General features: G+C 66.2%; 101 protein-coding genes and 4 pseudogenes (2 of these 105 only partly in view). 48 read left to right on the top strand and 57 right to left on the bottom strand.

Annotated features, from left to right (window positions below):
• The 3 genes in view from purM to ASG79_RS13170 are tightly spaced (at most 57 nt apart) and all read right to left on the bottom strand, a layout consistent with a single transcriptional unit that may run on beyond the window.
• Positions 1-699, bottom strand: partial view of a phosphoribosylformylglycinamidine cyclo-ligase gene (purM, locus tag ASG79_RS13180; RefSeq protein ID WP_056391760.1) — the 5' portion only. Its footprint begins 447 nt before the window's first position; 699 of the gene's 1,146 nt are visible here — the first part of the coding sequence; its start codon is at positions 697-699; the stop codon falls past the left edge of the window.
• Positions 696-2,366 carry an amidophosphoribosyltransferase gene (gene purF, locus ASG79_RS13175; protein ID WP_018772124.1) on the bottom strand — a complete coding sequence of 557 codons (1,671 nt, stop codon included), beginning with the start codon at positions 2,364-2,366 and terminating at the stop codon, positions 696-698. The genes purM and purF overlap by 4 nt, the downstream gene beginning before the upstream one ends.
• A 57-nt stretch (positions 2,367-2,423) precedes the next feature.
• Positions 2,424-2,738: a hypothetical protein gene (locus ASG79_RS13170; protein ID WP_018772123.1), complete on the bottom strand. Its 315-nt coding sequence runs from the start codon at positions 2,736-2,738 to the stop codon at positions 2,424-2,426.
• A 321-nt stretch (positions 2,739-3,059) separates the two neighbouring features.
• Between ASG79_RS13170 and ASG79_RS13165 the strand changes: the two genes are divergently transcribed.
• The 4 genes and pseudogenes from ASG79_RS13165 to ASG79_RS13155 all read left to right on the top strand — a co-directional run bounded on the left by ASG79_RS13165 (position 3,060) and on the right by ASG79_RS13155 (position 7,575).
• The gene (locus ASG79_RS13165; RefSeq protein WP_056391756.1) at positions 3,060-4,277 is read left to right on the top strand and encodes an S-(hydroxymethyl)mycothiol dehydrogenase; all 1,218 of its coding nucleotides are present in this window, start codon (positions 3,060-3,062) and stop codon (positions 4,275-4,277) included.
• Positions 4,274-4,678: pseudogene (locus ASG79_RS23530) on the top strand (MBL fold metallo-hydrolase); the annotation flags it as partial. The gene ASG79_RS13165 and the pseudogene ASG79_RS23530, both read left to right, overlap by 4 nt.
• A 1-nt stretch (position 4,679) precedes the next feature.
• The coding region (locus ASG79_RS23525) for an MBL fold metallo-hydrolase (RefSeq protein WP_156400213.1) at positions 4,680-5,086 on the top strand (407 nt) is incomplete at its 5' end.
• Positions 5,087-5,226: 140 nt separating this feature from the next.
• The gene (locus ASG79_RS13155; protein WP_056391750.1) at positions 5,227-7,575 is read left to right on the top strand and encodes an FdhF/YdeP family oxidoreductase; all 2,349 of its coding nucleotides are present in this window, start codon (positions 5,227-5,229) and stop codon (positions 7,573-7,575) included.
• Between the two features lie 77 nt (positions 7,576-7,652).
• Here ASG79_RS13155 and ASG79_RS13150 read toward each other — a convergent pair whose 3' ends face one another.
• The 10 genes from ASG79_RS13150 to purU all read right to left on the bottom strand — a co-directional run bounded on the left by ASG79_RS13150 (position 7,653) and on the right by purU (position 21,552).
• Complete coding sequence (locus tag ASG79_RS13150; RefSeq protein WP_056391747.1) at positions 7,653-7,871, bottom strand: hypothetical protein; 219 nt, start codon at positions 7,869-7,871, stop codon at positions 7,653-7,655.
• 134 nt (positions 7,872-8,005) lie between these two features.
• Complete coding sequence (locus ASG79_RS13145) at positions 8,006-9,484, bottom strand: HNH endonuclease signature motif containing protein (RefSeq protein WP_056391744.1); 1,479 nt, start codon at positions 9,482-9,484, stop codon at positions 8,006-8,008.
• Positions 9,485-9,556: 72 nt separating this feature from the next.
• Positions 9,557-10,261: a hypothetical protein gene (locus ASG79_RS13140; RefSeq protein WP_156400204.1), complete on the bottom strand. Its 705-nt coding sequence runs from the start codon at positions 10,259-10,261 to the stop codon at positions 9,557-9,559.
• Positions 10,262-10,479: 218 nt separating this feature from the next.
• Positions 10,480-12,987: a GcvT family protein gene (locus tag ASG79_RS13135; protein ID WP_056391738.1), complete on the bottom strand. Its 2,508-nt coding sequence runs from the start codon at positions 12,985-12,987 to the stop codon at positions 10,480-10,482.
• Between the two features lie 256 nt (positions 12,988-13,243).
• Positions 13,244-14,656 (bottom strand): MFS transporter, encoded by a 1,413-nt coding sequence (locus ASG79_RS13130; RefSeq protein WP_056391736.1) that lies wholly within the window; start codon positions 14,654-14,656, stop codon positions 13,244-13,246.
• Between the two features lie 384 nt (positions 14,657-15,040).
• Entirely contained in the window at positions 15,041-16,414 is a 1,374-nt protein-coding gene (locus tag ASG79_RS13125) for a molybdopterin molybdotransferase MoeA (protein ID WP_235509805.1), read from the bottom strand.
• Positions 16,415-16,571: 157 nt separating this feature from the next.
• Positions 16,572-17,477, bottom strand: coding sequence for a bifunctional 5,10-methylenetetrahydrofolate dehydrogenase/5,10-methenyltetrahydrofolate cyclohydrolase (locus ASG79_RS13120; RefSeq protein ID WP_018771781.1), 906 nt, complete (start codon positions 17,475-17,477; stop codon positions 16,572-16,574).
• Positions 17,474-18,100 carry a cyclodeaminase/cyclohydrolase family protein gene (locus ASG79_RS13115; RefSeq protein ID WP_018771780.1) on the bottom strand — a complete coding sequence of 209 codons (627 nt, stop codon included), beginning with the start codon at positions 18,098-18,100 and terminating at the stop codon, positions 17,474-17,476. Before ASG79_RS13115 ends, ASG79_RS13120 begins: the two co-directional genes overlap by 4 nt.
• A gap of 4 nt (positions 18,101-18,104) precedes the next feature.
• Positions 18,105-20,597: a GcvT family protein gene (locus ASG79_RS13110; protein WP_056391733.1), complete on the bottom strand. Its 2,493-nt coding sequence runs from the start codon at positions 20,595-20,597 to the stop codon at positions 18,105-18,107.
• A 49-nt stretch (positions 20,598-20,646) separates the two neighbouring features.
• Positions 20,647-21,552 carry a formyltetrahydrofolate deformylase gene (gene purU, locus ASG79_RS13105; protein WP_018771778.1) on the bottom strand — a complete coding sequence of 302 codons (906 nt, stop codon included), beginning with the start codon at positions 21,550-21,552 and terminating at the stop codon, positions 20,647-20,649.
• Positions 21,553-21,674: 122 nt separating this feature from the next.
• On the opposite strand from purU, the gene ASG79_RS13100 reads away from it, so the two are divergent.
• Positions 21,675-22,355 (top strand): GntR family transcriptional regulator, encoded by a 681-nt coding sequence (locus tag ASG79_RS13100; RefSeq protein ID WP_056391730.1) that lies wholly within the window; start codon positions 21,675-21,677, stop codon positions 22,353-22,355.
• A 132-nt stretch (positions 22,356-22,487) separates the two neighbouring features.
• Positions 22,488-22,769, top strand: a complete 282-nt coding sequence (locus ASG79_RS13095) for a hypothetical protein (protein ID WP_056391727.1) — start codon at positions 22,488-22,490, stop codon at positions 22,767-22,769.
• A 28-nt stretch (positions 22,770-22,797) separates the two neighbouring features.
• Here ASG79_RS13095 and ASG79_RS13090 read toward each other — a convergent pair whose 3' ends face one another.
• A complete protein-coding gene (locus ASG79_RS13090; protein ID WP_056391719.1) occupies positions 22,798-24,114 on the bottom strand; it encodes a helix-turn-helix transcriptional regulator in 1,317 nt (438 codons plus the stop codon).
• Positions 24,115-24,244: 130 nt separating this feature from the next.
• Between ASG79_RS13090 and hxlB the strand changes: the two genes are divergently transcribed.
• The 3 genes from hxlB (at position 24,245) to ASG79_RS13075 (ending at position 26,602) form a co-directional block, all read left to right on the top strand.
• On the top strand, positions 24,245-24,844 hold the full coding sequence (gene hxlB / locus ASG79_RS13085) for a 6-phospho-3-hexuloisomerase (protein ID WP_056391717.1): 600 nt from the start codon (positions 24,245-24,247) through the stop codon (positions 24,842-24,844).
• A gap of 54 nt (positions 24,845-24,898) precedes the next feature.
• The gene (gene hxlA, locus ASG79_RS13080) at positions 24,899-25,522 is read left to right on the top strand and encodes a 3-hexulose-6-phosphate synthase (protein WP_056391716.1); all 624 of its coding nucleotides are present in this window, start codon (positions 24,899-24,901) and stop codon (positions 25,520-25,522) included.
• Between the two features lie 102 nt (positions 25,523-25,624).
• Entirely contained in the window at positions 25,625-26,602 is a 978-nt protein-coding gene (locus tag ASG79_RS13075) for a glucose-6-phosphate dehydrogenase assembly protein OpcA (protein WP_056392069.1), read from the top strand.
• Positions 26,603-26,667: 65 nt separating this feature from the next.
• Here the strand turns inward: ASG79_RS13075 and ASG79_RS13070 are convergent, their stop codons facing one another.
• From ASG79_RS13070 to ASG79_RS13035, 8 genes are all read right to left on the bottom strand, one after another.
• Entirely contained in the window at positions 26,668-28,587 is a 1,920-nt protein-coding gene (locus ASG79_RS13070) for a BCCT family transporter (RefSeq protein WP_056391711.1), read from the bottom strand.
• A 385-nt stretch (positions 28,588-28,972) separates the two neighbouring features.
• Positions 28,973-29,782 (bottom strand): IclR family transcriptional regulator, encoded by an 810-nt coding sequence (locus ASG79_RS13065; RefSeq protein ID WP_056391708.1) that lies wholly within the window; start codon positions 29,780-29,782, stop codon positions 28,973-28,975.
• A gap of 81 nt (positions 29,783-29,863) precedes the next feature.
• On the bottom strand, positions 29,864-30,202 hold the full coding sequence (uraH, locus tag ASG79_RS13060) for a hydroxyisourate hydrolase (protein WP_018771769.1): 339 nt from the start codon (positions 30,200-30,202) through the stop codon (positions 29,864-29,866).
• A complete protein-coding gene (gene uraD, locus ASG79_RS13055) occupies positions 30,199-30,696 on the bottom strand; it encodes a 2-oxo-4-hydroxy-4-carboxy-5-ureidoimidazoline decarboxylase (RefSeq protein WP_056392068.1) in 498 nt (165 codons plus the stop codon). The genes uraH and uraD overlap by 4 nt, the downstream gene beginning before the upstream one ends.
• A gap of 195 nt (positions 30,697-30,891) precedes the next feature.
• On the bottom strand, positions 30,892-31,317 hold the full coding sequence (locus tag ASG79_RS13050; protein WP_018771767.1) for an ATP-binding protein: 426 nt from the start codon (positions 31,315-31,317) through the stop codon (positions 30,892-30,894).
• Positions 31,310-31,642, bottom strand: a complete 333-nt coding sequence (locus ASG79_RS13045; protein ID WP_018771766.1) for an STAS domain-containing protein — start codon at positions 31,640-31,642, stop codon at positions 31,310-31,312. The genes ASG79_RS13050 and ASG79_RS13045 overlap by 8 nt, the downstream gene beginning before the upstream one ends.
• Entirely contained in the window at positions 31,642-33,600 is a 1,959-nt protein-coding gene (locus tag ASG79_RS13040; protein ID WP_056391705.1) for a glycosyltransferase family 2 protein, read from the bottom strand. The genes ASG79_RS13045 and ASG79_RS13040 overlap by 1 nt, the downstream gene beginning before the upstream one ends.
• The gene (locus ASG79_RS13035; protein WP_018771764.1) at positions 33,597-34,709 is read right to left on the bottom strand and encodes a PP2C family protein-serine/threonine phosphatase; all 1,113 of its coding nucleotides are present in this window, start codon (positions 34,707-34,709) and stop codon (positions 33,597-33,599) included. The genes ASG79_RS13040 and ASG79_RS13035 overlap by 4 nt, the downstream gene beginning before the upstream one ends.
• A gap of 245 nt (positions 34,710-34,954) precedes the next feature.
• Between ASG79_RS13035 and ASG79_RS13030 the strand changes: the two genes are divergently transcribed.
• The gene (locus ASG79_RS13030) at positions 34,955-35,236 is read left to right on the top strand and encodes a hypothetical protein (protein ID WP_223992807.1); all 282 of its coding nucleotides are present in this window, start codon (positions 34,955-34,957) and stop codon (positions 35,234-35,236) included.
• A 172-nt stretch (positions 35,237-35,408) separates the two neighbouring features.
• Here ASG79_RS13030 and ASG79_RS13025 read toward each other — a convergent pair whose 3' ends face one another.
• Positions 35,409-35,981 (bottom strand): GNAT family N-acetyltransferase, encoded by a 573-nt coding sequence (locus ASG79_RS13025; RefSeq protein WP_018771761.1) that lies wholly within the window; start codon positions 35,979-35,981, stop codon positions 35,409-35,411.
• Between the two features lie 71 nt (positions 35,982-36,052).
• On the opposite strand from ASG79_RS13025, the gene ASG79_RS13020 reads away from it, so the two are divergent.
• Positions 36,053-37,447, top strand: a complete 1,395-nt coding sequence (locus ASG79_RS13020) for an MFS transporter (RefSeq protein WP_056391699.1) — start codon at positions 36,053-36,055, stop codon at positions 37,445-37,447.
• Positions 37,448-37,514: 67 nt separating this feature from the next.
• On the opposite strand, the gene bcp is transcribed toward ASG79_RS13020, so the two are convergent.
• The 7 genes from bcp to ASG79_RS12985 all read right to left on the bottom strand — a co-directional run bounded on the left by bcp (position 37,515) and on the right by ASG79_RS12985 (position 45,010).
• Positions 37,515-37,994, bottom strand: coding sequence for a thioredoxin-dependent thiol peroxidase (gene bcp, locus ASG79_RS13015; protein WP_018771759.1), 480 nt, complete (start codon positions 37,992-37,994; stop codon positions 37,515-37,517).
• 81 nt (positions 37,995-38,075) lie between these two features.
• Positions 38,076-38,720, bottom strand: coding sequence for a winged helix-turn-helix domain-containing protein (locus tag ASG79_RS13010; RefSeq protein ID WP_056391697.1), 645 nt, complete (start codon positions 38,718-38,720; stop codon positions 38,076-38,078).
• Positions 38,721-38,729: 9 nt separating this feature from the next.
• Positions 38,730-40,073 (bottom strand): allantoinase AllB, encoded by a 1,344-nt coding sequence (gene allB, locus ASG79_RS13005; RefSeq protein WP_056391695.1) that lies wholly within the window; start codon positions 40,071-40,073, stop codon positions 38,730-38,732.
• On the bottom strand, positions 40,066-41,259 hold the full coding sequence (locus ASG79_RS13000; protein WP_018771756.1) for a glycerate kinase: 1,194 nt from the start codon (positions 41,257-41,259) through the stop codon (positions 40,066-40,068). Before ASG79_RS13000 ends, allB begins: the two co-directional genes overlap by 8 nt.
• A 2-nt stretch (positions 41,260-41,261) precedes the next feature.
• Complete coding sequence (gene gcl, locus ASG79_RS12995) at positions 41,262-43,052, bottom strand: glyoxylate carboligase (protein ID WP_056391692.1); 1,791 nt, start codon at positions 43,050-43,052, stop codon at positions 41,262-41,264.
• A gap of 166 nt (positions 43,053-43,218) precedes the next feature.
• Positions 43,219-44,172, bottom strand: a complete 954-nt coding sequence (locus tag ASG79_RS12990) for a 2-hydroxy-3-oxopropionate reductase (RefSeq protein ID WP_268760781.1) — start codon at positions 44,170-44,172, stop codon at positions 43,219-43,221.
• 37 nt (positions 44,173-44,209) lie between these two features.
• The gene (locus ASG79_RS12985; RefSeq protein ID WP_056391687.1) at positions 44,210-45,010 is read right to left on the bottom strand and encodes a hydroxypyruvate isomerase family protein; all 801 of its coding nucleotides are present in this window, start codon (positions 45,008-45,010) and stop codon (positions 44,210-44,212) included.
• A gap of 189 nt (positions 45,011-45,199) precedes the next feature.
• Between ASG79_RS12985 and ASG79_RS12980 the strand changes: the two genes are divergently transcribed.
• The 8 genes from ASG79_RS12980 to ASG79_RS12945 all read left to right on the top strand — a co-directional run bounded on the left by ASG79_RS12980 (position 45,200) and on the right by ASG79_RS12945 (position 54,523).
• Positions 45,200-46,072 (top strand): hypothetical protein, encoded by an 873-nt coding sequence (locus tag ASG79_RS12980; protein ID WP_056391684.1) that lies wholly within the window; start codon positions 45,200-45,202, stop codon positions 46,070-46,072.
• Between the two features lie 182 nt (positions 46,073-46,254).
• On the top strand, positions 46,255-47,538 hold the full coding sequence (locus tag ASG79_RS12975) for an ABC transporter substrate-binding protein (RefSeq protein WP_018771752.1): 1,284 nt from the start codon (positions 46,255-46,257) through the stop codon (positions 47,536-47,538).
• 66 nt (positions 47,539-47,604) lie between these two features.
• A complete protein-coding gene (locus tag ASG79_RS12970) occupies positions 47,605-48,492 on the top strand; it encodes a carbohydrate ABC transporter permease (protein ID WP_026266149.1) in 888 nt (295 codons plus the stop codon).
• The gene (locus ASG79_RS12965; protein WP_056391682.1) at positions 48,492-49,442 is read left to right on the top strand and encodes a carbohydrate ABC transporter permease; all 951 of its coding nucleotides are present in this window, start codon (positions 48,492-48,494) and stop codon (positions 49,440-49,442) included. The genes ASG79_RS12970 and ASG79_RS12965 overlap by 1 nt, the downstream gene beginning before the upstream one ends.
• Before the next feature lie 68 nt (positions 49,443-49,510).
• Entirely contained in the window at positions 49,511-50,554 is a 1,044-nt protein-coding gene (locus tag ASG79_RS12960; RefSeq protein ID WP_018771749.1) for a LacI family DNA-binding transcriptional regulator, read from the top strand.
• 39 nt (positions 50,555-50,593) lie between these two features.
• A complete protein-coding gene (locus ASG79_RS12955; protein ID WP_056391679.1) occupies positions 50,594-52,177 on the top strand; it encodes a glycoside hydrolase family 32 protein in 1,584 nt (527 codons plus the stop codon).
• Positions 52,178-52,211: 34 nt separating this feature from the next.
• Positions 52,212-53,159 (top strand): carbohydrate kinase family protein, encoded by a 948-nt coding sequence (locus ASG79_RS12950; protein WP_056391676.1) that lies wholly within the window; start codon positions 52,212-52,214, stop codon positions 53,157-53,159.
• A gap of 26 nt (positions 53,160-53,185) precedes the next feature.
• Entirely contained in the window at positions 53,186-54,523 is a 1,338-nt protein-coding gene (locus ASG79_RS12945; protein ID WP_056391673.1) for a NosD domain-containing protein, read from the top strand.
• Between the two features lie 78 nt (positions 54,524-54,601).
• Here ASG79_RS12945 and ASG79_RS12940 read toward each other — a convergent pair whose 3' ends face one another.
• Positions 54,602-55,891 carry an MFS transporter gene (locus tag ASG79_RS12940; protein WP_026266147.1) on the bottom strand — a complete coding sequence of 430 codons (1,290 nt, stop codon included), beginning with the start codon at positions 55,889-55,891 and terminating at the stop codon, positions 54,602-54,604.
• A 45-nt stretch (positions 55,892-55,936) separates the two neighbouring features.
• On the bottom strand, positions 55,937-57,205 hold the full coding sequence (locus ASG79_RS12935) for a M20 metallopeptidase family protein (RefSeq protein ID WP_018771744.1): 1,269 nt from the start codon (positions 57,203-57,205) through the stop codon (positions 55,937-55,939).
• A 137-nt stretch (positions 57,206-57,342) separates the two neighbouring features.
• Here ASG79_RS12935 and ASG79_RS12930 point away from each other — a divergent pair, with 137 nt between their 5' ends.
• The 6 genes from ASG79_RS12930 (at position 57,343) to ASG79_RS12905 (ending at position 62,881) form a co-directional block, all read left to right on the top strand.
• A complete protein-coding gene (locus ASG79_RS12930; protein ID WP_082581753.1) occupies positions 57,343-58,362 on the top strand; it encodes an Lrp/AsnC family transcriptional regulator in 1,020 nt (339 codons plus the stop codon).
• Positions 58,363-58,557: 195 nt separating this feature from the next.
• On the top strand, positions 58,558-60,009 hold the full coding sequence (locus ASG79_RS12925; protein WP_056392066.1) for a cation:dicarboxylate symporter family transporter: 1,452 nt from the start codon (positions 58,558-58,560) through the stop codon (positions 60,007-60,009).
• 40 nt (positions 60,010-60,049) lie between these two features.
• The gene (locus ASG79_RS12920; protein WP_026266145.1) at positions 60,050-60,349 is read left to right on the top strand and encodes a putative quinol monooxygenase; all 300 of its coding nucleotides are present in this window, start codon (positions 60,050-60,052) and stop codon (positions 60,347-60,349) included.
• A 92-nt stretch (positions 60,350-60,441) separates the two neighbouring features.
• On the top strand, positions 60,442-61,320 hold the full coding sequence (locus tag ASG79_RS12915) for a Rieske 2Fe-2S domain-containing protein (protein ID WP_056391668.1): 879 nt from the start codon (positions 60,442-60,444) through the stop codon (positions 61,318-61,320).
• Positions 61,321-61,471: 151 nt separating this feature from the next.
• Positions 61,472-62,044 (top strand): GyrI-like domain-containing protein, encoded by a 573-nt coding sequence (locus tag ASG79_RS12910; RefSeq protein ID WP_056391664.1) that lies wholly within the window; start codon positions 61,472-61,474, stop codon positions 62,042-62,044.
• 3 nt (positions 62,045-62,047) lie between these two features.
• Positions 62,048-62,881 (top strand): MBL fold metallo-hydrolase, encoded by an 834-nt coding sequence (locus tag ASG79_RS12905; protein ID WP_056391661.1) that lies wholly within the window; start codon positions 62,048-62,050, stop codon positions 62,879-62,881.
• A gap of 86 nt (positions 62,882-62,967) precedes the next feature.
• Here the strand turns inward: ASG79_RS12905 and ASG79_RS24145 are convergent.
• From ASG79_RS24145 to ASG79_RS12880, 7 genes and pseudogenes are all read right to left on the bottom strand, one after another.
• Positions 62,968-63,328 (bottom strand): annotated as a pseudogene (locus ASG79_RS24145) (HNH endonuclease signature motif containing protein); the annotation flags it as partial.
• A 1-nt stretch (position 63,329) separates the two neighbouring features.
• Positions 63,330-63,988, bottom strand: a pseudogene (locus tag ASG79_RS24140) (DUF222 domain-containing protein); the annotation flags it as partial.
• Position 63,989: 1 nt separating this feature from the next.
• Positions 63,990-64,633: pseudogene (locus ASG79_RS24480) on the bottom strand (HNH endonuclease); the annotation flags it as partial.
• 111 nt (positions 64,634-64,744) lie between these two features.
• The gene (locus tag ASG79_RS12895) at positions 64,745-65,944 is read right to left on the bottom strand and encodes an N-acetylglucosamine-6-phosphate deacetylase (RefSeq protein WP_056391659.1); all 1,200 of its coding nucleotides are present in this window, start codon (positions 65,942-65,944) and stop codon (positions 64,745-64,747) included.
• Positions 65,945-65,947: 3 nt separating this feature from the next.
• The gene (locus ASG79_RS12890) at positions 65,948-66,751 is read right to left on the bottom strand and encodes a copper homeostasis protein CutC (RefSeq protein ID WP_056391658.1); all 804 of its coding nucleotides are present in this window, start codon (positions 66,749-66,751) and stop codon (positions 65,948-65,950) included.
• The gene (gene nagB, locus ASG79_RS12885; RefSeq protein ID WP_056391656.1) at positions 66,736-67,515 is read right to left on the bottom strand and encodes a glucosamine-6-phosphate deaminase; all 780 of its coding nucleotides are present in this window, start codon (positions 67,513-67,515) and stop codon (positions 66,736-66,738) included. Before nagB ends, ASG79_RS12890 begins: the two co-directional genes overlap by 16 nt.
• Before the next feature lie 55 nt (positions 67,516-67,570).
• Positions 67,571-68,821: a PTS transporter subunit EIIC gene (locus ASG79_RS12880; protein WP_018770723.1), complete on the bottom strand. Its 1,251-nt coding sequence runs from the start codon at positions 68,819-68,821 to the stop codon at positions 67,571-67,573.
• Positions 68,822-69,052: 231 nt separating this feature from the next.
• Here ASG79_RS12880 and ASG79_RS12875 point away from each other — a divergent pair, with 231 nt between their 5' ends.
• Positions 69,053-69,283 (top strand): glucose PTS transporter subunit EIIB, encoded by a 231-nt coding sequence (locus ASG79_RS12875; RefSeq protein ID WP_018770722.1) that lies wholly within the window; start codon positions 69,053-69,055, stop codon positions 69,281-69,283.
• On the top strand, positions 69,283-69,741 hold the full coding sequence (locus ASG79_RS12870; RefSeq protein ID WP_018770721.1) for a PTS glucose transporter subunit IIA: 459 nt from the start codon (positions 69,283-69,285) through the stop codon (positions 69,739-69,741). The genes ASG79_RS12875 and ASG79_RS12870 overlap by 1 nt, the downstream gene beginning before the upstream one ends.
• A 10-nt stretch (positions 69,742-69,751) precedes the next feature.
• Here ASG79_RS12870 and ASG79_RS12865 read toward each other — a convergent pair whose 3' ends face one another.
• Together ASG79_RS12865 and ASG79_RS12860 are read right to left on the bottom strand one after the other, a co-directional pair.
• A complete protein-coding gene (locus tag ASG79_RS12865; RefSeq protein ID WP_018770720.1) occupies positions 69,752-70,504 on the bottom strand; it encodes a GntR family transcriptional regulator in 753 nt (250 codons plus the stop codon).
• A gap of 111 nt (positions 70,505-70,615) precedes the next feature.
• On the bottom strand, positions 70,616-72,010 hold the full coding sequence (locus ASG79_RS12860) for an MFS transporter (protein ID WP_235509804.1): 1,395 nt from the start codon (positions 72,008-72,010) through the stop codon (positions 70,616-70,618).
• A 59-nt stretch (positions 72,011-72,069) separates the two neighbouring features.
• Between ASG79_RS12860 and ASG79_RS12855 the strand changes: the two genes are divergently transcribed.
• Both ASG79_RS12855 and ASG79_RS12850 read left to right on the top strand, forming a co-directional pair.
• Entirely contained in the window at positions 72,070-72,951 is an 882-nt protein-coding gene (locus ASG79_RS12855) for an IclR family transcriptional regulator (protein ID WP_082581751.1), read from the top strand.
• Between the two features lie 127 nt (positions 72,952-73,078).
• The gene (locus ASG79_RS12850; protein WP_223992792.1) at positions 73,079-73,957 is read left to right on the top strand and encodes a hypothetical protein; all 879 of its coding nucleotides are present in this window, start codon (positions 73,079-73,081) and stop codon (positions 73,955-73,957) included.
• 84 nt (positions 73,958-74,041) lie between these two features.
• On the opposite strand, the gene ASG79_RS12845 is transcribed toward ASG79_RS12850, so the two are convergent.
• The 3 genes from ASG79_RS12845 to ASG79_RS12835 all read right to left on the bottom strand — a co-directional run bounded on the left by ASG79_RS12845 (position 74,042) and on the right by ASG79_RS12835 (position 77,768).
• Positions 74,042-75,529 carry a cation:dicarboxylate symporter family transporter gene (locus ASG79_RS12845; RefSeq protein ID WP_056391651.1) on the bottom strand — a complete coding sequence of 496 codons (1,488 nt, stop codon included), beginning with the start codon at positions 75,527-75,529 and terminating at the stop codon, positions 74,042-74,044.
• Between the two features lie 108 nt (positions 75,530-75,637).
• Entirely contained in the window at positions 75,638-76,222 is a 585-nt protein-coding gene (locus tag ASG79_RS12840; protein WP_056391648.1) for a dTMP kinase, read from the bottom strand.
• A 163-nt stretch (positions 76,223-76,385) separates the two neighbouring features.
• Positions 76,386-77,768 carry an SLC13 family permease gene (locus ASG79_RS12835; RefSeq protein ID WP_018770714.1) on the bottom strand — a complete coding sequence of 461 codons (1,383 nt, stop codon included), beginning with the start codon at positions 77,766-77,768 and terminating at the stop codon, positions 76,386-76,388.
• A gap of 115 nt (positions 77,769-77,883) precedes the next feature.
• On the opposite strand from ASG79_RS12835, the gene ASG79_RS12830 reads away from it, so the two are divergent.
• Together ASG79_RS12830 and ASG79_RS12825 are read left to right on the top strand one after the other, a co-directional pair.
• The gene (locus ASG79_RS12830) at positions 77,884-78,159 is read left to right on the top strand and encodes a hypothetical protein (protein ID WP_018770713.1); all 276 of its coding nucleotides are present in this window, start codon (positions 77,884-77,886) and stop codon (positions 78,157-78,159) included.
• 2 nt (positions 78,160-78,161) lie between these two features.
• Positions 78,162-79,094 (top strand): threonine/serine dehydratase, encoded by a 933-nt coding sequence (locus ASG79_RS12825; RefSeq protein ID WP_018770712.1) that lies wholly within the window; start codon positions 78,162-78,164, stop codon positions 79,092-79,094.
• Positions 79,095-79,174: 80 nt separating this feature from the next.
• On the opposite strand, the gene ASG79_RS12820 is transcribed toward ASG79_RS12825, so the two are convergent.
• Entirely contained in the window at positions 79,175-79,525 is a 351-nt protein-coding gene (locus ASG79_RS12820; RefSeq protein ID WP_018770711.1) for a hypothetical protein, read from the bottom strand.
• Between the two features lie 156 nt (positions 79,526-79,681).
• Here ASG79_RS12820 and ASG79_RS12815 point away from each other — a divergent pair, with 156 nt between their 5' ends.
• Positions 79,682-80,599 carry an SMP-30/gluconolactonase/LRE family protein gene (locus tag ASG79_RS12815; RefSeq protein WP_056391645.1) on the top strand — a complete coding sequence of 306 codons (918 nt, stop codon included), beginning with the start codon at positions 79,682-79,684 and terminating at the stop codon, positions 80,597-80,599.
• Between the two features lie 53 nt (positions 80,600-80,652).
• Here ASG79_RS12815 and ASG79_RS12810 read toward each other — a convergent pair whose 3' ends face one another.
• The 3 genes from ASG79_RS12810 to hisC form a co-directional block, all read right to left on the bottom strand.
• Positions 80,653-81,294, bottom strand: a complete 642-nt coding sequence (locus ASG79_RS12810) for an NADPH-dependent F420 reductase (protein WP_056391642.1) — start codon at positions 81,292-81,294, stop codon at positions 80,653-80,655.
• A gap of 70 nt (positions 81,295-81,364) precedes the next feature.
• On the bottom strand, positions 81,365-81,997 hold the full coding sequence (locus ASG79_RS12805) for a YitT family protein (protein ID WP_018770708.1): 633 nt from the start codon (positions 81,995-81,997) through the stop codon (positions 81,365-81,367).
• A 50-nt stretch (positions 81,998-82,047) separates the two neighbouring features.
• Entirely contained in the window at positions 82,048-83,166 is a 1,119-nt protein-coding gene (gene hisC / locus ASG79_RS12800; RefSeq protein WP_156400202.1) for a histidinol-phosphate transaminase, read from the bottom strand.
• A 92-nt stretch (positions 83,167-83,258) separates the two neighbouring features.
• Between hisC and ASG79_RS12795 the strand changes: the two genes are divergently transcribed.
• Together ASG79_RS12795 and ASG79_RS12790 are read left to right on the top strand one after the other, a co-directional pair.
• On the top strand, positions 83,259-83,732 hold the full coding sequence (locus ASG79_RS12795; RefSeq protein WP_018770706.1) for an Lrp/AsnC family transcriptional regulator: 474 nt from the start codon (positions 83,259-83,261) through the stop codon (positions 83,730-83,732).
• 244 nt (positions 83,733-83,976) lie between these two features.
• Positions 83,977-85,977, top strand: coding sequence for a rhamnogalacturonan lyase (locus ASG79_RS12790; RefSeq protein WP_056391640.1), 2,001 nt, complete (start codon positions 83,977-83,979; stop codon positions 85,975-85,977).
• A gap of 77 nt (positions 85,978-86,054) precedes the next feature.
• Here the strand turns inward: ASG79_RS12790 and ASG79_RS12785 are convergent, their stop codons facing one another.
• The 3 genes from ASG79_RS12785 to ASG79_RS23855 form a co-directional block, all read right to left on the bottom strand.
• Positions 86,055-87,023, bottom strand: coding sequence for an SRPBCC family protein (locus tag ASG79_RS12785; RefSeq protein ID WP_056391636.1), 969 nt, complete (start codon positions 87,021-87,023; stop codon positions 86,055-86,057).
• Positions 87,024-87,200: 177 nt separating this feature from the next.
• Entirely contained in the window at positions 87,201-89,858 is a 2,658-nt protein-coding gene (locus tag ASG79_RS12780) for a Tat pathway signal sequence domain protein (protein WP_235509803.1), read from the bottom strand.
• Positions 89,859-90,001: 143 nt separating this feature from the next.
• A complete protein-coding gene (locus ASG79_RS23855; protein WP_200953170.1) occupies positions 90,002-90,154 on the bottom strand; it encodes a hypothetical protein in 153 nt (50 codons plus the stop codon).
• 227 nt (positions 90,155-90,381) lie between these two features.
• Here ASG79_RS23855 and ASG79_RS12775 point away from each other — a divergent pair, with 227 nt between their 5' ends.
• A complete protein-coding gene (locus ASG79_RS12775; protein ID WP_018770694.1) occupies positions 90,382-90,993 on the top strand; it encodes an NADPH-dependent FMN reductase in 612 nt (203 codons plus the stop codon).
• Positions 90,994-91,086: 93 nt separating this feature from the next.
• Here ASG79_RS12775 and ASG79_RS12770 read toward each other — a convergent pair whose 3' ends face one another.
• Complete coding sequence (locus tag ASG79_RS12770) at positions 91,087-91,563, bottom strand: sensor histidine kinase (protein ID WP_018770693.1); 477 nt, start codon at positions 91,561-91,563, stop codon at positions 91,087-91,089.
• Positions 91,564-91,732: 169 nt separating this feature from the next.
• Between ASG79_RS12770 and ASG79_RS12765 the strand changes: the two genes are divergently transcribed.
• The gene (locus ASG79_RS12765) at positions 91,733-92,485 is read left to right on the top strand and encodes a ZIP family metal transporter (RefSeq protein WP_056391631.1); all 753 of its coding nucleotides are present in this window, start codon (positions 91,733-91,735) and stop codon (positions 92,483-92,485) included.
• Positions 92,486-92,509: 24 nt separating this feature from the next.
• Here ASG79_RS12765 and ASG79_RS12760 read toward each other — a convergent pair whose 3' ends face one another.
• Both ASG79_RS12760 and ASG79_RS12755 read right to left on the bottom strand, forming a co-directional pair.
• Complete coding sequence (locus tag ASG79_RS12760; RefSeq protein WP_056391629.1) at positions 92,510-93,214, bottom strand: ABC transporter ATP-binding protein; 705 nt, start codon at positions 93,212-93,214, stop codon at positions 92,510-92,512.
• A gap of 26 nt (positions 93,215-93,240) precedes the next feature.
• Positions 93,241-94,344: an FtsX-like permease family protein gene (locus tag ASG79_RS12755; protein ID WP_056391626.1), complete on the bottom strand. Its 1,104-nt coding sequence runs from the start codon at positions 94,342-94,344 to the stop codon at positions 93,241-93,243.
• Between the two features lie 166 nt (positions 94,345-94,510).
• On the opposite strand from ASG79_RS12755, the gene ASG79_RS12750 reads away from it, so the two are divergent.
• The 4 genes from ASG79_RS12750 to ASG79_RS12735 all read left to right on the top strand — a co-directional run bounded on the left by ASG79_RS12750 (position 94,511) and on the right by ASG79_RS12735 (position 98,447).
• Positions 94,511-95,830 (top strand): sensor histidine kinase, encoded by a 1,320-nt coding sequence (locus ASG79_RS12750; RefSeq protein ID WP_200953169.1) that lies wholly within the window; start codon positions 94,511-94,513, stop codon positions 95,828-95,830.
• Positions 95,823-96,482 carry a response regulator transcription factor gene (locus tag ASG79_RS12745; RefSeq protein ID WP_056391624.1) on the top strand — a complete coding sequence of 220 codons (660 nt, stop codon included), beginning with the start codon at positions 95,823-95,825 and terminating at the stop codon, positions 96,480-96,482. The genes ASG79_RS12750 and ASG79_RS12745 overlap by 8 nt, the downstream gene beginning before the upstream one ends.
• A gap of 86 nt (positions 96,483-96,568) precedes the next feature.
• Positions 96,569-98,182: an AMP-binding protein gene (locus ASG79_RS12740; protein ID WP_056391621.1), complete on the top strand. Its 1,614-nt coding sequence runs from the start codon at positions 96,569-96,571 to the stop codon at positions 98,180-98,182.
• 79 nt (positions 98,183-98,261) lie between these two features.
• Complete coding sequence (locus ASG79_RS12735) at positions 98,262-98,447, top strand: hypothetical protein (protein WP_056391618.1); 186 nt, start codon at positions 98,262-98,264, stop codon at positions 98,445-98,447.
• A gap of 189 nt (positions 98,448-98,636) precedes the next feature.
• On the opposite strand, the gene ASG79_RS12730 is transcribed toward ASG79_RS12735, so the two are convergent.
• Positions 98,637-99,155 (bottom strand): GNAT family N-acetyltransferase, encoded by a 519-nt coding sequence (locus tag ASG79_RS12730; RefSeq protein ID WP_056391615.1) that lies wholly within the window; start codon positions 99,153-99,155, stop codon positions 98,637-98,639.
• A 127-nt stretch (positions 99,156-99,282) separates the two neighbouring features.
• Between ASG79_RS12730 and ASG79_RS12725 the strand changes: the two genes are divergently transcribed.
• On the top strand, positions 99,283-100,521 hold the full coding sequence (locus ASG79_RS12725; RefSeq protein ID WP_056391612.1) for a GAF domain-containing sensor histidine kinase: 1,239 nt from the start codon (positions 99,283-99,285) through the stop codon (positions 100,519-100,521).
• A 59-nt stretch (positions 100,522-100,580) separates the two neighbouring features.
• Here ASG79_RS12725 and katG read toward each other — a convergent pair whose 3' ends face one another.
• Positions 100,581-102,875, bottom strand: coding sequence for a catalase/peroxidase HPI (katG, locus tag ASG79_RS12720; protein WP_056391610.1), 2,295 nt, complete (start codon positions 102,873-102,875; stop codon positions 100,581-100,583).
• 573 nt (positions 102,876-103,448) lie between these two features.
• Here katG and ASG79_RS12710 point away from each other — a divergent pair.
• From ASG79_RS12710 to ASG79_RS12680, 7 genes are all read left to right on the top strand, one after another.
• On the top strand, positions 103,449-104,558 hold the full coding sequence (locus tag ASG79_RS12710; RefSeq protein ID WP_056391603.1) for an SDR family oxidoreductase: 1,110 nt from the start codon (positions 103,449-103,451) through the stop codon (positions 104,556-104,558).
• Between the two features lie 156 nt (positions 104,559-104,714).
• Positions 104,715-106,463 carry an ABC transporter ATP-binding protein gene (locus ASG79_RS12705; protein WP_056391598.1) on the top strand — a complete coding sequence of 583 codons (1,749 nt, stop codon included), beginning with the start codon at positions 104,715-104,717 and terminating at the stop codon, positions 106,461-106,463.
• Complete coding sequence (locus tag ASG79_RS12700) at positions 106,460-108,496, top strand: ABC transporter ATP-binding protein (protein WP_056391595.1); 2,037 nt, start codon at positions 106,460-106,462, stop codon at positions 108,494-108,496. The genes ASG79_RS12705 and ASG79_RS12700 overlap by 4 nt, the downstream gene beginning before the upstream one ends.
• Positions 108,497-108,676: 180 nt before the next feature.
• Positions 108,677-110,125, top strand: a complete 1,449-nt coding sequence (locus ASG79_RS12695; protein WP_056391593.1) for an HNH endonuclease signature motif containing protein — start codon at positions 108,677-108,679, stop codon at positions 110,123-110,125.
• A gap of 338 nt (positions 110,126-110,463) precedes the next feature.
• On the top strand, positions 110,464-111,342 hold the full coding sequence (locus ASG79_RS12690; RefSeq protein WP_056391592.1) for a phosphatidylinositol-specific phospholipase C/glycerophosphodiester phosphodiesterase family protein: 879 nt from the start codon (positions 110,464-110,466) through the stop codon (positions 111,340-111,342).
• A gap of 28 nt (positions 111,343-111,370) precedes the next feature.
• Positions 111,371-112,426, top strand: coding sequence for a metallophosphoesterase (locus tag ASG79_RS12685; protein WP_056391591.1), 1,056 nt, complete (start codon positions 111,371-111,373; stop codon positions 112,424-112,426).
• A gap of 179 nt (positions 112,427-112,605) precedes the next feature.
• Positions 112,606-113,088, top strand: coding sequence for an SRPBCC family protein (locus ASG79_RS12680; RefSeq protein ID WP_018770662.1), 483 nt, complete (start codon positions 112,606-112,608; stop codon positions 113,086-113,088).
• Positions 113,089-113,167: 79 nt separating this feature from the next.
• Here ASG79_RS12680 and ASG79_RS12675 read toward each other — a convergent pair whose 3' ends face one another.
• A protein-coding gene (locus tag ASG79_RS12675) for an MFS transporter (RefSeq protein ID WP_082581750.1) crosses the window boundary here: on the bottom strand, positions 113,168-113,718 show its 3' portion. It continues 847 nt past the right edge of the window; the window shows 551 of its 1,398 coding nt (coding positions 848-1,398); the start codon falls outside the window, past its right edge; its stop codon occupies positions 113,168-113,170.

The raw sequence follows: 113,718 nt of genomic DNA, 5'->3' as shown, positions 1-113,718 counted from the left end.
TTCCAGGAGTTCCTCACCCAGGGTGCGGCCCAGTTCGGACACCTGGCGGTCCAGGGCCCAGCCGGCGTGGTTGATGACGCGGCGGACCAGCGAGTAGCCGTTGGAGTGGAGGCCGGAAGAGGCCATGCCGATCACGACGTCGCCCGCACGGACGCGGTCCGGTCCCAGCAGGGCATCGGCCTCGACCACGCCGGTGGCTGCGCCGGCAACGTCGTATTCGTGCTCGCCCAGCAGGCCCGGGTGCTCGGCAGTCTCGCCGCCCACCAGGGCGGTGCCGGCCACGGAGCAGGCGGCCGCGATGCCGCGGACAATGCCCGCGATGCGTTCCGGGACCACCTTGCCGCAGGCGATGTAGTCGGTCATGTAGAGCGGCTCGGCGCCTACCACCACGATGTCATCCACCACCATGCCCACAAGGTCGAACCCGATGGTGTCGTGGATGTCCATGGCCTGGGCGATGGCAACCTTGGTGCCCACGCCGTCGGTGGACGTGGCCAGCAGCGGCCTCTTGTAGGTCAGCAGCCGGGAAACGTCGTAAAGGCCGGCGAAGCCGCCCACCCCGCCGATCACCGAGGAGTTGTGGGTTGCCTTGACGGCACCCTTCATGAGCTCGACGGCGCGGTCCCCGGCTTCAACGTCCACGCCTGCGGAGGCGTAGGTGATGCCGGAGTTGTTTGCGGCGGGGCTAACGGAAGTCATACGGACTCTTTCTTATCGGCGCTGGTGGCGGCGGGTACGTCGGGCACAAGGTCGGCTTCGGTCAGCAGGTTCTCGAATTCTGAGTCCGGGCCCGGATCACAGCCGGTAGCCCCGGCCTTCTCAGCGGGGTCCTCGGTGGCGTCAACGGCCAGGGCGGCGGTTTGGCCGGGAAGCGCGGACGGGGAGGGCTTCAGGCCGCCCAGGTCGGTGCGTTCCAGGAGGTTCTTTCCCAGCTTGTCCGCATCCGGGAGCTTGATGGGGTACTTGCCGGTGAAGCAGGCGGTGCAGAGGCGTTCGCGCGGCTGGCGGGTGGCACCGATCATGCCGTCCTCGGAGATGTAGGCCAGCGAGTCTGCGCCGATGGCTTGGGAGATCTCCTCAATGGTGGCGCCGTTGGCAATCAGTTCGGCCCGGGAAGCGAAGTCGATGCCATAGAAGCACGGCCACTGCACAGGAGGGGAGGAAATCTTCACGTGCACTGCGGCGGCGCCGGCTTCCCGGAGCATCCGCACAATGGCGCGCTGGGTGTTGCCGCGGACGATCGAATCATCCACCACCACAACACGCTTGCCGCGGATCACGGATTCAAGGGCGTTGAGCTTGAGCCGGATGCCCAGCTGGCGCAGGGTCTGGGAGGGCTGGATGAAGGTACGGCCCACGTAGGAGTTCTTGACGAAGCCGTGCGCGAACGGGATGCCGGATTCTTCGGCGTAGCCAACAGCCGCGGGGGTGCCGGATTCCGGCACGGGGATGACGATGTCCGCCTGCTGCGTGTTTTCGCGGGCCAGCTGGCGGCCCATCTCCACGCGGGACTCGTACACGGAGCGGCCGGCGATGGCCGCGTCCGGGCGCGCGAGGTAAACGTACTCGAAAACGCAACCTGCCGGCGTCGGCTCCGCGAACCGCTTGGACCGCACGCCTTCCTCGTCGATGGCAATGAACTCGCCCGGCTCGATCTCCCGGATGAAGCTGGCGCCCACGGTGGCCAGGGCGGACTGCTCGGAGGCAACCACCCAGCCGCGCTCCAGCCGGCCCAGGACCAGCGGGCGGATGCCGAAGGTGTCACGTGCAGCGTAGAGCGTGCCCTCGTCCATGAACACGAAGCAGAAGCCGCCCTTGATCTTGGGCAGGAGTTCGGTGGCGGTTTCTTCCAGGGTCTTGCCGGGCTCGCCCTCCAGCAGGGCGGTGACCAAGGCAGTGTCAGAGGTGTTGCCCTGCTTCATTTCGCCGGTGAGGTGGCCGCCGTTGCGTTCGGTGATCATGGCATTGAGCTCGGCGGTGTTGGTCAGGTTGCCGTTGTGTGCCAGGGCCACCGTGCCGGTGGCGGTGGCGCCAAGGGTGGGCTGCGCATTGGCCCAGTGGCTTGCGCCGGTGGTGGAGTAGCGGCAGTGGCCCACGGCCAGGTGCCCGGTCAGGGTGTTCAGCGTGGTCTCGTCGAAGACCTGGGACACGAGGCCCATGTCCTTGTAGACGTTGATCCGCTTGCCGTCGCTGGTTGCTATGCCAGCCGACTCCTGACCGCGGTGCTGCAGTGCATACAGCCCGTAATAGGTAAGTTTTGCTACTTCTTCGCCTGGGGCCCAGACGCCGAAGACGCCGCAAGCGTCCTGCGGGCCTTTTTCGCCGGGGAGAAGATCATGGGAAAGTTTTCCATCGCCGCGTGCCACTGGTCGATTATCTCACGATATGGGGTATGACTTTTCCGGCCGCCCGTTTGTGACTTGCTACGCCTGGGGATCGGTGTCCGGCTCCGAGTCGGGAACGGCCTCCACGACGGCCCGGTCCTGCCGCTTCAGGCTGCGGCGGTCCAGGACCAGCGCCAGTGCGGCGCCCAGGATTGCGCCGCACGCGGCAAACATCACCAGGAAGAATCCGAAGACAGCGCCGGGGTCGAACGTTGCATCGCCCGGTACCGCGTAGGCAACCACTGCGGCTGCAGCAACACCCACCAGCGCACCCAGGACCAGGAAGGGAACGTACTTGGGTGCCCGGCGGACGGTTACTTCGCGCCGCTCGGCAGCGGATTCTTCAAAAGCCATGCCATCAAGCGTACTGCCGGAGATTTTGGGGACATAACGGGGCGGCCGCCGCCATTGAGCGGCCCCGGCCGACCAAAAACGCCCAGGCGGCCAATGCCGGACGCCTATCGCCCCGCTGCCCTGCAACTGATATATCTATTGACACGAGGTGTGGCCGCTGTCATATTGCTAGGTAGCGCTATGTGCATTCTGTTGTGCATTACGCAATTGTTCAGGGGTTGGTAGGCCCAAGACCCCGTCCTTGAACAGCTGCGTCAGCTAGATTGGCACACGTCGCCGACTTACCGGACTGCCAAGGTCCAGGAAAGGAACACAAGAACAATGGTCCACAAGGTTCAAGCTGTCATTGTCCGGGAGAAGGACGCTCCGGTGTCGCTGGAGACCATCCTGGTGCCGGATCCGGGGCCGGGGGAGGCCCTGGTGGACATCCTGACCTGCGGCGTCTGCCACACCGACCTGCACTACAAGCAGGGCGGTATCGGAAACGACTTCCCGTACCTCCTGGGCCATGAAGCCACCGGTGTGGCGCTGGTGGACATCCTGACCTGCGGCGTCTGCCACACCGACCTGCACTACAAGCAGGGCGGTATCGGAAACGACTTCCCGTACCTCCTGGGCCATGAAGCCACCGGTGTGGTCAGTGCYGTYGGCCCGGATGTGACCTCGGTGGCCCCSGGYGACCGGGTCATCCTTAACTGGCGTGCCGTCTGCGGGCAGTGCCGTGCGTGYGCCAAGGGCCAGCCGCAGTACTGCTTCAACACGCACAACGCCACSCAGAAGATGACCCTGGAGGATGGAACCGTGCTTTCGCCGGCCCTGGGCATCGGCGCCTTCGCCGAGAAGACGCTGGTSGCCGCCGGGCAGTGCACCAAGGTGGACCCGGACGTTGACGCAGCCGCCGTGGGCCTGCTGGGTTGCGGCATCATGGCCGGCATCGGCGCCGCGATCAACACCGGCGAGGTCAAGCGCGGGGAATCCGTGGCCGTCATTGGCTGCGGCGGCGTGGGCATCGCTGCGGTCGCCGGGGCCAGGCTGGCCGGTGCSACGACGATCATCGCCGTGGACATCGACGACAACAAGATCGACATGGCCAAGTCGCTCGGTGCCACCCATGGCGTGAACTCGCGCCAGGAGGACGCCGTGGAAGCCATCCGYGCCCTCACCGGAGGCCACGGAGCGGACGTGGTGATTGACGCCGTCGGCCGCCCTGAAACCTACAAGCAGGCCTTCTACGCCCGCGACCTTGCCGGCCGCGTGGTSCTGGTCGGCGTCCCGACGCCGGAGATGACGCTGGAACTGCCGCTGCTGGATGTYTTTGGCCGCGGCGGGTCGCTGAAGTCCTCCTGGTACGGCGACTGCCTGCCCTCCCGCGACTTCCCGATGCTCGTCTCGCACTACAAGCAGGGCAACCTGGACCTGGATGCCTTCGTGTCCGAGCGGATCACCATCGACCAGGTGGAGGAAGCGTTCGGCAAGATGCACGAGGGCAAGGTGCTGCGCTCCGTCGTCGAGGTCCAGCCGGCCGGGGCGTCCGCATGAGCGTCACCATCGAAAACCTGGTCACCTCCGGCACATTYTCGCTCGACGGCGGCACCTGGGACGTGGACAACAACGTCTGGATCGTGGGCAATGACGAGGAATGCATCATCATCGACGCGCCGCACGACGCCGCCGCGATCATCAACCAGGTCCGCAGCCGGAAGGTGAAGGCCATCCTGCTCACGCACGCGCACAACGACCACATCGGTGCCGCACGCGAAGTCGCCGATGCCCTGGGCGCWCCGATCCACCTGAACAAGGAGGACCTGGTGCTCTGGGAGCAGGTCTACCCGGACGCCAAACCGGACCACTACCACTCCGATGGCGACGTGTTCCAGGTGGGCGGGGCAACCCTGAAGGCAATCCACACGCCCGGCCACTCGCCCGGGTCCACCTGCTTCNCCGCACGCGAAGTCGCCGATGCCCTGGGCGCTCCGATCCACCTGAACAAGGAGGACCTGGTGCTCTGGGAGCAGGTCTACCCGGACGCCACACCGGACCACTACCACTCCGATGGCGACGTGTTCCAGGTGGGCGGGGCAACCCTGAAGGCAATCCACACGCCCGGCCACTCGCCCGGGTCCACCTGCTTCTACCTGGAAAGCGAGGGGACGGTCTTCACCGGGGACACGCTGTTCAACGGCGGCCCAGGCGCCACCGGCCGGTCCTACAGCGACTACCCCACCATTCTTACCTCCATCCGCGAACGGCTGCTGACCCTGCCGGCCGACACCGTGGTCCGCACCGGCCACGGCGAGGACACCACCATCGCCGCGGAGCAGGAAACGCTGGCGAAGGTAGCCCAGTAGCAAGCGACATTCAGTAAGGTGACGTGCCGGAGAAAGGCGCGCCGGGAGGCCCGGCGCGCTTTTCACTGGCCCTCGAACACCACTCGCCTTCGAACAACACTCACCTTCGAACAACACAGGCCGGTAAGGAAGTTGGAACGATGAAGTTCGGTAAGCAGCCCGCCCCCGTCGCGGACATCAATGAGGACAACCTTGAGGTCCACAAGCCCAAGACCGAGGCCGCCGGCGTCAAGGCCGTCATGGTTGCCCTGGAGCGTGCAGTCGCCCAGGCAGGGGTGGCCCGCACGGCGCAGTCACTGCTGCGGTTGAACCAGCGTGGCGGCTTCGACTGCCCGGGCTGCGCGTGGCCGGAATCGGACAAGAAGCGCAAGACGGCCGAGTTCTGCGAGAACGGCGCCAAGGCGGTGGCCGAGGAGAACACCCTGCGCACCGTAGGTGCGGAGTTCTGGGCAAGGCACTCCATTGCCGAGCTGTCCACCAAGACCGAGTACTGGCTGGGCAACCAGGGCCGGCTTTCCGAACCGGTGGTGATCCGGGAGGGCGAGACGCACTACTCGCCCATCTCCTGGAATGAGGCGTTCGAGCTGATCGGGGAGCACATCCGGGCCAGCACCCCGGACCGCTGCGTCTTCTACACCTCCGGACGCACCGCGAACGAGACTGCCTTCCTCTACCAGTTGTTCGCCCGGTCCATCGGGACGAACAACCTGCCCGACTGCTCCAACATGTGCCACGAGTCTTCCGGCTCGGCGCTGAACCCGACCATCGGCATCGGCAAGGGCACGGTGTCCCTGGACGACATCCACGACGCCGAACTGATCTTCGTCGTCGGCCAGAACCCGGGCACCAACCACCCCCGCATGCTGTCCGCGCTGAAGGAATGCAAGGACAAGGGCGGCAAGGTAGTGGCCGTGAACCCGCTGCCAGAGGCGGGCCTGTTCAACTTCAAGGACCCCCAGACCGTCTCCGGCGTGGTGGGCGGCGGCACCCCGCTCGCGGACGAATACCTGCAGATCAAGGTGGGCGGGGACCTGGCGCTGTTCCAGGCGCTCGGCCACCTGCTCCTGGCGGCTGAAGAAGCCAACCCGGGGACCGTCGTCGACCATTCCTTCATCGCCGCGCAGACGGACGGATTCGACGCCTACCGCGAAGCCCGCCGGACTCTGGACTGGGACGAGACCGAGAAGGCCACCGGCCTGTCCCTTGGGCAGATCGAGAAAGTGGCGTCGATGCTGGTGGCGTCCAAGGCCTCGATCTTCTGCTGGGCGCTGGGCGTGACGCAGCAGCCACACTCGGTGGACACCATCAAGGAGATGGTCAACGTGCTGCTGCTGCAGGGCAACTTCGGCAAGCCCGGCGCCGGCGCCTGCCCGGTCCGCGGGCACTCCAACGTCCAGGGCGACAGGACCATGGGCATCTGGGAGAAACCCAAGGAATGGCTCCTGCAGGCCCTGGACAGCGAGTTTGGAATCACCTCCCCCCGGCACCACGGCTACGACGCCGTGGAATCCATGGAGGCGTTCGAGCGCGACGAGGTGGACGTGTTCGTCTCGATGGGCGGCAACTTCTCGCTCGCCTGCTCGGACACCAAGGCCCTGGAAGCCGGGATGCAGCGGATCGGCCTGACCGTGCACATCAGCACCAAACCCAACCGCTCCCACATCGTGCACGGCCGCACCTCGCTGGTCCTGCCCACCCTGGGCCGGACCGACAAGGACGACAAGCACCCCAACGGCGCACAGTTCCTGTCGGTGGAGGACTCCATGTCCGTGGTCCACTCCACCCAGGGCCGCCTGACCCCTGTCTCCGAGCACCTGCTGGCCGAGCCCGTCATCGTGGCGCGGATGGCCGAGGCGACCTTCGGCCCGGACCACCCCGTCAACTGGAAGGCCATGGCCGAGGACTACGACGTGATCCGCGACCACGTTGCCCGCGTGCTGCCCGGCTTCGAGGATTTCAACGCCCGGGTCCGGACCAAGAACGGCTTCGTGCTGCCCAACCCGCCGCGCGACACCCGCTCCTTCGCCACGGACATCGGCCGCGGCCGGTTCACGGTCAGCCCGCTGGAATACCTCACCCCGCCGCCGGGGCACCTGGTGCTGCAGACCATCCGCAGCCACGACCAGTACAACACCACGTTCTACGGCCTGGATGACCGCTACCGCGGCATCTCCGGCGGCCGCCGCGTGATCCTCATCCACCCCGACGACCTCGCCGAATCCGGCTTCCAGGACCGGGAGCTCGTGGACGTGGTCAGCACCTTCCAGGGCGTGGACCGCCGCGCGGACAAGTTCCGGTTGGTGGCCTACCCGACTGCCAAGGGCTGCGCCGCGGCGTACTTCCCCGAGGCCAACGCCCTGGTCCATAAGGAGAACGTGGCCCGCATCTCCAACACCCCCGGCTTCAAGGCCATGTTCGTCCGCTTCGAACCCCACAAGGGCGAGGACGCGGTGGCCGAAGAGGCAGGATTGCTGCAGGCCAGCGTGTAGATGGCGCGACAGAGCGCCCCTGCGTCCCCGGCTGGATAACAGCGGGGAGGCGGGGGCGCTCTTCCGTCGTTTACGGCCTAAACAGGGTTGTTTCCGTGGGGCTCGGCCTCCGGATCCAGGTCCTTGCCATAACCGCTGGCCGAGGCAAGCCCCGACACCTGCTGGCCGGCGTTCGTTTGACCGGGGGCAAACTGCCCGTCCTGTGGGTCCTGGGCTTCCCCCTCCGACCCGGGTGCGACATCCTGCCGCAGGTGCTCGTCGGAAGGAACGTTCTTGGATACCTCTTCATCAGCCATGCCAACAGCCAAACACTTGGGTCATAACGGCGGCAAGGGGTAGACGTGGGCCGCGTTCCGGCCATGCTCCCGGCATACAGGCCGCCCAGTAGAACCGTGGGGCACGTCCAAAACAGACCGGGGTGCAGCAGTCCTCATACGGGGGCGTGGAGGAACCGTTCCAAGGCTTCTTCTCCCGGGGACAGCGGAATGAACGCAAGGTCCGGTGGGCCGCCGAGTGACCTTCCGGGGGGTCCCACTATCCGTTTGAGCCACTGGGGCCACCATGGTGGTTCCCAATCCTGGTGTTCGGACGTGTAATGGCGGCCGGTGGGTGAGGTCCAGCCGGGTGGTTCGTTCCTGGTGGCCGGGGTGGGTGTCCAGCCGGTGCTGTGCCGGAGTTTGTGGTGTTTTCGGCAGGGTTGTCCCAGGTTGGAGATCCCGGTGGTGCCGCCGTTGTTCCAGGCGAGGATGTGGTCGGCGTCGTTGTCGAGTGAATTGTTGCTGCAACCGGGGAACGGGCATTTTCCGTCCCGCAGCCGCAGCCAGGCCCGCATCGCGCCCGTGACCCTGTAGCTGGTCCGCCCGATCTCCAGCGGCGCCCCGTCCCGCGGATCCACCAACACCCGGTAGAACGAGCTGGCGCCGTTGGCGACGAGTTGCCTGGCCATGGACGGCGGGATGGGCCCGTAGCCGTCGAGCATGGCTGGTTCATCGGTCAATCCCATCAGCGAGGACACCGGGACGGTGACCAGCACCTGCGCTTGGATCCGTGGCGATGGGACATGTGCTGCTTCACCGACTTCAACATCCCCGGTTGCGGTGCCGCTGCCCAGAATCGCGTCGGCGAAGGTGTCGGCCCGGAGCTGGGGCATGCTGCGGGGCTCGTCGGGGCCCTGCATGCTCCGGGCGAGGGCGGTGAGCCGGTTCCAGCCGGCCAAGGCTTGGTGGGCGGGCAGGTGTGCGGAGAGCCAGGCCATGCCGTCCTGGTCCGGCCGGAACTCCACCCGCCGATCCGCCACGGACTTAGCGTGGCGTTTTCCGATGCTCTCGGCATGGTGGCGTTCCCGCCAAATCCTTGCCTTGGCCCTGAACCGGTGCGCGGGCATCTGCCCGGCCGGGCAGCCCCGTGCCGGGTCCGGGGCGCCCGGGTCCAGGAAGTGCCCTTCCAGTGCGGCGGCACCGGCGGCATCAAGGCTGGCCGTCTCGTCAACCATGGCCAGGGCATGCTGCCACGACAGGTCCCCGGCTTCCAGTGCCGACAGCGTCCGGGGCAGCGTGGTGGCCAGGGCGTGGGAGGCGGCCAGGAACGACGACGCGGCCCGCGGCCCCAGAGACAGCACACACCCGACCTCAGCCGCGACAGCCATCTCCTGCGCCTGCACCGAAGCATCCGGCCCGGCAACACGATGGGCGCTGTCCGAGTACGTCACCGCGGCCTTCGCCTTTAACGCCGCGAACCCTGCCTCCACTTGACGGGCCCCGGCAAGAATATCAAGGCAACCATCGGCGAGCCCCGCCAAGGGATCAGCCGGCGAGAACGGCTCGGGACCGTGCCCCTCCACCTCGGCATGAAGCACAGCAAGGGCACCACGGATATCCGCATATGCCTTGGCCACCGCTGCTTTCCCCATGAACTAATCATCGGGGGAGGGTCTGACATTAAGAGGAGCGGCCGGACCTTTCACCGGCAGGGGAGATCGGAGCTAAACGACGGCTCCGTCATGGCGCTGCACCCGGCGGGAACGGCGGGGGAGGCGCCAGGCCCAGTACGCAATCATGAGTCCTGCCGTCGCTGCCCCTCCCGCGTATGTCGACGGCGAGGACCAGGACCCTTCGGGGGTGGGAACGGCAAAGGCAACCACGACGGCGGCCATGGCCAGGATGACCTCCACAGCCGCCTGCAGCCGCCTCGCCTGGTACCCGGGATAGGCCAGCCGGACCAGGGGAATGATCGGGAGCAGGAACAAGCCGAGGCTGAAGACCGGGTAGATCACGTTGAACGTGAAGATTGCCAGGCCCAGCACCAGCAGGCCCAGGAACTTCAGCAGGTCCAGGGCGCGGAGCCGGTTCTCCGGCGTCCATCGGCTCAACAGCAGCCCCCACGCCGGAAGCCCCAGGAGCCAGCCGCCTGCCCAGAAGCCGACGTTCAGCAGTGCCAGCGGCGCAAGCAGGGCGCCTGGCAGCAGGAACACGACCGCTTGCCGGAGGGACGGCACCTTTCCGGGCGGCCCGAAGATGCACGCCCCGATCAGCAGGTACGCCGCAACATACGAGGGCAGCAGCTGGATCACTGACCCAGGAGCGGGAGGACCCAGGGACGGGCCGAACAACAGGAGCGTCAGCGAGGTCACCATCACGCAGACCGCGGCGAACGTCCAAGGGCGGCGGCCCGGGCGCTGCTGAATCACGGCAGTGACGCCAGAATGTCATGTGGCCACACCCTGGTCAGCACGCTGTTCCCCCAAACACCTGTTCCCTCAAATTTGTTGTTGCTCCGGTGAGTCTACGTCGCGGTTTTGCCGCGCGAATCAGTGCCCTCCCCGAGGCAGCAAAAAGGGTGGTTGGGCCTGCCGGTCTCAAGCAGGCCCAACCACCCAGGTTTTGACGGGTTCAACCCCGGGGCAGGTCAGCCGCGGAGGCGCTCCATGCCCGGGTCAAAGAGCGGCTCCGCAGTGACGGTGGCGGCCACCCGCCGGCCGAAGTACTCGATCTCCACGGCGTCCCCTTCGGACACTGACGAGGGCAGCCAGGCGTAGGCGATGGGCTTGCGGATGGTGAAGCCGTACGCCGCGCTCGTGACGTACCCAACGGCTTCCCCAGCCACAAACACCGGTTCCTTGCCCAGCACCACGGACGTGCCGTCGTCGACCGTCAGGCAGCGCAGTGTCTTGGCCGCCGGCTGTTCGCGGAGCGACGCCAGGGCCTCGGCACCAACAAAGCCCGTCTTGTCCTTGGCCACGGAGAAGCCAAGGCCGGCCTGGTAGGGGTGGTGCTCGGACGTCATGTCCGTGCCCCACAGCCGGTAGCCCTTCTCAAGGCGCATGCTGTTGAAGGCACCGCGGCCGGCGGCGACGATGCCGTGCTCCTGGCCCGCCTCGAACAGCAGGTCCCAGAGCTTCAGCCCATATTCGGCCGTGGTGTAGAGCTCCCAGCCGAGCTCGCCCACGTAGGAGAGCCGCATGGCCGTAACGGGGATGCCCCCAACGGAGATTTCCTTGGTGCGGAAGTACTTGAGGCCGTCGTTGCTGAGGTCGTCCCCGCTGACCTTGCCGATGACCTCGCGGGCCAGCGGGCCCCAGAGCCCGATGCAGCAGGTGCTGCCCGTGATGTCGGTGACGTGGACCCACTGGGCAGGATCAGCGGCCGACTGCTTCCGGGCCTCCACCCGGAGGTAGTCGAAGTCAACGTTGCTGTTGACGCCCAGCTGGAACTCCTCCTCGGCCAGCCTGGCCACGGTCACGTCACTGCGGATGCCGCCGTCGTCCGCCAGCAGCAGGCAGTACGTCACGGCACCCGGCTTTTTGGCGATATTGCCCGTGCTCAGGCGGTGCAGCAGTGCTTGGGCGCCGGGGCCGGCGACGGAGAGGCGCTTCAGCGGCGTCATGTCGAAAAGTCCGACGGCGGTGCGCGTCTTCCACGCTTCGGCCGCGGAAATGGGGGAGTGGAACATGGCGGACCATTCGTCGCGCCCAGGAGCCCGCCATTCTTCCGGCAGTTCGGCCAGGAGTCCGCGGTTGGCTTCGAACCAGTGCGGGCGCTCCCAGGCGGCGGACTCCAGGAAGAAGGCCCCGAGTTCCTTCTGGCGGACGTTGAACGGGCTGACGCGCAGGTCGCGCGGGGATTCGCGGGGCTGCAGCGGGTGCAGGACGTCGTAGATCTCCACGAAGTTCTGCTGCGACGTCTCGCTGACGTACGCGTCGGAGGTCTGCACCTTCTCGAAGCGTGTCACCTCGCAGCCGTGCAGGTCGGTCTGCGGCTGGCCGTCGACGAGCAGTTCGGCCATGGCCTTGGCGACGCCGGCCGAGTGCGTGACCCACACTGCCTCGGCCACGAAGAAGCCGTCGAGGTCCGGCGCCTCGCCCATGAGCGGGCCGCCGTCAGGGGTGAAGGAGAAGATGCCGTTGAAGCCGTCCTGGATTCCGGTGCTGCGCAGTGCCGGCAGCAGGTCCTGGCTGTCCTCCCACGCGGGCACGAAGTCTTCAAGGGTGAAGTCCAGGCGGGAGGGCATGCGGTGGTCGGACATCTCCCCGGCCGGGACCTTGGGCAGTGCAGCCATGTCCACGGGCATGGGACGGTGGGCGTAGCTGCCGATGCCAATGCGGTCGCCCCACTCGCGGTAGTACAGGTCCTTGTCCTGGTAGCGCAGAATCGGCTTGCTGGCACCCTTCGGAAGCTCGTTGACGCCCTCAAGTTCGGCAAGGGGCGTGGTGACCACGTACTGGTGGGCCAGCGGCAGCAGCGGCACCTCCAGGCCCACCATCCGGCCGAGCTCACGGCCCCAGAACCCTGCGCAGGACACTACGATGTCGGCTGGGATCACACCGGAGGAGGTCTCGACGCCGGTGACCTTGCTGCCCTCCCGTGCGATGCCGGTGACGGTGGTGGAGCCGAGGTAGGTGACACCGAGTTCGCGCGTCCGCTCGATCAGCAGCTGCACGGCCCGGGCCGCCAGGGCGATACCGTCGGTGGGGATAAGCAGGCCGCCCAGGACCTCACGGCCGCCGGTAAGCTTGCCGGTGTTCAGCAGCGGGTAGATCTTTTCGCATTCGTCGGCGTCCACGATCCGGCTTTCGACGCCCCAGGAGGTCATCAGGCCCATCTTGCGCTTGAGGTCGGCCAGGCGCTCTGGGGTGGTTGCCAGTTCCAGGCCGCCCACTTGGTTGAAGCAGGACTGGCCGTCCTTGGTCAGGGCGAGCAGCTTGTTAACGGTGTAGGTTGCGAATTCCGTCATGGTCCTGGACGGGTTGTTCTGGAACACGAGGCCAGGGGCGTGCGACGTGGAGCCGCCTGCGAGCTCCAGCGGGCCCTGCTCGACGACGGTGATGTCGTTCCAGCCGCGGCTTGCCAGCTCGTCGGCGAGGTTGGTGCCGACGATGCCGGCTCCGATGATGACGACGCGGGGTGATGCGCTCATAATTCTTGGTTCTCCTGGTTGGTGCTGAAATCCGCCTGGCCGGGGTGATGAAGTTCGCTTCGCTATGAGCAACGCGCATCACTATATGCAACAGCGTGTCTCAGCTCACATAGGATGTCAAGGCTTTCCTGTTTTGTTGCGGGGATGGGCGGTGCTGTGAGCACAGGCGGCAAAGAGGCCCCGGCCGCTGGTGCGGCGAAGGCCTCTTTGGTGCAGCTCCGGTTATCCGGCGGCGTGTGTCCGTGCGGTCCCGGTGTCAGTGGGAGAAGTCTGCTGAAATCTCGGCGAGGGTGCGCCCTTTCGTCTCAGGCGCGAGCCATTGCGAGAGGACTGCGCCGAGTAATGCGACGGCGGCGGCTACGACCATGGTTGAGCCCATGCCGATGTTGGCGATCGCCCATGGCAGGGCGAAGGTGCCGAGTGCGGCTCCGATCCGGCTGAAGGACGCGGCGAAGCCCATACCGACGCCGCGCAGGTGGCCGGGGAATACCTCGGCCGGATAGACCTGGGTCATCGTGGTGTAGCCGGCATTGAAGTAGGAGAAGGCGAGAAACAGGACGAGCACGAGGATCGCTGGTGCGTTTCCCCATACTCCGATGACCAGCAGGATGCCCGCGCAGAGCCACTGCCCGGGCACGGTGAGGATTCGGCGGCCGAGCTTATCAATCAGAAGTACGCTGGTGACAACGCCCGCGACCGCAAGTGCGGACAGGCCGACTCCACCGGCCCAGCCGCCGCCGAAGCCGAATTGGTTGAGTACCTCGTCGGCGAAGGTCGCGATCGCGAAGTACGGAGTGACCGCGCAGAACCAAAAACCTGCAGTGAAGACAGTGGCGCGCCAGTACTGCCTCGAGAACAGCATTCCGAAGGAGGCGTTCTTGATTTTGGTCCCACTCTCCGCGGCTTGGGCCTCCTGGAGCATCCTCAGATCCATCTCTCCGGTGATGCTGTCGTGCATCTGCGGCGATTCGACATATCGGTGTGCGATCTCGAGTGCTTCCTTGTGCCGTCCCTTAGTAATGAGCCAGCTCGGCGATTCGGGGAGGCCCATGCGGGCGAGGAACAGAACGAATGCCAGTATCGTGCTCGTGCCGAGTACTAGGCGCCATGGGGTGCCGGCGTCGTGCAGGAGCGTGCCGATGATGAATGCCATCATGAAACCGACGTACCAGGCGATCAGGGTCAGCCCGAGCAACCGCCCGCGGAGCTTGGGTGGGGAGAACTCTGACAGCAGTGGCCCACCGATTGAGTACTCGCCGCCGATCGCGACGCCCATCATGAATCGGATGATGGCCAGCTGGATCACGGCGCCGTCTCCAGAGGTTACGAAGAATTGGGCTCCTGAGGCGACCAGGAACAGGCCCATGTCCACCAGGAACATTGGCTTGCGTCCGAACTTGTCAGTAGCCCAGCCAGCCAGCGGGGAGCCGATGAAGATACCAGCCAGCGGGCCTGCAGCGATCATGCCCAGCGATAGTGCGTCGAGCTGGAGATCTGACCGCATGGATCCGGTGACCGGGCCGATGATTCCGAGGATGTAACCGTCGAGGAACATCCCGCCTATGAAGACCGCTACAAGCCGCATCATGAAGCGGCGCTTGAACTTGGAGCTGGTCTCTTTTGATGAGGAGGTGTCGACGGGGGCCGTCGTCTTGGTTGGATTGATCATTGAGATTCGTTCCCTTCCGGCTTCAGCGCAAACCGCTGAAGGTGCCAGAGCGCTGTTTCCTGGACCCACGGACAGGCTTCGGCGTCGTTCCCCGGTTCCGGCGCCCCGCGCTGCTTTGATCGATGGTGCTGCCATCCCTGATAGTCATAGACAGTTTCCTTTGGTGATCTGGCGCTGCCGCATGGATACTGGCAGCGTTGTGCGGCCGATGCACGGGCCAGGGCCCCTTTCGGATCGGCCATCATGAATTCGTTCGTCTGTTCCCCAAAGTCATCACGGGTGGAGCCGGGGGACGGGAGGAGCGTATCCGGGCGTGCCTCGTTCCGTGATGATCAACAACCTTCGCTGTATGCAACAAAATCGTGCGCTAGCTCACATTCAATGTCAAGAGTGTGACCCCCTAAAGGCAAAGTGTGTAGGCGCTCCTGCTGGGGACTCCGGGTCACGCCAAAGGCCCTGACCGCTGGGAGCTGGTGCTGCCCACGGAAGCGGGAGCACGGGAACGGGTCCCCCGGAATCTACACCCTGGGGTGGAACGGCCATGACCGCGTCCGCCCAGGCAAGCCCGCGCATCATGCCGGGCCCGGTGTGCTGGACTGGGAACGCAAGGCCGGACAGGAACCGGCAGGGGACCAGGCGTGTCCTTCCCGGATCGCCCTCGAGGTCGCAGCCGGACATCACGAGCTGCAACGGAGGCAGCTGCGCGCCCCCAAGCGAGGCCATCAGCGGTGCGCCCAGGGCGAGGAGGGCCATCATGGCCGCCAGGGGATTGCCGGGCAGGCCAATGACGAGCCGGCCGCCGGGAAGCGCGGCGAGCACTGCCGGGTGCCCGGGACGCATCGCGATGCCGTCCACCAGCAACTGCCCGCCCATGGCGTCGACGGCGGCACGGAAATGGTCGGTGCCGGATTTTCCGGTGCCGCCGGTGGTGATGAGCACGTCTGCGTGCCCGCCATGGGGCATCACCGGGTTCTCCAGGGCAGCCAGCCAATCGCTGAAAGAGTCACCGATTCTTTGCGGGCTGTCCGCAACACCGCCGAGCAGGGAAACCACGTGTCCGAGCTGCGGGCCAAAGGTGTCCCGGACCTGTCCCGGGCCCGGAATTCCCTGCGTCACCACTTCGGCGCCGGTGAGTACGACGGCGGCAGCGGGCCGGGCGCGGACCTGGACGGTGTCGTGCCCTGCCGCCGCAGCCAGGGCCACGTGCGCGGGATTAAGGACGGTGCCGGCAGGGATGAGTACGTCCCCTGACCGGGCTTCCTGCCCGGCAGGGCGGATGTGGTGGCCGCTGCACGGCTCACCGGGCTTCGCATCGGCACGCAGCGCCAGGATGTGGTTGCCGTTGGGGTCCCGCACGGCCAGGCCGCTTTCCTTCCGCAGGACGGCATCGGCACCGTGCGGTACCAGGCCGCCGGTGGCAATCACGGCGGCACTGTTTGCAGGCAGGAATCTGTTGCCTGCAGGCACCGGGGAGGCGTGCTGGCCGGCTCCGGCCAGCAGCCATGGACCAGGCCCGTTCACGGCCCAACCGTCCATGGCGGACGAGGCATAATGCGGGAGGTCCTGGAGGGCGGTGACATCCCGGCTCAGCGTGCGTCCATTGGCTTCAGCGAGCGGGACTGCCACGGGCGGGAGCGGACCGGCGGAACCGAAGGCCACATGGCGCGCTTCGGACCACGGTATGCACCCGCGTTCCGGGACGGGACCCGGCGCAGCCGTGCTCCTGGAAACGGTGGCTGTCAATCCATTGGCAGGCATCCGGGGCCCCTCCTTTTTAAGTCACCGGCACCATGCCGGTTGCGGGGTCCCGTTTTCCGAAAACGGTGCTTCGATGAGGAATACCTCCCCAGGTCTTAGGCCCATCGAAGCACCTTTCACGGAAAACGGGACGCCCGTTGCTAACGCTGTGCCTTTCCTAGCCCGCGGCTTCCAGGACCTGGGACTCCAGGGGCCCGGCCGCCAGCGGCAGGGAAGACACTTGCCTGCGTGCAGCCTCCACGGTGTGAAGCAGCAGCAATGCCGTGGTCACTGAGCCCACGCCGCCGGGAACCGGGGTGAGCGCCGCTGCCGTCCCGGTGACGCCGGCTTCGTCCACGTCACCCACCAGCGAGCCGTCGGGAAGGACGTTCGTGCCGACGTCGACCACTACCGTCCGGGAGGAGACATGGCTACCGGTCAGCAGGCCGGCGCGTCCGGCGGCGACCACCACGACGTCGGCATCCTTCGTGTAGCGCTCAAGAGGGCCCGACCTGGAATGGCAGACCGTCACGGCGGCATCGCGTGCCAGCAGCAGGAGGGACAGTGGCTTGCCCACCACGGCGGACCGGCCCACGACCACCACGCCCTTGCCCGCCAGGGGAACCTGGTAATGATCCAGGATTTCGACGACGGAGCGCGCGGTGGCGGGCGCAAAGGCCGGCTGCCCCACGGCAAGGCGACCCAGGCTCAACGGATTTGCGCCGTCAATGTCCTTTTCCGGGGCGATAAGGCCCACCAGGTTGTCCGTCCGGACACCGGGCGGCAGTGGAGTTTGCAGGATGATGCCGTTCACGGACGGTTCGGCGCTCAGGTCCCGCAGGACGCTGGCCAGCACCGGTTCCGTTGCGTCATGGCCCAGGTCGATGATCCGGCAACCCACTCCTGCCCGCTCCGCTGCCCGCTCGATGGAGCGGACGTACCAGTGCGTTGACTCATCGGCGGTCGCCATGACCACCGCCACGACCGGGCGGACGCCGTCCAGTTCAAGCGACCGGACCTGCTCCTGCACTTCCTTGTGGAACAAACCGGCCAAAGGCTTTCCGGAAAGTACTGCGGTGCTCAACCAAGGATCCTTTCCCGCACGCGGGCCGAGAGGGCCTCAGCCGCCAGGACTACCTTTTCCTCAATACCGTCCGTCTGCCGAGCAAGCAGCGCGCGTGCCTCCGGGTCCTTGACCGCCACGACGTTGATGTCGATGTTGACGCGCGCGGTGGCGGCAGCTGCGCGGGCGGCATCGGCAGCCGCTGCCACGTCGCTGATGACGTTCGCGTTGGCCACGTCGAACAGCTCCGTGGCGAGGTCCACGATGTCGCCTGAGACCTTGATGAGCTTGGCGGGTGTCTGTGCAGCCTGGATGAGTGCCGACTGGATCCCGGCCGCGCGCGCGGCCTTGGACTCATCCGTGTCGGACGGCAGCCTGTAGGAGTCGATGACTGCCTGGAAGGCCTGTTCGTCCGCGTCGGCCAGGCGCAGTGCCTCGGTAATGAGATTGTCTGCTGCCTGGGTAATGCGCTGCACCTGGGGTGCGTGCTGTTCGTACCTGGCGCCTGTGGTGTAACGCGCCACCATGGCCACCAGGGCTGCACCCTGGGCCGCATGCAGGGCAGCGGCTGCACCGCCGCCCGGCGTGGGCTGTTTTGCGGCCAGGCGCGTGAGGTAGCTGCTGACTGTCTCTGAGCTGATCATGGCACTACCCGCGGAGCCGGGTCATGGTGGGGTCGTACAGCGGGTCCTGGGTCACCGTGGCAACGATCCGGCGTCCGAAGTACTCGATCTCCACGGAGTCGCCGATCGAAACTTCGGCGGGCAGGTAGGAATAGGCGATCGGTTTCCTGACCGTGTAGCCGTAGGCGCCGCTGGTCACGTAGCCAACTGCCTGGTCCTTGTAGAACACCGGTTCCTTGCCGAGCACCAGGCTGCGGCCGTCGTCGACAGTGAGGCAGCGCAGACGCCGCGCGGAGTTCTCCTCCGTGCGGCCTTCCAGGGCCGCCTTGCCGACGAAGTTGTCCTTGGCCATCTTCACCGCGAAGCCCAGGCCGGCCTCGAAGGGGTCGTGCTCGGTGGTCATGTCCGTGCCCCAGGAGCGGTAGCCCTTTTCCAGGCGGAGCGAGCTGAACGCGGCCCGCCCGGCAGCGATGACGCCAAACGGCTGGCCGGCCTTCCACAGTGCATCCCAGAGCCGCTGTCCGTTGTCGGCGCTGGTGTACAGTTCCCAGCCCAGCTCACCGACGTAGGACAGGCGCATGGCGGTAACGGGGACGCCACCGATGACCACTTGCTTGGACCGGAAGTATTTCAGGCCATCGTTGGAGAAGTCATCGCTGCTGACGGTGCTGACGAGGTCGCGGGCGAGCGGGCCCCACAGGCCGATGCAGCAGGTGCCGCCGGTGGTGTCGCGGACCTGGACCCAGTCGTCGGCGCTGCCGCTTGCTGTCTGGTGGCGGGCTGCGCGTTCAAAGTAGGCGGTGTCGATGTTGCCGTTGGCACCGAGCTGGAAGGTGTCCTCGCTGAGGCGGGCCACGGTGATGTCACTGCGGACCCCGCCCTGCTCGTCCAGGAGCAACGTGTAGGTGACGGCTCCGGGCTTCTTGTTCATTTCCGCGGTGGTCAGTTCCTGCAGCAGCTTCAGGGCGCCCGGTCCGGAGATTTCGAGGCGCTTGAGCGGGGTCATGTCGTACATGGCGACGGCGGTGCGCGTCTTCCATGCCTCGGCCGCGGCAATAGGCGAGCTGAACATGCCGGACCAGGAATCACGGGCCGGCGGCTGCCAGTCAGCGGGCATCTCCTTGAGGAGCTCGGCGTTGGCCTCGAACCAGTAGGGCCGTTCCCAGCCGCCGCCTTCCAGGAAGTAGCCGCCCAGCTGCTTGTGCCTGGCATGGAAGGGGCTGACGCGCAGGTTGCGCGGGGAGAGCTTGGGCTGCAGCGGGTGCAGGACGTCGTAGATCTCCACGAAGTTCTGCTGCGAGGTTTCGCTGACGTATTCGGGGGTCAGCTGCACGTCCTCGAAGCGGTGGATGTCGCAGTCGCCCAGGTCGATGGAGGACTTGCCGTCCACCAGGAGTTCGGCCACAGCGCGCGCGATGCCGGCGGAGTGGGTGACCCAGACGGCTTCGGCCACGAAGAAGCCGTCGAGTTCCCTGGACTCGCCAACGAGGGATCCGCCGTCGGGGGTGAAGGAGAAGATGCCGTTGAAGCCGTCCTCGATCTCGCTTTCGCGCAGGGCGGGCAGGATCTGCTTGGTGGCTTCCCACGCGGGGAGGAAGTCCTCGAGGGTGAAGTCCAGCCGGGACGGCATGTTGTGCTCGCTGATCTCATGCGGCTTGAAGCTGCCGAGTTCGTCGAGGTCCACGGGCATGGGCTTGTGGGCGTAGGAGCCGATGCCGTAGCGGTCGCCGTGTTCGCGGTAGTAGAGGTCCTGGTCCTGGTGCCGGAGGATGGGCAGCCGGGCGCCGTTGGGCAGTTCGTTCTTGCCCTGCTGTGCCGGAACCGGGGTGGTCTTGACGTACTGGTGGGCCAGGGGCAGCAGCGGCACGGACATGCCGATCAGCTCGCCCACCTTTGCACCCCAGAAGCCGGCGCAGGAGACCACGATGTCTGCCGGGATCACGCCGTCGGGCGTCTGGACGCCGGTGACCTGCCTGCCGGACTGTTCGATGCCGGTCACAGTGGTGTTGCCCAAGTACTTGACGCCGGCCGCTTCGGTGCGCTTGATCAGCAGCTGCACCGCCCGCGCCGCGCTGGCCAGGCCGTCGCTCGGGACGTGCAGGCCGCCGAGGATGTCCTCATCGTTGATGAGCGGGTAAAGCTCCTTGCATTCTGCCGGGGAAAGAATGGAGCCTTCGATGCCCCATGCCTGCGCATAGCCGAGCTTGCGCTTCAGGTCCGCGAGGCGGGTCTCGGTGGTGGCAACCTCCAGGCCGCCCACCTGGTTGAAGCAGCTGACGCCGTCTTCGGTGAGGGACAGCAGTTTCTCCACGGTGTACTTGGCGAACAGCGCCATGGACTTGGAGGGGTTGGTCTGGAAGACCAGTCCCGGGGCGTGCGAGGTGGAGCCGCCGGGCATGTTGAGGGGTCCCTGGTCCAGGACGGTGATGTTGTTCCAGCCGCGCGTGACGAGTTCATCCGCGAGGTTGGTGCCGACGATGCCGGCTCCGATAATGACAATGCGTGGTGACGATTCCAAGGAAGTCTCTCCTGCTGCTTTACGGGTTAGGTCTGCGGACGAGGGCTGCTTACCGGAACACCACGGTGCTGGTCTGGTCCAGCAGCACGCGGTGCTGGCAGTGCCAGCGGACGGCGCGGGAGAGGGCCAGTGCCTCCGCGTCCTGGCCCACGGTGGACAGCTGCGCCGGGCCGTAGCTGTGGTCCACGCGGATGACTTCCTGCTCGATGATGGGACCCTCATCCAGGTCCGCCGTGACGTAGTGGGCGGTGGCGCCCACCAGCTTGACTCCGCGGTCGTAGGCCTGGTGGTAGGGGCGTGCGCCCTTGAAGCCAGGGAGGAAGGAGTGGTGGATGTTGATGGCCCGGCCCTCCAGCGCCCGGCAGAGATCGTCGGAGAGCACCTGCATGTAACGGGCCAGGACCACGAGGTCGGCCTCGTACTCCTCCACCAGCTCCAGCAGCCTGCGTTCGGCGTCGGCCTTCGTGTCCGGTGTGACGGGGACGTAGATGAAGGGGAGCCCTGCGGCTTCCGCCATTGCACGGTGGGTCTCGTGGTTGGAAACGACCGCTACCAGTTCGCCGCCAAGGCTGCCGCCGCGCCAGCGGAAGATCAGGTCATTCAGGCAGTGCCCGAACTTGGACACCATCACCAGAACGCGCGGCTGGGTCTTGTCGTGGAAGCTGAAACTCATGTCGAACCGGCCTGCAATGGACGCAAATTCTTCCTCGAGCATCGCCGGCGTGTAGTTGGGGGAGCCGGAGAACGCTGTGCGCAGGTGCAGGGTCTCACGCAGGCTGTCATCGAACTGCTGGTGTTCCTCGATGTTGAAGCCACGCTCGAAGAGGAACGTGGTCACGGCCTGCACAATCCCTGCCTGCTCGCGGCAGGACAAGGTCAGCACGAATTTCTGCGCCTGCTCTTCCTTGAGCGCCGGCAGGGTAGCGGTTGCTGAAGCTGTTTCAATGAGGGTCATGTCCCTCCTCCTTCTAGATATATTCAAAAGCTGCGGACTGATATATTAGATTGGGTGTCAGCGTATACTGGTCTCGAGGCGAGGTCAATAGTTTTTTTCTGGTTGGGAAGAAGGGGCTCAGCATGGCATTCGAAGCTTTGGCGGTGGCGGACGACGCCGGCAGGAAGTCGCTGGCAGACGTCGCGTACGAGAGCATCCGCGACTGGTTGCTGACCCTTGAAATCAAGCCCGGCGAGCTGCTGAATGACGAGCTCCTTGCCAAGAACCTGGGCGTGGGGCGGACTCCGGTGCGCGAAGCGCTGAAGCGGCTGGAGCTGGACCGGCTGGTGAAGACCTACCCCCGGCGGGGTACCTTCGCCACCAGGGTGGACGTGACCGACCTTTCCTTCATCTCGGAAATCCGGGCCCAGCTCGAGCCCCTTGCTGCCGCACGTGCTGCCCGGGTGGCGTCCCCGGCGGTTCGGGACGGGCTGCGTGCCACGCTCGAGAAGGTTCAGGCATTCGATGTTGCCGGAGCAACCGTAACCGAGACGCTGCAGCTGGATGCCCGGGTGCACCAGGGCATTTACGCCGCCGCTGCCAACCCTCACCTGGAGGACATCCTGATCCGCTATGACAACCTGGCAACGCGGATCTGGTGCATGGTCATCGACCGCCTGCCGGACCTGTCCCACCACGTGCGCGAACACCTCGATCTGCTCCGCGCCGTCATTGACGGGGATGAGGAGCGGGCCTCCGAGCTTGCCAAGGCCCACGTGAGTGGATTCGAGCATGCGGTCCGGGAGGCCCTCTTCAAGGCTTAGTCCCGGCCGGTCTGCGCGTCTGTTGACATCGGGTGTGACCTGCACCATACTCTGAATCCAGATTGATATATCAATCAAACATCAGAGTTGGATTCCCATGAGCGGCGATGGCGCCGGCGAACGGAGCGACCAGTGAATTCCCAGGCAACCCTTGAAGCCCCGCGGAGAGCCACCGGCCTTGACCTTCCACAACGTGGCCACGGCGGCGGCACGTCGAAAAAGGCCCTTGGCCTCCGGACTGACTGGGCGCGCCTGCCTGGCCGCAATGTCGAGGTGTGGCTACTGGGGGAGTGCGTGGCCAGCGGGGTGGTGGACCAGGCTGCGGAGGATGGATCGGTGCTCTGGATAGCCGCCGAGGGCATCAGCACGCGGCGCATCTTCGACAAGCAATCGGGCTACCAGATCTGGGTGTGACTGTTCTTAGCCCTCGACGCTGCAGGTCCTAACGCAGTCCGTGGCTGTGGGCCAGCGCAATGGCTTCGGTCCGCGAAGCCACGCCCAGCTTCCTGAACAGGTTCCGCACGTGGAACTTGACCGTGTTCTCGCTGATGTTGAGCGCGGCGGCTATGCTTCGGTTGCGTTGGCCCGCCGCCAGCAGTTGGAGGACCTCGAGTTCCCGGGCCGCGAGGTTCCAGCCCGAGACGTCTGCCGGAGAAGCAGGCGGGTCCAGGGGCAGCGTGACGGAAATGTCCGCGCCCCACCCCGGCATGAGATCGACTTCCATGCGGCCGTCCAGTGCCTGGACCCTGCGCTGCAGCCGTTCCATGTTCGGGGCGTCAGTCGAGAGTCCGCCCCGTCCGTCGTCCCGGACATTGATCAGCAGGTTTTCGCCGTCGCAGTCCCACTGGGTCCGCACCCTGCGGACTTCCGGTTGCTCCATCATGGCCAACAGCAGCCCGCGCACTATGGCCCGCGCCGCGATGGCTACCTCGCCGGGCAGCGCCCGGCCATTCAAGGGGGGTTCGATGAATTGCACGTCGATCCCACTGAACCGGGTCAGTGGACGCAGATCCTCGCAAAGCCGTTCGAAGGCGGTGGCCACCGGTTCCTTCACCAGTTCTGCCGTCTGGTCGTTGTGCGTGCGCAGTTCCACCAGCGCCTTGGCCGCGGCGTCACTGACTGTGGCCCGTGCCGTTGCGTCATCCAGGGAGCCTGACCGTGCGGCCGCGAGGATGGTTTCCAGGGTTGTGGAATGAAGGTCCACCAGCTCGCCCGTGACCCTGATCCGTTCCGCGGATGCTGCCCGTGACTCCAGCAGGTAGGACGGCGGCGCATCCTTCACCTTCTCCTGGATCCGGCGTGCTGCCATTTCCCAGAGATAGGACACGAGGTCCAGGTTCTCCATGTCCCCGGCCTGCTGCCGGCCCCCGGCCGTCCCGGGATAGGTAATGACCAGCAAAGCGTTGCTGGGAGCGTACCTCAGGGCGAAGGCCTGCCGTTGCCTGCCTGCGATCTGTGCCGTTCCCGCCCAAGGCCCCTTAGCGGCCACCTGCTCGCGCAGCTGCTGGAGTTCGCTGATCGATACCCGGGCCACCACCTCCCCGTCGCCTGACTTCTTCTGCGGGCGTCCTGTGCATTCCTCGGTGAAGATCACCAGGGCGTCGCCGCCAGTGTAGGGGCGGACAGCTTCGTGCAGCCGTTCGGCAATGGCGGAGAGGGGCGCCTCCGCGATCCGGGCCACCGCGCGGAGCAGGGGCCAGGGCAGGGCGGTTCCGGGGAAGTCCGTAACCAGCCGAACGGGCGGGGTGCTCTCAATCATCTCGACAGATTACGCGAAGAATCCCGTCCTGACCTACCCGAACGGGTGGTTAAAACCATCCCGAATTGGCGTATCACCTACCCGCCCGTTTCGGCACGATGGATGCCAGGTACACGATGAAGGAGGAGATATGGACTCAACCGTTCTGACCGCTCCCGCGGTGGAAGCAACCGGCGGGGCCATCACGGGCAATATCTCCCTGGTGTTAAGGGAGATCGCAGACACCGCGGCCCGCATCAGCCCGGACAGGCTGCGCCAGGCGGTCTCGATGCTGGAGAACGCCGACCGCGTCTTTGTGGCCGGGGCAGGCCGCAGCGGCCTGGTGCTGAGGATGGCAGCGATGCGGCTGATGCACCTGGGCCTCGTGGTCCACGTGGCCGGGGACACCACCACCCCCGCCATCCGGAAGGGTGACCTTCTGCTCGTCGCATCGGGCTCCGGCAGCACGTCGGGGATCGTGAAGGCCGCCGGGACCGCCGCCAAGGCGGGGGCCCGGATCGTCGCCTTCACTGCCAACCCCGGTTCGGCACTCGCAGGACTGGCTGACGCCGTCGTGCTGCTCCCGGCCCAGCAAAAGACCGACCACGGCTCGGGCGTCTCCCGCCAGTACTCCGGGAGCCTCTTCGAACAGGTGCTCTTCGTGGCAACGGAGGCGGTGTTCCAAACACTCTGGGACAACGCCGACGTCCCCGCCGAGCAGTTGTGGCTGCGCCACGCCAACCTCGAATAGACCTTTCCCGACTTTCCAGTCCTTTGGACAAGACCCCAACAGAAAGAAGAAGCAATGAAACTTCAGGTAGCCATTGACCTCCTCACCGTCGAGGACGCCCTCGAGCTGGCCGGCAAGGTCGCTGAATACGTGGACATCATCGAACTGGGCACGCCCCTCATCAAGGCTGCGGGCCTCTCCGCCGTTACGGCCATCAAGGAAGCCCACCCGGACAAGCTGGTTTTCGCCGACATGAAGACCATGGACGCCGGCGAACTCGAAGCCGACATCGCCTTCAAGGCGGGCGCCGACCTGGTCACCGTGCTCGGCTCCGCCGATGACTCTACGATCGCGGGCGCCGTCAAGGCCGCAAAGGCACACAGCAAGGGCGTCGTCGTTGACCTGATCGGCATCGCGGACAAGGCCACCCGGGCCAGGGAAGTGCGCGCCCTGGGTGCGAAGTTCGTCGAGATGCACGCGGGCCTGGACGAGCAGGCAAAGCCCGGCTTCGACCTGACTGGACTGCTACGCACGGGCGAAGAATCGCAGGTGCCCTTCTCCGTGGCAGGCGGCGTGAACGTCAGCACCATCGCAGCCGTCCAGGCCGCAGGAGCCGACGTGGCGGTGGCCGGCGGCGCCATCTACGGCGCCGCAGATCCGGCTCTGGCCGCCAAGGAACTCCAGGCTGCCATCAACTAGGCCCTGGCATACGGCGGCGGCTCCACCTGGACCGGGGTGGGGCCGCCGCTGTGCCATGCCCTCATCGAGCCCATTCCGTGGCGGACGAACCTGGAGAAGGCCATGATCGTTAACCTGCCCGACACCACCACCTCGAAGGTGTCCAAGAAACTCATGGCCCTGCGCGAGCAGGGCGGCGTGATCGCGCTGGGCCGGGTCCTGACCCTGGTGGTCGTGACCAAGTCCGGGATCGAGGAAGAAGCGATCGAGGCCGCGAACGACGCCAGCCGGGAACACCCCTGCCGGATCATCGTCCTCGCCGACGCCGGGAAGGACGCCGGGGACCGGCTCGACGCGCAGATCCGGGTGGGCGGGGACGCCGGCGCCTCGGAAGTGATCGTGCTGCGCGGCTACGGCCAACTGGCCCACGAGTCCGGGTCCCTGGTGGCCGCGCTGCTGCTTCCGGACGCCCCGATCGTGGCCTGGTGGCCGCACGGCGCCCCCGCGAACGCGTGCGAGACCTCCATCGGCGCGATCGCGCACCGCAGGATCACCGACTCCGCGAACGAACCCGACCCCCAGGCCGCATTGGAACGGATCCACCGCACCTACAAGGCCGGCGACACCGACCTCGCCTGGACCCGGCTGACCAACTGGCGGATCCAGCTCGCAGCAGCCCTGGACCAGGTCGACCCATCCTTGGTGCTTGCCGCCGAGGTGGAGGGCGCCCCGGATTCCCCCAGCCCGCTGCTGATGGCTGCCTGGCTCAAGCTCGCGCTGGACGTACCTGTGAACAAGGTTGCAGGACCGGCAGGATCAGGCCTTGGCCGAGTGAGCCTCACGCTGGCCGACGGTCGGATTCAGCTTCTCCGCCCCGGAGGCTTCGTCGCCGAACTCACCCAACCCGGCCACCCTGCCCAGCGGATCCCGCTCCCACGCCGCAGCCTCAGCGAATGCCTCGCCGAAGAACTCCGCCGCCTCCAGCCGGACCCTGTTTTCGGTGAGGTGCTGGCCACCGTGGGGCGTTTGTGCGCGGACAGGCAAGTGCAGCCGGTGCCTGAGGCCGGTTACCAGCTGCAGGGTTGCATGGTGGTGGCCTAGCCGCAGGGCCATTAAAGGATTTGGCCCCGGCGCATGATGCGCCGGGGCCAAATTCGCGTGTTTACCTAACGTGTGGCTGCCTTCTCCAGATCCTGCCCCTTGCCCGGGCACCTCTGGCCATCGGCGCACTCTTCTGCGCACTCGTGCTTTGTCACAAGGTCGAACTGCGCGCCCCGGTGTTGCTCCACGCCCGCCCGGATAGCCCGTTCCACCACAGAGTCCGCCAGCCGGCGGCGCAGGGAAAGGGGGTCCCTGCGCAGGTCCTTGGTGATGGCGAAACAAAGCAACAGCATGACGATCACGAAGGGCAGGGCAGCGACGATGGTGATCCGCTGCAGGCCCGACAACGCTTCGGAGGGCTGGTCACCGCCGGCCAAAAGCATGACGGCGGCCACGGCGCCGGTGAGGGCGCCCCAGAAGATGACCAGGGCACGCTTGGGGTCGGAGCTGCCATTGGAGCTCAGCGACGCCATGATCAGGGAGGCGGAATCAGCACCGGTAATGAAGAAGATTGCCACCAGGACCATGGCCAGGACAATTACGGCCGCAATCATCCACTCCGGCAGGGGGAGGTTCTTCACCAGGTTGAACAGGGCGCCGTCAAAATCGATGGTTGCCTTGCCATCGGTGACGGTCATCAGGCCCGGCGTGCCGGCTTTGTCAGCTTCCTGCTGGATGTGGAAGGCCGTACCGCCGAAGATGCCAAACCAGATGACGCTGACAATGCTGGGGACCAGCAGTACGCCGGTGACGAACTGCCGGATGGTCCGGCCGCGGCTGATCCTGGCGATGAACATGCCCACGAAGGGCGTCCAGGAAATCCACCAGGCCCAATAGAAGATGGTCCAGCCGGACATCCAGGTCCGCAGCGCCTCGTCGCCAACGGCCTCGGTGCGGGAGGACATTTCGGCCAGGTCGCGCAGATAGTCGCCCACCGCCGAGGGGATGAGGTTGAGGATGAAAAGAGTGGGGCCCGCCACGAAGACGATGGCGGCGAGGACCACTGCAAGGACCATGTTGACGTTGGACAGCCACTGGATTCCACGGCTGATGCCGGACACGGCGGAGGCGATGAAGCACGCTGTCAGGATGGCCACGATGGCCACGAGCACGGGTGTTCCGATCTCGCCTGTCCAGCCGTTCGAGGTGAAGCCGCTCCCGATCTGCAGGGCGCCAAGACCCAGTGACGCGGCGGTACCGAAGAGGGTGGCGAAGATGGCCAGGATGTTGATGACCTTGCCCACCGGCCCCTCAACGGTCCTGATGCCGAACAACGAGGTGAAGGCGGCGGAGATCAGTTGCCTGCGTCCCAGCCGGTAGGTGCCATAGGCCATGGCAATGCCCACCACCGCATACATGGCCCAGGGGTGCAGGGTCCAGTGGAAAATCGAGGTGGCCATGGCAGTCTGGATGGCTGCCGGGGTGCGCCCGTCAACCGTTCCGGGCGGGGGAGAAACGAAGTGGTACAGCGGCTCGGCCACCCCATAGAACATCAGGCCGATGCCCATTCCGGCGGCGAACATCATGGCGATCCATGACACCGTGCGGAATTCGGGTTTTTCGCCGTCCTTGCCCAGCGGAATGTTGCCGAACTTGCCCATGGCCAGCCACAGGACAAACACGACGAACAGGGACGCCAGGACCATGAAGAGCCAGCCGGTGTATTCCATGACCCAGTCCAGGGCGTCCTTGGAAGTGGTGGCCAGGCTGTCCTTGTCGGCAAATCCCCACACCACGAAGGCAAGGGCAATGGCGCCGGTGATGCCGAACGTGGCCTTGTCCAGCGTCAGCTTCCGGTCGCGGCGCTGGGAGACGGCCTGCTCCCTGTTACTCAGCCGCAGTTCGGCCAGAATCTGCTTGTGTTCGTTGACGGCGGGAAGGGCGGCTGTCGATTCCTCTTGGTCGGTGTCCAGAGGCTCGGGGGGAGCGCCATCTGAAGGCGGCACTTTTGGCTTGGCGGAGGTTAGATCACTATTAATGGCCATGAAAGCGGGTCCTTTGGCTAGTCCATGGGCTTGCGTTTAGTGCTGGGAATCGGGCAGAGCAATCCGGGGGTGAATTGCCGCGTGGCCGTTCGCCAGCGGTGGCAGGGCCTTGAGCCCCATGGGGAGGTGTTCCGCAAAGATCAACAGAGTTCGCGCTAAGCAACAAGAGTGCTGTACGTCACTTTGAAAGTCAAGGATGCCAGGCAGCGTGAACCTCTTGGGGCGCATTGTGTCGCCGGACCGAGCTGTTGCATAGTGCGCTTGTTGTTGCACTCCAGCGTCCGGGTTCAGTGCGCCGGCAGCGGCTCCCGCATAGGCGAAAGGGCAGGCCAACCGTTTGGGGACACAACAATGGCCCCGGGCACTGCCCGGGGCCATTGTTGTGTCATTTCCGCGTGTACCCCATATTGCCGCTGACCTGGAGCCCGGCTTCCTTGAGCGATTCGAGCAGGCCGGGAATCTTCTCGGGGTCGAACCGGAAGGCCGGGCCGGAGATGCTGAGGGCGCCAATCACGGTGCCCTGGTGGTTGTAGACCGGCACCGCCACGGCATTCAGGCCGATCTCGAACTCCTCGTGCACCACGGCGTACCCCTTGGCGGCTACCTCGAGCAGCTGTGCGTCCAGTTCCTTGCGGCTGGTGATGGTGCGGGCAGTCCGGGCAGCAAGGCCCGTCTCCTTGAGGATACGGTCCCGGTCGTCCGCCTCCAGGGCAGCCAGGAGGACTTTGCCGCTGGACGTGGCGTGCAGCGGGGTGAGGCTCCCCACCCAGTCGTAGGTGGCCAGGGTGGACGGGCCCATGGCCTGGTCCACATTCACCGCGTAGTTCGAGCGCAGGACCGCGAGGTTGACGGTTTCCTTGAATTCGTCGGCCAGGCTTTCCAGGACGGGCCGTGCCTCGCGGACCAGGCTGAGCCGCCCGGGGATGGAACTGGCCAGGCGCAGGATTCCAAAACCGAGCTGGTACTTGCCCCGCTCGCTGTTCTGGTGCACCATCTCGCGGGTCACCAGCGATCCCATCAGCCGGGAGACGGTGGACTTGTGGATCCCCATTTCCTCGGCTATTTCGCTCACGCCCGCGTGCCCTTCCCGGGCGAGGATCTCCAGGACGGTCAGGGCGCGCTCCACGGACTGCACGCCGCCGGACTGGCCGCCTTCGGCATCGGTATCGGATTCAGGGTCTCTATTCGAAGCCATACTTCCTGATCCTATGCCGGAAACTGTGACGGCGGTGACATTGGGTTAACGCGCTTGACACCCGGGCGCCCCCAGGCCGGCCTAGCTGCCGCGGTAGGTGGAGTACGCGAACGGGCTCAGGAGCAAAGGAACGTGGTAATGCTCCGGGCCGGTGACTTCGAAGACCAGGTCCACTTCAGGGAAGAACGTCGCGGTCTGCAGGCCGGCGTAGTACGTGCCCGTGGCGAAGTTCAACTTGTAGTGCCCGGGCTCCAGCTGTTCAGGCCCCAGGTCCTTCGCCCGGCCGTCGGCGTCCGTGCTGGAGGTGGCCAGCTCGCGCCAGGTACCGCCGTCGTTCTTCAAAAGGACGACGGCGACCCCCGCCGCCGGGCGCCCGGCGCCGGTGTCGAGGATGTGGGTGGTCACGTGGGAAACGCTCATTCGCTGATCAGTCCTTCAAGCCGCAGTACGGCGATTTCGCGCAGCTGCTGGGCCACGATGGTGTCTTCCTCCTGCGGGGAATTGCCGAGCCGCTGGTTCAGGGCCTGCAGGATTTCCGGAGCGGTGCGTCCGGCGGCCCGGATCAGGAAGACGCGGCCGAACTTCTCCTCGTACTCGCGGTTCCCCCGGGCCAGGGCTTCTGCTGCCGCAGCATCGGCCGGATCCACCCCGGCCTGCTCGGAACGGGACATGGACGCCTCGGTGCTGGCCGCCGTCGGACGTTCCCCGATCCTGGGGTGGTGGGCCATGGCGGCGTCAACCTCCGCAGGAGTGAAGGGGTTGGCTGCCTGGGCGGCGAACTCCAGCAGCTGGTCCCGGCTGGCGAACGGCCGGGCTGCTGCCACCGCCTCCACCCAGCGGCTGACGTCGATGCAGGGCCGGAGGGTGGCCTGGGCCGCGGCGGAGCCGGCGGCGTTGAATTCGGCAAGCTTCATGCTGGCGTATTCCTCGATGGTCATGCTGGCATCCATGGTGACGGCTATGCGGATGCCGGAGAACCCGGCGCCTGTTCGGGGATTTCCCCAAACAAGGCTTCCGCATCATGGAACTGTTATTTCAGCATACGTAATATTCAAGAACAGCCGCGTGGCCGTGTCAAGCGGCGGCGCGCAGCTCCAGCAGGGGCAGTCCTAATCCTGGGAGGACGTCCTGGAAAGGACCCAGGTGTTGGTGGCACCCTGGCGCTCGAAGGTCACCGTGGTGACCAGCGCCTCGATCAGCGCCAGGCCGCGGCCTGACTCGGCGTCGTCGCCGGGCGTGGCCGGCTCCATGGGGCCGTACGGTGGCTTGGCGTTGTAGGCACTCACCCGCGCCTGCAGCAGCGTGGGCTGCACGGTGGTCTCCACCCCCAGTTCCACCTCCCGGTCCCCGGCCGGCCTTGCGTGCTGGACGATGTTGGAGGCGGACTCGATGACTGCGGTGGTAAACGTCATCTGGTCCATGTCGTTGACGAACGGAACGTCCAGCCAAAGGCTGTCCAGGTCGTTGTGGACCGCTTCGATGGCGTCCTCGGCAGCAGGCCCCCGGAAGCTGCGCGAGGCCAGGACCTCAGTCATTGCCGAACGCCTCTTCGGCTGTGGCATACGCCGTAAGGACCTTGTCCATGCTGGTGAGCTTCAGGACCATGTTCACCTGGGGCTGCACCGCCGCGATCCGCAGGTCGCCGCCGGCCTGGCGGGCCGCCTTGAGGCAGCCGATCAGCGCGCCCAGCCCGGAGGAATCCATGAAGGCGGTGTTTTCCAGGTTCACCACGATCCGGTTGGACCCGCCGGCAATGACATCCGTGACGAACTCGCGCAGTTTGGGCGCGGAGACCATGTTGAGCCGCCCGTCCGCCTTGACTTCCGCGTACGAATCTTTGACCTCGTAACTGAACTCCATCAGGGTTCCTCTCTGTTTGCAGGTTCTGCGGCCGGTTCGTACCCCTTGTAGAGCACGGCGCGGACCAGGATGCTCATGACCACCAGGTCGAAAACCACCCAGACAACATTGACCAGGGTGCCCAGCGGTTCCGCCAGCCCGGTGGCAAGGCGGATGATTCCGACGACGGCGGCGACGGCAAGCAGGATGGACACCGCGATCTGGGGCCGGATGAGGCTCCAGCTGGGTCCGCCGCTTTGGCGCGCCTTGGGGGTGACCGCGAACCCAAGGGGACGGCCGAACCACACGTTACGGGCCGCCGTCGTGCATGCCTTGATCCAGGTGGGGAACAGCGCCAGGCTGTACTGCTGCCCGCGCCAGGTGGGGATTCCGCGGCCGGCCACGGCGAACAGCAGCTGGTTGACCACCATGAACGGGATGAAGCGGATGAAGAAGTCCCAGCTCAGGCTGCTGACCGGCAGGATGCCCAGCAGCAGGTAGATGATGGGGGCCGCGAAGTAGATGACCGCGGCGAACCCGCTGAGGTAGGTCCACATGGTGGCGAAGTACATCAGGCGCTGGCCGAGCTTGAGGCCCTTCTGGACCAGCGGGTTTTCGCGGAGCAGCACCTGGATGGTGCCCTGCGCCCAGCGGAGGCGCTGGGTGAGCATGGTCTTCAGGTCCTCCGGCGCCAGGCCGTAGGCCAGGATCTCGTGGTGATAGACGCTCTCCCAGCCCATGGCGTGCATGCGCATGGCGGTGGCCATGTCCTCGGTGACGGAGATGGTGGCCAGCGGCATTACCGGCTGGGCCTCGTCGCTGCGCTCCACGGTCAGCGCGTCCAGGACGGCCTGGACGGATTCCAGGGCGCCCAGCGGCGACCAGTCACGGGCGGACATGCGCTGGACGGCGTCGTCGGCCACCACCGGGACGCCGGACTCGCCCACGTGGGCCAGTTCCATGGCGGCGATCTCTTCGAGGTCGGCCTGCAGGGCGGCGACGTCGGCCTGGACCAGGGTCTGGACGGCGGCATCCACGCGGCGGCGGACGCGGTACGTGACCTCGCTGAGGGGCCTGCCGGCGTCCACTTCCTCCTGGGCCTCGCGGGTGGCTGCCTCCACCTCGTCGAGGACCTCGGCCACCAGGGGAGAGTCCACGTCCGCCGACTTGCGGGCCTGCTTGATGGCTGCCCGGGATGCGGCCAGGGCACGGCGGATACTCTTCTCGGTCTCCTTGACGTAGCCCACCAGGCCCAGCTGCATCAGGGCCTCGCGGCGAAGGATGGCGTTGGAGCCGCAGAAGAAGGCAGCGTTCCAGCCGTCCTTGCCCTGCTGGATGGGACCGTAAAACAGGGGCGCCTGGCTGCCTAGCGGATCATCGGCCGGCACATTGCTGAAGTATTGGGGGGTTTGGACCAGGGCCACCCGGCGGTTGTTGAAGTAGCCCAGGGTCTTTTCCAGGATGTCCGGCTCCGGGATCTGGTCCGCGTCCAGGATCAGCAGGAACTCGCCGTGGGTCACCATGAGGGCGTTGTTCAGGTTCCCGGCCTTGGCGTGGCGGGGGAGGTCCTTGGTCCAGTCCTCGCTGCGGGTGACGTAGCCCAGGCCATGCTGTTCGGCCAGGGCCTTGAGCTCGGGCCGGGCGCCGTCGTCCAGGATCCACGTGCTGTGCGGGTGCCGGATCTTCTGGGCCGCCAGTGCGGTGGTGAGGACCATGTCCAGGTCTTCGTTGTAGGTGGTGATGAAGACGTCCACGGTTGCATCGTGCGGCGGCGCGGGAGCGCCCTTGCGGATCCTCAGTTTCCATACGGTCATGCCGAAGAGCATGACGTCGATGAGGCTGTAGGTCTCGGCCACCACCAACGGCAGGGCGATCCACCAGGCGTCCCAGTTGAGGGACGCCATCCAGCGCCACGCGATGTAGTTCAGGCCGGTCAGGACGGTCAGGACAACCACCACGCGGGTCCAGAAGCGGATCAAGCCGGCACCTCCACGGGCAGGCGGCGGACCACAACCACCGTGACGTCGTCTTCGGCGGTTTCTGCGGGGGCCAGGGCCAGGATGGAGTTGCTGGCTTCCTGCGCCGTACCTGCGGACTGCGTTGCGTGCTGCACTGCCTCGGTGAAGTCCTCCACTGACCCGAACACATCCAGCACTCCGTCGCTGACCACAACCAGCGAGTCGCCCGGGGCCAGCTCCAGGCCCGCCTGCGGCCACTGGGTCCCGGGCCAGGCGCCAACCGGTGGTCCGCCGGAGGGGAGGCGGTCCGCCGGTCCGGCCGGCTGGACATGCAGCGCAAGGCCGTGCCCGGCGTCTACATAGCTGACCTTGCCTGATGCCGCGTCCAGGCGGGCATGGAACAGGGTGACAAATGAGTTGGAGGAGTCCAGGTCGGCGGCGATCGCCTTGCTGGCGGCGCCGAACCCGGCGTCGAGGTCCTGCCGCAGGCCCGTGGAACGCATTACTGCGCGGACTGTTGCCGCGATCAGCGCCGCCCCCATGCCTTTGCCCATGGCATCGGCGAAAGTGAGGTGGAGCCCGTCCGGCGTCTGGTACCAATCGTAGAAGTCGCCGCCCACGCTTTGGGACGGGCGGAAGAGGCCCGCCACGTCGTAACCGTCAACCCGGATGTCTTCCTTGGGCAGGAGGCTTTGCTGCACTTCGGTGGCGCGTTCCAGCTCGCCCCGGGCAGCGGACTCCGCCGCGGCTGAGGGCCGGCGCCGGAACAGTGCATTGATCCGGGACTGCAGTTCCCGGGGGCTGAACGGCTTGCTGATGTATTCGTCGGCGCCGTTGTCCAGGCCGGTCAGCTTGTCGAGTTCGTCCGCACGGGCGGTGAGCATCACGATGAACGCGTCCGAGAACTCGCGAAGGAGCTTGCAGACCTCCAGCCCGTCAAGGTCCGGCAGGTTCAGGTCCAGGGTTACCAGGTCCGGCCTGGTGCGGCGGACTTCCTCCACCCCCGGGAGCCCTGCCCCGGCCTGGGTGACGTCGAAACCCTGCTTCACCAGGACGCGGACCAGGAGCCCGCGGATGTCGGGGTCGTCTTCGATGACCACGGCACGGCGGGTTTCGGGGGGAGAGACCATAGCTCTACTTCTACAGTATTAAGGCGCACGGGGCATGTCTTAGGCTCCACAGTTTCCGGTGACTTCGCTGACAGAAACGTTGTATGCGGCCCCCTCAGCAGATCTTGCGGAAATCTTGGCATCTGCTTGCCGGGACGTTGAGGAACGGACGTCACACTCGAAGGAACGCAGCAGCGTGCAGGCGGAAAAGCCCGACGACGGGCCACGCGGCGGGCTGCATGGTTTGCGGAGAGCGGGGAAGCAGCATGGAACAAGTCAAAAAGAGGGGAGCGGACAAGGCCAAGGCATTGCTTCGCCTCTATTTCCACTCACGAAAAGTGCGGGCAGCGGCCAGGGAACTGGAGAACGCGCTGGCCGAATCGCGGGAAGTTTCCAGCTGGCCCGGAGACCGGCTCCCCGTGGGGGAGGAGATGTCCCGGCACGTGGAGAAACTGACCCGCCGGCTCAAGCTCGAGACCGAGGCGCACCACAGGCTGGGAATCCTTTTCAAGACTGCGGGTGGAGGGCATTCCGTAGCGGCGCTCTAGGTGCCACACTTAGCAGCAATCGATTGGCTGGGGATAGTCAGGAGATTGCTGTGAGTTTGTTTGTCGGTTGGTCGTACCTGATGGCTGGACTCATGACCATGGACGCGATGCTGCTGGCGCTGTGGGCCATGGAAGTCGATTGGCGAAAGTACTGGCACCGGAAGTAGCGCAGTTATTCCAGTTGCAGCCGCATCAGCACCCGGGGAAAGCCGTTGAGCACCGAGGTGGTGTCCGCGGCCTTGGTGAAGCCAGTATCCTCGAACAGCTTCCGGGTGCCCACGTAGGCCATGGTGAGGTCCACCTTGCGGCCGTTGTTGTCCACCGGATAACCCTCGATGGCCGGGGCCCCATAGGAGCGGGCCATCTCCACGGCGCCTGCCAGCAGAACGTGCGAGATGCCTTTGCCGCGGTGGCCGGGACGGACGCGCAGGCACCACACCGACCACACGTCCTGGTTGTCCACATGCGGGATCTTCCTGTTGCGGGCAAAGGCCGTGTCCGCCCGCGGATGGACCGCTGCCCACCCAACGGGTTCGCCGCCGTCGTACGCCACAATGCCGGGCGGGGGATCCTGGGCCACCAACTGGCGGACCAGCTCCCCGCGTTCCCCGCCACGGAGGGAGACGTTCTGGCGGGACGGGATGCGGTAGCTCAGGCACCAGCAGACGGTGGCATCCGGCCGTTTTGGCCCCACCAGTGTCTTCACGTCCTCGAAAATTGTTGCCGGACGAACCTCGATCGCCATGGAACTATCCTGACACCCACGCGCGAAACAGGGGGGACCAAAAGGCGGGCGCCGTCACTACACTGGGACGCATGACCGAGCAGGACCCGGGCAGGGCGGCTGCGGATTCCGACTCCACCGGCACCTTCCTGCGGAGCCCGGCAGAGCGCACCCGCACCTTCACCGGCATCCTGGTGAACACAGCCCTGGCCAACATCACCACCAGCTATTTGTGGTTCGCGCTGACTTTTTGGTTGTACCTGGAGACGCGGAACGTGATTGCCACCGGGGTGGTGGGCGGCGCGTACATGCTGCTGATTGCCCTCTCCAGCATCAGCTTCGGCACCTTCGTGGACCGCTGCCGCAAGCTGGCCGTGATGCGCTCCGCTGCCTGCTTCACGCTGGTCATGTTCGTGCTGTCCGGGGTGATGTTCCTGCTGGTGCCTGCCGCGTCACTGCTGGACCTGGGGCAGGGATGGTTCTGGATCTTCACTCTGGTCATCCTGGTCGGCGCCGTGGTGGAGAACCTGCGGAACATTGCCCTGTCCACCACCGTCACCATCCTGATCGAACCGGAGCGCCGTGCCAATGCCAACGGGCTGGTGGGGATGGTGCAGGGGCTGATGTTCATTGTCACCTCCCTGCTGTCCGGATTGTCCGTCGGTCTGCTGGGCATGGGCTGGACCATCGCCGTCGCGCTGGTGCTCACGGCGCTGGCCTTCGCCCACCTGCTGACCCTGCGGATGCCCGAGGAGGTGCGGCCCGCGGCAACAGACGCCCGCGGCGGGTTCGACCTGAGGGGCTCGATCGCGGCAGTGCTGGCCATTTCGGGGCTGTTCGCGCTGATCCTGTTCTCCACGTTCAACAACTTCATCGGCGGCGTGTACATGGCGCTGATGGATCCGTACGGGCTGGAAATGTTCTCAGTGCAGATGTGGGGTGCTGTCTTTGCGGTCGGATCCACCGGGTTCATCATCGGCGGCGCCTTGATCGGCAAGTTCGGGCTCGGCGCCAACCCCCTGCGCACCCTGCTGGTTGCGGTGGCGGCCATGGGAGTGCTGGGTGCGGTCTTCACGCTGCGGGAGTGGGCGTGGCTCTACATCCTGGGGATCTGGCTGTACCTGGTGCTGGTCCCGTTCGTGGAGGCGGCCGAGCAGACCGTCATCCAACGGGTGGTGCCGTTGGAGCGGCAGGGGCGCGTTTTTGGCTTCGCCATGGCATTCGAGTCCGCTGCCGCACCGGTCACCGCGTTCGTCATCGCGCCCATTGCCCAGTTCTGGATCATCCCGTACGCCCGGTCAGCGGAAGGTGCAGCCCGACTGGACCCGCTGCTTGGCGGGGGCACCTCCCGCGGAATCGCCCTGGTTTTCCTGGTGGCCGGCATCATCATGATCGCAGCCGCCCTGCTGGCCTTCCTGACTCCCGTTTACCGCCGGGTTTCGGCTTCGTATGCCCACGTGGCGGCGGAAGCGAAGGCAGGTGGTTAAACGCCCGGACGCTCCCGCAGCACGTGCGGAAGCGTCCGGGAAAACCCGCAGCAGGTGATGGATCGTCCTAGACGCCCAGGGCCTCCTTGAGGCGGGCGACGTGGCCGTCGGCCTGCACCTGGTACTGGGCCAGGGTGACTTTGCCTTCGGGGTCCACCACAACGGTGGAGCGGACAATGCCTTCGTGGATTTCGCCCTTGACCAGCTTCTCGCCCCAGGCGCCATAGGCCAGGGCAACGGCATGGTCGGGGTCCGAGAGCAGGGGGAAGGTCAGGGAGAAGTCGCCGCTGAAGCCGGCCAGGGCTTCCTGGGCATCCGGGGAAACCCCGATGACTTCGTAGCCCTTGCCCTGGAGGGAGGCAAGGCTGTCGCGGAAGTCGCAGGCCTCGGTGGTGCAGCCGGGGGTGGCGGCCTTCGGGTAGAAGTAGACAATGACGTTCTTGCCACGGTAATCGGCCAAGGAGGTCTCCCGGCCCTGGGCGTCCCGGAGGGTGAATTCAGGAGCCGGGGTGCCGGGCTGAAGCTTGGTGGTCAGGGTGGGGCTCATGGCGTTCCTTTGTAAGACTCGGTCAGTGATGGCCAAACATCAAGTGAAGCGGGTTGCCGCTTACTGATACAAACCAGCGCGTCATATGCAGTATTCCGCCGGTCCACGAACTGCAGCGTGCGGACCCGGCACAAACTGGTACCCGCCGCCGCGGACAGTTGCCACGGCATGGCGGGCGTTGCCCAGTTTCTTGCGGATCCTGCCCACGTAAACGTCGATGGAGCGTGCCGTGGCGCCGGGGAAATCGAGGGACTCCAGGAACTCCTGCAGTTCCTCGCGGTCCACCGTCCGTGACAGGTGGGTCACCAGGTAGCGCAGCACTTTGTATTCGACGCCGGTCAGGGCCACGGGCCTGCCGTCCAGCAGGACGGTGTCGGCGGCGAGGTCCACGGCGACCCGGCTGACGGGGCCGGCCGACGGCGGCAGGCGGGTGCCGCCGTCGTCATCAGTTGCGCCGGGGTTCTCCGCCGCGGAGGGAGCCGGAGAGGAGTCGGCTGCGGCTCCTTCCGCGGCGGACGTGGGGGCTCCGGCGGCAGGCCAATGGACTTCCGCCTCCGGAGCAGTTTCGAGGGCCCTTGCCAGGACCATTTGGGCGGCGTGGCGCAGGAGTTCCGGGCTGGTTCCTTCGGCCGGAACCACCCACACCGCGAGACCGCGGGCGGCGGCCTTGCGTGAAGGAAATCCCGGCCGCGCCCCCGCCCCCGGATAGTGCGCTTCCACTGCCATGGCGTCTCCCTAGACGCCGCCGCGGCGGATCAGCCTGCCCGTGGGGGTCTGGCCGTCCACTACGGCGCCGCGGAGGAAGGTCTTGCGCACCACGCCGGACAGGGCTTTGCCGTCGTACGGGGTGATGGGGTTCTTGTGCTTGAGCTTGGACACGTCCACCACGAAGGCCTCGTCGGGCGCAAAGACGGCGAAGTCGGCGTCGTAGCCCAGCGCCAGCTGGCCCTTGTTGGTGAGGCGGGCCAGTCCGGCGGGCTTCTCCGCCATCCAGGACACCACCTGTTCCAGCGGGATGCCGCGGTGCCGAGCCTCGGTCCAGATCAGGGACAGGCCCAGCTGCAGCGAGGAGACGCCGCCCCAGGCCACGGCGAAGTCCCCGTTTTCCAGATCCTTCAGGTCCAGCGTGGAGGGGGAGTGGTCAGAGACGATGCAGTCGATGGTGCCGTCCAGGAGGCCCTGCCACAGCAGCTCCCGGTTGGAGGCCTCCCGGATGGGTGGGCAGCACTTGTAGGCGGTGGCACCGTCCGGGATCTCCTCCGCCATCAGGGTCAGGTAGTGCGGGCACGTCTCCACTGTGAGCTTGACGCCGTCGCGCTTTGCGCTGGCGATCATGGGCAGCGCGTCCGACGACGACAGGTGCAGGATGTGCGCACGCGCACCGGTCCAGCGGGCCCGTTCGATGACCTCGGCGATGGCCTTGTTCTCGGCGCCACGGGGGCGGGAGGCAAGGAACGTGGAGTAGTGGTCGCCGCCGGGGTGCGGGGCGCGGTCAATCGCGTGCGAGTCCTCGGCGTGGACGATCATGAGGGAGTCGAAGGACTTGAGCTCGGCCATGTCCTCCTCCATCTCGTCCGCGTCCAGGTGCGGGAACTCGTCCACGCCGGAGTGCAGGAGGAAGCACTTGAAGCCGAAGACGCCCTCATCATGCAGGGGGCGCAGATCGGCCTTGTTGCCGGGGATGGCACCGCCCCAGAACCCGACGTCGATGAACGCCTGGTCTTCGGCCACCTCGCGCTTGAGCTTGAGGTTTTCCACCGTGGTGGTGGGCGGAACGGAGTTCAGGGGCATGTCGATGATGGTGGTCACGCCGCCCGCTGCCGCGGCCCGGGTGGCAGAGGCGAAGCCCTCCCACTCGGTGCGGCCGGGCTCGTTGACGTGGACGTGGGTGTCCACCAGGCCCGGGAGCAGCGTCTCGTCGTCGGCGAGGTCGATGATCTCGGCGCCGGCCAGGCCGTTGCCGAGCGGTTCGAGGGCCACGATCTTGCCGTTGCGGACGCCCACCTCGCGTGGCGCGATGCCGGCGGTGGTCAGGATGCGCCGGCCCCGGATGACGAGGTCGAAACGTTCTTCAGACACGGAGGTCCTCCTTGGTACTTGCGGCGGCAGGCCTGTTGGCTGCCAGCCCCGCACTGATTTGGGTGCCCAGCTGCTCCAGCAGCGGCCCTGCCTCTGCTATGCACCTGTTTACATCGGTTTCGAGCGCCGTCAAAGCGTAAACATCCTCGAATCCTGCGGCCGCTGCCTGGCCCTGGTCCAGGGTGGTCCGGCCGCAGACGGCGATGACCGGAACGCCCTGCGCCGCAGCAGCCCGGGCAACACCCATGGGGGTCTTGCCCAGCAGGCTTTGCTCATCCAGGCTGCCTTCGCCGGTGATCACCAGGTCGGCGCCGGCCAGCCGCTGCTCCAGTTCCGTGAATTCAAGGACGACGTCGATCCCCGGCCGCCGCGTGGCGGCCAGGACGGCGATGGCGGCGTAGCCCACGCCGCCGGCTGCCCCGGCTCCGGGAGCCTCGGCAGCCTTGACGGCGCGGAATCCGATTTCCCTGGCCAGGACTTCGACAAACCTGGCCAGGGCGGCGTCGAGCATGCCGACGTCCTGTTGTGTGGCTCCCTTTTGCGGGCCGAAAACCGCCGGGGCGCCCTGGGCGCCCAGCAGCGGGTTGTCGACGTCGGATGCCAGCACAAAGCGGGTGTCCACCAGCCGGGGCTCGAAATCGGTGAAGTCGATGCTGTGCAGGTTTGCCAGCGCAGCCCCGCCCGGTGGAAGTTCGTTGTTCCTGCTGTCCAGGAACCTGGCACCAAGCCCCTGCAGGAGCCCCGCGCCGCCGTCGGTGTTGGCGCTGCCGCCCACGCCCAGGATGATCCGCCGGCAGCCGGCGTCCAGGGCGGCCCTGATGAGCTGGCCCGTGCCCAGGCTGGTGGCTGTGGTGGCGTCAGCCGAGCCCGGCCTGCCGCCGTTCCGGACGCCCGGCATCAGCGCGAGCCCGGATGCCGTGGCCATCTCGATGACGGCTTCGTGCCCGCGGACGGCGAAGTCCGCATCCACGGGCTGCCCGCTGGGACCGGTGACCGTTGCGCTCCGGCGGGTGAAGCCGGAGCCGACGGCGGCGTCGAGGGTGCCCTCGCCGCCGTCGGCCACCGGAATCCGGACCACGTCAAGGTTCCCGCCGGCCCCGCGCTGCAGGCCCCGCTCCAGGTGGCTGCAGACCTCCGGCGCGGACAGCGAACCCTTGAACTTGTCCGGGGCGATAACCACGCGCATGGTTATGCCTGCAGGGCCAGGATGGCGGTGGGTGCGTCTGCGGCAGTCTCGGCCAGGGGCTCGAACTCGTTGACGGCGTTGATTTCCACGCCCATGGAGATGTTGGTGACCTTTTCCAGGATCACTTCCACCACCACGGGAACCTGGAACTCGCCCATGAGCGCCTTGGCCTTGTCGAACGCGGCGGCGAGGTCGTTGGGGTCCTCCACACGGACGGCCTTGCAGCCCAGGCCCTCGGCCACCTTGAGGTGGTCAACGCCGTAGCCGCGGGTGTCCTCGGACAGGTGTGCGCTGTTGATGTTCTCGAACGCCAGGGACACGTTCTGCTCCATGTTGAACCCGCGCTGGGACTGGCGGATCAGGCCCAGGTAGGAGTTGTTCACCACCACGTGGATGTAGGGGAGGTTGAACTGGGCGCCCACGGCCAGTTCCTCGATCATGAACTGGAAGTCGTAGTCTCCGGAGAGGGCCACCACGGTCTCATCCGGCTTGCCGCGGACCACGCCAAGCGCTGCCGGGGCGGTCCAGCCCAGCGGGCCTGCCTGGCCGGCGTTGATCCATTTGCGGGGACCGAACACGTGCAGCATCTGGGCCCCGGCGATCTGCGACAGGCCGATGGTGGACACGTAGATGGTGTCGCGGCCGAAGGACTTGTTCATCTCCTCGTACACGCGCTGCGGCTTGATGGGGATGTTCTCGAAGTGCGTCTTGCGGTGCAGGGAGGCCTTGCGGTCCTGGCACTCGGCAACCCAGGCGGTGTAGTCCGGCAGGGACCCTGCCGCCTTGCGCTCTTTGGCGAGTTCAACCAGCCCTGCCAGCGCCGCGCCGGCGTCGGACGCGATGCCCAGGTCCGGGGAGAACACGCGGCCGATCTGGGTGGGCTCGATGTCGATGTGCACGAACTTGCGGCCGGCGGTGTAGGTGTCCAGGCCGCCCGTGTGGCGGTTGGCCCAGCGGTTGCCGATGCCGATCACGAAGTCGCTCTTCAGGTAGTTCTCGTTGCCGTAGCGGTGGCTGGTCTGCAGGCCCACCATGCCGGCCATCAGGCGGTGGTCATCCGGGATGGTGCCCCAGCCCATCAAAGTGGGAATGACCGGAATGTAGAGGGTTTCGGCCAGCTCCACCAGCTGCGCGGAGGCGCCGGCGTTGATGATGCCGCCGCCGGCCACGATCAGCGGGTGCTTGGCCGCGGTCAGCATGTCCAGGGCCTTTTCCAGCTGCTTGCGGGAGGCCTTGGGCTTTTCGATGGGAAGGGGCTCGTAGGCGTCGATGTCGAATTCGATCTCCGCCAGCTGCACGTCGATGGGCAGGTCCAGGAGAACCGGGCCGGGGCGGCCGGAGCGCATCAGCTGGAAGGCCTTCTGGAAGGCGCCCGGAACCTGGCCCGGCTCCAGGATGGTCATGGCCATCTTGGTCACGGGCTTGGCGATGGACTCGATGTCCACGGCCTGGAAGTCTTCCTTGTGCAACTTGGCAACCGGGGCCTGGCCGGTGATGCAGAGCATGGGGATGGAGTCTGCCCAGGCGGCGTAGAGGCCGGTGATCATGTCGGTGCCGGCAGGGCCGGAGGTGCCGATGCAGATGCCGATGTTGCCGTCCTTGGCGCGGCTGAAGCCGTCGGCCATGTGGCTGGCGCCTTCAACGTGGCGGGCCAGGGTGTGGCGGATGCCGCCGTGGGCGCGCATTGCGGAATAGAAGGGGTTGATCGCGGCGCCTGGCAGGCCGAACGCCTCGATGGCGCCTTCCTTTTCCAGGATGGCCACCGCTGCATCAACGGTACGCATCTTGCTCATGGGGTGCTCCTTGAAAGCTTGGGAAGTCTGTTTTTGGGTGTGCTGAAGGAAGGCCCGGCGGTCGCGGGGCACTTTGGGAGTGTCGGCGTCGTAAATTACGACGGCGGCCGGCGTGTCCGTGTCAATGTGCCCCGTTTTCGGGGCGGCCGGCTGGGCTGCGTGAGGGTTACTTGCGGCCGCTGAGCTGGAGGACCTGCTTGAAGAGTCCGGAGTGGTCCAGTGCGCCGTCACCCTGGCTGACGGTGGCGGCGACGAGTTGGGCGACGACGGCGCCGAGCGGGATGGCCACGTTGGCTTCGCGGGCGGCGGAGGTGACGATGCCCAGGTCCTTGTGGTGCAGGGCCAGGCGGAAGCCGGGATCGAAGTTGCGGTCCAGCATCTTCTGGCCCTTCTGCTCCAGGACCTTGGAACCGGCCAGGCCGCCGCCGAGGACCTTGAGGGCGGCGCCGGTGTCCACGCCGTAGGCCTCGAGAAAGGCGATGGCCTCGCCGAGGACTTCGATGTTGACCGCAACGATGAGCTGGTTGGCTGCCTTGACGGTCTGGCCGGATCCGGAGGGGCCCACGTGGACGATGGTTTTGCCGACGGCATTCAGGACGTCCTGGGCGTCGTCAAAGTCAGCCTTGTCCCCGCCCACCATGATGGAAAGGACGGCGTCGATGGCGCCCTGTTCGCCGCCGGAAACCGGGGCGTCGAGGGGGCGGATGCCTGCTTCCCTGGCGTCTGCCGCGAGGCGGACGGCGACGTCGGGGCGAATGCTGGAGGCGTCGATCCAGAGGGCGCCCTGCTTGGCGTTGGCGAAGACACCATCCTTGCCGCTGACCACGCCCTCGACGTCGGGGGAGTCCGGCACCATGGTGATGACGACGTCGGCATCCTTGACGGCGCCCGCGATGCTGGTGGCGCCCTTGCCGCCTTCGGAGACCAGCTTGTCGATCTTGTCCTGGCTGCGGTTGAAGCCGGTGACGGTGTGGCCGGCCTTGACCAGGTTGATGGCCATTGGCAGGCCCATGATTCCGAGTCCGATGACTGCAACGTTGCTCATGATGGTTCTCTTTCCTGAAAAGTCTGTTCGTGGTTTCCCAACTGACTCGCATTTGTTGTCGTTTTGAACGCTCATAACGACAACTACTGCGAGTTAGTTGGGCGGGTGGGGACTACTTGGCGATGCGTTCGCGGATGGCCCAGCTGAAGGCCGTCTCCTGCGGTTCCTTGTACTCGAGGCCGATGTAGCCCTCGTAGCCGAGTTCGCGGCTGCGGGCGATCCATTCGCCGAGCGGGAGGGTGCCGGTGCCGGGGGCGCCGCGGCCGGGGTTGTCGGCGATCTGGATGTGGCCGAAGTCCTTGGCGTGGTTTTCGATCACGGCCGGGACGTCGTCGCCGTTGACGGCCAGGTGGTAGAAGTCGGCGAGGAGCTTGATGTTGCCGGCGCCGGCCTCGGCCTTGACGCGGGCAATGACCCTGAGTGCGTCGTCGGCGGTGAGGAGCGGGTACCTGGGTGCGCCGCTGACCGGCTCCAGGAGGACGGTGCCGCCGATGCGGGCAACCCCTTCTGCCGCTGCCGCCAGGTTCCTGACAGCCAGTTCGTCCTGTTCTTCAGGGGTGAATTCGTCCTGCCTGTTGCCGTAGAGGGCGTTGAAGGCCTTGCAGCCCAGGCGCCCGCCGATGCCGGCAACAACGTCCACGTTGTCCTTGAACTCCGAGCAGCGTCCCTTCCATGAGACCAGGCCCCGGTCGCCGCCGGGCATGTTGCCGGCGTTGAAGTTCAGCCCGGTGAGCTGGACGCCGGCGTCCGTGATGGCGTTCTCGAACTTGGTGATCTCGCTGTCCGCCGGAACGGAGGTCTCGAAAGGCCACCAGAACTCGACGGCGTCAAAGCCGGCTGCCTTTGCCGCGGCAGGGCGCTCGAGCAGGGGAAGCTCCGTGAGGAGGATGGAGCAGTTCACTGTGTACGTCATCGTAGGTCCTTCCGAGGAGGGGCTTTGATCTATCTTCCCTTGCCTCCGGCTCCCTTGCGGTTTCCGCTTTGTGGAATTTAGATTCTGCTTTATGAAAAGTGTAGGGAAGGTGGGGTGGGGTAGTCAAGGGGAGCCGGGGGCAGGAGACTGGTATGAGGTAAGCCCGCTCAACAGGAATGGACTCGAGTGATGACCACCGGTGCCCGCCTGCGTCTCCTGGCCTGGCTCGTTGCCCTGGCCGGATTCCTTGCGGCCTGTGTTCCCGTGGCGGGCCTGCAGGAGGCCGCCACGGCTCCCGCTCCGGCTTCGGCCTCCGCGGAGACTGGCCTGCCGGGGGACGCTGCAGGTGGTGCGGCCCTTACTGCCCCGCCGGTTTCCAGTGATCCGGCGGCCCCGGTCCAGGCTTCCCTCCCCACCTCGGAGCCTTCGCCGGCGCCGGCACCCGTCCTTGCCCCGGTGCCGCAGCCGTTCGCCCTGAACCTCTACCGGGAGGGTGACTTCGTTCCGCAGTACACCTTTGACTGGTGCGTTGCCGCGAGCATCCAGATGGCGCACAACCTTATTGACGATACGGGCGGGGGCACCTGGGCTGACCGTGCGCAGCAGAATGAACTGTGGGAGATGGCGCGCGCCCGTTCCTCTGATTCGTTCAACGGTGCCAACCCCTTTGGCTGGGCCCAGGTGCTCACCGAACCGGGAATGGGACCGTACCGGGTGGTAAGCATTCCCGACTATCCGGAAGCGGTGAGGACGGCGGCCCGGGCCATTACCGACACGGGCCGGCCGGTGGGACTGGTCATGTGGAGCGGCAGGCACGCCTGGGTGATGAGCGGGTTCGAATCCCTCGGCGACCCCCGGCAATTCTCCGACTTCGCCGTGACCGGCATCCGCGTCCTGGATCCGCTGTACCCGTACGGCAGTGGACAGTGGGGCCCGTCGCCTGTTCCCAACAGCCTGCTGACCCCCGAGGAGCTGGCCACCCAGTTCGTGGTGCGGGAGCCGCGCCGCTGGAGCAGCGGGCTCCCCGCCGGCTATCTCCTGGTGCTGCCGGTCACTGCCTGAACCTGCAGGCGGCTTCCCGGGACTTCTTTCTTGGGACTTCTTTCCCCGGACGGTTCTTCCGCTGTGACACTTGACACCTTTCCCTGCTGAAACCTAAAGTAAGTGCCAAGTCGTTTTGGCAAAACGATTTTTCACCCCGATAGTCTCTCCGTTTCCGTTCAAGAGAAAGTGAGTCGACAGCGATGTCCACTCGTAAAAACATCAACAGGCTCGCCACCATCGGCGGTATCTGCACCGTCGTCGCCCTGGCTGCCTCCGGGTGCGGCGCAGGGGGCCCGGCATCATCGTCCGGGAGCGCCGGCACCAGCACCGTAAACGTCCTGGTGGAAGCCGGCGGCCACGCCGAGCTGACGGGCGTCGCGGAACAATGCAAGAAGGAAACCGGCGTCGACGTCAACTTCGTCGAACTGCCCTACGACGGCATGTTCAACCGTCTCTCCAGCGAATTTTCCTCCGGCACCGTCTCCTTCGACGTCGCCGCCCTGGACTCCGTCTGGCTGCCCAGCTTCAAGGACGCCGTCCAGCCCATTGACGAACTCTTTACCGATGAGGCAAAGAAGGACATCTTCCCGGCGTTGGTCAAGGAAGCCAACGTGGACGGCCATTTCATCGGGATGCCCGCCTGGACCAACGCGGAAATCATCCTGTACCGCAAGGATCTGTTCGAGGACGCCAAGAACAAGGCTGACTTCCAGGCCAAGTACGGCTACGGGCTCGCCGCCCCTACAACATGGAAGCAGTACCAGGACATTTCCGCATTCTTCACCAAGGACGGCATGTACGGAACCGACGTCAAGGGCGGTGTGGAAACCGAATGGCTTGCCCACGTCCTGCAGGCCGGCTCGCCCATGGTCCTGGATGCGAACAACAAGGTGGTCATCGACAACGCCGCCCACAAGGAAGCCCTGGACTTCTACACCAGCCTCGTCAAGGACGCGCCCTCGGGTGCCGCACAGGTTGACTGGGCTGCCGCGCAGAACCTGTTCAACCAGGGCAAGACGGCCATGACCCGTTTCTGGGCCCACGCTTACCGCCAGATCCCCAAGGACTCGGCAGTGGCCGGCAAGGTTGGTGCTGCACCCATGATCGCCGGTTCAGCCGGCGTCGGCGGCGTGCCAGGCCCCTGGTACCTGTCCGTACCGAAAGCCACCAAGAACGCGGACGCCGCCAAGAAGTTCGTCAAGTGCGCCTACGACTACAACGACAAGGGCATCGAGTCGAATCTTGGCCTGGCCGCACGCATCTCCGCCTTCGAGAAATACCAGGACAAGCCAGGCTATGAGAGCTTCAAGCCCCTGATCCAGACCCTCAACGGCAAGGCCACGGCCACGCGCCCCGCTACCGAAAAGTGGCAGCAGATCGTGGACACCGTGCTGGTGCCCATGCTCCAGAAGGCTGTCGCCGGCGGTGACTCCGCAACTCTCCTCGCCGATGCCAAAAAGCAGATCGAGGACCTCCTCAAGTAAGACCCCCGCGGCCGGCGCCTGACTCACCGGCGCCGGCCGCGGCCCCAACCAGCGGAAGAGAAAACCGTGCGTATCTCCGATCGCCGCTTCGCATTGTTCCTGATGACACCAGCGGCGCTGTTCCTGGCAGTTTTTGTGGCCTTTCCGCTGTTCCGCCTGGTGGCGGACAGCTTCTTCAAGATTTCCCCGATTGCCGGCGGCTCCCGCGAGTTCGTAGGCCTGGACAACTACGTCAGGGCCTTCGCCTCGGAGGCCTTCACCGGCGCAGGGTGGCGGACACTTGCCTACACCCTGGTGGTGGTCACGCTGGAATTCGCGCTGGGCCTGGGCATGGCGCTGCTGTTCACCATGCTGGGCAAGAGCTCCCAGATCTGGCGGACCGTCTTCATGTATCCGCTGATGATCGCCCCCATCGTGGCCGGCCTGCTGTGGAAATTCCTGATGATCGACAACTTCGGCCTGATCGGAACCCTCCTGCACCAGGCGGGGATCCTGTCCGACCCCAACCAGATCGGCTGGCTGTCGGACCCGGGCATCGTGCTCTACTCGGTGGCCGTCCCTGACATCTGGCTGACCACATCGTTCATGTGCCTGGTGCTCTTCGCAGGCCTGCAAAACATCCCCGGTGACCTGATCGAGGCAGCACGGCTGGACGGTGCACGCGCACCGGCACTGCTGTTCCGGATCATCCTGCCCCTGCTGCGGCCGGTCATCGCCGTCGCCCTGGTGGTCCGCGGCATCGACGCAGCCCGCGCCTTTGACACCATCCTCATCCAAACCAATGGCGGACCGCAGTCCGCCTCGGAAACCATGAGCCTGCTGATTTACCGGACCATGATCCGGTTCGGAGACCCCGGGCTGGCAAGCGCCATGGGCACCCTCTACCTGCTGGCCATGCTTGCCGTCGCCTTCGTGGCGGTATCCACCATTTGGCGGCCAGGGAAGGACAACTGATGAGAACCGCAGAAAGAGTCAGGCACGACGGCGGGGCCACGGCCATGGCGCCCGGGGCACCTTCGGCGCCGGTCGCCACAGGCAAGGAACGCAAGCGCCGCGGTGTGAACCGGGAAGGCCTGGAAGCAGGCCGGCGGGGCACCCGTACCCTGCTGTGGGTCCTCCTGGCGGCAGCGATGGTGCTGTACGGGTTCCCGTTCCTGTACCTGCTGTTCACGTCCTTTAAGACGCCGATCGACACCATCGCGGTGCCGCCCACCATCCTTCCCCGGGAGTGGACGCTGGAGAACTACGCCAATGCGCTGGGCCGCAGCGGCGTGCCGGCGTCGTTCATCAACAGCATCCAGACGGCCATCATCAGTACCGTGCTTTCGCTGGTGCTGGCGGTGCCGGCGGCATACGGCATCACCCGGTACAAGACCCTCAGCGGCCGGATCTTCATCATGTCCGCGCTGGTGACCCGGATGGTGCCGCCGGTGGCCATCGGAATCCCGCTGGCGTCCATGATGGCCTCAATGGGGTTGGCCGACACTCCCATTGCACTGTCCATCGCCCACACCACCATTTCCTTGCCGCTCTCGATCTGGCTGATGTCCAGCTTCTTCGAAGCGGTGCCGAAGGACCTGGAGGAAGCGGCCACCGTGGACGGGTGCAGCCGGCTGGGAGCCCTGTGGCGCGTGGTGATCCCGGTGGTGTCCGGCGGCATCGCGGTCACAGCCATCTTCGCCTTCCTGGCCTCCTGGAACGAGTTCCTGTTCGCGCTACTGATGACGGCCATCCGCTCCCAGACAACGCCCGTGGTGATCGCGAACTTCCAGACGCAGTTTGGCCTGGACTGGGGATCCATGACGGCCCTCGCCGCCGTGTATTCCATCCCCGTCATCCTCCTCACGCTGCTCCTGCAGCGCAGGATCGTGGCGGGCATGACCCTCGGCGCCGTCAAGGGCTAGATCACCAGCAACGAGTAGCCTACTGGTAGCCCCAGGGGCATCACTGACCATAAGGACGTGGGAGACAGATGAGCAACAAGAACATCGGCATCAAGGACGTGGCCGTGGCCGCCGGCGTGTCCGTCACCACCGTCTCCCATGTCCTCAATGACGTCTCATACGCCAGGGTGAGTCCGGAAACCCGGAACAAGGTGCGGTCCGCCGCCGAGCAGTTGGGGTACGGGCCAAACCGCCTGGCCCAGGCGCTGCGCACGCAGAGGACCGGCATGCTGGGCCTGGTCAGCGAGGATATCGCCACCACGCCGCACGCCGGGCGGATCATCCTCGGCGCCGACGAGGCCGCCAAAGCACGCGGGTACAACCTGATGATCATCAACACCTCCGGCTCGGCCAGCCTGGAGTCCCGGGAGGCCGACGTCGAGGCCCTCCTGGACCGCCGGGTGGACGGAATCCTCTACGCCACCATGTACCACCGCAACGTGGAACTGCCACCCAACCTCGGCAGCGTGCCCTCCGTGCTGGTGGACTCCGTGGCCACCGGCGGAAACATCACCGCAGTGATCCCGGATGAGGAAGGTGGTGCCCGCGCGGCCGTGACCGCGCTCCTCGAAGCGGGCCACACCCGGGTGGGATTCATCAACAACACTGACGACGTCCCCGCGACCCGTCAGCGGCTCCGGGCCTTCCGGGCCACGCTGACGGAAGCAGGGCTCGACGGCGACGCGGCACCTGTCGAGTCCGAGGTTTCCGAGGTGCATGGCGGCTATGAAGCGGCCCGGCGCATCCTGGCAGGCGCCCACCGGCCGACGGGCCTGTTCTGCTACAACGACCGGATGGCCATGGGCGCCTATCGCGCCGCTGCCGAACTGGGCCTGTCCATCCCGGCCGACCTTTCGATTGTCGGCTTCGATGACCAGGAACTGATCGCCGCCAACCTTTATCCGGGCCTCACCACCGTGGCCCTGCCGCACTACGAGATGGGTGCCTGGGCCACCGAGCACCTGATCGACGCCGTCGAGGGGAAGACGGACCTTTCCCTCATGGCCCTTCACCCGACCATCCTGAGTTGCCCCCTGGTGCGCCGCGACTCCATCGCGGCGCCCCGCCAGTAGGCAGCCAGCTCCTTCCACTTCCCAAGGGGAACACCAGACATGTCCAGTTGCCTTGATGCCGCCCGCCCGGAAACAGCTCCGGCAGAAATCTCCAGGTTCCGGCCTGCCATCCACTTCACGGCAAGGGATACCTGGCTGAACGATCCCAACGGCCTGGTGTTCCACGACGGCCTGTACCACCTCTTCTACCAAAACAACCCCTATGGCAGCGTCTGGGGCAACATGTCCTGGGGCCACGCCACCTCCCGTGACCTGCTGCACTGGACGGAACACCCGGTGGCGATTGCGTGCGACGAGACAGAGGACATCTTCTCCGGCAGCGTCGTGGTGGACCGCGGCAACACGGCCGGTTTCGGCACGGCGGACGCACCCGCCCTGGTGGCCATCTACACCAGTGCCTTCAAAGCCGCGTCAGAACTGAACGGCACGCAGGCCCAGTCCCTCGCGTACAGCACCGACGGCGGCATGACGTGGCAGAAATACGACGGAAACCCTGTCCTCACCAGGAATTCGGCGAACTTCAGGGATCCCAAGGTGTTCCGCTACCAAGGGGAGCTGGGCGCGTACTGGGTCATGGTCGCGGTCGAAGCGCATCACCAGCAGGTGGTCTTCTACCGTTCGGATGACCTCAAGTCGTGGGATTTCCTGAGTGATTTCGGCCCGGCCAACGCCGACGCCGGTGACTGGGAGTGCCCCGATCTTTTTCCCCTCGCAGTGGACGGGGACCCGGCCAACACCAAATGGGTCCTGATCGTCAACGTCAACCCCGGCGCAGTGGCTGGGGGATCCGGTGGCCAGTACTTCGTGGGCCAGTTCGACGGCGCCCGGTTCGTTCCGGACGCAGGTTCCCTCGTGGCTCCGGCCGGGCTGCGTACCGTCCCGGACCCCTCGGAGGCTTCGGCCGCGCTGCGGCAGTGCCTGTGGCTTGACTGGGGACGCGACTGCTACGCCTCCGTTTCGTTCAGCAACGCCCCGGATGACCGGCGCATCATCATCGGCTGGATGAACAACTGGGACTACGCCAACGAACTGCCCACAGCCCCATGGCGCTCTTCCATGACCCTGGCCCGCGAACTGCGTCTCACCGCAGTCGATGGCTGCGCCCGCCTGGTCCAACAGCCGGTCCTGCCGGAACCCGGCACAGGGGGAGCACTGCCCGCCGCAGGGGAGCACCTGACCGTGGAAACGGTTGAGCTGCGGAACGAAGCCCTCCGCCTGCCGGACCCCGTACCCGGCAGTGCCCAGGTCATCGAGGCTGACATACTGCCCGGCACGGCGGACCGGATCGGGTTCCAATTCTTCGGAAACAGCGACGGCACCGCCGGCGCCATCCTCAGTTACGACCCAGCAACTGCCCAACTCATCCTTGACCGCAGGCAGTCGGGAAACACTGGCTTTCACGGGAAATTCGCTTCGGTTGAGTCCGCGCCGGTCCACCTTGAAAACGGTGTCCTGAAGCTGCTGATTGTCGTGGACCACTGCTCGGTCGAAGTCTTCGCCCAGGGCGGCAGGACGGTCCTGACCGATCTCATCTTCCCAGGCCCCGGCAACACGGAGAACCGGCTGACGGTCGACGGAGGCCCGGCAACAATACTCAAGCTCGCCGTCAGTGAACTTGCTTAACGGTTCGCCCTCGCCCAACGAAAGGTCCAAAAAGATGCCAACAGTCCAGCAGGCTGCCGACCCAAGGCAGGGCATCGACGTGGTTGTTGTCGGTGAAGCCCTCATGGACATCGTGGTCACGCCGCGGGGCACCGTGGAGCACCCCGGCGGGTCGCCGGCCAACGTGGCCTATGGGCTCGGGCGGCTGGGGGCAAGCACGGCATTGTTCACCTCGATCGGCGACGACCACCACGGCTCCGCCATCGAACAGCACCTCCAAAGCGCGGGAGTCCAACTCCTGCCGGGTTCCCGGGTCCGCGGCGCAACCTCTACGGCCACCGCGGTTCTGGCGTCCGACGGTTCCGCCCAGTACGACTTCAACATCCGGTGGGACCTCCCACGGACCGCCCCGGCGGTCCTTCCCAAAATCCTGCACACCGGTTCGCTCGCCTCCTTCCTGGCACCGGGAGCGCAAGGAGTCAGGGAGCTCCTTGAGCAGTCCCACGAGCGCTGCGTGGTCACCTACGATCCCAACATCCGCCCTGCCCTGCTCGGCAGCCACTTTGAGGCAAAGACCGTCTTCGAGGAACTTGTTCCGTTCACGGAGGTGGTGAAACTCAGCGATGAGGACGCCCGCTGGCTCTATCCGCGGCTGGCCGTGGATGACATCGCACAGCGAATCGTTGGGCTTGGGGCCGGTCTCGTCGCCGTCACCATGGGCGCGGAAGGATCCCTGCTCACAACAGGTGGCGCACGGGTGGAAGTACCGTCCGTCAGGTCGGCGGTGGTGGACACCATCGGGGCCGGCGACTCGTACATGGCTGCCCTCATCTACGGACTGCTTATGCGCGGAGCAGACGGGCTGGCACCGTCGGTGCTGGAGTCCCTGGGCCGCATGGCATCCAAGGCAGCGGCCATCACGGTGCGCCGCCCAGGGGCCCACCCTCCAACACTGGAGGAACTGCGGGAGGACCTTCCCGAGCATCAGCCGGTGGCCCCATGAACACCACGACACAAAGGGAAGAAGCCATGTCCAGCAACAACTACTACGACGTGACGACGTGGCCTGCCGGCGACCCGTTCGAGGACGTCGGTGAAGTCATCAACAGCATCATCGATGACATCAAGCACCGGCAGGCCGCCACCGATGCGAACAGCGGCGGAAAACCCGGCGCGGTGATCTACATACCGCCGGGGGACTACCGGCTGCGTACCCAGGTGCTGATCGACATCAGCTTCCTCAAGATCCAGGGATCGGGACACGGGTTTACGTCCTCCAGCATCCGGTTCAACGTTCCCGAAGACGACTGGCCCAACCTGCACGAGCTGTGGCCCGGCGGCAGCCGCATCCTGGTGGACATTCCCCTCAGTGGCGGCAGCGGGGAATCCCAAGGCGCCGCCTTCTACGTGGAGCGAACCGGGAGCCCGCGGATCAGCTCGGTGGAGTTCTCCAATTTCTGCATTGACGGGTTGCACTTCAGCCCGGACGGCTCGGGGATGCATCCGGAGAACACGTACGTCAACGGCAAGACTGGCATCCATGTGGCGAACGCGAATGACTCGTTCCGCGTCAACGGCATGGGATTCGTGTACCTCGAGAACGCCCTGACCATCTACAACGCTGATGCGCTTTCCATCCACGACAATTTCATCGCCGAATGCGGAAGCTGCATTGAACTGCGCGGGTGGGGGCAGGCGTCAAAGATCACTGACAACCTGATCGGGGCAGGCTTCAAGGGCCACTCGATCTACGCGGAGAAGCATGGCGGCCTCCTGGTCACCGCAAACAACGTCTTCCCCCGGGGTGCCAGCAGCATCCGTTTCAACGGCGTCACGCGCTCAAGCGTCACCAACAACCGCCTGCATTCGTTCTACCCCGGCATGGTGGTGCTCGAAGCGAACAGTTCGGAAAACCTCGTGGCCACGAACCACTTCCTGCGCGACCATGAGCCATGGACCCCGTTCCAGGGAGTCGGGAACGGACTGGACGACCTCACAGGGCTTCTCTGCGTCAGCGGCAACAGCAACTCGGTGATCGGGAACCACTTTTCCGAGGTCATCGACGCGCACAGCGTCCGGCCGGCCGGCGCCACGCCGGTCATCATCCGGCTGATGGAGGGGGCGGGCAACTTCGTTTCCAACAACCATGTGGTGGCCCTTGACGTTAATGCCTCGTCGAGTGACTCCTGCTTCGAGGCCCAGGTGGGCGCCCTGCTGGCCACTGGCGCTGCCGACGGCCTCGCCGTGACGGCCGTCGTGGTCGATTCCGCGTCAACGCGGAACACCATCCTTGATTCCGGAACTGACGCCCAAATCAGCGCTGACAGGGCCGCGAATGCCGTCAGGGCCACCCCAACGGCCGGCTGACAACGACAAGCCGGCTGACAACGACAAGAGGTCCCCGGCGCCGGAATGCTCGCCGGGGACCTCTTGGCAGCGGGACGGTCAGTGCGTCAGGTCCTTGCCCTTGGTCTCAGGGATGGTGAACACAAATGCCGCGCTGACCACCAGCAGCAGCACTGCGTACGCATTGAACACCTGCGGCGCGCCAAGCGAGGAACCCAGCCACTGCTGCAGGTAAGGGGCGGTGCCACCGAACAGGGCCACGCAGATGGAGTAGGGGACGCCCACGCCTACGGTGCGGATGGACGTTGGGAACAGCTCGGCGTACACGGCGGGGACGATGGCTGCGCTCGCGGCGATGAACACCAGCATCACGGACATGGACACCGCCAGCTGCCAGGCCGAATCCTTCAGGAGCCAGGTCATGGGGAAGTGCAGCACTGCCGAGCCGATGGCGCCGGCCCAGAGGACTTTCTTGCGGCCGATGCGGTCGGACAGCTTGCCCCATACCGGCAGCGCGGCGATGAACACGATATTCGCGATGACGCCGGCCCACAATGCCTCGCCGCGGTCGATCTTCAGGGCGGTGGTGGCGTAGCTCGGTGCCACGACGCCCCAGATGTAATAAATGACCGTGAGGCCCACGGTCAGGCCGATGACCTGCAGCGCCTGCTTGCGGTAGCGGACAATCTGCGGCCAGATCCGCGCGCGCTTTTCGGTGACGGCTTCGCCCTGGAAGGCCTCGGTTTCGTGCAGCCGCGACCGCATGATCAGCGCGTACAGGCCCATGGCGGCACCGATGAGGAACGGCACTCGCCAGCCCCACGCGTTCATCGCCTCGGTGCTCAGGGCCATGTTCAGCACGGCTCCCAGCAGCGTGCCGAAGAGGATGCCCACCGTCCCCGACGTGTAGATCAGGGTGGCCCAGAAGCCGCGGTGCTCCTTGGGAGCCATCTCGGACAGATACGTTTGCGACGACGGCAGCTCACCGCCGTGCGCCAGGCCCTGCACCAGCCGGGCCACCAGCAGCATCAGGGAAGCGAACGCCCCGACGCTGGCAAAGGTGGGGGCGACGCCGATCATCAGGCTGCCCAGCGACGCGAGGCCGACGGCGAGCGTCATCGACGTCTTGCGGCCCACCCGGTCGCCGATCCAGCCGAAGAGGAAGCCGCCGAAGGGCCGGGCCACGAAGCCCACGGCGAAGATCGCCAGCGTGGACAGGACGGCCGATGCCGGGTCCGCTTTGCTGAACAGTTGGCTGGCAATGAACGGGGTAAACGTGGCGTAGATGGCCCAGTCGTACCACTCAACGGCGTTGCCGATGCCGGTGCCGACGACGGTCTTGGCGGTGGACATGCGTCCAGTCTGTGGCTTGGTTGCTGCAACGGACATGGTCTTCTTCCTGGTGGGTTGGGGCATGGTGGCGGTGCTGCCGGGCTAGGAGGCCTGCGAAAGGGCGGCCAGCCGGGAGATGGCGAGTTCCGCATAGAGGGCGGCCCCGTCAGCCAGCACGCCGTCGTGGAACGTTGCGTAGGGTGAATGGTTGAACGGCGAGGTTGCCGGATCGCCGCCCGGGGCCACGGCGCTGAGCCCCACAAAGGTGCCCGGTACCTCTTCGAGGACCCGGGAGAAGTCCTCCGAGCCGCTGAGGGGGGTGGCCCAGCGCGAGAGGCGGCGCTCGCCGAAGAGCTCGGTGATCACCTTTTCGGCGGTGTGGGTTTCGTCCTCGCTGGTGATGGTGAGGGGATACTCCTGCAGGTAGTCGACGGCGACCTCCACCCCGTGCGCGGCGGCGATTCCCTTGAGCAGGCGCGGCACGGCGTCCATCATCTTCAGGCGCGATGCTTCGGAGAACGTCCGGATGGTGGCCTCGATGCGGGCCGATTCGGGGATGACGTTCCGTTTGGTGCCGGCATGGAGCACGCCCACGGACAGGACCACGGGATCGAACATGTTGAACTGCCGGGTGACCATGACCTGCAGGGCAGTCACCATCTCTGCCGCCACGGTCACCGGATCCTTCGCCGAGTGCGGGGCCGAGCCGTGGCCGCCGGCGCCCAGCACCGTGACTTCCAGCCCGTCGGAGGCGCTGAGCATGACGCCGGGCTTGGTGCAGAAAGTGCCATGCGGTTCCAGTGAGGAGAACACGTGCATGCCGTAGGCCGCCTGGACGCGCGTGCCCGCGGCGTCCAGGACACCTTCCCGGAGCATGTAGCTGGCGCCGTCGAACCCTTCCTCACCCGGCTGGAACATGAGGACGACGTCGCCACGGAGTTGGTGCCTCTTCTCGGCCAAAAGGGTGGCGGCACCGGCGAGCATGGAGGTGTGCAGGTCGTGGCCACACGCGTGCATGGCACCGTCAGCCTGGGAGGTGAAGTCCACGCCGGTCTTCTCCTGGACAGGCAACCCGTCCATGTCGGCGCGAAGCAGGACGGCGGGGCGGACCGCGCTGTCCCCGGCATGGCTGTCCCCGGCACTGCTGCCGCCGTTCCCCTGCTCCCCGCCCGGGTGCCCGCCGCGCAGGACCGCGGTGACCGACGTCGTGTCCTTGCCCAGCGTGATCTCGTAGGGAAGTCCGTCCAGCGCCTGAAGGACCCGCTCCTGGGTGCGGGGGAGGTGCAGGCCAATTTCCGGCTGCCGGTGCAGGTCGTGGCGGAGCCGGATGAGGTCTTCCTGCAGGTCCTTGGCGTCGTCGGTTATGGGCACGTGTCACTCCTTGGAAATAGGCATCAGGGCTTGTGGACTATTCTGAAGTGGCGTGGTTCACATCAGGCGAAAGCGCTGGAATTATTCGTGGAATGCCGTCTGCGGGCAGGATTCGCGCATCAAAGAAAGGTGGTCCGATGGAGCTCAGTGAGGATGACCTTGCCCTGATCCAGGTCCTGCAGGCCGCGCCGCGCCTGGGGTGGACGGACGCTGCCAAGGTACTGGACGAGCATGCCACCACGCTGGCGGCCCGCTGGGAGCGCCTTACGGAAAGCGGGGCGGCGTGGGTGACGGCGCACCTGGCGGGTGACCCGAAGCAGATGCTCCTGGCCTACGTGGCGGTGGACTGCGAAATGAACCGCCGGGACAGTGTCACGGCGGAACTGGCTGCTGTTCCCGAGATCGTGACGGTGGAGGAGGCGGCCAGCAACCGCGACCTGATGCTGACCGTCATCACACGTTCACTGGAGGAGTTCAGCGACAAGATCATTACCCGCCTCAAAGCGGTTGAGGGGCTCACAAAATACCAGGTGGCCCTGTGCACCCGGCTGCACAGCAGTGGCGACGACTGGCGGTTGAATGTCCTGAGCCGTTCACAGTTGGCCACGCTGCGGACGCTTGGCTCCCCGGCTGCTCCGGATTCCGCTCGGCCCGGCCACCTTCCGCAGAGCCACCTCGACCTGCTGCCGTTCCTTGCCAGGGACGGCCGCGCGACGGCGGCTGGGATGGCCCGCTCCCTCGGACGGCACCCGGCAACCGTGCAGCGTCAGTTGAACCGCGTGCTGGCAAGCGGCATCCTGTCGTTCCGCTGCGAGATCGCCCAGCGGTATTCGTCGTTTCCGGTGACCTGCCAGTGGTTTGTCAACGTACCAGCGGGCCAGCATGAGGCGGCTGCCGCCGGGATCCGCACCATCAGCAATGTCCGGTTGAGTGCCTCCACCACCGGGCCCACCAACTTTGTCATCATCATGTGGCTCCACACGCTGGCGGATGTCATGTCCGCCGAACTGGCGCTGCAGCAGAAGGTGCCGGGCATCGAGATCGTGGAAAGTGCGGTGATGCTGCGCACCGTCAAGCGGGTGGGCTGGATGCTGAAGGAAGACACGACGGCGAGTGGCGCCATCGTGCATGCCGGAAGCCTGGGTGCCGCGGAGTGAGCGGGCATTGCGCCGCAACAGCGCACACGTCCCCTGGATAGCACGCTTCATCTTTAATAGTTCCGCATTACGGATTTATCTTTCCGGAAACATCTGTTTCCTACCGTTGGGGTGATCCTGCGGCGTCCGATGGCGCCGCCGTCCGAAGCAGGCGTCCTCCTGGATGACGTCCTCCCTAACGAACAGGCACCCCGCATGAAGACCACCGCGCCCGCACCGCAGCCGCAAGTTCCGGCATCCGCGCCACGCACGAAACCGCTGTACAGGTCCCTCTTCGTCCAGATCCTCGCGGCGGTGGTGGCGGGCATCCTGGTGGGCCACTTCTGGCCGGACCTCGGCGCAGGGCTCCGTCCGCTGGGCGACGGCTTCATCCAGCTGATCAAGATGATCATCGCGCCGCTGATTTTCCTGGTCATCGTCACCGGCATCGCCGCGGTCAGCGACGTGAAGGCCGTGGGCCGGGTGGGTATCAAGGCCCTGGCCTACTTCACGGGTGCCACCCTGTTCGCGCTGGTCTTCGGGCTGGTGGTGGGGAACCTGGTGCAGCCGGGAGCCGGGCTCAACATCGACCCCGCAACCCTGTCCCAGGATGCCCTCAATGCCAAAACCGCCACCGCCCCGCCCAAGGATGCCGGAGCCTTCCTGCTGGGCATCATCCCCACCAGCGTCATTGGCGCCTTTGCCGGCAACAACCTCCTGCAGGTCCTGTGCTTCTCCGTGTTCTTCGGGGCGGCGATCGTCGTCGTCGGACGTGAACGCTGCCTGCCGGTGATCACCCTGATGGAAACGGTGCTGGAACTGTTCTTCAAGATCATGGCCTGGGTGATGCGGGCAGCGCCGGTGGGTGCCTTCGGTGCCATGGCCTTCATCATCGGCCAGTACGGCCTCGATTCCCTGGGGACGTACGCTGTGCTGATTGCGGCCTGCTACGGCGCCGCGGTGGCATTCATCGGGCTGCTGTTCGTGGTGGCGTGGGCCTACCCGCGGGTGCCGCTGTGGCAGTTCATGAAATATACGCGCGAGGAGTTCCTCCTGGCGCTGGGGACGGCGTCCACGGAGTCCGTACTGCCCCGGATCATGACCAAGCTGACCAACGCCGGCTGCTCGCGTGCCACCACCGGGCTGGTGGTTCCCACCGGCTACTCCTTCAACCTTGACGGGGCCGCCCTGTACCTCTCCATCTCGCTGCTTTTCCTGGCGCAGGCATTTGGCTACAACCTGGACCTGGGCCAGCAGTTGGCGGCCCTGGGAGTCCTGATGCTGACATCCAAGGGCATGGCGGGCGTTCCCGGTTCCGCCTTCCTGGCCCTGTCCGCCACCGCGGGGGCGCTGGGCATCTTCCCGGTGGCCGGCGTCGCGCTGCTGCTGGGCGCCGACCGGCTGATGGACTCCATGCGCGTCGTGGTGAACCTGCTGGGAAACTGCGTGGCCACCTTTGTCGTGGCCAAGTGGGAAGGGCAGTTCGACCGCGCCGCCATGCTGCGTGCATTTGCCGGTGAAGGCACGACGGCGGAAGCGGCCGGGCAGCCAGCCCCCACCAAGGTGCCGCAAGAGGAAGCGCCGCGCTCCGCCGTCGGGCCTGCCCACCAAACCGCTGTGTCAGGCGGCGTCCCTGCGGAGCCCGCCGCGCCGGCGGTGGTCCCGTAGGTTCACCACCTCCTTCAGCCCCATGCTGCACAATGTCCCCATGACGTTTGCCAATGTGGGACTTCTTGGAACCAAGCCAGGCCAGCGCGACGCCCTCGTGGCCATCCTGCTCCGGCCCAAGCCCGGGATGAAGGAAGCCGGCTGCCTTCTCTATGAGGTGGGCATCAACGATGACCTGCCGGACACCGTCTTTGTTTCCGAACTCTGGGAATCCGCGGAAGCGCACCAGGCGTCGCTGGAACTGGCCAGCACGCGCGCCGCAATCGCCGAGGCGATGCCGCTGCTCTCAGGGGAGATGGGAGGCCACCGGTTTGCCGTTGTGGGGTCACCCCTGCGCTGACGGCGCCGGAGGCAGCCTGCCCAATAAACGGGTCTCCTGGACAGGGTGTTCTGTGATGAGTGGATTGCGGCGATTGGGGTAAGGGAGGACACATGAAACCGTTGCCCGCACTTGAGCTTGTCACCCGTTTCGAAGATGCCGAATGGCTTGACCCGTTGGCCAGGACTGTCCGGAAAGCCGTCAAGAAAGTCATCAAGCCCCAGTGGGCCCGGGACATCCTGCACGGCGTCCCCATCGGCCACCCGGTCCACCCCCTCGCTGTCCAGGTGCCGATTGGCGCCTGGGTCTCGGCGGGCGTGCTTGATGCCGTTCCGGGTGGCGAAAAAGCTGCCAGGTTGTTGATCGGTGTGGGCACCGCAAGCGTGCTTCCGTCCGCGCTGGCCGGGCTCATGGACTGGTCGCAGCTGCACCCGCAGCAGCAGCGGGTGGGCCTGGTGCACGCGGCGGCCAACGTCACGGCAACCGGCCTCTACATTGCATCACTCGTCCAGCGGGCCAGGGGCGGCCAGGGCGGCGGCAAGGTGCTTGCGTACCTGGGGCTCGCCACTGTGGGCGCCGGCGGGTTCCTTGGCGGGCACCTGACCTACCGCCAAGCCGCAGGGGTCAACCACAGCGAGGAGATTCCGCACCGCTTTCCCTCCGGCTGGCATCCGCTGTCCCCGCTGGCCGAACTGCCGGAGGGCGGCCTCCATAAGCGCGTCGTGGCCGGTATTCCGCTGCTGGTCCACCGCGAGGGCAACACCATCAATGTGCTGTCCGATGTCTGCAGCCACCTTTCCGGACCGCTTCACGAAGGCAAGATCAAGGACGTCGGCGGGGACGCATGCGTGGTCTGCCCCTGGCACCGGAGCACGTTCGCACTGCGCACGGGTGAAGTGAAGGCCGGTCCCGCCACGTCCAGGCAGCCGGTCTTCGAAACGCGCGTCACCGGGGACACCGTGGAAGTGTGCCTGCCCGGGGCCGACGGGTAGTGCGGGCGGACGGGTAGTAAGGACATTCGGCCCTACTGGCTGCTGTCACGCCGGGGAAAACTGGCTCCATGGGTTGGCTGCGTGTACGGTGAGTGACCTCCGGCAGGACATTGCGTCTCTCTACAAAACCCGCAAAGGAACTGTCGACTTCGTGGACGTTCCTCCGCTGCTCTTCGCTGTCGTCCAGGGTCAAGGGGACCCTGATGGGCCAGCATTCGCCGGGGCGGTGCAGGCGCTGTTTACCGTCAGCTACGCGGCACACTTTGGTCTTAAGAAGCAGTCCGGTGAGGTGACAAAAGTGATGCCCCTCGAAGCCTTGTGGTGGTTCGAGGACCCGGATCACACGGAGCCGCCGGAAGCCGTGAGCGCAGGCTTCACGGGACTCGGGGGCTTTGCCCGGGAGTCATGGCGCTGGCAGGCCATGATGGTGCAGCCTGAACCGATCGATGAAGCCCTTCTTGAGCGGGCCGTGGAAGAAGCCCGTCCCAAAGGGCTTCCCGGTTTGGAGTTGGTCCGCTTCGAGCGTTGGGAAGAGGGCCGCTGCGCGCAGGCGCTCCATATCGGTCCCTACGCGGATGAAGGCCAGACCATCGCCCTTCTGGACGCGGCCATCACGGCCGCCGGATTGAAGGTCCGGGGGCGGCACCATGAGATCTACCTCGGCGATCCGCGACGCAGCGAACCGGAAAAGCTGCGCACCTTGCTTCGCCACCCAGTGGTGTGATTCATGATGGTGCGGATTTCAGAACCACGGGAGATTGCCTCCGGAGTGGTCCTCATGACCACCGGCTCAGGGCCCATGGCCTCAAATCTCTACCTTGTGAGGTCAGGTTCCGCGTGGGTGATGGTTGACTGCGGATGGGCGGCCAGTGCGGAGCCGGTCCGCAAGGCTGTGGAAGACATGCTCGGATCCGGGACTGCGCCCGCAGCCATCTTCCTGACGCACATCCATCCCGACCACTCGGGCGCTGCCGGGGCCCTGGCACGGCGGTGGGACATCCCGGTGTTCGTCCACCAGGCTGAATTGCCCATGGCTGCCGGGCGGTACATCCCTGAGTTCTCCATGCCGTTGGACCGGTGGCTCATCGCCCCGTTCCTGTGGTCCCTGCCGGCCCGTGCACGCCGGCGGGTTGAAGCCGCAGGCGACATCACCGACGTGGTGCAGAGCCTGCCCCGGGACGGAAAAATGCCAGGTCTACCCGAGTGGGTCGCCGTCCCAACGCCCGGCCACACTGCCGGACACGTGGCCTACTGGCGATCCCGCGACGGTGTCCTGATCACTGGTGATGCTGTTGTGACGGTCAACTTGAACTCGATTCGCGGGCTCCTGCCGGGAAGACAGGATCTGTCCGGGCCTCCCTGGTACACCACGTGGAACTGGAAGCTGGCCATGGAATCAGCCAGGCGCCTGGCGGAGCTGGGGCCACGGTTGCTGGCACCCGGGCACGGACCGCCCCTTGCTATGGGGGTGGTGCCCGGGCTCCGGGCCCTGGCCGCCAGGGAGCGTGCCTTGCGGATTCCACTTCGTCGCCGCCTTGGGGGAGCGCCCGAGGCTGCATAGCCACATGGGCGTCGGCAGCAAACCAGGCATGCGTAACCGCTGCTCCGCCGCAGCCTGACGGTCAGTCTCAACCTACGTGGCCAGTCTTAGACGGCGAGGCGCTCCAGGAGCGCTTCCTCTAGGAGGCTTCGTTGCCCCGGGAGGGTGCCTGGTGGCCAGTGGGTTGGTCCGGGGTCTTGGTGTTCGGGGTTGTAGTGGCGGCCGGTGGGTGAGGTCCAGCCGGGTGGTCCGTTGTTGGTGGCGGGGTCGGGGGTCCAGGTGCGGGCGTGTTTCAAGCGGTGATGTTTGGGGCATAGCTGGGCCAGGTTCCGGACGGCTGTTCTGCCGCCGTGTTCCCAGGCTGTGCCATGGTCGGTGTGGTTGTCGGGGGTGTGGTTGCTGCAGCCGGGGAAGGTGCATTTCCGGTCCCGCATGCGGATCCATTGTTTGATGGTTTCGGGGAGCCGGNTGGTTGCTGCAGCCGGGGAAGGTGCATTTCCGGTCCCGCATGCGGATCCATTGTTTGATGGTTTCGGGGAGCCGGTAGCGGGTGCGTCCGATCTCCAGTGGTGCCCCGTCGCGGGGGTCGACCAGGACCCGGTAGAACGACTCCGCCCCGTCCGCGACAAGCCTCCGCGCCATCGACGCCGGGATCGGGCCCAGGCCGTCCAGCACGGCCGGCTCATCGGTCAGCCCGAGCAGCGCGAACACCGGCACGGTGACCAGGACATCGGCCCGCGGGGTGGGGACCTTGCCAACATCACCAGTGCTCCCTGTGCCGGAAACGCTGCCTGCGGCCGCCGTATCACCTGTAGCCCGTGCAGCCCCACCCGGAGCAGCCTCGGCCGTGGCCGTGGTGTTTCCTGCGCCGAGGAGGAGTGCTGCTGCGATGTCGGGGCGGAGTTGGGTGAGGGTGCGGGGCTCGTTAGGGCCCTGGAGGCCGCGGGCGGTGGCGGTGGTGCGGTTCCAGATGGCGCAGGCGGTGTCGCCGGGGAGGTAGAGCGAGAGCCAGGCCATGCCGTCGCGGTCCGGGGTGTATTCCATCCGCCGGTCCGCGACGCCTTTGGCGTGGCGTTTTTCGAGGGTTTCGGGGTGGTGGCGTTCCCGCCAGGCGCGGACCTTGGCGCGNGGGGTGTATTCCATCCGCCGGTCCGCGACGCCTTTGGCGTGGCGTTTTTCGAGGGTTTCGGGGTGGTGGCGTTCCCGCCAGGCGCGGACCTTGGCGCGGAACCGGGCGGGGACGAGTTCGCCGGGCGCGGCGCCGCGGGCGGGGTTGGGGGCGTCGGGGTCGAAGAAGTGCGCCACCAAGGCAGCAGCCCCGTCGGGGGTGAGGCCTTCGGTTTCGTCGGCGACAATCCTGGCATGCTGCCACGACACGGCACCGGCTGACAGGGCGCCCAGGAGCGGCGGCAGGGAACACATCCGCCGGGACTGCTCCACCAAAGCACCCGCCGCCCCAGAACTCACTGTCAGGACTCCGGCGATCTCCTCCACCGCGGACATCTCCGAAAACATGCGCTCATCCACCGGGGCGTCAGGGGCAAGCAGTGCCTGCTGGAAACCGACGCACTCCGCCGCATCGCGCGCCTTGACCGCCGCGAGCTGAGCCTCCAACCGCCACACGGCCGCCAACCGCTCCAGACACAACTCGTACCGCCGCTGCAACACATCAACAGCGGCACCTGCGACGGCCCCCAAACCAGCTGAATCGAGGGAAGCGTCTTCCAGAACCAGTACATCCAACGCAGCAACGGAGGCACGAACGCCCTCCATCACCGCCGCCAGGTCAGTACTGATTTCCATAAAAACATCGTCCTACGAGGCACTGACAATAATAGGTCGTGGGTAGGCCACGGCAGCAGACGCCCATCGCCGCAATGCAGCTCAGCCGGGTGCGGTGACCCATTCGCCGCTTCGCAGCACTGCCTTCAGGTTCAGGTCCTGGTCAAGAACGACGACGTCGGCCTGCATTCCGGCGCGCAGGTCGCCCGCATGCGCCGAGAGACCCAGCAACGATGCCGGGACTGCCGACGCGGAGGTGACGGCATCCCGCAACGGAACTCCGGCAGCAACGCAGGAGCGGATGACGTCCAGCAACGTGCTGGTGCCGCCGGCAATGGCGCCAGTGGCGTCAACCCGGGCTACGCCGCCGGCAACTGTGACGGAGAGGGACCCCAGCCTGTACTGTCCGTCCTCCAGGCCGGTGGCGGCCATCGAATCGGTCACCAGCGTGATGTTGTGCGGCCCCACAAGGTCAAACACCAACTTCACGGTTTCCGGTGCCAGATGCACGCCATCGGCAATCAGCTCCACCACAGCCTGCCCGGCCTTGGCTGCGCTGAGGCTCGCCGATACTGGCCCGGGGGAGCGGTGGTGAAGCGGAGGCATGGCATTGAACAGGTGGGTTACCGTTGGGCGGTTCCTGCCGGTGGAATTGCCGGCCGAGTCCAAAGCCGCGGCCGCGCGCGCCAGGAAGGCTGCCGCCGTCGCATGGTCCGCGGCGGTGTGGCCCAGGGATGGGATGATGCCGCGGGCCGCAAGCTGGGCGGCAAGTTCGGAGGCGCCGGGCAGCTCGGCCGCCAAGGTCATGGAGGCCAGGGTTGGCCCTGCCGCGGCCAGCATGCGGGCCACCACCTCAGGATCCGGTTCCAGGAGCAGGACGGGATCGTGCGCGCCACACTGCTGGCCTGAGAGGAATGGACCTTCCAGGTGCGATCCGGCAATCAGCCCCAGGCCTGCCAGCTCCCGCAGTATCTCCAGGTTCCGGACCAGGTCCCCGGGCTCTCCGGTAACCAGGCTGGCCAGCAGCGTGGTGGTCCCGCGGCTGTGCAGGTAGCGTGCCGCCCGCTCGGCGCCGTCGGGATCGCCCTCCGAGAAATCCGAACCGTAGGCGCCATGGCAGTGCACGTCCACCAGTCCCGGCACCAGGATGCGTCCGGCGGGTGCGTCCGGCGGAAGTACCCCGGGGAAGTCCTGCGCCGGGCCCGCGAAGGTGACCAGGCCGCCGTCGGCCGCCACCACCCCGTCCGCAATATCCAGCGAGGCGGTGACGATGCGGCCGCGAAGAAACAGTTCCTTGCCCATCGGTTACCGTCCTTCGTTCGTCGGTTGGGGCAGCGGCACGGCCGCCACGGCGGCAGCCATGCGGGCGGCCAGTCCGTGGTCCGCGGCGCCGGCGCGGTCCCCGCCCGCCCCGCCCCCTTCCCGGGGCCGCGCTGAGGTGTGCACGGCATGGACTCCCGCTTCAAGGAGCGACGGTACCAGCGCCAGGGTGACACCCCCACCGGCCATGATCTGGACCGAGGGAGCACTCCGGCGTCCCTGCCGCACAATCCTGCGCAGCATCTCCAGCCCCGCGGCGCAGTCGGGGGCCCCACCACTGGTGAGGACCCGGTCCACCCCTGCGTGCTCCAGCCGGGAGAGCGCCCCGGCAGGGTCCAGGCCCGCGGCCAGGGCTGCGTCGAACGCGCGGTGGAACGTGACTTCGGCATCCGGCCTCACGGCCCGCGCTGCTGCCACAATGTGCCGGATTGCCTGGACATCCGGGCCGCCGTCGGATGCCAGGACACCAACCACCACGCCCGCGGCTCCGGCACCCAAAGCCGCAGCGGCATCGCGCTCAATGACATCGAGCTCGCCGGGCGAATAGGTGAAGTTGCCCGGCCGCGGACGCACCAGGACATGGACGGGAAGGCCCAGGCCGCACGCCTGCCCGATGGTGCCGATGCTTGGCGTGACGCCCTCTGTCTCCGCCAGGGCGGCGCACAGTTCAACCCGGGCCGCGCCCACGGCGGCGGCCAGCCGGACGCCGTCGGCATTCTCCACGGCCAGCTCAAACTGCGGCGCGGTGCATTCCACGGACACCAGCCTGCCGCTCAGAGTCCCTGCCATGCCGGCTTCCGGCCGAAGGTGTCCTGGTAATACTCGCGGTGGGCGAGCCGGGAGGCTGCGGCCTCGTCCACCAGTACCGAGACGTGCGGGTGCAGCTGGAGGGCCGACGCCGGGCAGATGGCCGCTACGGGACCTTCGACGGCGGCAGCCACAGCCTCTGCCTTGGCCTCCCCCGTGGCCAGCAGCAGCAGGTGCCGGGCCTCACGGATGGTTCCCAGGCCCTGGGTCAGCACATGGTCCGGCACCTCCTCCGGTGCATCAAAGAAGCGGGCGTTGTCCAGGCGCGTCTGCCGGGTGAGCGTCTTGATCCGCGTACGGGAGGCCAGCGAGGACATGGGTTCATTGAAGCCCACATGGCCATCCGTCCCGATGCCCAGAATCTGGATATCCACGCCGCCCGCGGCGGCGATCCGGGCCTCGTAAGCGGCGGCCTCCGCCTGCGGATCCCGGGCCATGCCGTCCAGTCCGCGGACCGCGCCGTCGCCGAAGTCCACGCTGGTCGTGAATTCCTCCCGGATGACCGAGTGGTATGACTGCGGATGCCCGGCAGGCAGTCCCACGTACTCGTCCAGCAGGAACGCCTGGGCCTGCGCGAAGCTCAGGCCGCCGCTGCGGTGCCGTTCGATAAGTTCCTGATAGGTGCCCAGCGGGGTGGACCCGGTGGCCAGTCCCAGGACGGACGGGCCGCGGCGGACCTGGTCCTCGATGGCATCAGCGGCCGTGCGGGCCACGTCGTCAGGGGTGGGAAGGATGATGATTTCCATGCGCTCTGGGTGCTTCCGGTTGCAGTTGCGGGAGATGGGGATGAAATAGGTGGCGCTACTTGGCGGCGTCGGTCTCCACGGTGACTTCGTCGTCCTCGCGGCCGGGGGTGCGCAGATTCCAGCGCTTGATGACGAAGGAGAAGAGGAAGTAGTAGATCGCCGCGTAGCCAAGTCCTATGGGGATGAGCAGCCAGCCGTTCTGTGATTTGCCGAAGTTGAGGACAAAGTCGATCAGGCCTGCAGAGAATGTGAACCCGTGATGGATTCCCAGCGCGTTGACCAGGGCCATGGACGTTCCGGTCAGGACGGCGTGGACGATGTAGAGCGGGAAGGCCACGAACATGAAGGAGTACTCAAGCGGTTCGGTGATGCCGGTGAAGAAGGCGGTCAGTGCGGTGGAGAGCATGATGCCGCCGACGATCTTCTTCTGCGAGGGCTTGGCGTGGCGCCAGATGGCAAGCGCTGCTGCAGGCAGGCCGAACATCATGATGGGGAAGAAGCCGGTCATGAAGATGCCCGCGCTGGGGTCTCCGGCGAAGAAGCGGTTGAGGTCACCGCGGACGAGGTGGCCCGAGGCGTCGGTGTAGTCACCGATGAGGAACCAGACGCCGGAGTTCAGGATGTGGTGCAGTCCCGCGGGGATCAACATGCGGTTGGCGAAGCCGTAGATGCCGCCGCCGGCAACAGCATTGCTGGCCACGGCCTGGCCCACCGCGGAAAGGCCGGCGTTGAAGAGCGGGTAGGCCAAGGCAAGGACGACGCCGGCTACCAGGCTGGAAACGGAGGTCAGGATGGGCACCAGGCGGCGGCCGCTGAAGAATCCAAGGAAGTCCGGCAGTTTTGTGCGGTAGAAGCGCTGCCACAGCGATGCGGAAAGCAGGCCCACCACAATGCCGGCCAGGACGCCGTAATTGATCATCGCCTGCTTGCCGGCCGGGTCAACCTGTCCTGCCAGGACCAGCGGGGACATGGCCTTGAAGACGCCGTCGATCACCATGTAGCCAACGACGGCGGCCAAAGCAGTGGAACCATCGGCCTTCTTGGCCCAGCCGATGGCAATGCCCACCGCAAAAATGAGCGGCAGCCAGGTGAAGACCGCATTGCCGGCTGCGGAGATGACGGCGGCGCCGCCTTCGAATCCAGGAATGGCGCCAAGCAGGTCGGCCTGGCCAATGCGCAGCAGGATGCCTGCGGCGGGAAGAACGGCGATGGGCAGCATCAGGGTGCGGCCCAGGCGCTGCAGTGTGGCAAACGCCTTGTTTGGCTTCTTTTCGGGAGCCAGGGCGGCGGTCTCGGATGTTGACATGGTTGCACCTCTGCGGGTTCGGGTGGGGCTTGTAAAGGAGGGGTTCCAGCCGGTACTGTCTGGTTATGACCAGTTCAGTGTGATTCATCCCACGAGTACCTGTCAAGGCAATGGGAAATCCCGCCGGGCCATTCAAAAGGCCGGTGGTGGAAGCCATAATTGGTCGCACTTGGGCCGCCGGCCCCGGTGAGGAAGCAGTGCTCCCAGCGGGCACCATCAGAAAGGGCAACCATGTCCAAAGCAGAAAAGATCATTGAAGGACTGGGCGGCGCCGGCAACATCGTGGAGATTGAAGCCTGCATTACCCGCCTTCGCACGGAGGTTAAAGATGGTTCCCTCGTGAACGAGGCCTCCTTGAAGGCCGCCGGAGCCCACGGCGTGCTGACCTCCGGCACGGCTGTCCAGGTCATTGTTGGCCCCGAGGCCGACAACCTGGCCGAAGACATCGAGGACCTCCTCTAGTGGGTCAGTCCCTGGTGGTGCTGGCACCCATCGCGGGTACCGTAATTCGCCTTGCCGAAGTCCCGGACCCTGTGTTCGCCGGCCAGATGGTGGGTTCCGGCGCCGCAGTGGAACCGCCGGCGGGCGAGATGTTCGACGTCGTGTCCCCCGTGGCGGGAAAGGTGGTCAAGCTGCTGCCGCACGCCTTTGTTGTGGTTGAGTCCTCGGGGCGCGGCGTCCTCACCCATGTGGGCATCGATACGGTCAAGCTCAAAGGCGAAGGCTTTAAGCTTCTGATTGCCCAAGGCGACACTGTCGACGCCGGCGCTGCCGTCATGCGTGTCGATCCCACCGCCGCCCTTGCGGCAGGTTACTCGATGGTGAGTCCCGTCGTCGTCCTCGATACCAAGCCGGACGTGGCAACGCTTACTGGAGCCGGCACGGTCACCGCCGGCCAGGAGCTGTTCTCGCTGGACTAGGGGTTGGCTTCTAGAGCCGGACTTCCATGTTCAGCGAGTAGCGGTCGGAGCGGTACCACGAACGTGAATGTTCGATGGCAAGGGGGCCTGAATAGGACACCCGGTCGAAGGCCAGAACCGGCGCCCCCGTGCCGGTTCCGAGGAGCGCCCCCACATCCGCGGGGGCGCCCTCGGACCGCACGCTCTGCCGTGCCCTGTCGATCTGGTGCCCGAACTGCGCGGCGAGGGCTTTGTAAACCGAGCCGGTCAGGTCGATGTCCAGAAGGCCGCGGGCATGTTCGGGGTTGTACCAGGCGTCATCCACGCTGACCGGCCGGCCGTCTGCCAGGCGGAGGCGCTTCAAGTGGATGGCCTCGGAGCCCGGCGGCAGGCTGAGCGCCTCTGCCGTATCCGCGGGGGCAGCGCCCGCTTCGGCCACCAGCACCACCGTACTGGGCACGTGTCCCATCGCCTCCATTTCCTGCGTGAACGAGGCCAGGTGGAGTGTTGACTGCACTGGGGAATCCGCCACGAAGGTACCCTTCGCCGGAACCCGGACCAGGTGCCCCTCGTTGACCAGGCGGCCGATGGCGGCGCGGACTGTAATGCGGCTGACACCGTAGGAGTCCATGAGCGTCCGCTCGCTGGGAAGCCGGGCGCCGGGCTCCAGTTCCTCTTTGGCGAGCTTGAGTATGATCAACCGCAGCTGCTCGTGCTTGGGGACCTGGGTGTTATTGATGGCCGTGGCCGCCGCTCCGGCGGTGCTCCTTGATGTGGCGGACAATTGAGGCCCCTCCTGCTGCTGGATAAGTCCGGTCCGGACCACCTGCTTGGATTATTCCACAGGCGCGGGCCGCGGGGGGCCGCCCGGCCACCTTTGTTGCCGGGCCGGGCGTTAGCGCACCAGTTCCGCATCGCGGGGCGCGGCAGGCTGCCGCACTGCCCTGGTGCGCAGTGCGAGCATGAGCACCGCACCCAGCAGGGCGGGCGCCGCGAAGGCAATGGCGGCTACGGGGACGCCGCCGCCTAAGCCCACCAGCAGTGCGCCGTAGGTTGGGCCTGCGATGGCTCCGATGCGTCCCACAGCAAGTGCCCAGCCAAGGCCGGTGGCGCGGGTGGCGGCAGGGTAGAACTGGGCGATGTAGTCGTTGATCATGTTCTGCGTGCCCAGGCCGCCGAAACCTGCGACGGCGGCGAGCACCGTCATGAGCGCGGCCGGCGGGTTGGCGGACATCAGGAGCAGGGCTGCCGCTGCACTGGCGAACCCCACCACCACCAGCGGCCCGGGCCCGAACTTCTGGCTGGCCACAGATGCCAGGACGGTGCCGACCACGGCACCCACCGAGTAGGCCAGCAGGAATGACACAGAGGATCCGACGCCGAACCCGGCAGTGCGCATGATCTGCGGCAGCCACGTGCTGACGCCAAAGATGGTCAGCAGGCTCAGGAGAGTGATGCCCCACAGCAGGACTGTGGTCTTGCCGGTGCCGTTGGCGAAGAGGGCGCGCGTGGGAGAGACCCGCACGGCTGTGGCCGGGACATCCGTGGTGCGGGGCAGCCCGTAGGCGGCCTCGATGCTGTCGGCCTCTGCGGTGCGGGACCGGGTCCGCAGGAACGACGGTGACTCCGGCAGCAGGAACCAGGCGAAGGGAACGATCAGCAGCCCTGCGGCACCGATCGCGTACACCGGGCGGAAACCACTGGACTCCAGGACAGCGAGGGACGTCAGCGAAGCGGCAACAGTACCCGTTGCCGGCCCGGTCAGCACCGCACCGAGGACCAGTGACTTTTTCCCCGGCGGCGCGAATTCATTGGTGAGGGCTACCGCCGTCGGCAGCAGGCCGCCCACGCCGAAGCAGGCGATGAAGCGGAACGCTGCGAAGAGCTCCCAGCTGGGTGCCATGGCGCAGGCGAGCATGGCCAGCGAGAACAACGCCAGGGCGGACACAAAGATCCGGCGGCGGCCAAGCCGGTCCGTGAGCGTACCCACGATGAGTGAACCGAGCAGCATCCCCACCAGCGCCAACGAGCCCACCGCGCCTGCCGCGGCGGGCGTGACATTGAAGGGCGGCTGCCCGATCAGGGCGGGGAGGGTGGCGCCGTAGACGTAGAGGTCGTAGCCGTCGGCGAGCAGGCCAAGCCAGCACAGCACGAAGATACCGGCCAGGGATTTGCTGGGGGCATTGGAGTTCATCATTGATTCCAATCGGGTCAAGGGACGCTGGCTGTATGCCTGCGGGACGTCCATCAGCTTGGCTTGCTGCAGCAGCCCTGCGAACGGTCTTTTCACTGGGTGAAAAGCCTCTTTGTGGCGGGGCCCACACCGCCCAGGCTTGAAGGACGCAACGGATGGAGGCAGAGATGGCGGGAGCGGGCAGGGCGGCAGCCGCCGCGCCCACAGAGGCCGCCACCGGTCTTCCGGGCACGCCCGTACTGGTGCGGGCTCTGAGCCTGCTTGCCCAGTTTACGGAACAGCGCCGTGCCCTGAATCTGTCCGAACTTTCCCGCCAGGCCGGACTTGCCCCTGCCACGGCCCTGCGGCTGGTGCGGCACCTGACGGAGTGGGGCGCGCTGGAACGCCTCGAGGACGGCCGCTACGTGGTGGGTGTGCGCCTCTGGGAAATTGCCTCGCTCTCGCCGCGGGGCCACGGGGTGCGGCAAATCGCCCTGCCTTACCTTGAGGATCTGTACGAGGTCACCCGGCATCACGTGCTGCTTGCCGTCCGCGAAGGCACGGACGCGGTCCTGATCGATCGGCTCTCTTCCCGGACCGCGACGGAGGTGGCTTACCGGGTTGGCGGACGCATGCCGCTGGGGACCACCGCCGTCGGGCAGGTCCTGCTGGCCCACGCCGCTCCGGAGCTGCTGCAGGAACTGCTTTCGCAGCCGGCGCCCCCAGGGGTGCCGGGCAGTGTTTCGGGTGCCGGGAGTCTCCCGGCGGCCCGGCTTCGCGGTGTCCTGGCAAACGTAAGGCAATCCGGCGTCGCAGTGGTTCGGCGGGACCATCCCTCCCGCACTGTCTCCGTCGCCGCACCCATTCATGGGGCTGCCGGCGATGTAGTGGCTGCATTGTCCATTGTGGTCCCGGATGCCCAGACGCCGGCGCATGAGCTGGTGCCGCTGGTCAGGGCCGCCGCGCGGGCCATCTCGCGAAGCCTCGGCCACCAGGCGAAGGCCAGCGGAGCATGGCGGCACCCGCAGCTCCAGGAGCCGGGCCACCCCCCGGCCTGACACTTGGCGTCCTCCCGGCGCTCGCCAATCCCGCCGGTTTTGAGACCGTTCCGTTATTTGCGTCCCGCCTTTCACCCTTTACGCTTGAGACTACTAAGCATGCTGTCTATTTCGGAGGTTAACCCTGATGCGAAAAGTTTCTGCGCTTGGAGTGGTAACTGCGGCGATGCTGGCCTTGGCCGGCTGTTCGGGAGGAGGCGGCGGAACTGCCAGCCCGTCAGGCACGGCAACGACGTCGGCATCCGCCTCTGCCAGCCAAACCGCCAACGCCAAGGTGTACTCGGAGGACGAGCTCCGCGACCTCATTTCGGGCATGAAGGACGCTGACGGCAACGAACTCAAGCTGTACTCCAAGGAGCAGGTTGACCAGGGCGGAAACATTGCCAACCTGCTCATGAGCACGGCAACCATCGACCCCAAGGACTGCAAGGACATCGCCACCGCCGGCTTGCTGGACAAGGTGGAAAGCGGCGACGTAGCCGTGGCGCTTTCCGAGGGCAACCAGCCGCGCACGCTGTCAGCACAGTCCGGCAGCCAGGGCCCCGACGCCGTCAAGACACTGAGTGACATCAGCGGCAAGATGAACCAGTGCGCCAAATTCTCGGTCTCCGCCCTTGGCCAGAAGTACGACGTTTCCAGCCAGGAGCTGAAGGCGGACACTGACGCTGATGAGACCTTCGCAACCGTCAGCACCCGCAGCGGCGACAACCAGCAGAAGCTGATGCAGGTTTCCGCTGCCCAGGGGCGCCTGTTGGTGGTTGCCACCAAGGGCGGCACCGATCTGGGCGACAAGGACCAGAAGGAGCTTGAGGAGCTCATTAACGACGTGTTGAAGAAGGCCGAAGGCGGCGCAACGTCCAGCCCCACCTCCACCAGCTCGTCCGGTTCTTCCGGCACGTCATCGCCGGGCAGCTCGGCGTCGTCCACTGCCTCGTCCACCTCGTCGGCGACGATGACCTCGGGCAGCGGTTCCTCGTCGTCGGCCTCCCCGACGGCGTCGCGGTAGCGGCACCAACTCCGCAATATTGAAACGGGGCGGGCCAGGACAATTACTGTCCTGGCCCGCCCCGTTCTCTCGTTGCCCGGCGCCCTACTTGGCTTTGCCGCTCAAGCCGACGCTGGCGCTTGTGTTTTCCGGCAACTCGGAGACGACCTCCCGTGTTGGTGCGCCCCGGAACTTCGGTGATGGGTCCTGTCCCGCTGTAAGCCGCTGCAGCTCCTGCCCCTCAAAATCCTCTTCCTTGCCCAGCAGGATCGCAGAGTCGTGGTTGGTGATCTCACCCTTGAAGGCGCGCAGCATGACGCTGCGGTCAAACTGGCCTTCCCACTTCGAGACAACGAAGGTGGCAACACAGTTGCCCAGCAGGTTGACTACGACGCGCATTGAGTCCATGAGCCGGTCTGCGCCAAGGAGCAGTGCCACGCCGGCCACCGGGAAGATACCCAGTGCTGCAGCAGTGGCGGAAAGTGCGAGGAACGAGGAGCCGGGAACTCCCGCCATGCCCTTGGACGTCAGCAGCAGTACGCCAAGGGCGGCCAGCTGTTGGCCAAGGTCAAGGTGGTGGCCGAAGGCCTGGGCCAGGAACAGCAGGGAGATCGAAAGGTAGATCGCGGCCCCATCGAGGTTGAAGGAGTAACCGGTGGGCACCACAAGGCCGGTGGTGGCACGGGAGCAGCCCGCGTTGGTCAGTTTGGTCATGATCCTGGGCATCACCGCTTCGGTTGATGCGGTGCCCAGGGCCAGGAGGAACTCCTCCCGCGTGTACTTCAGGAACTGCCAGAGCGGCACCCGGGCAAACCCCCAGGCCACGACGAACAGCAGGCCGATGAAGACCAAAGCGGCGCCGTAGCAGGCTGCGATCAGGACCGCGTAGGTGCTCAGGGTATCCAGCCCGTACTGGCCGATGATGAATGCCATGGCGCCGAAGGCGCCCAGCGGGGCGACCTTCATGATCCATGCCATGATCTTGAAGATCAGTTCCAGGATGGTTTCCATGACGTTGATGACCGGCAGGCACTTTTCGCGCCCGATCACTACGATGGCAGCACCAAAAAACACTGAGAAGAAGAGCACTTGCAGGAGGCTGTTGCTGGCAAATGCGCCGATGACGCTGGCCGGGATGATGTCCAGAATGAAGGACGCTGCATCCTTGGGTGCCGCGGACCCGGTCTTTGCGTCCAGGTCTGCCTGGGAGAGCGTCGACGGGTCGATGTTCAGGCCGGCTCCGGGCTGGACGATGTTTCCCACAATGAGTCCGAAGACCAGGGCGAACAGGGTTGCTCCCGTGAAGTAGAGCAGGGCCTTTACCCCAACCCTTCCGACCGCCTTGACGTCGCCTACGGCTGAAATTCCGGTAACGATCACCAGGAAGATCAGCGGCGCGATGATCATTTTGATGAGTTTGATGAAGCCATCTCCGAGCGGCCTCAGTTGTGATCCAAGGTCCGGCCAGAAATGCCCGATGAGGACACCTGCCACGACGGCGATCAGAATCTGGAAGAAGAGCGACTTGTACAGCGGCTTCCTCTTCGCGGGCACCGAACTCGCCTTCAGTGCCTTAGGGTTTGGGATCTTCATTGACCTTTGCCTATCAATCGGGAACAGCCCGTTTTCGGGGCCGTTTCCAACGTAATCCTCGTCACACTAATTCCGCAAGAGGAAAACCAAATTCCGCTATGTGGAATGTTAAATAGTGTTTGTGACTGCGACCCCGTCCAATCGTGAGCGCAACTCGGCCATCAACTGCTGTGCGGGGACGGAGGCGTCCAGCTTCACGAAGCGCGCGTACTCCGGCAGGTCCCGGTATCCCGACTGGAATGCGGCGAGGTCATCAAGGCTCTCTGAGTCAGTGCCCCGGACAATGATGCGGTGGTGCGCCTCGACGGGGTCGATGTCCAGATGGAAAATGGCGTCCGGTTCCGGCAGGCGGGCCAGCAGCCACGGAAGGAACCGGCCGCGTGGCAATCCGTTGGCGGTCCGCAGTGCCAGCTGGCAGTGGAGGTGCCGGTCCATGATTACCAGGCCGTCGAACCGGCTGGCGCGCAGGTGCGATACCAGTACGTTGCCCACCCGGAGGGCGGTTTCGACGGCGTCGGCCAGTTTGGCGGGCAGGCGCACTCCCAGCCTGGCGGACAGCAGGGACATGACCCGCCGGCCCGCGTGGTTGCTCAAGAGCAGCGCACGGCCGCCCTCCGCCCGCACCGACGACGCCAAGGCGCGGGCCGCCGTCGACTTCCCTGATCCGTCGATACCCGTCAGCACAATGATCATCCGGCCTCCTCCCGCCGCCTTGTTCAACGCCGGGGGAGGGCGCAACGTCCCGGGTGAGCTGCAATTCACAGCTGGGGGACAGAGTCCGGGGCGGCAGGTCAAGGAAGTGAACAGCAAAGCGGGCCGCTAGATGCTGACGGGCCGCCTGATGGTGGAAAAGGACCTACATGATGCCGGTGGGTACCAGCAGGGCCCACGCCAGTGCCGGTGCCACCAGCACCACGCCGCCTGCGTAGAACATCAGCTGCTTGTAGACGCGCTGCCGGTCGTCGTCGCGGGCGTTGGCCACTACGAGTGCTCCGTCCGTGGAGAAGGGGGATACGTCGACGACGGTGGCTGCGATGGCCAGCGCGGCCACGGTTCCGGAGGCGCTGAGCGAGCTGGTGGCCAGGAGTGGGCCGGCCAGCGGGATGAAAGCGGTCAGCAGGGCGGTGGAGGACGCGAAGGCCGAGCCGACACCGATCACGTAGCAGAGGACCAGGGCGATCAGCAGCGGAGCCCCCAGGGCCAGGGCGTGCTCGGCAAGCGTGTCGATGACGCCCACGTGCTCCAGCAGGGATACGTACGTGATCATGCCTGCCACCAGCAGGACGGTCGACCAGGAGATGCCGCCGATGAAGGTCTTGTGTTCCTTGATGTTGATGAACGCGAGCAGGAGGCCGGCGGAGAGGGCCACGAAGCCGATGGGCATGTGGAAGCCGAGGGTGCACACCAGCATTGCCGCGATCAGCGCCAGCGTCAGAATCTGCTGGCCGTGCGGGCGTCCGGCGGAGGAAGTGTCGATGTCCACGTGCAGCCCGCTGGCACCGTCGCGCAGTTTGCCGATCAGGGCGAACAGGACGATGGTCAGCACCGAGAGGATGAGGTTCAGGGCGAAGCTGGCAATGAACAGGCCGCCCTGGGAAATCGGGAAGTCGTTCTTCAGTGCGATGTTGTGGACCAGCACGCCGGCCACTGACAGCGGGGAGAATCCGCCGGCGTGTGCGCCGTTGATGATGAAGGCGCCCATGACCACGGGGTGGATGCGCGATTCGTAAGCGAACCCGATCGCGGCCGGTGCCAGCAGCGCGATGGCGGCCGGGGAGAACGTTCCGAGCGAGGTCAGCGCGGCGGCGACCAGGAAGAACACCCACGGCAGCAGCATCGTCTTGCCGCGGACAATCCGCACACATCCCTTGACGATGATCTCGATGGTGCCGTTGCGCTGGGCCATGCTGAAGAAGTAGGTGACGCCGATGATGGTGAGGACGATGGTGGCCGGGAACTCCTCGAGGATCTGCTTGTCAGACATCCCGAGCATGAAATAGCCGACGCCGAATGACGCGACGAGTCCCATCACCCCGATGTTCAGCGGCCATTTGGTGGCGACGACGAACATCACCACGAGGATCACCAGCGGGATGATCTGGACAGCGGTCATGGTCGGCTCCGGGTCCGTGGCGGCCGCCTGGTTGAACATGCCGCCGGCAACGAGGGCAATCACACCCAGGATGGCCAGGCCGGCCACCACCCACAGCAGGATACGACGGCGGAGGTTGCCTTCCACTCAACACTGCTGGAAATCGCGCGGGAACGGGCCGGCGACTACCTCCAGACCGTAGGCTGGAAGCCGGTCGGGGGTTCCCCGGCCGTACAGCAGTTCCCAGGTGAAAGGCAGGACCATGACCGTTTCCAGCGACGATCCCCAGAACACCGCAGACCTCCGCGGGCCGGGCGACCCGGACGGGGCCAAGGACGAAACCAAGGACGACGTCACCAAGGCCCCGCAGTCCGGCCAGCACCTGGAACAGCCGGGAGCATCCAACATCCGCGAGGAACAGCAGGGCCATGCTGCCGGAACGGTCCCGGCATCGTATGTGGGCGGCGAAGAGGCCGACCCGGAACAGAAGCCCGAAGAGGCGCTGGCGGAGCCGGGCGCCTGGGATGACGAAGTCTGACAATGATCACCCGCGCTGACATCGACCAGGCCGCGCAGCGGACAGCGGGCCTTGTCCGCAGGACGCCCGTCCTGCAGGCGGATGCGGGCACCGCCGCCGGCCCGGTCTGGTTCAAATGCGAATTCATGCAGCACACGGGCACGTTCAAGGCCCGGGGCGCGCTGAACCGGATCCTGGCCAGCAAGGAACGGGGTGAACTGCAGGCGGACGTGGGGGTGGTTGTTGCATCCGGCGGGAACGCGGGCCTGGCCAACGCCTATGCGGCGGCCCAGCTCGGGGTGCCTGCAACGGTCTTCGTTCCTGAAGCGGCACCGGCCGTCAAAGTCGGCAAGCTCAGGGCCATCGGTGCCACCGTGGTCCAGGGCGGTTCAGAGTACGCGGCCGCCTACCAGGCCGCCATTGCGCACGCAGAGAAGACCGGCGCCATCTACTGCCATGCCTACGACCAGCCGGAAATTGCCGCCGGCGCCGGGACGGTGGGCTCCGAATTGCTGGAACAGGTGCCGGACGTGGACACCGTCCTGGTGGCCGTGGGTGGTGGCGGCCTGATGGCGGGAGTAGCCGCCGCCGTCGAAGGCTTGGCCAAAGTGGTGGCTGTGGAACCGGAAACTGCGCCCACCCTCCACGCCGCCCTGGCGGCAGGGGAACCGGTGGACGTCCCGGTATCGGGCGTCGCCGCGGACTCCCTGGGTGCCCGCCGCATAGGCGACATCGGCTTCTCCGTCGCGGTCCGCTGCGGCGTCGGGAGCGTCCTGGTCTCCGATGAACAGATCATCGCCGCCCGCTCCGCGCTGTGGAACGACTACCGGATCGTGGTGGAGCACGGTGCCGCAGCCGCCTACGCCGCGCTCGCCTCCGGCGCCTACGTGCCCGGAAAGGACGAACGCGTTGCCGTCATCCTTTGCGGCGCCAACACGGATCCGGCCACGCTCTAGGCCGGAGACAGAGATAGGCCGGAGACAGAGAAAGGACCGGCCGCCTGTCCCGCAGGCGGCCGGTCCCTTCAGAAGATTGTCTAGCCGCCGGCCTGGCCGCAGAACTTGCTGTAGGTGCTGCCGGCTTCCTGGTAGCCCGACTGCAGATCGGCCAGCTTGTCCTTGTCCGGGTTTTCCTTGGCCTGCTCGTCCGTGTACGCCAGGATCGAGGCCAGGGCGGGCTTGAGATCGTCCGAGGCAACGGCGTGGATGGGTCGGATCTGGTTGGCGAGGTTGTTCATCCCCGTCTTGCCGGCGTTGTTGGCGGGGTTCGACACAACGGCCTGGATCCGCTCGCAGGTTTCAGCGGTGGACAGTTGGTGCGTGGCGGAGCAGGCCGTGGCGGAGGCAACGAGGCCGGCGGCAAACAGGGCTGTGGCGAATTTCTTCATGGGTCCCTCAGTAGTGGTCAGAGGTTTCGATTGTAAGCAGATTGGGTAGGCCGATGCCTTCGCAAGCCCAATACATGCGCTTAAACTGGCAGCACCAATCGTGCGGAGCTTCCGCAGATGGGCCCCGCGCGCATCGACCCAGACTAAGGAACCAGCATGCGCCATCCAGTACGCCACGGTGCCGCCGCAGGGCTCGTGGCCTCTTTTTCATTGCTTCTTCCCACTGCCCTTCCGGCGTCGGCTGCTCCACCGTCCGGGGAGATAGTGCTCGACGGCGCCACCTCCGCCGAAGGCATCGCGGCAGGGGAGGGCAAGACTTTCTATGCCGGGGAACTCACCACGGGCGATATTTTCCGCGGCGACATCCGCAAGGGCACGGCAACCCGCTTCATCGATGCACCGGCAGGCCGCGCCGCCGCCGGGATGAAGGCCGATACCTGCCACCACCTGCTGTTTGTGGCGGGCGCCAACACCGGCAAGGCATTCGTCTACAACACCGACACGGGCAAGCCGGTTGCCGATATCCGCCTGGCCCAGGGATTCATCAACGACGTCACCCTCACCAGTGACGGGGCCTGGTTCACCAACTCAGCCGCCGCGGAGCTCTACTTCCTGCCGGTCGGCGGGGACGGGGAACTGGGCAAAGTGAAGACCCTCAAGCTCAGTGGCCCGGCGGCGGACGTCAAACAGGGGTTCAACCTCAACGGCATTGCGGCCGTGCGGGACGGCAAAATGCTCATCGTGGCCCACTCCCTCAACGGAGCCCTCTACACGGTGGACCCCAGGACCGGGGAGAGCGCTGCGATCAAGGGCGTCAAGGTTCCTTATGTTGACGGCATCCTGGTGCGCGGCGACAACCTTTGGGCCGTCCAGAACCAGCTGAACCAGATAGCGCGCATCGACCTCTCCGGCGACCTGGCTTCCGGCGAGGTACGGGACACGATCAAGAGCAGCGACTTCAATGTGCCTACAACGGTCGCCTTGTTCGGGAATACGCTCGCCGCGGTGAACGCCCAGTTCAACCAGCCGCCCAGCCCGTTCGAAGTGGTGCTGGTACCGGCCTGGAACCGTTAAACACAGAACTGGCTGGCAGTAGGCACTGCCAGCCAGTTGTCGGACGGGACGAATCAGAGAGTCCGAGTAGCCTTTTCCAAGTTGTCCTTCAGCTCAACGGCGTTCTGCCTCTTCACGTAGGCAGGACGGTCCCGCTCCACGCGCCAGCTCTCGGACAGCGGCCCCACGTTAACCGTGTCGAAACCGAATTCGTCGTACAGCCGGGTCACCAGGTCCGCGGCTTCCTGGTAGTCGCTGGCGGTGGCCAGGGCGCGCCGGTTTTCCGTGCCGTCCGGAGTTCCGTCCGTGGTGATGTCCTTTGCCATGATGTGGTTGAAGCCCTTGGCCACCTTTGACTGCGGGAGGTGCTCCTGCAGCAGACCGGAGGTGGTGGCTTCGCCGTTGTCCAGGGCGGGGATCCTGCCGTCCCGCTCCCAGTAGTAGTTGTTGGTATCGATCACGATCTTGCCGGCCAGCGGCTCCACCGGGATGTCCTTGTAGTTCTTCAGCGGCACCGTGACCACGGCGAAGTCGCCGGCCGCTGCTGCTTCAGCCGGCGTGGCGGCCCGCGCCCTGGGGCCAAGTTCCGAAACCAGCTCCTGGAGGGTTTCGGGCCCACGGGAGTTGCTGATGACTACGTCGTAGCCCAGCTCCACGGCCTTCCGTGCAACCTGGCTGCCAATATGTCCTGCACCGATGATTCCGATTGTTGTCATATGGGCGGCAACGCAGGTCCCCGCGCAGATATTTCAGCGGCCTGCAGGGAATAAATAGGCGGTTAGCCGCCTACTTTCCCAGGTACCGGCCCGGCCGGTGGTTCAGGGCGAGGACCAGGTTCAGGAGGGTGGCGCCGGCCGCGGACAGCAGCACCATCAGGGGCGGAACGAGTGCCAGGGCCGCCAGGACGATGGCCACGTCCAGCACCATCTGCACGTACCCTGCGCGCCATTTCAGCTTTTCCTGCAGCAGCAGGGCCAGGATGTTGAAGCCGCCCAGGCTGGACTGGTGCCGGAACAGGATCAGGAGGCCGACGCCGGCGAGCAGGTTTCCGCCCAGCACGCCATACACGGGGTCAATGTGCAGGGACCCCAGGGCCGCCGGGTGCAGGCTGGCCATCACGGACACCAGGGAGATCGCGGCGCCGGTGCGGAGGGCGAAATTCCAGCCCTTCTTCCACACCGCCAGGGCGAAGAACGGCAGGTTCACTGCGAAGAAGATGACGCCAAACGGCAGTGCGACCGAATAGCTGAGCAGCAGTGCGAGGCCGGCGGTGCCGCCCGTCACGGCCCCGCTCGACTTGAGCAGGAACAGCCCCAGCGACGCCGCGAAGGTGCCGGTCAGGATGCCCAGGACGTCCTCAACCACGGAATGACGGACGGCCGACGGCGGCGCTGAAGGTGCCGCCGTCGGCCCTTCCATGTGCCGGGCTGGGGCAGGGGTCGCGGCAGCCGGTGTTTCTGTTGTGGTGCTCACTGGGTCGCGGCCGCCTCACGCAGGAACCGCCCGCGGTTGGCCAGGACAGCAAGGACCCTGTCGTTGGTGGCCCGGTCCGCCACCGTGATGCGGACCCCGTCCACGGCGTAGCCGCGCACCAGGATGTCGGCGTCGGCCAACGCGTCCAGGAGCTGCACACGCAAATCATCGTCGGCACGCAGCCAGTAGAAGTTGGCCTGGCTGTCCGGCACATCCCAGCCATAGTCCCGTAGCGCACCGATGACCCGGGTGCGTTCCCGGGCCACCGCCTCGGTCCGCTCAAGGATTTCGTCCCCGGCGGCCAGCGAAGCAACCGCGGCCGCCTGCGCCATCCTGTTCACGCCGAAGGGGACGGCCGTCCGGCGGAGGCCCTCAGCAATTTCCGGCCGGGCAATGGCGTACCCGATCCGCAGGCCCGCCAGCCCGTATGCCTTGGAGAAGGTGCGCAGAATGCACAGGTTGGGGTGGCGGCGGTAGAAATCGAGCGAGTCGACGCCTGGTCCGCGCTGGAATTCGACGTAGGCCTCGTCCAGTACCACCAGCACCCGCGGCGGAACGGAGCGGAGGAACTCCTCAAGGTCCGCGGGGCTGATGGACACACCCGTGGGGTTGTTGGGTGAGCACAGGATGACCAGGCGAGTGCGGTCCGTGATCGCCGCGGCCATGGAGTGGAGATCGTGCTGCTCGGTGGCCAGCAGCGGCACGGGGGCCGAAACGGCGCCCGCCACTGCCACCAGGATGGGGTAGGCCTCGAAGGAGCGCCACGCGTACACCACCTCGTCGCCGTGGCCGCAGACTGCGGAAATGATCTGCTGCAGGACGCCGGAGCTCCCCGGTCCGGCGGCGACTTCCCCGGCGCTGACGCCGAACTGCCGGGCAATGGCGTCCCGCGCCTCCACCGCACCCATGCTTGGGTAACGGTGGATCCTGCCCGCCTCGGCCGACATTGCCTCAATGACGGACCGCAGGGGAGCAAAGTGGCTTTCATTCGAGGCCAGGGCGGCGGTCAGGTCAGACTGCGCGCTCTTGCCGGCCACGTAGGCGGGAAGTTGGGCGACGGCGGTACGGACCTCGGGTGCCTGGGTTTCGGGAAGGGTGCTGGTCATGGAGAGCATGCTCCCGGAGCGCAGGACGTTTGCGCAACACAACTGTGTGCAGGAGGACAGATCCGGTGCTCAGGGACTGCAGGGGTGGCAAAATGCTCAGTATGCACCGCATTGATGCCCTTGACGCTGAGATCCTCCTCACACTTGACCGGGATCCGCAGGCCACGGTCCTGTCCCTCTCCAGGACGCTGGGCGTTGCCCGCAATACGGTGCACGCCCGGCTCCGCCGGCTTGTCAACGACGGCAGCCTGGCGCCCTTCAGCCAAAGGGTGCGAACGGAAGCGCTGGGCCTGCCGCTGATTGCCTTCATCTCGATCTCCATCAGCCAGTCCGCCAGCGACATTGCCGTGGCGGCGCTGCAGACCATTCCGGAAATCATCGAGATGCATGCCACCACCGGGGACGCGGACCTGCTCGCCAAGGTGGCCGCAAGGGACCCCGCCGACCTGCACAGGATCACCAACGCGATGCTGGCGATTGACGGCGTCGTCCGCACCAGCACGGCCATGTCCCTGGTGGAAGTCATGCCCACCCGCACCCTGCCGCTGCTGCAGGCGGCGACGGGGAAGCAGTGAATCCAACGAGATGGGAAACAAACGCAATGAAACAAAATCTCCCAATTACTTACGTCACACTATTGACCATATTTGTCATGCGCTGATAAACCTAAAGGGCAGAAAGCGTTTCCCCGCAGCTTCCATCCCTCCTCCACATCACTCGGGAGGCAGATCCTTGCCGCGAATGAAACGTTCCAAACTGACGTGCGGCAGACTCAGCTGCCGCCGCATCAAAGGAGATGTTCTTTTGGCACAACCCTCAATGTGTTCCCCGCAATCCCCAGCGGGCAGGGCCTGGAAGGCCGCGCCGGCCGCAGCGGCGGCAACGCTCGCCGCAGCACTGGCTTTCACTGGCGTCCCGCTTGCTGCTGCTGATCCCGGCCAGGCCGGGCCGGCCGCCCAGGCCAGCCCCGCCGCCCCGGCACCGTCCGGGCCCACACGCCAGGTGGAAACCCTGGACCGTGCCCCCGTGGCTGTGCTCACGGACCGGGGCGTCACCCTGGGTTGGCGGATGCTCGGCCTGGACAAGGACAGCGTGGGCTTCCACGTCATCCGTGACGGCGTCCAGATCACCGACGAGCCCATCCGCAGCACCACCACCTATGTGGATCCTGCGGGAACGGCGGCCTCGAAGTACGTCATCAAGACGGTTGGGAACGGCAACGGGCAGGGCAAGCTCAGTGCCGAATTCAGTCCGCTGGCGCAGGACTACCTGCCCATCAAACTGGACAAGCCCGCCGACGGCGTCAGCAAGGACGGCAAGCCGTACACCTATACGGCCAACGATTCGAGTGTGGCGGATCTGGACGGCGATGGCAGCTACGAAATCATCCAGCTCTGGAACCCGTCCAACGCCCAGGACAACTCCAAGTCCGGGTACACCGGCAATGTGTACGTGGACGCCTACAAGATGGACGGCACCAAGCTTTGGCGAATCGACCTTGGCCGCAACATCCGTGCCGGCGCCCATTACACCCAGATGCTGGCCTACGACTTCGACGGCGACGGCACAGGCGAAGTGGCCTTCAAAACTGCGGACGGCACCACCGATGCGGCAGGGACCGTCATTGGCGATGCTGCGGCTGACTACCGCAACAGCGCCGGCTACGTCCTGTCAGGGCCGGAATTCCTCACTGTGTTCAACGGTGCCAGCGGCACCATTATGGATACGGTTCCCTATGATCCGCCGCGCGGGAGCGTAGCCGCCTGGGGTGATGGTTACGGCAACCGCGTGGACCGTTTCCTTGCCGGAGTGGCGTACCTCGATGGTGAGCACCCGTCCATGATGTTCAGCCGCGGCTACTACACCCGCACGGTCCTGGTCACCTACGACCTGGTCAACGGCAAACTGGTCAAGCGGCGGAAGTTCGATTCCGACGTGGCCGGGGCCGAATACAAGGGCCAGGGCAATCACAACCTGTCTGTGGCGGACGTGGACCAGGATGGCAAGGATGAGTTCGTCTTCGGCTCCATGACGATCGACGACGACGGCACGCCGCTGTACAACACCAAGCTGGGCCACGGCGACGCCATCCACACCGGCGACCTTGACCCCTCGCGGCCGGGCTTTGAGACGTTCGCCGTACACGAGAGCATGTCCGCGAGCGGCAATCGCGGTGCCACCTTCCGCGACTCCGCCACCGGTGAAGTGCTCTGGAGCATTCCCGCTGTCAAGGACACCGGCCGAGGCGCCACCGGCGACATCGACCCCCGGTTCCCAGGCTCGGAAAGCTGGGCCGTGGGCGGTGACGCTGCCTGGAACTCACCGGCGGGGTTCCTGATGTCGGCCAAGGGCGAGCGGATTTCGGACAAGATCCCGGCGGCCAACTTCATGGCCTGGTGGGACGGCGACCTGCTGCGGGAAATCGTTGACCACGACTTCAATGCCGAGGCAGGCGTGGGCGTACCCACCATCTCCAAGTGGAACTGGGAAACCGAAACCAGCGACCGGCTCCTGACAGCCACCGGCGCTAGGACCAACAACGGCACCAAGGGCAACCCGTCACTGCAGGCCGACTTGCTGGGTGACTGGCGCGAGGAACTGGTGTTCCCCTCCGCCGACAGCACCGAGCTGCGGATCTACACCACCACCTCGCCCACCGAGGTCCGGCTCCGCACACTGATGCACGACCCCATGTACCGGACCGGCGTGGCCCGCGAGACGGTCGGCTACAACCAGCCTCCGCACCCCAGCTTCTTCATCGGTGAGGGCATGCAGACGCCGGCCTCACCGGCTGTCTTCTACGCAGGCAAGGCCAGGTAAGCCGCCACCATTCACGGCAAAGCGCCGCCCGCCTTTGGGGGAAAGGCGGGCGGCGCTGGTTCTTGGGTTGGGACGGGTCAGTGGCCGCCGAGGTTGCCACCCACAGGCGGAAGGCCGCCGTCGGCGTTTCGGTCGTCCTCGCGCCGTTCGCCGGCGCTCAGGTTTTCGCCGGCAACCGTGTCATCGGACTCGCCGGTGGTGTCCACGAGGCCGTTGGTCTGGTCAAAAGCGTGGCCGATCCTGTCATCGCCCAGGTCGGCGACCGAGCCGGTGGAGCCGGCCCCCGACGTCGTGCCTGGGGTTGTGGTATCAGTTGTCCCCGTGCCCGGGTAGGCGCTGCCGGTGGTGGCGCCGGTGGTGAGGGGCTCCGCGGGCACAACCGGTTCTGCCGGGACCGCGGGAGTGGTCTGCGTAACCGTCACGTCACGCGTTTCGGTGTCTTCCTTGTTGCCGCTGGCAGCCATGGCCGCTGCTGCGCCCGCAGCCGCTGCGATGCCGACGCCGGCCGCAACCTTGCCGGAGACGCCGGCCTTGCCGGAATCGCCGCGGGAGCCCCCTGCATGTTCAACACCGGGCGTGCCCACAGCTGAGCCGGCATTGACGGATCCGCGCCAGGCGCCGCTGGCGTAGCCTTCGTCCTCAATAAATTCCTTGAACTTCTGCAGGTCCGATTCCGCCTGCCGGTCCACGACGTTGAGCTTGTCGCCCACCTTCTCGATCAGGCCTTCGGGCTCGTATTCGAGGCTCAGCCGGATGGAGGTCTGGCCGCCTCCCACGTCCTCGAACTCCACAGCGCCGGCGTTCGTGGCACCTTCGGTCGCGGCCCACGCAACTTTGCGGTCCGGGACCTGCTCCAAAATCTTGGCTTCCCATTGCCTGCGGACGCCGCCGATCTCGGCCACCCATTCCAGCCGGTCGTCACTGAGCTGGGTCACGCTCTTGACGCCGCCCATGAAGTGCGGGAATTCCTCGAACTGGGTCCACTGGTTATAAGCGGTGCTCACCGGTACGTTCACCAGAATGCGTTTTTCCACCTTCGTGCTCATAACGTCTCCTTCGCTTTGCTACCGGAAACCAATGACTCGGGAAGAATCATCAGCATGCTTACTAACATACCTTTTGATCTTGGATGTTTCCAGAGTCCAACTTGGTCATGGCGGAAAACGGACGACGGCGGCACCCGGCCAGGTGCCGCCGTCGCGGTTTTGTGCCACGCAGGAGTGTCAGTCCAGGTACCGGCCCACGAGCGCCAGGTTCTGGATGACTGCCAGCCCGAACTGGGCGGTGTCATTGGTGGACACCGTCGGCGCCTCGTCCACGGGCGCCAGCACGTGGGGCGGCTCGATTTTCCGCAGGGTGAAGGCCGATTCGTGGTTCAGGTGCTCCCCGCCTTCGGCAAAGCTTTCCCATGCCCGGGCTGCCAGTTCGGGGTCCTGCAACCTGGCCGCCGCGTAGGCCGTCAGCCTGCTGTGGGCCTGGGTGAGATGGATGCCGTCGAGCGGCCGGCCCACGGCTTCCACCTGTTCCTCCTTCGATGCCAGAAAGAGCCGGCAGTACTGCAGCCAGGCCCGCTCGAACTCCGGGTCCGGCACCAGGTCCACCAGCTCGCTGCAGATTTCCACCAAGCCGAACACCGCGCTGAGGTGTGAGACCTGGATCTGCTCGCGGCCGGAGTCGAACCGGCCCTTGTCCAGGTCATACAGCGCTTCACCGGTGAGGAAGCCGTACTTGAGCGCCCCGATGTCCGCCATGGTGCCCAGCAGCCGGTCGCGGGAACGCGGGTTGCCGGTGCGTTCCCAGTCCGTCAGCCAGGTTGCGGCGAGGGAACCCCAGTCCGTCCCCAGCCCCACGCCAAGTGCGCCGCGGTTGGGGCGGTAGGTGCCGGCATCCGGGCGGACCTTGCGCACGGGGTCAAGACCCAGGAAGTTCTGGTCGCTGTCCACCAGTTCGGTCAGCAGGTCCCCGGTGCGCTCGTCCGCCGTCAGGTAGTAGTAGAAACGCCGGTAGGCCGGCGTGCTGATCCGCAGCTGCTTGGCGCTGCAGCCCCAGTGCTGGACGTTGTGCCGTGAGCCGAGCCCCTTCCAGGGACCCAGGTGGTAAACGTCCACTTCTCCCGTGTGCCGGGTCATGGCCTCGGCAAAGCGGAAGATGTCCGCCCGGCCGGAGCGCAGGTAGGAATACCAGAGCCACAGGTCGGGGGACAGTTCCGAATTGTCCCAGGCGTAGCCGCCCACGTCGTACCGCCACACGTGCCGGTCAAAGTCGTAGGTGTGCATCACGTCGCCGTAGTTCCAGAAGCCGTACCAGCGCCGCTGTTCCACCTGGCCGGCGTAGAAATCGAACAGGAAGTCCAACCGGTCTTCAAGCACGGCCCGCGCGGGAGTGCTCCGGTCCACCGGATCCCAGTCGCCAAAGACGCCCGCCGAGTGCAGATACTCCGGTGTGGCCTGCAGCAGGGCCGGGGTGGCAGCGGAGGCGGCGTCGGCCGCGAGGCTTTCGGTGGGCGCGGTGGCATCGTAGGCGAACAGGGTCAACTCGTGGGTGCGGGCAATTCCCGTGGGGTTGCCGAAGCCCGGCTCATAGTCCTCATACGTGATTTCCAGGCCGTCGAGCTGTTCCTCGAACGTTTCCTGGCCCAGGCCGTCGTGGTAGAAACGCAGATCCATGGGCTGGGCCTCGGGGGAGAACAGCCACGCCGTGAGCGAGGCCTCGCCGGTGGCGGCGCCGCGGATGTCCAGCTGGCCCGGGTGGGACTGCCAGAAGTCCTTGATGCCCACCCCGAGTCCGCCGCGGGTATCGCTCAGGGAGCAGAAGCCGCCGGCGCGGGTGCCGCCGGTGATTCCCACCCAGCCGTGGCCGGCGGCGGTGCGCTTGCGGAGCTCGAATCCGTCGGCGCTGAGCTGGCTCAGGGTGTAGTCGCCCCACGTGGGAACCAGGTGGAGGCGGGTCGAGACTTCAGGATTCCAGGTATCCGGCGGGGGAGTGGGGCGGCCGTTAATCTGCGCCTCCCGTACGTCCTCGCCCGGGTCGCGGCGAAGTCCGGTGAGGCCGCGGACTGCCTCAGCGAGGAACCCGCCGTCGGCTCCGGCGATGCGGATGTGCCGGTTGTGCAGCTCCGCCGCCAGTGGCACCGTGAACCGCACGCCCAGTCCTGCCAGGAAGTCCTGGTCCGCGTCTCCGTCCCAAATGAAAGAGTGCACCATCCGCACGCTGCGGGCGTTGGCATGGAAGTAGAAGCGGACCACAAACGGCAGCCAGTCCCGCTTTCCGCTTTCTGGGGTGTCCGGACGGTGGTTGCCTTCCAGCCGCACCACCGCCCGCACGGGGCCGCATTGTTCCAGGACGACGGCGGTGACCCCGCCGGTGAAGGCGTCCCGGCCAACCGTTCCCGCGCCCTCGGGGACGCTGTCCTGCAGCAGGCTGACCAGCCGGGCGTCCCGGGCAACTTCCCGCCCGTTCCGGGAAAGGGTGCTGAACAGGGTGGAGCCGCCGCGGTTGATCACCATCTGCAGGACGCCGGTGTCCACGGTGAGGGTGTCGGCACTTTCGGTGACCGTGACGGACGCGCCGGCCGACGACGGCTGGCTGGGTTCGGCGGCCGTGCCGCCGTCGGCCCTCACCTGATAGGTGTCCGAGGGCGTATCCGTTGCCGGCAGCGCAATGCCCGCCCACTTCAGGGACCCGTCCGGCCAGGTGGCCAGGGGCCAGGCCTGGCTGGGGACCGGCGTGCCGCTGCCGTCCGCAACTGACAACGCCTCCACACCTTGCGCGGTGCCGCGCGGGAACGGCATCCCCCACGTGGTTCCGCCGCTGATTTCTGCGGGTGCCTGCCCGTCGATCCACCTGATGAGGGTGTTGTCCGTCATGTCATCCAATTCCACTGGTGATTGCTGCGCACGGAAGTCCCAATAGTGGGAAAGCGCTTTCTCGATGACCTACAACGTAGTAGACAGGTGGCGTGCGTGCAAGGGGATTTTGCCAGGCGGGACGGTTGGCTGCTGGGCCGGGGCTGGCGTCCGGGCGGCTATTTCCTGGCGGGGTCCCCGTCGTCGTCTGCTCCCTCGGCGGGGTCCTGGGAGTGGACGCGGATGTCGGCAGGGTCGGCGTCCGGATCGCCTTCGGCGGGCGATTCAGCGTGGACCCGGTCGTCGTCGTTCCGTGAGCGATCTTCAGTCATGGCTGCTCCTCGTGGCGCTGGTTCGCGGTACCCCTCATTCAGCGCTTCGCTCCACGACGTGTCAAGGACCTCCCACGCACTCTGGCCGCAGCAGGGCTTGTGTGCTGGACTGGTGAAGCAGTGAGCACCAACCGCCGTTTCTTCGCCCCTCCAGGCTGCTGGGACGGCGCCATTTCCAACCCAAACCGACCCAGCCGGCGCGGCCCGGCTGTTGGAAAGGACCACTCATGGCAACGTACAAGATCGGATATTTCGTGGGCAGCCTGGCCAGCGGCTCCATCAACCGGGTTCTGGCCAAGGCCCTGATCAAACTCGCGCCCGGGGAACTGGAATTCACGGAGATCCCCATCAAGGACCTCCCGCTGTACAGCTACGACTATGACGCCGACTTCCCGCCGGAGGGCCGGGCCCTCAAGGAAGCCATCGAGGCCGCGGACGGGATCCTCTTCGTGTCCCCGGAATACAACCGCTCCATCCCGGGAGCCCTCAAGAACGCCATCGACTGGGGATCCCGGCCCTGGGGCACCAACTCCTTTGCCCGCAAGCCCACCGGCATCATCGGCGCCTCACCTGGCAGCATCGGGACGGCCGTGATGCAGTCCTCCATGCGGGCCGTCCTGAGCTTCCTGGACGCACCGCAGCTGAATGCGCCGGAGGCCTACGTCAAGTACGATCCCAAGGTTTTTGGCGACGACGGCGAGGTCAAGGACGGGTCCACCGCCAAGTTCCTCAGCCACTACATGGAAGAGTATGCGGCCTTCGTGGCACGGGTCCTGGCCGCCAACGCGCCCGGTCACATCGGCGACCTGGAACCGGACGCCGCCAAGCTTTCCCGCTGATTCCCTGGCGGGTTTTCATAAGGCGTACGGATGCCCGCCGTCCCAGCAACGGCGGGCATCCGAGTCTTTATGCCGGCATCGCGAGCCGGCGGGTCAGTCCAGCGGCAGCGTCACCGTCACGCTGGTGCCCTGGCCGGGGCTGGAACTGATCTCCACTGCGCCGCCCGCTTCCTGCACGGCGACCGCCATGAGCCGCAGGCCGTAGCCGTGGTGCCGCCCGCTCTTGGCGAGGATGCTGTCGAAGCCCGTGCCGTCGTCGGCCACTACCAAGCGGATGCCGTGGTCAACAGCCGCCAGCTGGATGCTGAGCGTGGACGCGGACGAGAATTTGAACGCGTTGCTGAGCGCCTCGCGGGCCGACTGGTACAGGAGGGACGCGCAGTCCGCCGGGATCTCGACGCCCCAGTGCGGAGTATCCCAGTGGACCGAGGTCCCGCGCTGCCTCAGGGGGGCGGTAAGCCGGTCAATGCACCCGGCCAGTCCCAACGTGTGGAAATCCAGCGGCTGCTTGTCCGTCAGCACGCCTCCCACGGTTGTGACCTCGTTGTCCAACGCTGTTCTGCTTCCCATGACTTCCTGCTCCCCACAAGCTGGTTTGGTCCTATGGCTAAAGCGTGGACCTGCAATGTCTAGGGATGGCAAGGTTTGCCTCAAGATCCCATCAATTCTGCCCGTGGAGGGTGACCGGGTGCACTGCTGCCCCTTGTTTCATTGCCGCCGCGCTGGGGACGGAAGAGGTATGCCTACCTGGTTGATGTCACTTGTATGGGGCACCGGTGCCGGTGCTGCCCTGGTCCTGGGAGCTGCCGTGTCCTGGCGGTGGTCCATCCCCTCCAAAATCGTCTCGACGGTCATGGCTTTCGGCGCAGGCGTGCTGATCTCGGCCCTTGCCTTTGAACTGGTGGACGAGGCGGTCAAGGGCGGTGGCCTTTGGCCCACGGTGGCGGGCTTCCTGGCGGGGGCAGTGGTTTACGTGGGCGCCAACGTGCTCCTGGCCAGGGCCGGCGCCAAGCACCGCAAGCGGTCCGGGGACCAGCAGCCCTCCGAAAAGGACAATCCGGGCAGCGGCACCGCCATCGCCGTCGGTGCACTGCTGGACGGCGTCCCGGAATCGGTGGTCCTGGGCGTCGGCCTGCTGGCCGGCGGAGCGGTGAGTCCTGCCATGCTGGCAGCCGTCTTCATCTCCAACGTGCCGGAGGGCCTGTCCGGCACCGCCGGCATGAAGAAGGCGGGCCGGAGCAGGGGGTACGTGTTCGGGCTCTGGGGCGGCATTGCGCTCCTGAGCGGAGTGGCAGCGCTGCTGGGATATGTGGCGCTGGAGGACGCCCCGGATGAGCTGGTCGCATTCATCACCTCCGTTGCCGCCGGCGGCATCCTGGCCATGCTGGCGGACACGATGATTCCCGAGGCCTTCGAGGAGCACCACAACCTGACCGGACTCACCGCGGCCGTGGGGTTCCTGACGGCGTTTACGGTGCACCACCTGGGGTGAGGACAGGGGTGAGGACAGAGGCCCCTACGCCCCCGTCAACACCGGCGCCGTCAGCCTGCCGTCCCGCATGGTGGCCACCACGTCCGTCAGCGGCACGAACTCGGTGTCATGGGTGACCATCACGGTGGCCACCCCGAACCCGGTGGTCACCTGGCGGAGGAGCCCGATGATCGAGGCGCTGCGTTCATGGTCCAGAGCGGCGGTTGGTTCGTCCACCAGCAGCACTTTGGGGCTGCCCATGAGTGCCCGGGCGATGTTCACCCGCTGGCGCTGGCCGCCGGAGAGCTGGTGCGGCAGTTTCCTGGCGCTCGCGGAGAGGCCAACGACGTCCAGCAGTTCCGCGGCCTTCGTCCGAGCCGCCTTGGCAGGCTTTCCGCGCAGGTGGTCGCTGATGATGAGCTGTTCGACGGCGGTGAGCGAGGGCAGCAGGTTGGGCTGCTGGAAGATGATGCCCACCTTGTGCCGGCGCAGCGCGGTGAGCTCCTTGTCCCTGAGGCCACCGGTATCGGTGCCGTCAATCATGACCTGCCCGTGGGAGGGGCGGACCAGGGTGGCGGCGACGGCCAGGAGGCTTGATTTGCCGGAGCCCGAAGGGCCCACGAGCGCAATCAGCTGGCCGGCCGGGGCCGTGAGGCTGACCCGGTCCAGGGCGGTGGTGGTTCCGCCGCCGTCCGGATATTCGAGGGTGACGTTGACCAGGCTCAGGGGAGCGGGGGTGGGGGAGGGCATGATGGCGTTCCTTTCGTAAGGGTGGATTAGTTGCCGCCGAGCGCCAGGAGCGCGTCGACCTTGGTCACGCGGCGGACCGCCAGTGCGGCGCCGGCCAGGCCCAGGGCAACAATCCCGACGACGGGAAGCACCGTGGTGCCCGCGTTCAGCAGGAACGGGGCAGCCTGGGCGGCAAGGGAACCGGCCGCGACGCCCACGGCTCCACCGACGGCGGCACCGGCGGTGAGGACGATCGCGGCCTGGGTCAGGGCGTCCCGGAGGATGTAGGCACCGGGCGCGCCCATGGCTTTCAGCACGGCAATGTCACGGGTCCGCTGGATGGTCCATACGGTCAGGAATGCCACGATCACCAGTGACGAGATCCCGTACAGGAACGCCTGCATCAGGGTCAGGGACCCGTTCTCGCTCTTGAAGGAGCCCAGCGCCTGGAAGGACCCGGCGCGTGAGGTGCTGACCGTATGCGCGGCTGCGTCGACGGCGGCGCCGTCCACCGTGGCCCCCGGGGCGTAGGTGACGGCGACGACGGTCGCCAGCTGTCCGCCGTCGGACACGTGCGCTGCCCTGGCCCACGCCGGCAGGGCCGTCCACACCACGCTGGTATGTGCGTACCACTGATCCGGCACCACCGCGGCGACGGAAAGCTCCACGCCGCCCAGGGAGACTTTGTCGCCTTGGCCGGCCGACAGAGCCTGCGCAACCGAGGTACCCAGCACCGCGGTGCCGGCGGACACCTCAACGGGTGCCAGCGGGCTTCCCGGGGAAACGCCGAAAACCGCCACGTTGGCCGTGCCCGACCCCTTGACGGTCTGGGCCCGGGTCTGGGTAATGCCCAGCGGCTCTGCGGACCTGACGCCGGGCTGGTTCTTCCAGCGCTCCACCTGGGCGGCCGTCACGGAGCTTTCCGTGTAGGACGCCTTGGGGGTGGCGGAACCGGGAGCGCCGAAGACGATGGTATCCACCGGCCTGGTGCCGGCCGCGCCCAGCTTGTCGATGGCCGACGTCGACTGCTCGGCCAGGCCCGCTGTCAGGCCTGACAGCATGACCAGCAGGAGGGTGATCAGGGCTACGACGCCGCCCATCATGGCGAACCGGCCTTTGGCGAAGCGGATATCGCGGATTGCCAGGAACACGTTGTTTCTTCTCTCAGCAGGGGTGGATTCTTGTGTCCTTCCACTCTCCCGGGGGCTGCCCCCGGCGGCATCGCGGGGACGGTTGATCCTCCGGGATGGAAGGGTTGAGCCGGGAGTCAACCGTTCGGTTGATCCCCTGCAGGCGGTCCCGGCATAAGCTGGGGAAATGCCTGCCACGCCCCTGCCGCAACCACCGGAGAAGGCCGGCGGCATCCCCGCGAAGGGGCCGTTGAATGCGCTGGAAAACGCATCGTCGGCGGCAATCCTTCGGGTCCTGCGGGTCACCCTGCACACGGGGTTCGCGGTGCTGCTGGCCGTGGCCCTGGTCCGGATACTGATGTCCGGTGGTTCCCTGCGCTGGCTGTGGGCGGGCGCCGCCGTGGTCCTCGCTGCTGTGTATCTGGCCGGAACGGTCCTCGAAAAGCGCCACGCGGAAGCCCGGATCGGCTTCAACCCCCGCCGTTACGGCCTGCACTGGCTGGCCCTGGTCACGGGCTTGTGGGCGTTGCTGCTTGCCGGGAGTGCGGACTTTGCGTGGCTGGCGTTCCCCATCTTCTTTCTGCACCTGCACCTGCTGCCCCGGCGGGCTGCGCTGCTGACCATCGCGCTGATGACGGTTGCGGTGGTTGCCTCCCAGTGGGCTGCCAGCGGCGCCCCGGTGCCGCATGCCGCGGCCGTGGTGGGACCTGTGCTGGGTGCGGTCTTCTCGGTAATCACCGGGCTGGCGTACGCGGCCCTGTACCGCGAGGCCGAAAACCAGCGGCGTGCGGCCGACGAACTGCGCCGGACGCGGGAGGAGCTGGCGAGGTCCCAGCACGACGCCGGGATGCTGGCGGAGCGGGAGCGGCTGGCCCGGGAAATCCACGACACCCTGGCCCAGGGCCTGTCCAGCATCGTGCTCCTGGGACGGGCGGCGGAGCAGTCCCTCGCCGACGGTGATGCCGCGACCGCATCCTCACGGCTGGCGCTGGTGCAGCAGACCGCCGCCGACAACCTTGCGGAGGCGCGCAGCTTCGTCCGCGGCCTGTCCTCGCCACAGCTGGAGGGGACCACTTTGGTGGAGGCCCTGCGCCGGTTGTGCGGCAAGACGGAGGCAGGCGCCGCGGCCGCTGGGGTGGCGTTGCGGTGCCGGCTGGAGGTGGACGGTGAGCCGCAGGATCTGCCCCAGCCGGTCCGCGTGACCCTGCTGCGGGCGGCTCAGGCGAGCCTCGCGAATGTCCGCGAACACTCCCGGGCAGCGAACGCCGTCGTCACCCTTGCCTTCCTGGGCACCGAGGTGACCATGGACATTTACGACGACGGCACGGGCTTTGATCCCGCCGCTGCGGCCGGTGCCGCGGACCCAGCGGACGGCAGCGGGTTCGGGCTGCGCTCGCTGCGGGAGCGGGTCACCGGATTGAACGGGACGCTGGCACTGGAGTCCGCGCCCGGCGAGGGCACCGTGGTGGCCATCCGGCTGCCGCTGGACGGCGGTCCCCGTGGGTGAGGTGCGCGTCCTGCTGGTGGACGACCACCCCGTGGTCCGTGCCGGGCTGCGTGCCATGCTCACCGGAATCGAGGGCATCTCCATCGCCGCCGAGGCCGCTGACGGGGCCGCTGCGCTGAAGGAACTGGCCCGGCTGACGGCGCTGGGCGAGGCGCCGGATGTGGTCCTCATGGACCTGCAAATGGGCGAGGGGATGGACGGTGTCACGGCCACTGCCGAGATCCGCAAACTTCACGCCGCTCCGCCGGTACTCATCCTCACCACGTACGACACCGACGCGGACATCCTGGCGGCCGTCGAGGCGGGAGCCAGCGGGTACATGCTGAAGGACGCGCCGCCGGACCAGCTCCGGCAGGCGGTTTTGCAGGCGGCTGCTGGCGGGACGGCCCTGGCGCCGCGGGCGGCTGCGCTGCTGATGGACCGGATCAGCAACCCCGGCACTTCGCTGACCCCCCGGGAGGTGCAGCTGTTGGAGCTGCTGGCCACGGGCCTGTCCAACCGCGCCATCGCCAGGCAGGTCTTCATTTCCGAGGCGACGGTGAAGACCCACCTGGTGCACATCTACGGCAAGCTCGGCGTGGACAACCGCACCGCCGCCATCGCGGCCGCTGCCCAGCGGCGCATCATCAGGCCGCCGGGCGCCAGGGGCTGACCTGCAGTACGTTTATTCCACTGCGTTACAGGTGCCGCTGTTTCCAGGTGCCGCTGTTCCAGGTCACATTGTTCAAAGGAGAATGAATGTCCCGTCCGGTCCCAGCCGTTGATGCCCTTCTTTCCACCTACGGTGCGGCCGACGCCTGCGCGGCCGAACTCCTGTGTGACAGCCACGATCCCAACGCCGTTGCCTTTACGGTGGTTGCTGCCGACCTCTCCGCCGAGGACATCACCTACGGCGAGCTCCGGGAACGCTCGGAACGGGGAGCCGCCGCCTTGGCGGAGTTGGGAATAGGTCCGGGAGATGCGGTGGCCACCCTGATGGGAAAGTCGGCGGACCTGGTGGTCATGCTCCTGGCTATTTGGCGCCGCGGTGCCGTCCACGTGCCGCTGTTCACCGCCTTCGCGTGGCCGGCCATCGAGCTTCGCCTCACAGCCTCCGGCGCAAAGGCTGTGATCACCGACGCCGACCAGCGGGCGAAGATCCAGGAAACCGAGGCCGCCGTCGTGGTTGCCGGCGCAGAAGCATCCCTGCCGGACCTGGCGCTCACGCCGCTCCTTGCCAGGCAGCAACCGGGGATCGCGGCCGAAGCTGTGGGAGGTGACGGTGATTTGGTGCTGATCTTCACGTCCGGAACCACCGGTGCACCCAAGGGCGTACCGGTGCCCGTCCGGGCGTTGGCCGCGTTCCGCCAGTACGTCGAGCTGGGCCTGGACGTCAGTGACGAGGATGTTTTTTGGAATGCCGCAGATCCCGGCTGGGCCTACGGCCTGTACTACGGGATCCTCGGTCCCATGGCGGCAGGGCGGCGGAACCTCCTGCTGCGCCCGGGTTTCTCGCCGGAACTCAGCTTCAAAGTGCTGGAGGCGTTTTCCGTCACCAACTTCGCGGCTGCTCCCACCGTGTACCGCACCATGCGCGCGAAAGCCGGCGCCGGAATAGGTCCTTTCCACCTTCGGCGCGCCTCGTCCGCCGGCGAACCGCTGACCCCGGAGGTGATCAGCTGGGCCCGGGAAGTGCTGGGGGTTCCGGTACGGGACCATTACGGACAGACCGAACACGGGATGATGATCATCAATGCCTGGCATGACGGCGTGCGGACGGAACTCAGGCCGGGTTCCATGGGCCGGCCCCTGCCGGGGTGGAGCTGTGCGGTCCTCAAGGACAACGCCGACGAGCCGGCCGCGCCGGGTGAACTGGGCCGGGTTGCCGTCAATGTGGCAGATAGCCCCATGATGTGGTTCAAGGGGTACCAGGACGCACCGGAAAAGACGGCGGAAAGATTCAGTGCGGACGCCAAGTGGTACCTGACCGGCGACGCGGGCATGGTGGACGCGGACGGCTACTATTTCTTCTCCTCCCGTGATGACGACGTGATCATCATGGCCGGCTACCGGATTGGCCCTTTCGATGTGGAGAGCGTCCTGGCCACCCATCCGGCGGTCCTGGAAACTGCCGTGGTGGGCGCTCCCGACGAACTGCGCGGAGAAGTCCTGGAGGCTTATGTTGTCCTGGCGGAAGGGACCACCGGCAGTGATGCCCTGGTGGCCGAACTGCAGACCATGGTCAAGACGCAGTTCGCCGCACACGCCTACCCGCGCCGCGTCCACTTCGTTGAGGACCTGCCAAAGACGCCGTCGGGCAAGCTGCAGCGCTACATCCTGAGGCAGCAGCGGGCCGCGGAACTGGGCCGCTGACTTCAGGAGATGGCCGCCTTCCGGCGCCTTTTGGGTCGGGGGCTGTTAGCGTGGAGGCCCAGCCACAGAAGGAGGAGCGATGTCCATCAATTCATCTGATTCACTGCCCGGGGATGAGCCGCAGGAAGGCTCGGCGGCCGGCAAAGGCAATGCCGACGGCGGGATCCCCGGTGGTAAGGACGGCGTCGGGATTTCCGACGGCGCCGAGCCCAACACCTTTGAACCGGAAGAGGATCCGGATGCCGCGGCGGGGCCAACGGACTGAGTTCCGATGAGATCGAGCAGTGAGTTCCGCTCAAGGTTGGCTCAAGATTGGCCGAAGGTGCCGGTTTTGGGCATTTAGGCAGGCTACCGACCGGTAATTTCTTAACTGCTTCCACGTCAGTTCCCCGGCAGGAAGCATTGGAGGCCCCTGCGCTGGAGCTAGACTCGCGCGGGGGCTTCCCCCCATGGGCTAGGCGTTCTCTATCCAATAGCGGCGCTTGCCGTTGCGCGTGTCTTCGTACTGCCCGCCATTCTTTTCAATGGTGGCCCTCGAGCCGGCATTGGCCTCGTCGCAGGTCAGGAGCACCCGTTCGATCCCCAGCGTCCGCGCCACGGGAAGCGCGTCTGCCAACGCTTTCGCTGCATGGCCGCGCCGCCTCGCGGAGGGCCTGACGCTGTAGCCGATGTGCCCGCCTTCGTTGAGGAGGTAGTCGTTCAAGCTGTGCCTGATGGCCAGCGAGCCGAGGAACGTGCCGCCGTCGACAATCCACAGGTAGGTGCAGGGCACGTAGCCGGGCTTCCGCACCGTTTCCGGCCTGGCGTCTTTGATGAGGACGTCAACGAACCGGCTGAACGCCTGTGCACCGATGAGATCGTCCGGGGACCAGCTGTCTGCGCCCGCACCGTCCTGCCGGGCACCGGCAAACTCTGCCGCTGCCTCAAGCCACGATGAGTGGAGGCTGACGTCTGGTGCGATGAGCTGGGCCATGAGAAGATCCTATGCTGCGGGTGTGCCTGCGTTCCGGCCGTGCACGGTGAGCGCGTTCCCGGGAAATCGCTGCTGGCCTGTACTATCGGCCCCGGACCCAAATTTGCGGTCTGAAAGGGGACAATTCATGGCGCGCACTCAGACGGTAACTGCAGCTCCCGCGGATCCGGCCGGGCGGGACGAACTGCTGCAGGAATACGGGTTCGCCTTTGCCGCTGACGAAGGATCCACGCACACCCCTGACGAGCTGTCTACGGAACCCCTGAAGAACCTGGTTCAGTTGGCCGCCAAACTTTGCGGCGTCCCCTTCGGCGTGATCAATGTTGTCACCTCCGATCAGCAACAGCAGGTGGCGGCCGTCGGCTTTGAGGCCGCCGTCTGCGCCCGCGAAGATTCCATGTGTTCACAAGTCTTCCTTTCGGGGAAGCCGACCGTTGTCCCCGACGCATCCCTGGACCCCCGCCTCGCATCGAATCCGTTTGTGACAGGGGAGATCGCCTCCGTGCGGTTCTACGCGTCGGTGCCCCTGGAGACCGCGTCCGGGTTCGTGCTGGGCTCCCTCTGTGTCTTCGCCAATACCCCGGGCACCCCTGGGAAGGACCAGCTGGGCATGCTGGAGATCCTGGCCCGCCAGGCCGTCCAGCTCCTGGAACTCCAGCGGCGAACCCTCCAGCTGAACAGCGCCCTCAGCGAGGTGCGCGAAAGCAATGCCAAACTGGCGGAGTTCGCGGGACGTGTCAGCCACGACCTGCGCGGACCCCTCACCACCATGCTGGGCTACGTGGAGATGGCCGGGGACGAGGTGGACGGCGACCACCCTGCGGCCGAGTACCTCCAGATCATCGATGCCAGCGGGCACCGGATGCTCGCCATGCTTGAAGACGTCCTGACCTACTCCCGGATGGGCGGTGCCCTCCAGCGGCAACGGGTCTCCCTCCAGACGGTGGCAGCAGAGGTCGCCAAGGATCTGGGCCTGTCCTTCGGCAGTGGCGCCGTCCTGGACGCCGAGGCTATGAAGCTCCATGTGGATCCCGGCCAGCTGCGCACGCTCCTGCAGAACCTGGTGGCCAACGCCGTGAATTACCGGAGCCCGGACCGGGACCTCAAGGTCCGCATCAGCGGTATTTCCAACTACCACGGAACCACGGTGTTTGTGGCGGACAACGGCAAGGGGATCGCCCCGGAGGACCGGCAGCGCGTCCTGGAACCCCTCGTCCGGCTCCACAGGGACGGTGACGGACACGGCTCGGGTCTGGGCCTGGCAATCGCCCGGCGCGTTGTGGAAGCCCACGGTGGAGAGCTGAGCCTGAAAGAGACGCCGGGCGGCGGCACCACCGCGGTGATCAGCTTTCCCGCCGGACCCTGACAATCGCTTCAAAGGAGTCAGGGCCGGCTGCGGTATGCAGCCGGCCCTGACTTAGGGGTCTAGTTCAGGTCGAAGCGGTCCAGCTCCATGACCTTGGTCCAGGCGGCCACGAAGTCGTTGACGAACTTCTCCCGGGCGTCGTCGCTGGCGTAGACCTCGGCGAGGGCGCGCAGTTGCGAGTTGGAGCCGAAGACCAGGTCCACGGGGGTGGCCGTCCACTTCAGCTCACCGGTGGTGGCATCGGTAATTTCGTAGACATTTTCCTCCGACTCGGACGCCTTCCATTTGGTGCCTGGTGAGAGGAGGTTGACGAAGAAATCGTTCGTCAGGACCTGCGGCCTGTCCGTCAGCACGCCGTGGCCGGCGCCGCCCACGTTGGTGCCCAGGGCACGCATGCCGCCCACCAGCGCCGTCATTTCCGGCGCGGAGAGGTCCAGCATGTAGGCCTTGTCCAGCAGGAGGGTCTCTGGCTGGAGCTTCAGGCCGGGCCGCAGGTAGTTGCGGAACCCGTCAGCCCGCGGCTGCAGGTACTGGAATGATTCGACGTCGGTCTGCTCCTGGGTGGCGTCCGTGCGGCCGGGCCGGAACGGCACAGTCACGGGGAACCCTGCGTCGGCAGCGGCCTTTTCCACCGCAGCCGCGCCGGCCAGGACGATCAGGTCGGCGAGGGACACCTTCTTGCCGCCTGCCTGGGCTGAATTGAACTCATCCTGGACACGCTCAAGGGCCTGGAGTACGGTGGACAGCTGCTCCGGTTCGGAGACGTCCCAGCTGCGCTGCGGCTCCAGCCGGATCCGGGCACCGTTGGCGCCGCCACGGCGGTCCGTCTTGCGGTAGGTGGCAGCCGAGGCCCAGGCCGTGCCGGCCAGTTGCGGGATGGTCAGGCCGGAATCCAGCAGCTTGGCCTTCAGGGAGGCGACGTCCTGGTCGTCAATCAGTTCATGGTCGACGGCGGGAACGGGGTCCTGCCACAGTTGCGGCTCCGGGACCCACGGGCCCAGCATGTGGGGCCCCACCGGGCCCATGTCGCGGTGCAGCAGCTTGTACCAGGCCTTGGCGAACGCCAGGGCGAACTCGTCCGGGTTCTTGAGGAAGCGCCGTCCGATCGCCTCATAGACGGGGTCGAAGCGCAGCGACAGGTCCGTTGTCAGCATGGTGGGCCGGTGCTTCTTAGCGGGATCGTGGGCGTCCGGGATGATCTCGGGGGCGTCCTTGGCCACCCACTGGTGGGCGCCACCCGGGCTCTTGACCAGTTCCCACTCGTACTCGAACAGGATCTCCAGGAAGCGGTTGCTCCATTGCGTAGGCCTGTCCGTCCAGGTGACCTCAAGGCCCGAGGTGATGGTGTCGCCACCCTTGCCGCTGCCGTAGGTGCTGAGCCAGCCCAGGCCCTGTGCCTCAAGGTTGGCGGCTTCCGGTTCGGGACCCACGTGAGCATCGGCGGGGCCGGCGCCATGGGTCTTGCCGAAGGTGTGGCCGCCGGCGATCAGCGCGAAGGTTTCTTCGTCGTTCATTGCCATCCGCTTGAAGGTCTCGCGGATGAACGCGGCAGCGGCCACCGGGTCCGGGTTGCCCTTGGGGCCTTCGGGGTTGACGTAAATCAGGCCCATTTCGGTGGAGCCGACCTCTTCGGACATCTGCCCTTCGCCGACGTAGCGCTCGTCGCCGAGCCAGGCATCCTCCGGGCCCCAGAAGATCTGCTCGGGCTCCCACACGTCCTCCCGGCCAAAGGCAAAGCCGAAGGTCTTGAAGCCCATCGATTCCAGGGCAACGTTTCCGGCGAGGACCAGCAGGTCGGCCCAGGAGAGCTTCTGGCCGTACTTCTGCTTGACCGGCCACAGCAGGCGCCGGGCCTTGTCCAGGTTGGCGTTGTCCGGCCAGCTGTTCAGCGGGGCAAACCGCTGGCTGCCGTCACCTGCTCCGCCGCGGCCGTCCTGGACGCGGTAGGTGCCTGCGGCGTGCCAGCTCAGCCGAATCATGAGGCCGCCGTAGTGGCCGAAGTCCGCCGGCCACCAATCCTGCGAGGTGGTCAGGACCTCGGTGATGTCACGCTTGAGTGCCTCCACGTCCAGCTTCTGGAATTCCTCGCGGTAGCTGAATGACGGGCCCAGCGGGTTGCTCGCCTGGCTGTGCGCATGAAGCACGGAAAGGTCCAGCTGGTTGGGCCACCAGTCCTGGTTGGTCCGTGGCCGGTGCCCCTTGGGCTGCGGCGTGTCAATCGCCGGGTTTTCACTTTCGCTGCCCTGGGCCGTGGCGCTGCCATGGGCTACGGGGCACCCACCCTCAACCTTCTGGTCCAGGCCCTGTGCGCTCCCGGGCGTGGGGACCGGGGGATGGTCTTGGGGTTCGGTCATGTGCTTCTTCCTTCCGTTGGGCCGAGGCCGCGGTTGGACTCGGGCAGCCGGTGCAACCCTCCTATTGGAACATAGACGCGGGGGAGGGAAACCCCTCTTTTCCAGGAGGGATCCGTTCTCCAAGTGAGGGAACGTAACAGTTGGTCAACCGGTTGGGAGGCTGCCGCTGCCCCCAGCCATAATCAAAGTGCGGGTCCTCTCTCAGTCAGTCCGCACTCTCCATTTCTTCCCACCCTTTTGCGTGGGACTTTCGAAATTTCAGGAAACAACTTCATGGACGGTTCAAGCCTTGTAGCCCTCTTCCTTGCGAGGAGCGACGACACTGCCACCAGCGCGCTGCCGCGTGCGCCCAAGAGACTTCGGGTAAAGAAGCCCGGTCTGTCACCCTGGTCAATCCTGCGGGGCCGGACGGCAAGTGTGCTGCACCGCCTTGCGTGGGCGATTGAGCCTGACACGGAGGGCACCTTCTAGCCCCCTCCGCCTACACCTCGATTGAGCGGCGGAATATCTGCCTGACGCTGGGGCTTGTCGCAAGGGGGCGTCGTCGAACAACCCTGCAGCAGAAGGAGCACTATGACCATCGGTTCAGGAACAGCAGCGGGTGCAGGATCAGCAGCGGGGAACGGGCGGACTGCCCTGGTGGTGGGTGCCACCGGCATCGCGGGGTCCGCGCTGGTGGATACTTTGGTTGGCGAAGGCTGGGCTGTCCTTGCCTTGTCCCGCAGGCCCGGAGCTGAGCGCCCTGGCGTCCGGTGGCTCTCGGCGGACCTGACCTCAGCTTCCTCCCTGGCGGCTGTGCTTGGTCCGGAGAACCCCTCCCATGTCTACTTCACCGCGTGGTCGCGCCGGGCCACCGAGGAAGAGAACATCGCCGTCAATGCCGGCATGGTGCGTGATCTCCTCGGAGCACTGCAGGGCAAGGACGTGTCCCACGTCGCCCTGATGACAGGCCTTAAGCACTACCTGGGACCGTTCGAGGCGTACGCGGCCGGGGAGATGCCGGACACGCCCTTCCATGAGGAGGAGCCGCGCCTTCCAGTACCCAACTTCTACTACGCCCAGGAGGATGAACTCTGGGCGGCAGCGGCTGGGCAGGGCTTTACCTGGTCCGTGCACCGCGCACACACCGTGATTGGCCACGCGGTGGGCAACGCGATGAACATGGGCCTTACGCTTGCTGCGCAGGCCACCCTGTGCCGGGACAGCGGGGAGCCGTTCGTGTTCCCGGGATCCGAGACGCAATGGAACGGCCTCACTGACATGACGGATGCTGGCCTGCTGGCCGAGCACATGCTCTGGGCCTCCACCACCCCGGAAGCCGCGAACCAGGCTTTCAATATCGTCAACGGTGACGTGTTCCGCTGGCGGTGGATGTGGCCGAAACTCGCAGCCTACTTCGGCGTGGAGTGGGAGGGATACCCGGGCGAGCCCCGTCCCCTCGAACAGTCCATGGCGGGCAGGGAGGACCAGTGGCGGCGGATCGCCGCGGAACACAACCTCAGCGAACCGGACCTGGACCGGGTGGCGAGCTGGTGGCATACGGACGGAGACCTGGGCCGCGGCATCGAGGTGGTCACGGACATGGGCAAGAGCCGGGATGCAGGCTTTACGGGGTACCGGCGGACGCTGGACGCCTTTACCTCGCTGTTCGACCGCTACCGCGCAGACAACCTGATTCCCTGATCAAGGAGGCCCAAAGAGCTGTTCGGAGGGCCCGCGTACGCCGTCAGTGAACCCTGAAAGTTCTGGCTCGAACCCCCGGTTAAGTCCCAGCCTCCGGACGTACACTGACCTTCGCACCACGTTTGTGGACACTCCGTCAGGTGAGGGCTTGTACGTATGCTCTGGAAGTTGCTTGTCGAATACCTGCGGCCGCACCGGCCGCTGCTGGTCGCCGTCGTGGTTTTCCAGCTGGCGCAGTCCATCGCGTCGCTGTACCTGCCAACGCTGAACGCGGACATCATTGACCAGGGTGTGGCCCGCGGCGACACCGCCTACATCATGTCCACGGGCAGCGTCATGCTGCTCATCACCCTCGCGCAGATCGCCTGCGCCGTGGTGGCCGTGTACTTCGGTGCCAAGGCCGCGATGGGCCTGGGCCGGGACCTGCGCGGCGCCATCTTTGACCGCGTGGGCGAGTTTTCCGAGCAGGAGGTCACCCGCTTCGGCGCCCCGAGCCTGATCACCAGGTCCACCAATGACGTCCAGCAGGTCCAGCAGCTGGTGCTGATGTCCGCCACGCTCATGGTGGCCGCGCCCATGCTCAGCATCGGTGGCGTGATCATGGCCATCCGGCAGGACGCCCAGCTGTCCTGGCTCATTGCCGTGTGTGTCCCGGTGCTGCTGATCGCCGTCGGGCTCATTGTCACGCGGATGGTGCCGCTGTTCCGCAAGATGCAGGCCCGGATCGACACCGTGAACCGCGTATTGCGCGAGCAGCTCGCGGGCATCCGCGTGGTGCGGGCATTCGTGCGGGAGGACATGGAAACGGCGCGTTTCGCCCAGGCCAACACGGACGTCACGGACGTTGCCCTCCGCGCCGGACGCCTGATGGCGCTGATGTTCCCCACCGTCATGCTGATCCTGAACGTATCCAGCGTGGCGGTTATCTGGTTCGGCGCCTTCCGGATCGAGGACGGGTCCATGCAGGTGGGCACCCTGATCGCGTTCTTGAGCTACCTGATGCAGATCCTCATGTCCGTCATGATGGCTACCTTCATGGCGGTGATGATCCCGCGCGCGTCGGTGTCCGCGGACCGTATCGGCGAGGTGCTGGGCACCAGCTCCAGCGTCCTGCCGCCGGAGAACCCGGTCACCAGCGCGGCGTTCGCCGGCAGGCAGCGGCGCGGCGAGCTGGAGATGCGAGACGTCGGATTCGCCTACCCGGGTGCCGACCAGCCGGTCCTGTCAGGCATCAGCTTCACCGCCCGCGCTGGGCAGACGACCGCGATCATCGGCAGCACCGGCTCCGGCAAGACCACCCTGGTGAACTTGATGCCGAGGCTCTTCGACGTCACCTCCGGCGCGGTGCTGATGGACGGAGTGGACGTCAGGGACCTGGACCCGGACCTGCTCTGGGGGCACATCGGCCTGGTGCCACAACGGCCATACCTGTTTTCCGGCACCGTGCGCAGCAACCTCCTGTACGGCAACCCGGACGCCACCGAGGACGAGCTGTGGACCGCGCTGGAGATCGCCCAGGCCCGGGACTTCGTGGAGCAGATGGAGGATGGGCTGGACGCGGCGATCTCGCAGGGCGGCACCAACGTCTCCGGCGGGCAGCGGCAGCGGCTGGCCATCGCCCGGGCCCTGGTGAAGCGGCCCGAGCTCTACATCTTTGACGACTCGTTCTCGTCCCTGGACACCGGCACCGACGCCCGGCTGCGCCAGGCGCTCAAGCGCAGCACTGCCGGTGCCACCATGGTCATCATCGCCCAGCGCGTGTCCAGCATCGTTGACGCGGACCAGATTATGGTGCTCGACGACGGCAGGATCGTTGCGCACGGCACGCACCATGAGTTGCTGGAGACATCCGAGACGTACCGTGAGATTGTTTCGTCCCAGCTGGCAGCGGAGGAAACGGTATGAGCACCCAACACCCGGGGACCCGTCCCGCTCGCGGCACCAAAGCCGGGCCCGGCTCCGGAGCCGGCCAGGCCGACGTCGTACGCATTCCCCGGCCGCGCGGCGGCCCAGGGCACGGCGGACCGTTTGCCGGGATGAACGTCCCGGCAGAGAAGGCGATGAACTTCAGCGGTTCGGCCAAACGGCTGCTGGGCACCCTGCGGCCGGAACGGCTCTGGCTGGTGCTGGTGCTGGTAATGGCCGTGGCGGGCGTAGTGCTGCAGGTGATTGGGCCGCGGCTGCTCGGCGAGGGCACCAACCTGATTTTCGCCGGTGTGGTGTCCAAGCAGCTGCCGCCGGGGATGACGCAGGCGCAACTGATTGCGCAGCTGCGGGCGGCGGGGGAGAACCAGAAGGCGGACATGCTCGGCGCCATGACGCTGACGCCGGGTGCGGGGATCGACTTTGCGGCGCTGGCCAGCGTGCTGACGTGGGCGCTGGTGCTGTACGTGCTGGGGTCGGCGTTCATGTGGGGGCAGGCGTATGTTCTGAACGGCGTGGTGCAGCGGACGGTGTTTGGGCTGCGCGAGAAGATCGAGGCGAAGATCAACCGGCTGCCGCTGCGGTATTTCGACTCGATCCAGCGCGGTGAGCTGCTCAGCCGGGTGACCAACGACGTGGACAACATTTCGCAGAGCCTGCAGCAGTCCATCAGCCAGGCGGTGACGTCGTTGCTGACGGTGGTGGGCGTATTGGTGATGATGTTCATCCTGTCCCCGACGCTGGCGCTGATCGCGCTGGTGACCATTCCGCTGACGCTGGGGATCACGGCGCTGATTGCCAAGCGCTCGCAGAAGCTGTTTGTGCAGCAGTGGAAGAACACCGGTGAGCTGAATGGGCAGATTGAGGAGACCTACACCGGGCATGCACTGGTAAAGGTGTTCGGCCGGCAGCGCGAGGTGGGGGAGCGGTTCCGGCAGAAAAACGTGGAGCTGTATGAGGCGAGTTTCGGGGCGCAGTTCATTTCCGGGCTGATCATGCCGGCCATGACCTTCATCGGGAACCTGGTGTACGTGGGGATTGCCGTGGTGGGCGGCCTGCAGGTTGCGTCCGGGGCCATGCAGTTGGGTGACGTGCAGGCGTTCATCCAGTACTCGCGGCAGTTCACCCAGCCTCTGGCGCAGCTCGGCTCGATGGCCAACCTGCTGCAGTCCGGCGTTGCGTCGGCTGAGCGGGTGTTCGAGTTGTTGGATACGGAGGAACAGTCTGCCGATCCTGTGGGTGCTTCTTGGCAGAGTCCTGATGGTGCCGGGCGCGGGCGGCTGGTGTTCGAGGACGTGTCCTTCTCGTATTCGCCGGACAAGCCTCTGATTTCCGGGTTGTCTTTGGTGGCGGAGCCGGGGCAGACGGTGGCCATTGTGGGGCCGACGGGGGCGGGCAAGACCACGCTGGTGAACCTGATGATGCGGTTCTACGAGCTGGATGCCGGCCGGATCACGTTGGACGGCGTGGACATCACCACCATGACCCGGAACGACCTGCGCTCGCGGATGGGGATGGTGCTGCAGGACACGTGGCTGTTCGGTGGGACCATCCGGGACAACATTGCCTACGGCCGGCCCGCTGCGTCTTCGGACGAAATTCTGGAGGCGGCGCGGGCGACGTATGTGGACCGGTTCGTGAAGTCGCTGCCCGAAGGGTACGACACCGTGCTGGACGACGAAGGCTCCAACGTGTCAGCGGGTGAGAAGCAGCTGCTGACCATCGCGCGGGCCTTCCTGGCGCGGCCCTCTGTTTTGATCCTGGACGAGGCGACGTCTTCGGTGGACACCCGGACCGAGGTGCTGGTGCAGAAGGCCATGAGCGCCCTGCGGTCAGACCGGACGTCATTTGTGATCGCGCACCGCCTGTCCACGATCCGCGACGCCGACCTCATCCTGGTGATGGAGGCCGGCCAGATCGTGGAGCAGGGGACCCACTCATCACTGCTGGCCGCCGGCGGGGCCTACGCACGGCTGTACGAGGCCCAGTTCGCTGCGCCGGTTGCGGAGGTTTAGGACAGCGTGCCTCCCATTTTGGGACACAGCCGTCATTGAATCTGACCCCATGCCGGCGTCCATGACCGACCGGAGTGCAAAACCCTGGCGGGTGGGGAACCGAAGCGGGCGCGATGACGGATTCTCGGTTCTGCTGTGGGTGGAACTCGAATTGTCAGACCCCAGTGACAGAATCTGGGTATGGAAACCGGAGCGGTTGTGGACGCGGGACGCAGGGCCGGGTTGCCGGCTGCCGTCACCTCCCTGGCCGGACTGGTGAACGAGTTGGCCGGAGTCCTTGCCCGTTCCTCGGAAGCGTCGGCTCGTGGAGACGGCCTGGCTGGCCATGATCCTCTGCGGGAACTTTCCGAGTCCTGCCTGGACGGCCTGGCGGTGGTGGCCCGGATCGAAGCTGCCACAGCCGCGGCGAAGGTCCAATTGCTGGCCGGTTACGCAGAGGCGTCAGATGCGTTGGAAGGGCCGGCGCAAAGTGCCTATGAATCGTCGGCGCGGGAAATGAGCATGGTGGCAGAGGTTGCCTGCGTCCTCACCATCGGTGAACGTGCCGCGTCTGCACTTTTGGGGGAAGCCCAGGCGCTGACCAGCTCTTTGCCGTCGACCCTGGATGCGCTCCAGGACGGAAGCATTTCCTGGCAGCACGCACGGATCCTTGTGGACGAAACCTCTGGCCTCAACCCCGCTGCGGCCGCTTCATTGGAAGCTCACTTCCTTGACCCGGAGGCACCGAACGCGGCCAGGGGAGCCGCTGCTGGCGAATTGGTGCCGGCCCGGTTTCGTCGGAAAGTCCGTTCCTGGCGGGAACGGCATCACCCGGAGTCCCTGGATTCGAGGCACGCGAAGTGCGCAGGGGACCGGCGGATGGAGTACTCCCTGGACCGGGACGGAATGGCATGGGTCTCGCTGTACATGCCCGCGGACACGGCATGCGCGGTCTGGAACAGGATGTCCGCCATGGCCCGCGGCCTGCAGGGCCCGGATGAACCGCGGACGCTTGCCCAGCTCAGGGCCGATGTGGCTGCGGGGTTGCTGTTGGGCAATCCAGCCCAGGCAGTTGGCGCGGCGCCCTCCCTTAAAGCCGACGTGCTGGTCACGGTGCCGGTGTTTTCACTCCTCGGAACCGCGGACGAGGCCGCCGAGCTTGACGGCTACGGACCCATCCCGGCGTCGATGGCCCGAAGGCTCGTCACGGAAGGTGCCGGCTCGTTCTACCGGGTCCTCGTGGATCCCCGGGACGGGGCACCGCTGGAAATCAGCCGGACCAGCTACCGCCTCCCGGAATCACTGAAGCGGTGGTTGCGGATGCGCGATGGAAAATGCACTTTTCCCGGCTGCAGCAACGCCAGCCTGGATAATGAATCAGACCACCTCACAGCCTGGGAAAATGGCGGAACTACCGGAATCAGCAACTTGGGTCAGCTGTGCCCCAAGCACCACAGGCTCAAGCACCGAACGGGCTGGAGCCCCGGACCAGCCGCCAGGAACGAACCACCCGGCTGGATCTCGCCCACCGGGCGCCAATACAACGCCGAACAACCGGACCGGGAACCGCCACTGTGGCCGCCGGTCTTCCTGCCCGGAGAAGGAAGCCTCTTGGAAGCAGTATGCGTGGATTATCTGGCTGCGTCATAGCCGGGGTATTCATGCTCTCCGTCGGCGTGCTCCGTTGGTGTGCGCCCCGGCACAGCCAGGACCGCGTCCAACCACGGCGCCACGTGCAGCAATCATCCGTGCCGGTCTTGGAAGTGAAGTAGACATCCGTGCCGGTCTTGGAAGTGAAGTAGACATCCGTGCCGGTCTTGGAAGCAGGCTGCCGGTCCTGTAGGGACCGGCCTGTTGTTCCCTTCCGTTTACCCACCATCAACCAAAGCGCTCCAAACCGTTCCAGCAGGCACAGCAAGCTGTTCGGGCACCCTTCCGCCCGTCACACCCCGGCCGGGCAGACATCCCCGACGCACCAGGAGTACTCCGTGTTCGTGAAAAGCACCCTCGCCACCGTCGCCATCCTCGCTTCCCTTGCCGGGACAGCCGTAGCCCCCGCCCAGGCGCAGACTCAAGCCCCGGCTGAGGCACCCAGGCCGGCTCCCGTCGTCGTCGGCCAGCCGCTTGCCGGGACACACGCCCACAATGATTACGAGCATGACCAGCCCCTGTTCGACGCCCTGGAGCACGGCTTCACCAGCGTCGAGGCGGACGTGTGGCTTGTGGACGGCGAACTGCGGGTGGCCCACGACCTCGCCGACGCCAAGCAGGGCGTCACGCTCGAGAGCCTCTACCTCGACCCGCTCCAGGACCTGGTCCGCAGCCAGCCCGGCCACAGCGTCTACCCCCAGTGGGACGGCAGCCTCCAACTCCTGATCGACATCAAGAGCGAAGGCGAGGCCACCTACGCCGCCGTCGAACAGGAACTGTCCGAGCACCGCGGCATCATGAGCCGCTACACCAACGGCAACGTCAAGACCGGCCCGGTGACCGCCGTCATCAGCGGCAACCGCCCACTGGCCACCATGCAGGCACAGACCCAGCGCTTCAGCTTCTACGACGGCCGCTCTACGGACCTCGCCTCAGGCCTCCCCGCCGCCCTGATGCCCCTGGTCAGCGACAACTGGACCAAGCTCTTCACCTGGCAGGGCGTGGGCCCCATGCCCGAATACGAGCGGACCAAGCTGCGCGCCTTCGTTGCCACGGCCCACGCCAACGGCTACCGCGTCCGCTTCTGGGCCACCCCGGACCAGCCCGGCGCCGCCCGCGACGCCGTCTGGACCGAACTGGCCGACGCCGGCGTGGACCACATCAACACCGACGACCTCGCCGGCCTCCAGCAGTTCCTCACCGCCCGCGGCGCCTAGGCATTTAGCAGAAACAGGAGCAAATCACATGCCCACAAAGACTTTGAAAATTACGACGGCGGCACTCACCCTGGCGCTTGGCCTCCTTGCGTCCCAGCCCGCATTCGCCGGAACACAGGCTGCGGACAGCAGCAGCGACAACAACCAGGCCTTCACCTTCGCCGCGATCGGCGACATCCCCTACGGCGCAACCGAGATCGCCAAGTTCCCGTCCCGCATCCAGGACCTCAACGCCGACAAGGACCTGAAGTTTGTAGCACACGTGGGCGACATCAAGAACGGCTCCTCCGTCTGCTCCGACGGGTACTTCTCCTACATCCGCTCCCAGTTCGACACCTTCACCCACCCGCTGGTCTACACGCCCGGCGACAACGAATGGGTGGACTGCCACCGCGCCAACAACGGCGCCTACAACCCGCTGGAACGCCTGGACAAACTGCGGGAGGTCTTCTTCAACCAGCCCGGCAAGACACTCGGCGCCACCATGCCGGTGAAGTCCCAGGCGAACCTGGGCCTGCCCGAGGACGTCCGCTTCACCAAGAACCGGGTGGCCTTCTCCGTCCTGAACGTCCAGGGCAGCAACAACTCCCTCCTGCCGTGGACGGGCCTGGGCAAGACAGAACCCACCCCGGAGCAGCTGGCGGAGGTGGAGCACCGGACGGACGCCGTCATCACCCAGATCCACCAGACCTTCGCCGACGCCAGGCGCAGCAATGTGCGCGCGGTGGTGCTCATGCAGCAGGCCGACATGTTCGACCCTTCCCTCCTGGCCGACGCCACCGCCAATCCCGAAACCGTCTCCGGCTTCCGCGGGATCGTGCAGGCGATCGTCGAGGAAACCAACCACTTCGACGCACCGGTCTACCTCATCAACGGTGACAGCCACGTCTTCGCGGAGAACCAGCCCCTCGCCGCGGGATCGCCGTGGCTGGGCATCTACGGCTCGGCCCCAGCGGACAACCTGCGGCGCATCACCGTGGATGGCGCCGGCAACGCCGTGGACTATGTGCGCTTCACTGTGGCCGGCAACAGCGCCACGGGTGAGGACGTCCTGAGTTGGGAAAAGGTCGCCTTCAGCGGGTAGGCGCCAACCGGAAGCGGACGACGTCGGGCGCCCACCCGCCGTCGTCCGCTTGGGAATTCCAAGGCTCTGGACACAGATAGCTGCCGGACTTATCGTGCTGGGGTGGCGGCTGCCTGACTGGCAGGAAGGCCAGTGCTGCCGGTCTGTCGCTGCGGCCGTCCGTCATAAGGAGGAAGCAGATGGAACACTTCGAAGAGGTTGAAGAGACCGTTGAAGTCGCCGTCCCGGTGGGTACCGCTTATAACCAGTGGACCCAGTTCGAATCCTTTCCGCGGTTCATGTCCGGAGTGGAATCGATAACCCAGCTGACGGACACCACCAACCACTGGGTTACCAAGGTGGGTGGCGTCAGGCGGGAGTTCGACACTGAAATTGTCGACCAGGAGCCCGATGACCGGATCGCCTGGCGCAGCGTCGACGGCAAGTCGCATGCCGGCATCGTCAGGTTCACGCCGCTGGACGCTACTCACACCAAGGTCAAAGTCCATTTCGAATGGGCCCCGGAAACCGTCACCGAAAAGGCAGGCGCGGCGCTGAAGATCGACAAGATGCAGGTCAAGGCGGACATGCGCAAGTTCAAGGACTTCGTTGAATCTCGCGGCACCGAAACCGGAGGCTGGCGTGGCGAAGTCAAGGACAGCGGCCCCACCGGCCAGTTGTAGACCTGGCAAACAGAAACGTACGACGGCGGGTGCCCACCCGGCGTCGTACGTTTCCTTGTTTTTGTGGTTGCGGTGCGGGTCAGGGCGAGAGTTCCTCGAGGACCCGGCCCTTGGTTTCGATGGCGAAGAAGATGGTGACCAGGCCACCGATGAGCGCGACTGCGGCGAAGACCGTGAAGACGTAGCTGACCCCATAGTTGTCCACGATCCAGCCGACCAGGATGGGCCCGATCGCGGAGCCTGCCCGAAGCCAGGCACTTCCGAATCCGGTGCCGATGGCGCGGAGACGCGTCGGGTAGAGCTCGGCCGAGTAGAGGTAGAGGGAAAACGAGATGGTCTGGAGAATGGCGTAGGCGATGCTGGCGAACACCACCACCTGTGTGGCGGAGACGGCGCCGAGGGCGGTGAGCACTACCAGCGGGACCGTAGCGGCGAGGAATGCCCATGAGTACCAGCGCTTGCGGCCCACGCGGTCGATGAGGAGCGCGCACAGGATGGACGCCACGACGCCCACTGCCGATGTCACCCAGCCGTAGGCAAGGCTGGCCTGAAGCGGGAGGTTGAAGGTCTGCTTATAGAGCGTTGGGAGCCAGGTGATAAGGCCGTTGTTGACCATGTAGACGCAGATCC

The organism is Arthrobacter sp. Soil761, assembly GCF_001428325.1.
Taxonomy (GTDB): Bacteria; Actinomycetota; Actinomycetes; order Actinomycetales; family Micrococcaceae; genus Arthrobacter.
Note: the sequence above shows the minus strand (reverse complement) of the source record. Positions and strands in the feature narration are given on the sequence as shown.

Excerpts from the sequence above, each read along its gene's own strand:
- ASG79_RS12975 (WP_018771752.1), top strand. The coding sequence starts at position 46,255 with ATGTCCACTCGTAAAAACATCAACAGGCTCGCCACCATCGGCGGTATC.
- ASG79_RS12845 (WP_056391651.1), bottom strand. The coding sequence starts at position 75,529 with ATGAAGATCCCAAACCCTAAGGCACTGAAGGCGAGTTCGGTGCCCGCG.
- hisC (WP_156400202.1), bottom strand. The coding sequence starts at position 83,166 with ATGCTCTCCATGACCAGCACCCTTCCCGAAACCCAGGCACCCGAGGTC.
- ASG79_RS12895 (WP_056391659.1), bottom strand. The coding sequence starts at position 65,944 with ATGGGCAAGGAACTGTTTCTTCGCGGCCGCATCGTCACCGCCTCGCTG.
- ASG79_RS12965 (WP_056391682.1), top strand. The coding sequence starts at position 48,492 with ATGAGAACCGCAGAAAGAGTCAGGCACGACGGCGGGGCCACGGCCATG.
- katG (WP_056391610.1), bottom strand. The coding sequence starts at position 102,875 with ATGACCGAACCCCAAGACCATCCCCCGGTCCCCACGCCCGGGAGCGCA.
- ASG79_RS12820 (WP_018770711.1), bottom strand. The coding sequence starts at position 79,525 with ATGAAGAAATTCGCCACAGCCCTGTTTGCCGCCGGCCTCGTTGCCTCC.
- ASG79_RS12985 (WP_056391687.1), bottom strand. The coding sequence starts at position 45,010 with ATGACGTACACAGTGAACTGCTCCATCCTCCTCACGGAGCTTCCCCTG.
- ASG79_RS12730 (WP_056391615.1), bottom strand. The coding sequence starts at position 99,155 with ATGGCCCAGCTCATCGCACCAGACGTCAGCCTCCACTCATCGTGGCTT.
- ASG79_RS13135 (WP_056391738.1), bottom strand. The coding sequence starts at position 12,987 with ATGAGCGCATCACCCCGCGTCGTCATCATCGGAGCCGGCATCGTCGGC.
- ASG79_RS12795 (WP_018770706.1), top strand. The coding sequence starts at position 83,259 with ATGCACCGCATTGATGCCCTTGACGCTGAGATCCTCCTCACACTTGAC.
- ASG79_RS13100 (WP_056391730.1), top strand. The coding sequence starts at position 21,675 with ATGGCATTCGAAGCTTTGGCGGTGGCGGACGACGCCGGCAGGAAGTCG.
- ASG79_RS13155 (WP_056391750.1), top strand. The coding sequence starts at position 5,227 with ATGAAGTTCGGTAAGCAGCCCGCCCCCGTCGCGGACATCAATGAGGAC.
- ASG79_RS12925 (WP_056392066.1), top strand. The coding sequence starts at position 58,558 with ATGAAGACCACCGCGCCCGCACCGCAGCCGCAAGTTCCGGCATCCGCG.
- ASG79_RS13125 (WP_235509805.1), bottom strand. The coding sequence starts at position 16,414 with ATGCCTGCCAATGGATTGACAGCCACCGTTTCCAGGAGCACGGCTGCG.
- ASG79_RS12805 (WP_018770708.1), bottom strand. The coding sequence starts at position 81,997 with ATGGAAGGGCCGACGGCGGCACCTTCAGCGCCGCCGTCGGCCGTCCGT.
- ASG79_RS12790 (WP_056391640.1), top strand. The coding sequence starts at position 83,977 with ATGTGTTCCCCGCAATCCCCAGCGGGCAGGGCCTGGAAGGCCGCGCCG.
- ASG79_RS13010 (WP_056391697.1), bottom strand. The coding sequence starts at position 38,720 with ATGGCAGTGGAAGCGCACTATCCGGGGGCGGGGGCGCGGCCGGGATTT.
- gcl (WP_056391692.1), bottom strand. The coding sequence starts at position 43,052 with ATGAGCAAGATGCGTACCGTTGATGCAGCGGTGGCCATCCTGGAAAAG.
- ASG79_RS12830 (WP_018770713.1), top strand. The coding sequence starts at position 77,884 with ATGACCGTTTCCAGCGACGATCCCCAGAACACCGCAGACCTCCGCGGG.
- ASG79_RS12915 (WP_056391668.1), top strand. The coding sequence starts at position 60,442 with ATGAAACCGTTGCCCGCACTTGAGCTTGTCACCCGTTTCGAAGATGCC.
- ASG79_RS13075 (WP_056392069.1), top strand. The coding sequence starts at position 25,625 with ATGATCGTTAACCTGCCCGACACCACCACCTCGAAGGTGTCCAAGAAA.
- ASG79_RS12725 (WP_056391612.1), top strand. The coding sequence starts at position 99,283 with ATGGCGCGCACTCAGACGGTAACTGCAGCTCCCGCGGATCCGGCCGGG.
- ASG79_RS12990 (WP_268760781.1), bottom strand. The coding sequence starts at position 44,172 with ATGAGCGTTCAAAACGACAACAAATGCGAGTCAGTTGGGAAACCACGA.
- hxlA (WP_056391716.1), top strand. The coding sequence starts at position 24,899 with ATGAAACTTCAGGTAGCCATTGACCTCCTCACCGTCGAGGACGCCCTC.
- uraD (WP_056392068.1), bottom strand. The coding sequence starts at position 30,696 with ATGAAGCTTGCCGAATTCAACGCCGCCGGCTCCGCCGCGGCCCAGGCC.
- ASG79_RS12775 (WP_018770694.1), top strand. The coding sequence starts at position 90,382 with ATGGCAACGTACAAGATCGGATATTTCGTGGGCAGCCTGGCCAGCGGC.
- ASG79_RS13030 (WP_223992807.1), top strand. The coding sequence starts at position 34,955 with ATGGAACAAGTCAAAAAGAGGGGAGCGGACAAGGCCAAGGCATTGCTT.
- ASG79_RS13150 (WP_056391747.1), bottom strand. The coding sequence starts at position 7,871 with ATGGCTGATGAAGAGGTATCCAAGAACGTTCCTTCCGACGAGCACCTG.
- ASG79_RS12750 (WP_200953169.1), top strand. The coding sequence starts at position 94,511 with ATGCCTGCCACGCCCCTGCCGCAACCACCGGAGAAGGCCGGCGGCATC.
- ASG79_RS13000 (WP_018771756.1), bottom strand. The coding sequence starts at position 41,259 with ATGCGCGTGGTTATCGCCCCGGACAAGTTCAAGGGTTCGCTGTCCGCG.
- ASG79_RS12740 (WP_056391621.1), top strand. The coding sequence starts at position 96,569 with ATGTCCCGTCCGGTCCCAGCCGTTGATGCCCTTCTTTCCACCTACGGT.
- ASG79_RS12735 (WP_056391618.1), top strand. The coding sequence starts at position 98,262 with ATGTCCATCAATTCATCTGATTCACTGCCCGGGGATGAGCCGCAGGAA.
- hxlB (WP_056391717.1), top strand. The coding sequence starts at position 24,245 with ATGGACTCAACCGTTCTGACCGCTCCCGCGGTGGAAGCAACCGGCGGG.
- ASG79_RS12855 (WP_082581751.1), top strand. The coding sequence starts at position 72,070 with ATGGAGGCAGAGATGGCGGGAGCGGGCAGGGCGGCAGCCGCCGCGCCC.
- ASG79_RS12700 (WP_056391595.1), top strand. The coding sequence starts at position 106,460 with ATGAGCACCCAACACCCGGGGACCCGTCCCGCTCGCGGCACCAAAGCC.
- ASG79_RS23855 (WP_200953170.1), bottom strand. The coding sequence starts at position 90,154 with ATGACTGAAGATCGCTCACGGAACGACGACGACCGGGTCCACGCTGAA.
- ASG79_RS13170 (WP_018772123.1), bottom strand. The coding sequence starts at position 2,738 with ATGGCTTTTGAAGAATCCGCTGCCGAGCGGCGCGAAGTAACCGTCCGC.
- ASG79_RS12680 (WP_018770662.1), top strand. The coding sequence starts at position 112,606 with ATGGAACACTTCGAAGAGGTTGAAGAGACCGTTGAAGTCGCCGTCCCG.
- purU (WP_018771778.1), bottom strand. The coding sequence starts at position 21,552 with ATGACCCTCATTGAAACAGCTTCAGCAACCGCTACCCTGCCGGCGCTC.
- ASG79_RS13035 (WP_018771764.1), bottom strand. The coding sequence starts at position 34,709 with ATGGTCTCTCCCCCCGAAACCCGCCGTGCCGTGGTCATCGAAGACGAC.
- ASG79_RS12940 (WP_026266147.1), bottom strand. The coding sequence starts at position 55,891 with ATGTCCGTTGCAGCAACCAAGCCACAGACTGGACGCATGTCCACCGCC.
- ASG79_RS12980 (WP_056391684.1), top strand. The coding sequence starts at position 45,200 with ATGACCACCGGTGCCCGCCTGCGTCTCCTGGCCTGGCTCGTTGCCCTG.
- ASG79_RS12930 (WP_082581753.1), top strand. The coding sequence starts at position 57,343 with ATGGAGCTCAGTGAGGATGACCTTGCCCTGATCCAGGTCCTGCAGGCC.
- ASG79_RS12850 (WP_223992792.1), top strand. The coding sequence starts at position 73,079 with ATGCGAAAAGTTTCTGCGCTTGGAGTGGTAACTGCGGCGATGCTGGCC.
- ASG79_RS13145 (WP_056391744.1), bottom strand. The coding sequence starts at position 9,484 with ATGGGGAAAGCAGCGGTGGCCAAGGCATATGCGGATATCCGTGGTGCC.
- ASG79_RS12955 (WP_056391679.1), top strand. The coding sequence starts at position 50,594 with ATGTCCAGTTGCCTTGATGCCGCCCGCCCGGAAACAGCTCCGGCAGAA.
- ASG79_RS12960 (WP_018771749.1), top strand. The coding sequence starts at position 49,511 with ATGAGCAACAAGAACATCGGCATCAAGGACGTGGCCGTGGCCGCCGGC.
- ASG79_RS12890 (WP_056391658.1), bottom strand. The coding sequence starts at position 66,751 with ATGGCAGGGACTCTGAGCGGCAGGCTGGTGTCCGTGGAATGCACCGCG.
- ASG79_RS12815 (WP_056391645.1), top strand. The coding sequence starts at position 79,682 with ATGCGCCATCCAGTACGCCACGGTGCCGCCGCAGGGCTCGTGGCCTCT.
- ASG79_RS13020 (WP_056391699.1), top strand. The coding sequence starts at position 36,053 with ATGACCGAGCAGGACCCGGGCAGGGCGGCTGCGGATTCCGACTCCACC.
- ASG79_RS13050 (WP_018771767.1), bottom strand. The coding sequence starts at position 31,317 with ATGACTGAGGTCCTGGCCTCGCGCAGCTTCCGGGGGCCTGCTGCCGAG.
- ASG79_RS13090 (WP_056391719.1), bottom strand. The coding sequence starts at position 24,114 with ATGATTGAGAGCACCCCGCCCGTTCGGCTGGTTACGGACTTCCCCGGA.
- ASG79_RS13130 (WP_056391736.1), bottom strand. The coding sequence starts at position 14,656 with ATGATCAATCCAACCAAGACGACGGCCCCCGTCGACACCTCCTCATCA.
- ASG79_RS12695 (WP_056391593.1), top strand. The coding sequence starts at position 108,677 with ATGGAAACCGGAGCGGTTGTGGACGCGGGACGCAGGGCCGGGTTGCCG.
- ASG79_RS12840 (WP_056391648.1), bottom strand. The coding sequence starts at position 76,222 with ATGATCATTGTGCTGACGGGTATCGACGGATCAGGGAAGTCGACGGCG.
- ASG79_RS12785 (WP_056391636.1), bottom strand. The coding sequence starts at position 87,023 with ATGAGCACGAAGGTGGAAAAACGCATTCTGGTGAACGTACCGGTGAGC.
- ASG79_RS12875 (WP_018770722.1), top strand. The coding sequence starts at position 69,053 with ATGTCCAAAGCAGAAAAGATCATTGAAGGACTGGGCGGCGCCGGCAAC.
- ASG79_RS13045 (WP_018771766.1), bottom strand. The coding sequence starts at position 31,642 with ATGGAGTTCAGTTACGAGGTCAAAGATTCGTACGCGGAAGTCAAGGCG.
- ASG79_RS12920 (WP_026266145.1), top strand. The coding sequence starts at position 60,050 with ATGACGTTTGCCAATGTGGGACTTCTTGGAACCAAGCCAGGCCAGCGC.
- ASG79_RS12760 (WP_056391629.1), bottom strand. The coding sequence starts at position 93,214 with ATGCCCTCCCCCACCCCCGCTCCCCTGAGCCTGGTCAACGTCACCCTC.
- ASG79_RS12765 (WP_056391631.1), top strand. The coding sequence starts at position 91,733 with ATGCCTACCTGGTTGATGTCACTTGTATGGGGCACCGGTGCCGGTGCT.
- ASG79_RS12810 (WP_056391642.1), bottom strand. The coding sequence starts at position 81,294 with ATGACAACAATCGGAATCATCGGTGCAGGACATATTGGCAGCCAGGTT.
- bcp (WP_018771759.1), bottom strand. The coding sequence starts at position 37,994 with ATGAGCCCCACCCTGACCACCAAGCTTCAGCCCGGCACCCCGGCTCCT.
- ASG79_RS12770 (WP_018770693.1), bottom strand. The coding sequence starts at position 91,563 with ATGGGAAGCAGAACAGCGTTGGACAACGAGGTCACAACCGTGGGAGGC.
- ASG79_RS12880 (WP_018770723.1), bottom strand. The coding sequence starts at position 68,821 with ATGTCAACATCCGAGACCGCCGCCCTGGCTCCCGAAAAGAAGCCAAAC.
- ASG79_RS13070 (WP_056391711.1), bottom strand. The coding sequence starts at position 28,587 with ATGGCCATTAATAGTGATCTAACCTCCGCCAAGCCAAAAGTGCCGCCT.
- ASG79_RS12685 (WP_056391591.1), top strand. The coding sequence starts at position 111,371 with ATGCCCACAAAGACTTTGAAAATTACGACGGCGGCACTCACCCTGGCG.
- ASG79_RS13025 (WP_018771761.1), bottom strand. The coding sequence starts at position 35,981 with ATGGCGATCGAGGTTCGTCCGGCAACAATTTTCGAGGACGTGAAGACA.
- ASG79_RS13065 (WP_056391708.1), bottom strand. The coding sequence starts at position 29,782 with ATGGCTTCGAATAGAGACCCTGAATCCGATACCGATGCCGAAGGCGGC.
- ASG79_RS12905 (WP_056391661.1), top strand. The coding sequence starts at position 62,048 with ATGATGGTGCGGATTTCAGAACCACGGGAGATTGCCTCCGGAGTGGTC.
- uraH (WP_018771769.1), bottom strand. The coding sequence starts at position 30,202 with ATGAGCGTTTCCCACGTGACCACCCACATCCTCGACACCGGCGCCGGG.
- ASG79_RS13115 (WP_018771780.1), bottom strand. The coding sequence starts at position 18,100 with ATGATCAGCTCAGAGACAGTCAGCAGCTACCTCACGCGCCTGGCCGCA.
- ASG79_RS12705 (WP_056391598.1), top strand. The coding sequence starts at position 104,715 with ATGCTCTGGAAGTTGCTTGTCGAATACCTGCGGCCGCACCGGCCGCTG.
- ASG79_RS12710 (WP_056391603.1), top strand. The coding sequence starts at position 103,449 with ATGACCATCGGTTCAGGAACAGCAGCGGGTGCAGGATCAGCAGCGGGG.
- nagB (WP_056391656.1), bottom strand. The coding sequence starts at position 67,515 with ATGGAAATCATCATCCTTCCCACCCCTGACGACGTGGCCCGCACGGCC.
- ASG79_RS12825 (WP_018770712.1), top strand. The coding sequence starts at position 78,162 with ATGATCACCCGCGCTGACATCGACCAGGCCGCGCAGCGGACAGCGGGC.
- ASG79_RS12945 (WP_056391673.1), top strand. The coding sequence starts at position 53,186 with ATGTCCAGCAACAACTACTACGACGTGACGACGTGGCCTGCCGGCGAC.
- ASG79_RS12950 (WP_056391676.1), top strand. The coding sequence starts at position 52,212 with ATGCCAACAGTCCAGCAGGCTGCCGACCCAAGGCAGGGCATCGACGTG.